The sequence below is a fragment of the Actinoplanes sp. NPDC051513 genome (genome assembly GCF_044454685.1).
GTDB lineage: Bacteria > Actinomycetota > Actinomycetes > Mycobacteriales > Micromonosporaceae > Actinoplanes.
Window position 1 is genome coordinate 1 of the sequence record NZ_JBITDW010000035.1, and the last position, 101,747, is coordinate 101,747.

At 69.5% G+C, this 101,747-nt stretch carries 90 protein-coding genes and 5 pseudogenes; 51 read left to right on the top strand and 44 right to left on the bottom strand.

All coding sequences use genetic code 11. The features are described 5' to 3' along the window. Positions 1–557 precede the first annotated feature (557 nt). The 3 genes from ACIA5D_RS47585 to ACIA5D_RS47595 are packed head-to-tail and all read left to right on the top strand — an operon-like array spanning position 558 to position 4,450. Complete coding sequence (locus ACIA5D_RS47585) at positions 558–2,318, top strand: AAA family ATPase (RefSeq protein WP_396037418.1); 1,761 nt, start codon at positions 558–560, stop codon at positions 2,316–2,318. Between the two features lie 9 nt (positions 2,319–2,327). Continuing rightward, a complete protein-coding gene (locus ACIA5D_RS47590; protein ID WP_396037328.1) occupies positions 2,328–3,440 on the top strand; it encodes a response regulator transcription factor in 1,113 nt (370 codons plus the stop codon). Then, entirely contained in the window at positions 3,431–4,450 is a 1,020-nt protein-coding gene (locus ACIA5D_RS47595; protein WP_396037329.1) for an MBL fold metallo-hydrolase, read from the top strand. The genes ACIA5D_RS47590 and ACIA5D_RS47595 overlap by 10 nt, the downstream gene beginning before the upstream one ends. Before the next feature lie 14 nt (positions 4,451–4,464). Here ACIA5D_RS47595 and ACIA5D_RS47600 read toward each other — a convergent pair whose 3' ends face one another. From ACIA5D_RS47600 to ACIA5D_RS47615, 4 genes are all read right to left on the bottom strand, one after another. Then, positions 4,465–4,899: a DUF3291 domain-containing protein gene (locus ACIA5D_RS47600; RefSeq protein WP_396037330.1), complete on the bottom strand. Its 435-nt coding sequence runs from the start codon at positions 4,897–4,899 to the stop codon at positions 4,465–4,467. Between the two features lie 73 nt (positions 4,900–4,972). Then, complete coding sequence (locus ACIA5D_RS47605) at positions 4,973–5,551, bottom strand: dienelactone hydrolase family protein (protein ID WP_396037331.1); 579 nt, start codon at positions 5,549–5,551, stop codon at positions 4,973–4,975. A gap of 179 nt (positions 5,552–5,730) precedes the next feature. Continuing rightward, entirely contained in the window at positions 5,731–6,045 is a 315-nt protein-coding gene (locus ACIA5D_RS47610; RefSeq protein ID WP_396037332.1) for a hypothetical protein, read from the bottom strand. A 273-nt stretch (positions 6,046–6,318) separates the two neighbouring features. Beyond that, positions 6,319–7,623: a serine hydrolase domain-containing protein gene (locus ACIA5D_RS47615; protein WP_396037333.1), complete on the bottom strand. Its 1,305-nt coding sequence runs from the start codon at positions 7,621–7,623 to the stop codon at positions 6,319–6,321. Between the two features lie 492 nt (positions 7,624–8,115). Here ACIA5D_RS47615 and ACIA5D_RS47620 point away from each other — a divergent pair, with 492 nt between their 5' ends. Further along, positions 8,116–8,640 carry a hypothetical protein gene (locus ACIA5D_RS47620; RefSeq protein WP_396037334.1) on the top strand — a complete coding sequence of 175 codons (525 nt, stop codon included), beginning with the start codon at positions 8,116–8,118 and terminating at the stop codon, positions 8,638–8,640. 69 nt (positions 8,641–8,709) lie between these two features. Here ACIA5D_RS47620 and ACIA5D_RS47625 read toward each other — a convergent pair whose 3' ends face one another. From ACIA5D_RS47625 to ACIA5D_RS47640, 4 genes are all read right to left on the bottom strand, one after another. Further along, positions 8,710–9,384, bottom strand: coding sequence for an integrase core domain-containing protein (locus ACIA5D_RS47625; RefSeq protein ID WP_396037335.1), 675 nt, complete (start codon positions 9,382–9,384; stop codon positions 8,710–8,712). 65 nt (positions 9,385–9,449) lie between these two features. Further along, positions 9,450–9,929 carry a hypothetical protein gene (locus ACIA5D_RS47630; protein WP_396037336.1) on the bottom strand — a complete coding sequence of 160 codons (480 nt, stop codon included), beginning with the start codon at positions 9,927–9,929 and terminating at the stop codon, positions 9,450–9,452. Positions 9,930–10,067: 138 nt separating this feature from the next. Beyond that, complete coding sequence (locus ACIA5D_RS47635) at positions 10,068–11,747, bottom strand: FAD-binding protein (RefSeq protein WP_396037337.1); 1,680 nt, start codon at positions 11,745–11,747, stop codon at positions 10,068–10,070. Then, a complete protein-coding gene (locus ACIA5D_RS47640; RefSeq protein WP_396037338.1) occupies positions 11,744–12,814 on the bottom strand; it encodes an SDR family oxidoreductase in 1,071 nt (356 codons plus the stop codon). The genes ACIA5D_RS47635 and ACIA5D_RS47640 overlap by 4 nt, the downstream gene beginning before the upstream one ends. A 150-nt stretch (positions 12,815–12,964) precedes the next feature. Here ACIA5D_RS47640 and ACIA5D_RS47645 point away from each other — a divergent pair, with 150 nt between their 5' ends. The 14 genes from ACIA5D_RS47645 (at position 12,965) to ACIA5D_RS47710 (ending at position 28,143) form a co-directional block, all read left to right on the top strand. Continuing rightward, positions 12,965–13,660 (top strand): helix-turn-helix domain-containing protein, encoded by a 696-nt coding sequence (locus ACIA5D_RS47645; RefSeq protein ID WP_396037339.1) that lies wholly within the window; start codon positions 12,965–12,967, stop codon positions 13,658–13,660. Between the two features lie 98 nt (positions 13,661–13,758). Continuing rightward, on the top strand, positions 13,759–14,739 hold the full coding sequence (locus ACIA5D_RS47650) for a zinc-binding dehydrogenase (protein ID WP_396037340.1): 981 nt from the start codon (positions 13,759–13,761) through the stop codon (positions 14,737–14,739). 14 nt (positions 14,740–14,753) lie between these two features. Beyond that, a complete protein-coding gene (locus tag ACIA5D_RS47655) occupies positions 14,754–15,797 on the top strand; it encodes a zinc-binding dehydrogenase (protein WP_396037341.1) in 1,044 nt (347 codons plus the stop codon). 145 nt (positions 15,798–15,942) lie between these two features. Further along, positions 15,943–16,944, top strand: a complete 1,002-nt coding sequence (locus tag ACIA5D_RS47660; protein ID WP_396037342.1) for an ABC transporter permease — start codon at positions 15,943–15,945, stop codon at positions 16,942–16,944. 54 nt (positions 16,945–16,998) lie between these two features. After that, a complete protein-coding gene (locus tag ACIA5D_RS47665; protein WP_396037343.1) occupies positions 16,999–18,111 on the top strand; it encodes a substrate-binding domain-containing protein in 1,113 nt (370 codons plus the stop codon). A gap of 9 nt (positions 18,112–18,120) precedes the next feature. Next, complete coding sequence (locus ACIA5D_RS47670; protein ID WP_396037344.1) at positions 18,121–20,616, top strand: ATP-binding cassette domain-containing protein; 2,496 nt, start codon at positions 18,121–18,123, stop codon at positions 20,614–20,616. Between the two features lie 5 nt (positions 20,617–20,621). Beyond that, entirely contained in the window at positions 20,622–21,692 is a 1,071-nt protein-coding gene (locus ACIA5D_RS47675) for a 2,3-butanediol dehydrogenase (RefSeq protein ID WP_396037345.1), read from the top strand. Between the two features lie 15 nt (positions 21,693–21,707). Continuing rightward, positions 21,708–22,238: a VOC family protein gene (locus ACIA5D_RS47680; RefSeq protein ID WP_396037346.1), complete on the top strand. Its 531-nt coding sequence runs from the start codon at positions 21,708–21,710 to the stop codon at positions 22,236–22,238. A gap of 5 nt (positions 22,239–22,243) precedes the next feature. Beyond that, positions 22,244–23,590, top strand: a complete 1,347-nt coding sequence (locus ACIA5D_RS47685) for a M24 family metallopeptidase (protein WP_396037347.1) — start codon at positions 22,244–22,246, stop codon at positions 23,588–23,590. Further along, positions 23,587–24,651, top strand: a complete 1,065-nt coding sequence (locus ACIA5D_RS47690; RefSeq protein WP_396037348.1) for a thiamine pyrophosphate-dependent dehydrogenase E1 component subunit alpha — start codon at positions 23,587–23,589, stop codon at positions 24,649–24,651. The genes ACIA5D_RS47685 and ACIA5D_RS47690 overlap by 4 nt, the downstream gene beginning before the upstream one ends. After that, positions 24,639–25,616: an alpha-ketoacid dehydrogenase subunit beta gene (locus ACIA5D_RS47695; protein ID WP_396037349.1), complete on the top strand. Its 978-nt coding sequence runs from the start codon at positions 24,639–24,641 to the stop codon at positions 25,614–25,616. The genes ACIA5D_RS47690 and ACIA5D_RS47695 overlap by 13 nt, the downstream gene beginning before the upstream one ends. Beyond that, positions 25,613–26,182 (top strand): hypothetical protein, encoded by a 570-nt coding sequence (locus tag ACIA5D_RS47700; protein ID WP_396037350.1) that lies wholly within the window; start codon positions 25,613–25,615, stop codon positions 26,180–26,182. Before ACIA5D_RS47695 ends, ACIA5D_RS47700 begins: the two co-directional genes overlap by 4 nt. Further along, positions 26,164–27,369 (top strand): metabolite traffic protein EboE, encoded by a 1,206-nt coding sequence (eboE, locus tag ACIA5D_RS47705; protein ID WP_396037351.1) that lies wholly within the window; start codon positions 26,164–26,166, stop codon positions 27,367–27,369. Before ACIA5D_RS47700 ends, eboE begins: the two co-directional genes overlap by 19 nt. A gap of 132 nt (positions 27,370–27,501) precedes the next feature. Beyond that, positions 27,502–28,143, top strand: a complete 642-nt coding sequence (locus ACIA5D_RS47710; RefSeq protein WP_396037352.1) for a pullulanase-associated domain-containing protein — start codon at positions 27,502–27,504, stop codon at positions 28,141–28,143. 51 nt (positions 28,144–28,194) lie between these two features. Here the strand turns inward: ACIA5D_RS47710 and ACIA5D_RS47715 are convergent, their stop codons facing one another. The 3 genes and pseudogenes from ACIA5D_RS47715 to ACIA5D_RS47725 form a co-directional block, all read right to left on the bottom strand. Further along, positions 28,195–29,238, bottom strand: coding sequence for a hypothetical protein (locus ACIA5D_RS47715; RefSeq protein ID WP_396037353.1), 1,044 nt, complete (start codon positions 29,236–29,238; stop codon positions 28,195–28,197). 141 nt (positions 29,239–29,379) lie between these two features. Then, positions 29,380–29,802: pseudogene (locus ACIA5D_RS47720) on the bottom strand (LysR family transcriptional regulator substrate-binding protein); the annotation flags it as partial. A 576-nt stretch (positions 29,803–30,378) separates the two neighbouring features. Further along, positions 30,379–31,422 (bottom strand): LacI family DNA-binding transcriptional regulator, encoded by a 1,044-nt coding sequence (locus tag ACIA5D_RS47725; protein WP_396037354.1) that lies wholly within the window; start codon positions 31,420–31,422, stop codon positions 30,379–30,381. A 214-nt stretch (positions 31,423–31,636) separates the two neighbouring features. Between ACIA5D_RS47725 and ACIA5D_RS47730 the strand changes: the two genes are divergently transcribed. The 14 genes and pseudogenes from ACIA5D_RS47730 (at position 31,637) to ACIA5D_RS47795 (ending at position 49,906) form a co-directional block, all read left to right on the top strand. Continuing rightward, positions 31,637–33,160, top strand: a complete 1,524-nt coding sequence (locus ACIA5D_RS47730; RefSeq protein ID WP_396037355.1) for an ABC transporter substrate-binding protein — start codon at positions 31,637–31,639, stop codon at positions 33,158–33,160. Between the two features lie 14 nt (positions 33,161–33,174). After that, complete coding sequence (locus tag ACIA5D_RS47735) at positions 33,175–34,116, top strand: ABC transporter permease (RefSeq protein WP_396037356.1); 942 nt, start codon at positions 33,175–33,177, stop codon at positions 34,114–34,116. Next, on the top strand, positions 34,113–35,861 hold the full coding sequence (locus tag ACIA5D_RS47740; RefSeq protein WP_396037357.1) for a dipeptide/oligopeptide/nickel ABC transporter permease/ATP-binding protein: 1,749 nt from the start codon (positions 34,113–34,115) through the stop codon (positions 35,859–35,861). The genes ACIA5D_RS47735 and ACIA5D_RS47740 overlap by 4 nt, the downstream gene beginning before the upstream one ends. A gap of 1 nt (position 35,862) precedes the next feature. Then, positions 35,863–36,672 carry an ABC transporter ATP-binding protein gene (locus ACIA5D_RS47745; protein WP_396037358.1) on the top strand — a complete coding sequence of 270 codons (810 nt, stop codon included), beginning with the start codon at positions 35,863–35,865 and terminating at the stop codon, positions 36,670–36,672. A gap of 33 nt (positions 36,673–36,705) precedes the next feature. Then, positions 36,706–39,252: a family 78 glycoside hydrolase catalytic domain gene (locus ACIA5D_RS47750; protein ID WP_396037359.1), complete on the top strand. Its 2,547-nt coding sequence runs from the start codon at positions 36,706–36,708 to the stop codon at positions 39,250–39,252. Beyond that, complete coding sequence (locus ACIA5D_RS47755; protein WP_396037361.1) at positions 39,245–40,600, top strand: glycoside hydrolase family 43 protein; 1,356 nt, start codon at positions 39,245–39,247, stop codon at positions 40,598–40,600. The genes ACIA5D_RS47750 and ACIA5D_RS47755 overlap by 8 nt, the downstream gene beginning before the upstream one ends. Continuing rightward, positions 40,597–42,324 carry a PKD domain-containing protein gene (locus ACIA5D_RS47760; RefSeq protein WP_396037362.1) on the top strand — a complete coding sequence of 576 codons (1,728 nt, stop codon included), beginning with the start codon at positions 40,597–40,599 and terminating at the stop codon, positions 42,322–42,324. Before ACIA5D_RS47755 ends, ACIA5D_RS47760 begins: the two co-directional genes overlap by 4 nt. Positions 42,325–42,333: 9 nt before the next feature. After that, positions 42,334–44,034 carry a DUF5605 domain-containing protein gene (locus ACIA5D_RS47765; RefSeq protein ID WP_396037363.1) on the top strand — a complete coding sequence of 567 codons (1,701 nt, stop codon included), beginning with the start codon at positions 42,334–42,336 and terminating at the stop codon, positions 44,032–44,034. 180 nt (positions 44,035–44,214) lie between these two features. Further along, positions 44,215–44,667, top strand: a pseudogene (locus ACIA5D_RS47770) (family 43 glycosylhydrolase); the annotation flags it as partial. Continuing rightward, positions 44,619–44,837: pseudogene (locus ACIA5D_RS47775) on the top strand (fibronectin type III-like domain-contianing protein); the annotation flags it as partial. The pseudogenes ACIA5D_RS47770 and ACIA5D_RS47775, both read left to right, overlap by 49 nt. Before the next feature lie 12 nt (positions 44,838–44,849). Further along, positions 44,850–44,999 (top strand): hypothetical protein, encoded by a 150-nt coding sequence (locus ACIA5D_RS47780; protein ID WP_396037419.1) that lies wholly within the window; start codon positions 44,850–44,852, stop codon positions 44,997–44,999. A 9-nt stretch (positions 45,000–45,008) separates the two neighbouring features. Continuing rightward, positions 45,009–46,034 (top strand): LacI family DNA-binding transcriptional regulator, encoded by a 1,026-nt coding sequence (locus ACIA5D_RS47785; protein ID WP_396037364.1) that lies wholly within the window; start codon positions 45,009–45,011, stop codon positions 46,032–46,034. A gap of 128 nt (positions 46,035–46,162) precedes the next feature. After that, positions 46,163–47,350 (top strand): multidrug effflux MFS transporter, encoded by a 1,188-nt coding sequence (locus ACIA5D_RS47790; protein WP_396037365.1) that lies wholly within the window; start codon positions 46,163–46,165, stop codon positions 47,348–47,350. Positions 47,351–47,440: 90 nt separating this feature from the next. After that, entirely contained in the window at positions 47,441–49,906 is a 2,466-nt protein-coding gene (locus ACIA5D_RS47795) for a glycoside hydrolase family 2 TIM barrel-domain containing protein (RefSeq protein ID WP_396037366.1), read from the top strand. Positions 49,907–50,041: 135 nt separating this feature from the next. On the opposite strand, the pseudogene ACIA5D_RS47800 reads toward ACIA5D_RS47795, so the two are convergent. Continuing rightward, a pseudogene (locus ACIA5D_RS47800) lies at positions 50,042–50,227 on the bottom strand (GntR family transcriptional regulator); the annotation flags it as partial. Positions 50,228–50,245: 18 nt separating this feature from the next. Then, the gene (locus ACIA5D_RS47805) at positions 50,246–51,208 is read right to left on the bottom strand and encodes an isopenicillin N synthase family dioxygenase (RefSeq protein WP_396037367.1); all 963 of its coding nucleotides are present in this window, start codon (positions 51,206–51,208) and stop codon (positions 50,246–50,248) included. A gap of 233 nt (positions 51,209–51,441) precedes the next feature. On the opposite strand from ACIA5D_RS47805, the gene ACIA5D_RS47810 reads away from it, so the two are divergent. After that, on the top strand, positions 51,442–52,863 hold the full coding sequence (locus ACIA5D_RS47810; protein ID WP_396037368.1) for a purine-cytosine permease family protein: 1,422 nt from the start codon (positions 51,442–51,444) through the stop codon (positions 52,861–52,863). Here the strand turns inward: ACIA5D_RS47810 and codA are convergent. Both codA and ACIA5D_RS47820 read right to left on the bottom strand, forming a co-directional pair. Beyond that, positions 52,853–54,091 carry a cytosine deaminase gene (gene codA / locus ACIA5D_RS47815; protein WP_396037369.1) on the bottom strand — a complete coding sequence of 413 codons (1,239 nt, stop codon included), beginning with the start codon at positions 54,089–54,091 and terminating at the stop codon, positions 52,853–52,855. The two genes, ACIA5D_RS47810 and codA, sit on opposite strands and share 11 nt — an antisense overlap. Before the next feature lie 162 nt (positions 54,092–54,253). After that, positions 54,254–54,673 carry a hypothetical protein gene (locus tag ACIA5D_RS47820; RefSeq protein WP_396037370.1) on the bottom strand — a complete coding sequence of 140 codons (420 nt, stop codon included), beginning with the start codon at positions 54,671–54,673 and terminating at the stop codon, positions 54,254–54,256. A gap of 212 nt (positions 54,674–54,885) precedes the next feature. On the opposite strand from ACIA5D_RS47820, the gene ACIA5D_RS47825 reads away from it, so the two are divergent. Next, positions 54,886–55,707 carry a phosphotransferase family protein gene (locus tag ACIA5D_RS47825; RefSeq protein ID WP_396037371.1) on the top strand — a complete coding sequence of 274 codons (822 nt, stop codon included), beginning with the start codon at positions 54,886–54,888 and terminating at the stop codon, positions 55,705–55,707. Positions 55,708–55,954: 247 nt separating this feature from the next. On the opposite strand, the gene ACIA5D_RS47830 is transcribed toward ACIA5D_RS47825, so the two are convergent. After that, a complete protein-coding gene (locus tag ACIA5D_RS47830) occupies positions 55,955–56,116 on the bottom strand; it encodes a hypothetical protein (RefSeq protein ID WP_396037372.1) in 162 nt (53 codons plus the stop codon). A gap of 400 nt (positions 56,117–56,516) precedes the next feature. Between ACIA5D_RS47830 and ACIA5D_RS47835 the strand changes: the two genes are divergently transcribed. Next, positions 56,517–57,227 carry a hypothetical protein gene (locus ACIA5D_RS47835; RefSeq protein WP_396037373.1) on the top strand — a complete coding sequence of 237 codons (711 nt, stop codon included), beginning with the start codon at positions 56,517–56,519 and terminating at the stop codon, positions 57,225–57,227. A gap of 249 nt (positions 57,228–57,476) precedes the next feature. Then, entirely contained in the window at positions 57,477–57,677 is a 201-nt protein-coding gene (locus ACIA5D_RS47840) for a hypothetical protein (RefSeq protein WP_396037374.1), read from the top strand. A 704-nt stretch (positions 57,678–58,381) separates the two neighbouring features. Here ACIA5D_RS47840 and ACIA5D_RS47845 read toward each other — a convergent pair. Both ACIA5D_RS47845 and ACIA5D_RS47850 read right to left on the bottom strand, forming a co-directional pair. Next, positions 58,382–58,774: a hypothetical protein gene (locus ACIA5D_RS47845; RefSeq protein WP_396037375.1), complete on the bottom strand. Its 393-nt coding sequence runs from the start codon at positions 58,772–58,774 to the stop codon at positions 58,382–58,384. A 10-nt stretch (positions 58,775–58,784) separates the two neighbouring features. After that, a complete protein-coding gene (locus tag ACIA5D_RS47850) occupies positions 58,785–59,282 on the bottom strand; it encodes a hypothetical protein (RefSeq protein ID WP_396037376.1) in 498 nt (165 codons plus the stop codon). 238 nt (positions 59,283–59,520) lie between these two features. On the opposite strand from ACIA5D_RS47850, the gene ACIA5D_RS47855 reads away from it, so the two are divergent. Beyond that, complete coding sequence (locus ACIA5D_RS47855; RefSeq protein ID WP_396037377.1) at positions 59,521–59,781, top strand: LuxR C-terminal-related transcriptional regulator; 261 nt, start codon at positions 59,521–59,523, stop codon at positions 59,779–59,781. Here ACIA5D_RS47855 and ACIA5D_RS47860 read toward each other — a convergent pair. Then, the gene (locus ACIA5D_RS47860) at positions 59,753–60,802 is read right to left on the bottom strand and encodes a methyltransferase (protein ID WP_396037378.1); all 1,050 of its coding nucleotides are present in this window, start codon (positions 60,800–60,802) and stop codon (positions 59,753–59,755) included. The genes ACIA5D_RS47855 and ACIA5D_RS47860 overlap by 29 nt on opposite strands. A 123-nt stretch (positions 60,803–60,925) precedes the next feature. Between ACIA5D_RS47860 and ACIA5D_RS47865 the strand changes: the two genes are divergently transcribed. Further along, a complete protein-coding gene (locus ACIA5D_RS47865; RefSeq protein ID WP_396037379.1) occupies positions 60,926–62,551 on the top strand; it encodes a GMC family oxidoreductase in 1,626 nt (541 codons plus the stop codon). Here ACIA5D_RS47865 and ACIA5D_RS47870 read toward each other — a convergent pair. Next, on the bottom strand, positions 62,481–63,449 hold the full coding sequence (locus ACIA5D_RS47870) for a helix-turn-helix domain-containing protein (RefSeq protein ID WP_396037380.1): 969 nt from the start codon (positions 63,447–63,449) through the stop codon (positions 62,481–62,483). The two genes, ACIA5D_RS47865 and ACIA5D_RS47870, sit on opposite strands and share 71 nt — an antisense overlap. Positions 63,450–63,504: 55 nt before the next feature. Between ACIA5D_RS47870 and ACIA5D_RS47875 the strand changes: the two genes are divergently transcribed. After that, positions 63,505–63,948 (top strand): cupin domain-containing protein, encoded by a 444-nt coding sequence (locus tag ACIA5D_RS47875; protein ID WP_396037381.1) that lies wholly within the window; start codon positions 63,505–63,507, stop codon positions 63,946–63,948. Positions 63,949–64,002: 54 nt separating this feature from the next. Here ACIA5D_RS47875 and ACIA5D_RS47880 read toward each other — a convergent pair whose 3' ends face one another. From ACIA5D_RS47880 to ACIA5D_RS47910, 7 genes are all read right to left on the bottom strand, one after another. Next, positions 64,003–64,251, bottom strand: a complete 249-nt coding sequence (locus ACIA5D_RS47880; protein WP_396037382.1) for a hypothetical protein — start codon at positions 64,249–64,251, stop codon at positions 64,003–64,005. Positions 64,252–64,319: 68 nt separating this feature from the next. Further along, on the bottom strand, positions 64,320–65,837 hold the full coding sequence (locus tag ACIA5D_RS47885; protein WP_396037383.1) for a class I adenylate-forming enzyme family protein: 1,518 nt from the start codon (positions 65,835–65,837) through the stop codon (positions 64,320–64,322). Positions 65,838–65,916: 79 nt separating this feature from the next. After that, positions 65,917–66,900, bottom strand: a complete 984-nt coding sequence (locus tag ACIA5D_RS47890; RefSeq protein ID WP_396037384.1) for a methyltransferase — start codon at positions 66,898–66,900, stop codon at positions 65,917–65,919. Positions 66,901–66,951: 51 nt separating this feature from the next. Further along, the gene (locus ACIA5D_RS47895) at positions 66,952–67,914 is read right to left on the bottom strand and encodes a helix-turn-helix domain-containing protein (RefSeq protein ID WP_396037385.1); all 963 of its coding nucleotides are present in this window, start codon (positions 67,912–67,914) and stop codon (positions 66,952–66,954) included. A 261-nt stretch (positions 67,915–68,175) separates the two neighbouring features. Continuing rightward, positions 68,176–68,622 carry a helix-turn-helix domain-containing protein gene (locus ACIA5D_RS47900; protein ID WP_396037386.1) on the bottom strand — a complete coding sequence of 149 codons (447 nt, stop codon included), beginning with the start codon at positions 68,620–68,622 and terminating at the stop codon, positions 68,176–68,178. Between the two features lie 476 nt (positions 68,623–69,098). Continuing rightward, on the bottom strand, positions 69,099–69,221 hold the full coding sequence (locus ACIA5D_RS47905; protein WP_396037387.1) for a hypothetical protein: 123 nt from the start codon (positions 69,219–69,221) through the stop codon (positions 69,099–69,101). A 60-nt stretch (positions 69,222–69,281) separates the two neighbouring features. Beyond that, positions 69,282–69,575 (bottom strand): hypothetical protein, encoded by a 294-nt coding sequence (locus ACIA5D_RS47910; protein ID WP_396037388.1) that lies wholly within the window; start codon positions 69,573–69,575, stop codon positions 69,282–69,284. A 218-nt stretch (positions 69,576–69,793) separates the two neighbouring features. On the opposite strand from ACIA5D_RS47910, the gene ACIA5D_RS47915 reads away from it, so the two are divergent. The 3 genes from ACIA5D_RS47915 to ACIA5D_RS47925 all read left to right on the top strand — a co-directional run bounded on the left by ACIA5D_RS47915 (position 69,794) and on the right by ACIA5D_RS47925 (position 73,323). Next, entirely contained in the window at positions 69,794–72,397 is a 2,604-nt protein-coding gene (locus ACIA5D_RS47915; protein ID WP_396037389.1) for a tetratricopeptide repeat protein, read from the top strand. Between the two features lie 225 nt (positions 72,398–72,622). Beyond that, entirely contained in the window at positions 72,623–72,856 is a 234-nt protein-coding gene (locus ACIA5D_RS47920) for an SHOCT domain-containing protein (protein WP_396037390.1), read from the top strand. Between the two features lie 8 nt (positions 72,857–72,864). Continuing rightward, on the top strand, positions 72,865–73,323 hold the full coding sequence (locus ACIA5D_RS47925) for a hypothetical protein (RefSeq protein ID WP_396037391.1): 459 nt from the start codon (positions 72,865–72,867) through the stop codon (positions 73,321–73,323). A gap of 87 nt (positions 73,324–73,410) precedes the next feature. On the opposite strand, the gene ACIA5D_RS47930 is transcribed toward ACIA5D_RS47925, so the two are convergent. Continuing rightward, a complete protein-coding gene (locus ACIA5D_RS47930; RefSeq protein WP_396037392.1) occupies positions 73,411–74,328 on the bottom strand; it encodes a zinc metalloprotease in 918 nt (305 codons plus the stop codon). 301 nt (positions 74,329–74,629) lie between these two features. Here ACIA5D_RS47930 and ACIA5D_RS47935 point away from each other — a divergent pair, with 301 nt between their 5' ends. Then, on the top strand, positions 74,630–74,836 hold the full coding sequence (locus ACIA5D_RS47935) for a hypothetical protein (protein ID WP_396037393.1): 207 nt from the start codon (positions 74,630–74,632) through the stop codon (positions 74,834–74,836). A gap of 119 nt (positions 74,837–74,955) precedes the next feature. Here ACIA5D_RS47935 and ACIA5D_RS47940 read toward each other — a convergent pair whose 3' ends face one another. Further along, positions 74,956–75,465: a helix-turn-helix domain-containing protein gene (locus ACIA5D_RS47940; RefSeq protein ID WP_396037394.1), complete on the bottom strand. Its 510-nt coding sequence runs from the start codon at positions 75,463–75,465 to the stop codon at positions 74,956–74,958. A gap of 91 nt (positions 75,466–75,556) precedes the next feature. On the opposite strand from ACIA5D_RS47940, the gene ACIA5D_RS47945 reads away from it, so the two are divergent. The 3 genes from ACIA5D_RS47945 to ACIA5D_RS47955 all read left to right on the top strand — a co-directional run bounded on the left by ACIA5D_RS47945 (position 75,557) and on the right by ACIA5D_RS47955 (position 80,600). Further along, the gene (locus ACIA5D_RS47945) at positions 75,557–75,955 is read left to right on the top strand and encodes a nuclear transport factor 2 family protein (protein ID WP_396037395.1); all 399 of its coding nucleotides are present in this window, start codon (positions 75,557–75,559) and stop codon (positions 75,953–75,955) included. A gap of 625 nt (positions 75,956–76,580) precedes the next feature. After that, complete coding sequence (locus ACIA5D_RS47950; protein ID WP_396037396.1) at positions 76,581–77,924, top strand: PQQ-dependent sugar dehydrogenase; 1,344 nt, start codon at positions 76,581–76,583, stop codon at positions 77,922–77,924. A 570-nt stretch (positions 77,925–78,494) separates the two neighbouring features. Beyond that, positions 78,495–80,600: a M14 family zinc carboxypeptidase gene (locus ACIA5D_RS47955; protein WP_396037397.1), complete on the top strand. Its 2,106-nt coding sequence runs from the start codon at positions 78,495–78,497 to the stop codon at positions 80,598–80,600. A gap of 500 nt (positions 80,601–81,100) precedes the next feature. Here the strand turns inward: ACIA5D_RS47955 and ACIA5D_RS47960 are convergent, their stop codons facing one another. The 6 genes from ACIA5D_RS47960 to ACIA5D_RS47985 form a co-directional block, all read right to left on the bottom strand. Beyond that, positions 81,101–81,403 (bottom strand): hypothetical protein, encoded by a 303-nt coding sequence (locus tag ACIA5D_RS47960; RefSeq protein WP_396037398.1) that lies wholly within the window; start codon positions 81,401–81,403, stop codon positions 81,101–81,103. 83 nt (positions 81,404–81,486) lie between these two features. Next, a complete protein-coding gene (locus tag ACIA5D_RS47965) occupies positions 81,487–81,612 on the bottom strand; it encodes a hypothetical protein (protein ID WP_396037399.1) in 126 nt (41 codons plus the stop codon). 560 nt (positions 81,613–82,172) lie between these two features. Beyond that, entirely contained in the window at positions 82,173–82,913 is a 741-nt protein-coding gene (locus ACIA5D_RS47970; protein ID WP_396037400.1) for a FadR/GntR family transcriptional regulator, read from the bottom strand. Between the two features lie 55 nt (positions 82,914–82,968). Continuing rightward, entirely contained in the window at positions 82,969–83,844 is an 876-nt protein-coding gene (locus tag ACIA5D_RS47975) for a carbohydrate ABC transporter permease (RefSeq protein WP_396037401.1), read from the bottom strand. Then, positions 83,841–84,689, bottom strand: a complete 849-nt coding sequence (locus tag ACIA5D_RS47980; protein ID WP_396037402.1) for a carbohydrate ABC transporter permease — start codon at positions 84,687–84,689, stop codon at positions 83,841–83,843. The genes ACIA5D_RS47975 and ACIA5D_RS47980 overlap by 4 nt, the downstream gene beginning before the upstream one ends. A 65-nt stretch (positions 84,690–84,754) precedes the next feature. Continuing rightward, the gene (locus ACIA5D_RS47985) at positions 84,755–86,080 is read right to left on the bottom strand and encodes an ABC transporter substrate-binding protein (RefSeq protein WP_396037403.1); all 1,326 of its coding nucleotides are present in this window, start codon (positions 86,078–86,080) and stop codon (positions 84,755–84,757) included. 525 nt (positions 86,081–86,605) lie between these two features. Here ACIA5D_RS47985 and ACIA5D_RS47990 point away from each other — a divergent pair. Beyond that, the gene (locus tag ACIA5D_RS47990; RefSeq protein ID WP_396037405.1) at positions 86,606–87,781 is read left to right on the top strand and encodes a mandelate racemase/muconate lactonizing enzyme family protein; all 1,176 of its coding nucleotides are present in this window, start codon (positions 86,606–86,608) and stop codon (positions 87,779–87,781) included. A 130-nt stretch (positions 87,782–87,911) separates the two neighbouring features. Here the strand turns inward: ACIA5D_RS47990 and ACIA5D_RS47995 are convergent, their stop codons facing one another. The 3 genes from ACIA5D_RS47995 to ACIA5D_RS48005 all read right to left on the bottom strand — a co-directional run bounded on the left by ACIA5D_RS47995 (position 87,912) and on the right by ACIA5D_RS48005 (position 91,690). Continuing rightward, complete coding sequence (locus tag ACIA5D_RS47995) at positions 87,912–89,966, bottom strand: M3 family metallopeptidase (protein WP_396037406.1); 2,055 nt, start codon at positions 89,964–89,966, stop codon at positions 87,912–87,914. 507 nt (positions 89,967–90,473) lie between these two features. Continuing rightward, positions 90,474–91,481, bottom strand: a complete 1,008-nt coding sequence (locus ACIA5D_RS48000; protein ID WP_396037407.1) for a hypothetical protein — start codon at positions 91,479–91,481, stop codon at positions 90,474–90,476. Further along, a complete protein-coding gene (locus ACIA5D_RS48005) occupies positions 91,481–91,690 on the bottom strand; it encodes a PadR family transcriptional regulator (RefSeq protein ID WP_396037408.1) in 210 nt (69 codons plus the stop codon). The genes ACIA5D_RS48000 and ACIA5D_RS48005 overlap by 1 nt, the downstream gene beginning before the upstream one ends. 186 nt (positions 91,691–91,876) lie before the next feature. On the opposite strand from ACIA5D_RS48005, the gene ACIA5D_RS48010 reads away from it, so the two are divergent. Both ACIA5D_RS48010 and ACIA5D_RS48015 read left to right on the top strand, forming a co-directional pair. Then, entirely contained in the window at positions 91,877–93,133 is a 1,257-nt protein-coding gene (locus tag ACIA5D_RS48010) for a serine/threonine-protein kinase (protein WP_396037409.1), read from the top strand. A gap of 196 nt (positions 93,134–93,329) precedes the next feature. Next, complete coding sequence (locus ACIA5D_RS48015) at positions 93,330–93,515, top strand: hypothetical protein (RefSeq protein ID WP_396037410.1); 186 nt, start codon at positions 93,330–93,332, stop codon at positions 93,513–93,515. Here the strand turns inward: ACIA5D_RS48015 and ACIA5D_RS48020 are convergent. The 6 genes and pseudogenes from ACIA5D_RS48020 to ACIA5D_RS48045 form a co-directional block, all read right to left on the bottom strand. Then, positions 93,512–94,059 (bottom strand): annotated as a pseudogene (locus ACIA5D_RS48020) (IS630 family transposase); the annotation flags it as partial. The gene ACIA5D_RS48015 and the pseudogene ACIA5D_RS48020 overlap by 4 nt on opposite strands. 535 nt (positions 94,060–94,594) lie before the next feature. Continuing rightward, positions 94,595–95,479 (bottom strand): hypothetical protein, encoded by an 885-nt coding sequence (locus ACIA5D_RS48025; RefSeq protein WP_396037411.1) that lies wholly within the window; start codon positions 95,477–95,479, stop codon positions 94,595–94,597. Between the two features lie 185 nt (positions 95,480–95,664). After that, the gene (locus ACIA5D_RS48030) at positions 95,665–96,585 is read right to left on the bottom strand and encodes an ROK family protein (RefSeq protein WP_396037412.1); all 921 of its coding nucleotides are present in this window, start codon (positions 96,583–96,585) and stop codon (positions 95,665–95,667) included. Then, a complete protein-coding gene (locus tag ACIA5D_RS48035) occupies positions 96,582–97,760 on the bottom strand; it encodes a sugar ABC transporter permease (protein WP_396037413.1) in 1,179 nt (392 codons plus the stop codon). Before ACIA5D_RS48035 ends, ACIA5D_RS48030 begins: the two co-directional genes overlap by 4 nt. Then, positions 97,757–98,530: an ATP-binding cassette domain-containing protein gene (locus ACIA5D_RS48040; protein WP_396037414.1), complete on the bottom strand. Its 774-nt coding sequence runs from the start codon at positions 98,528–98,530 to the stop codon at positions 97,757–97,759. The genes ACIA5D_RS48035 and ACIA5D_RS48040 overlap by 4 nt, the downstream gene beginning before the upstream one ends. Further along, positions 98,530–99,615 carry a sugar ABC transporter substrate-binding protein gene (locus ACIA5D_RS48045; protein WP_396037415.1) on the bottom strand — a complete coding sequence of 362 codons (1,086 nt, stop codon included), beginning with the start codon at positions 99,613–99,615 and terminating at the stop codon, positions 98,530–98,532. The genes ACIA5D_RS48040 and ACIA5D_RS48045 overlap by 1 nt, the downstream gene beginning before the upstream one ends. Positions 99,616–99,733: 118 nt before the next feature. Here ACIA5D_RS48045 and ACIA5D_RS48050 point away from each other — a divergent pair, with 118 nt between their 5' ends. Both ACIA5D_RS48050 and ACIA5D_RS48055 read left to right on the top strand, forming a co-directional pair. Further along, positions 99,734–100,939, top strand: coding sequence for an ROK family protein (locus ACIA5D_RS48050; RefSeq protein ID WP_396037416.1), 1,206 nt, complete (start codon positions 99,734–99,736; stop codon positions 100,937–100,939). Between the two features lie 206 nt (positions 100,940–101,145). Further along, entirely contained in the window at positions 101,146–101,457 is a 312-nt protein-coding gene (locus tag ACIA5D_RS48055) for a transposase (protein ID WP_396037417.1), read from the top strand. Positions 101,458–101,747 lie beyond the last annotated feature (290 nt).

The window sequence follows — 101,747 nt, forward strand, 5'->3', positions numbered from 1 at the left end:
ACGGGTACACCGTCGTGGTGGCCAGCCCGGATGGCGAAGCATACGAGTCGGCGACATAGCACTCCAAGGGCCGCGCCATACGTCGAACCGGCGCGAGTCAAGGAACCGCAGACACGCGGCGCCTGATGTCCGGAGCCTGTCCAGCACGGCGTCCCCCTGCGCGCATTGTCGGCGGCAGAACAATGCAGTCGATCTTGGCGCTTTCGATGAAGCTGTATTGGCGATGTGCCTTCGAGCTCGAGCCTATGGTCGTGGGTCGTCACCCCGGAACGACTCGATGATGGTGCGTAGATTGCGCAGATCCGCTTCGAACTTCGCGGTCCAGTCCATTGGTTTGTCAAGATGGTCGGCTATGCGGTAGTCCGCGTGGACTACTCGGTAGGGTCGAGTTGGGCGCGCCGGGCCTGCGGCTTGAGTGTGCCGGCGCTGAACCGGCCGTTGACCTCTGACGCGGCGAAGCCGAGCCCAGAACGTCGAGATCATCCGTTCCACACGGTCGACCTCCGGTTCCGGCACGCCGGCGTCCAGGATTGATCAAAGTAGGTAGATTGCTGAGCATGCTGTGTGGCCGGGAAGCGGAATTGGCCGAGGTCGATCGGTTGCTCGAGGCCGCGCGCCAGGGTCATAGCGCGGTGCTGGTGGTCCGGGGCGAGGCCGGGATCGGCAAGTCCGCGGTGCTCGGGTACGCGGCGGCGGCTGCCGGCGAGGCTCGGGTGCTGCGCGCGGTGGGGGTGGAGTCGGAACTAGAGCTGCCGTTCGCGGCGCTGCACCTGCTGTTACGCCCTGGGCTGGAGCGCATCGAGGCGCTGCCTGCCCCGCAGGCTGCGGCCATCCGGGCGGCCTTCGGGTTGACCGACGCCGGCGGAGGTGACCGGTTCCTCGTCGGGCTGGCCGTGCTCGGCCTGCTCACCGAGCTGGCCGTGGACGGGCCGGTCCTCTGCCTCGTCGACGATGCCCAGTGGCTGGATCATGCCTCGGCGGAGGTGTTGGTGTTCGCCGGCCGACGACTGGACGCCGAAGGAGTGGTGATGATGTTCGCCGCCCGCGACGACGGCCGCCAGTTCGTCGCGCCCGGGCTGCCCGAGCTGCGACTACCCGGGCTGGACGAGGCGGATGCGGTGGCCGTGCTGGCGCCGTACGACCTGAGCCCGGCGGTCCGGGACCGGATCGTCGCGGAGGCCGGCGGTAACCCGCTAGCCCTCGTCGAGCTGCCCGCGAACCTCACGCCGGCGCAGCGAGCCGGCCATCCGGGCCGGCTCGTACCGCACATCGGCGCGCCCACCCCGCCCGGTCGGGTACAGGCCGAGTTCGAGCGGCAGATCGCCACGTTGCCCGAGCCCACACAGGCACTGCTGCTGGCCGGCGCGGCGGAGGACACCGGCGACCTGGCGGTTGTCCTGCGCGCGGGAAAGCTCCTCGGCGCCGAGTTGGCCGACCTGGACCCGGCCGAGCAGGCTGGGCTGATCCGCGCCGAGGCGGGCAGCCTCAGATTCCGGCACCCGCTGGTGCGGACCGCCGTCTACCGGTCCGCCACCGCGGTCCGCCGCCTTGCGGCCCATCAGGCGCTCGCCGCCGTGCTCGACGGCCTGGCGGCCCGCGATCGGCGGGCTTGGCACCTGGCCGCGGGGGCGAGCGAGCCCGACGAGGCCATCGCTGCCGAGCTGGAGGACAGCGCCGAACGGGCGTACCGGCGCGCCGGGTACGCCGCGGTGGCGGCGTCCTACGAGCGGTCCGCCCAGCTGACACCGGACGAGGACCGGCGTGCCCGCCGCATGGCCGCGGCCGCGTGGGCCGCCCTGGAGGCGGGCGAACTGCGGTGGGCGGAATCCATCGCCGCGCGGGCCGTCCCCGGGGCCGGCGATCCGGCGACGGTAGCTGATCTGGCGCGGGTGCACGCCGCCGTCAGATTCGAGCAGGGCACGCCGTACGCCGCCGCCCGCCTTCTCTTCGCCGGTGCCGCCGCCCTCGCCGACGGACCGTATCCACCCGCCGCGGTCCCGATGCTCGTCGAGGCGGCGCTGGCGTCGTGGTTCATCGGCGCCCCCGGCCTGGCCGAGAGCGCGGTCGCCAACCTGCCCGCCGGCCTCGTGCCCGCGGGGTCCCCGTTCGCACCGTTCATCTGTGGGCTACGCGGCCTCGCCCGGTTCCACGCGGGCCGGCTCGGCGAGGCGCAGCCGCTGCTCCGGGAGGCGGTCGACGGTCTGCGCCGGGCCGAGCCCGACATGCCGGCGATGTTGATGGCCGCCGCGATGGGCCTCGCGGCAGCCGAGTACCAAGCGGCCGAGGAACTGGCCGGTGCCGTCGTCACGCGCTGCTGACAGTACGGAATGATCGGCCGGCTGCCGTTGGCGCTCCAGATCCTCGGGGTGGCGCAGATGCTGGGCCGCGGCCGGCACGGCGAGGCCGCGGAGCGACTCGAGGAGGCCCTGCGGCTCGCCGGCGACACCGGGCAGCACCGCGTCGCAAGCCAGATCAGGTGCAGCCTGGCCCAGCTCGCCGCGTTCGCCGGTGACGAGGGCCGGTGCCGGGCGCTGGCGGAGAACGGCATCCGCTCCGCCACCGCCCACGACAACCTGGGGGTGGCCGCGGTCGGCAGCTGGGCCATCGGCCTGCTCGACCTCGGGCGAGGGCAATACCAGGACGCGCTGGCCCGGCTGGAGACGGCCGCGGCGCCGGTCGCCGCGGTCGCCGTGCTGTGTGCCGCCGACCAGGTCGAGGCCGCCGTACGTGCGGGGCGGCCCGAGCGGGCCGGCAAGGCTCTGGCCCGCCTCGAGGAGTGGGCCGCGTGCACCCGCCTGCCCAGCATCCGCGTGGCCGCGCTGCGCTCCCGCGCTCTGATCAGCTCGGACGCCGAGGCGGGCGGGCTCTTCGCGGCCGCCGCCGACCTGGCCGCGACGGCGGACCAGCCGTTCGTGCGGGCTCGCACGGAGCTGCTCTATGGTGAGTGGCTGCGCCGGGGCCGCCGCCGTAGCGACGCCCGCATCCACCTGCGGGCGGCCGCCGAACTGTTCGACCGCGTCGGCGCGGCGCCGTGGGCCGAACGGTCACGGGCCGAGCTTCGCGCCGCCGGTGAGCTCATCGTCCTCGCCGAGTCCGGCCATGAACTGCTCGGCCGCCTGACCCCGCAGGAGCGCCAAGTCGTACGCCGGGCTGCCGCCGGCGCCACCAACCGGACGATCGCGGCCGAGCTGTTCCTCAGCCACCGTACTGTCGCCTACCACTTGTACAAGGCCTTTCCCAAGCTCGGCATCACCTCCCGGGCCGAGCTCACCAGGCTCGCGGTGGACTGGTCTGCCGAACAGCCGAACTGGTCAGGTGACGGATTCGGGACCTCCGGATCCGTCGTACCGTCGACGACGTCATGCGCCGCAACGGTGGGAGCCCGTAGAAGCAGCACCCACTGCCCTGATTGCGCAGCGGAGGAAACCCGATGCCCCTAGACCACATTCCGGACCGGGAGATCGTCGAACGCCCGGACGCCTACCAGGGTCCCAACCTCAGCCCAGTCGGCCTGAAGCTGGTTCCCCGCGAACTTGGCCCCGGGGTGCATGCCCTGCTCGCCAACATCCCGCCCAAGGACAACAACGGAGTCATCGCCGGCCGGGACGCCGCCGTCGTCATCGACGCCGGTGTCACCCCCGGCATCTCCGCCCAGATCCAGGCACTGACCGCGGAGCTCACCGACCGACCGCTGCGCTACGTGGTCAACACCACCTACCACGGCGACCACACCTTCGGGAACGCGGCCTTCCCCGCCGACGTGGTGATCGTGTCCTCCCGGATCAACAAGGACAACATGTCCGACCTGGGCTACGAGAAGAACGTCCGTTCCGGAAACATGTACGGCGACGAGAAGCTCCTCGACGCCGTCGACCACTGGCGCAAACCGGATCTGGTCTTCGACGGCTCCGCCGAGATCGATCTCGGCGGCCGCACCGTCCAACTGTTCCACTTCGGCCCGGGGAACGGGCCCGGCGACACGATCGCCTACCTTCCCGACACCCGGGTCGCCTGGACCGGCAACTACCTGTGCCACGCGGGAGTGGCACACATGCTCCTGCAGGGCGGCCCGGAACCGTACATCGCCTCTTTGCGGCGGATGCGCGAGCGACTCCCCGAGCTGAAGATGATCGTTCCCGGCCACGGACCCATGGGCGACGGCCCAGCCGCCATCGCCACGCTCATCGGTTACCTCGAACGCCTCGGCGCGGAAGTCGCCGACTCCTACGCCGCAGGACGCAGCATCGAGGAGACCATGACCGCCTGCACCAACCCTTGGGCCGACCACCTCGACCCCACCCTGGCCGCCGCGATGGCCGCCTACCCCGTACCCGCCGATCGGGCCGTCCAAGGCATGCTCGACCTGTGCCGCAACCTGCACCGGCTCAACGTTCTCGCCACCTACCGCCTCCACCAGGCCGGAGCCGGACGCCCCGCACCGGGGTCGTAGCGCCGGCGCATCGGTCAGGTCACCGGTTCGCCCGTGTCCGCACCGGATTCAGCGGCGCCTCCTGGGTCGGCGGTAAGGCGTGCCTTGGCGTCGGCCCACTCAACGGGGAGGCCGGTGGCCGGGACCGTCCAGAACCGGAAGCGCGCGTCGCGCATCTTGGGCCGGTACTTGCCCATGACCGGGGCGTGCGGGCTGTGCCGTACGAAGTCCTCCAGCGACGCCCGGTCGCTCCAGGCCGACAAGGTCCAGAACGTGGCCTTGGCGGGCTCGGCGATCAGCGAAACGCCGAGCGCCCCCGGCGAGCGCCGGACCTGGCGACGGACCGCCAGCGCCGCCCGCAGAAACCCGGGAACCCACCAGCGGGATCGCAGCAGAAATCTCGACGCCATCACGGTGGCGTCGCCGCCGGGCTCCTGCCCGGAGATCTCGACCCACTTCAAGGTAGCCATTCCGCCTCGTTCTCCTCAGCTACATCGTGGTGATTCTGGGGGTGAGCTGTGTGATGCGGCCACGGTCGTCGGTTCAGAGCCGTCCCAGGAAGTCAAGCGTCCGCTTGAGCAGGAGCTCGGCCGCGTCGCGGTCGTACTCGGCTCGGTCGGGGTCGGCGAACAGGTGCCCGGAGCCGGGATAGGTGTGGACCTCGAAGTCCGCGTCCGCGGCGCGCACGGCATCCGCGAGCGCGTCGACCTGGGCGTGGTCGACCAGCGGGTCATGGGCGGCGTAGTGGACCTGGACCGGCACCCGCTGCGGCCAGTGCTGGATGCCGAAGGACCGTGGGTCCAACGCGTTGCTCATCAGCAGCGCGCCACGCGCGCCGGGGCGGGTCGCGGTAAGGAACTCGGCGGCTCCGCAACCCATGGAGAAGCCAGCGTAGACAATGTCGGCGGGCAGGTCGTCGACGGCCTGCTGGGCGCGGTGGATCAATTCCGGGACACCCAGGGCGCCGAGCTTGGCCATGCCCTCGTCCAGGTCGTCGAAGGTCTCGCCGTCGAAGGAGTCAATGGCGTGAACGCCGTGGCCAGCCGCGCGGAGGCGAGCCGCGAACTCCAGCACGCCCGGGCGCAGGCCAAGGGCGGAATGGAACAGCGCGATGGTGATCACGATGCCTCCTCTGCTGCGGTGAGCCGGGGGGTCAATCGTCCGAGCCCGGGCGCGATACCGCATCTGTCAGACGACCAGTTTCGGACGGCGGCTACCGGCCCGCCCGGAGTAAGCCCGGCGACCGCAGCCGCGCGGAGTCCATCATGGACTGCCAGGGACACCGCCGCAGGCTGGTCGGCTCACGGTTCGTAGAAGGTGGCGAGGTCGCGCACGCCTTGGGCGATAGCGTAGATGAGCGAATTTTCGGTGTCTTTGCGCCAGATCATGCCCCAGCGCAGGCGGGGAGCGTCGTAGATCGGCACGCAGCAGATATCGGCCGGGCGAAATAACGCTCGGACTGGACGCCGCTGCAACTCCGCCACCTGCAAACCGAGCGCATGCATCATGGCCCGCAGCTCAGTGATCTCGGCTTCCCGGGCCGTCAGCACCTCCCGCAACCCGGCGTCGGTACGGCGAAGCTGCTCCACCAGCTCCACAGTGGGCAGGTCGGACACAACACACGATCATCACCATCGACACCAAAGATCAAGCACCCAACCCGCGCACACCGCCGCGGGGCCCGACTCAAACCCGCGGGTCACACCCCACCCTGAATGGACACCTGGATCTCCTACTATCCGTCGCCATTACAGCGTCTCTACACGCACTCACATCGGCAGATCAATGCGCTCTGCGCCGAGGCAAATAGCGGCATTAGTAGCGGCGGGTGACATCCCGGCCGCCCGCCGACTGGTCCGTGGCGGACGGCGGGCTGAACGGTCGTAGATCTATTGCGGCCCGGCGGCTGCTGCCGCCAACCGCTGGAACTCGTCTGAGGCTCCGTTGAACAGGAAGTCGACGGTTTGGGTCAGTGCGATCCCGGTCAGGTCACGCTGGGGGTCGTTGAACCAGACGGTGCCGTATCCACCCTCCCAGCCGTAGCGGCCGGGCCGCGAGATTTCGTCCGGCGTGATGCTGACGGCCATGCCGTATCCCCAGCCGCGTCCGGTGAGCGGGAACGGGCCCGCGTCGGCGAGCTGTTGCGGGGTGAGGTGGTTGGTGGTCAGCCGCCGGATGGACTCGGCCGACAGCAGGCGCCGGCCGCGGTGAACGCCCCGGTTGAGCAGGAACTGGCTGAACGCCAGGTAGTCGTCGATGGTCGAGGCCAGCCCGGCGGCACCGGATGGGAAGGCGGGCGGCCGACTCCACTCGTCGGGCATCGAGCCAGGCTGCAGTTCCAGCTGCCCGGTTTGCGGGTTGGTCATGTACAGGCCGGGCAGCCGCCGGGCCTCGGCCGGCGGTAGGGAGAACCCGGTGTGGTGCATGCCCAGCGGCCGGAAGACTCGTTTGCGGAGGAAGTCTTCGAGCGGTACGCCCGCAGCCCGGGCGATCAGCACACCGAGCACCAGGGCGCTGGTGTTGTACTGCCATCGCTGGCCGGGCTGCCACATCAGGGGCAGGGTGCCGAACCTTCGGATCCACTCGTCCGGTCCGAGTGGCGTGCGCGGGTCCGGCTGGTCCATCACCAGTCGCAAGTCGGCGGCCGCGGTGATGATCGGGTACGGCGGTTGGAAGCTGGGTTCGAAGATCATGCCGTGACCCATCCGGAACGTCAGCAGATCTTCCACGGTGATCGGGCGCGCCGCCGGAACCGTCTGGTCGAGCGGCCCGTCGATCCGGGTGAGCACCCGCCGGTCGGCCAGCTCGGGAAGCAGCCGGTCGACCGGCTCGTGTAGCGCAAGACGGCCGTCCTCGACCAGCATCATCGTGGCCGCCGCGATGATCGGCTTGGTCAGCGAGGCGATCCGGAACGGCGTACCGCGCCGCATCCGCTCATCGCCGCCCAGCGACAGCGTGCCGATGGTGTCGACGTGCAGCCGCCCGCGGTGCGCGACGAGGTAGACGACGCCTACGAGCTCGCGCCGCGCGACCCGAGCCGCCATCGCGTCGTGCAGCCGGGCGAGCCCGGCCCGCCATGACCCGCCGGGGGTGTTGGCCGACGCCCGCGCCACCGGACCGTCCGGTACGACACCGGCCGCCAGCGCCGATGCACCGATCGCTGCGGCACCGCTCAACAGTGTTCGCCTATGCATGTTGGATCCCTCCACGATTCGGATACCAGTGGTGACCGTGGCGACGCCGTGAACTCATCGGTGGCCGTGCCTGCGGTTTCGAAACGGGTGGGTCCGTGCGAAGGCGCTGGTATGCCGACACGGCGACGGATCCCCGATCGTCCTGCGGCGCGCGATCGGGTAGACGAACACCGCCGAGCTAGCGCCGCTGCAGACCTGGAAGTAGCAGCGAGCGGCGTTGATCGGCGACGGCTAGGTGTATTACTCAGCACCGTTGTTAACGCGGGGTGACGGGTGGTTGGCCTCCGAGCGCGCTCTCTCGGCGGCATTATGCGGCTGAACTTCGTTCACCTGCGCCCTGGCGGGCCGCGTAACGCCTGATATGCAGAGTGATCGAGGCGCTGCGCGCCCCGATTTTGGAGCCTCACGATCACCTGCATATCAAACAGACGTGTGCAGCCGATCAGCTGCTTTCGTTGCTACGATGCGCCGGTGGTTGATCGACTACTCAGCATGGTCGCCGACACGCCGTGGCTGAACGCGGCACTGAGCGACTTCGACTTCGAGATCGAGCGGTGCGCGAACGGCCCGACCGAGCCGGTCCACCTTGCTGACGGCCGGACACTGACGATGTTCGCCGGTGACGCGAGTGGCGGGGCGTTCCTGTTCGCCGGTGAGGGCGGTGAGGAGCGTCCCGTTGTGTATGCCGGCTCCGAGGGTACCGGCGGCCTGATTGCGATGGGGGTGCATGAGGCCGTCGCGATGGTCGTCCATCTGCCGAGTCTGCACGACGCGCTGGTGGCGCCGCTCGATGACGGCTCGCGGCTGCGGGAGCGCCTCGACCGGGCCGAGCGGGAGATCAGCGAGTACCGGCCCGACGTCGCCGAGATACGGGCCAGGGTGGCAGCTGCGCTCGATCTGCCGGCCGCTGCCGGACTGCTGCAACGGCTCCACGCCGCAGCCGTCGACGACCGGTACGTGGTCGTCAGCGACCAAGGCAACCGGTATGAACCGCTCGCGGTGTGGCTACGCACATAGGCGTCAGCGTGCGAACCCAGCAGGGCAGCTCCTCGACGCTGTACCTGCCGAAAATGGCATCCGGGCAGGTCAGGCAGCCTGCGTGTACTCGTGCTGGATGCCGCTGAGGCGGTCATGCCGGTGGATGTTCAAATGCGCGATCCGGTCCGGATCGGTGATCGGTTCGGGTAGCAGGGTGAGTGGCCGGGCGTTGGCGATGCCCTGGTGCGGTCTGTGGGTGGTGTAGAAGACCTCGTACTCGCGTAGCGCGTGCGGCAGATGTCGCTGGTTGAAGATCAGCGTGCGGTCGAGCAGTTCGCGGCGGCATGTCCGTACCCAGCGTTCCGTCACTGTATTCATCCGGGGAACGCGGACACCGCTGAGTGCGACTGTGATGCCGGCGTCGGCGAGGACCGTGTCGAACAGAGCCGGGTACTTGCCGTCCCGGTCGCGGATCAGGTATTTCGCCCGGCAACCCGCGTCCTGCAGGTCCATCACCAGGTTACGGGCGGTCTGAGTCGCCCACGCCGCGGTGGGATGCGTGGTCGCGCCGAGGATCCGGACGCGGCGGCTGGCATGTTCGACGACCGCGAGGATGTACACGCGGGTGCCGGTCAGCGTGATCGTCTCGAGGAAATCCGCCGCCAGCAGCGCCTCGGCCTGCGAACGCAGGAACTGCAGCCACGTCGAGGCCGCACGGTCCGGGGCGGGGTCGATGCCGGCCGCGCGCAGGATCTCCCAGACTGTCGACGCCGCGACCTTCACCCCGAGAGGAGGGGCCTTGTGCGATCGCGTCTGGCGTCCGTGGGTTCTTCAGCAGAACAGTTGATCTAGGTTGTCGGCCATGTCGACGGTGCGTGGCCAGCCGGCGCGGACGAACTGGTCGAGCACGGCCCGCACGGCGGTGGCGCATTCTGGTCGCCGAGCACGAGTTCGCGATGGTCGGCGACGCCTCGGTTGATCATGTCGAGGGCGGCGTCGAGGCCGAGTGACTCGATGATGTAGTCCGGGTCGCTGTGATGGCCTGTTGTGTCAGCAGCAGCGCGTTCTTGCAGGCGACGCAGCTGAGGTGCTCGGCGGTCTGCATGATGTGGTGGGGTGACCACGATCGACAGCGTGGGCGCCGCACGATGGTGCACAGAGGCGAAATCGGTGAGGACTGGCAGCACCAACGTCTCGAAGACAATTGGGTTCCCGAGCGGCTTGGGCTGGCCGGCGGTGAACGCGCCACTTGCGTGGTTGAGGTTCGTTGCCCAGTGAATCGGCGACAATCGGGGCGTTTTGCGCTGTGTCTGGGTCCGTCCACGCATTGCGCACGTGTGCGGCGGCCAACGCGTACAGCTCGAAGGAGCACGGCGTCGGAATGGTTGTGCGCCCTAACCGGAGTGAAGAATTCCTGGGTGAATTGGGCCTGGGTGGTTTCGCCCGTCCAGGGAGAGGGTGCTATATCACCCCTGACGGGCTGCCCTGCTTGCGGCGAGGTAGCCGAATGTCAGGCCGGCGCCGATCTGGCAGCCGGCGCCGGGGTACTCGGCAGCCATGATCGAGTTGGCGTCGTTGCCGCAGGCGTACAGGCCGGGGATGGGGTGGCCGTTGGCGTTGAGTACGCGGGCGTCGGGAGCGGTGCGCAGGCCGAGCGCGGTGGCGAGCGGCGTCGGCACTACGGCGATCGCGTAGAACGGGGCGGTCTCGATCGGGCCGAGGTTCGGGTTGGGCTGGCGCTTCGGGTCGCCGTACTGGCGGCCGTACGGGCTGGTGCCCTTGCCGAACTCGTCGTCGACGCCGGTGTGGGCGGCCCGGTTGGCGGCCACCAAGGTCTGCTCGAGACCGTCCGGGTCGACGCCGATGGCGGTGGCCAGTTCCCGGACGGTGTGGCCCCGCTGGAGGTACCCGTCGCGCAGATGAGGGCCGAGCGGCGCGTGCGGGCGGACCAGACCGAGTCCGTAGCGCCGGAGGGTGCGGGCGTCGAGGACGAGCCAGGCCGGGATGGTCGGGACGGTCTCGTGGGATTGGTACATCGCGCGTGTGAAGCGGTGGTAGGACACCGATTCGTCGACGAAGCGCCGGCCGGCGGCGTTGACTGCCACGATGCCGGGCTTGGCCCGGTCCCAGATGTGCGGGAAGACGGCGGTCGAGCCGTCCGGGCGGCGTCCGATCGAGCTGGGGAACCACAGGGCGTTGTCGTCGCGCGGCTCCGCCAGGACGCCGCCGACCGCGCGGGCCAGCGCTATGGAGTCGCCGGTGCTTCCCTCGGCGGCCCTGGTGAACTGCGGGGTCGGGCGGGGCAGGTAGGCGGTGCGCAGCTCGGGGCTTGCGGCGAATCCGCCCGTCGCGAGGATCACGCCGTGGCGCGCCCGGACCCGGACGGTGCGGCCCCGGTGTGACACGACGGCGCCTACTACCCGTCCGCTCTCGGCAGTGAGTTCGGCGGTGGCCGCGGTGAACCAGACATCGCCGCGCCGGTCGAGCAGCCGCTGGTAGAGGTGGGCGACCAGCGCGTTGCCCATCACCAGCCGAGTGCCCCGCCGGTAGCGCGCTCGGTCGCGGGCCCACCGCGTGCCCAGGCGCAGCGCCACGGCCATGCCGCGCGGCGAGCCGCCGAAGACCGTCAGAAGGTCGTTCACTTCGGCCCGGCGCACCATGAGGGTGCCGTCGAACAGCGCGAATTCTGGGACCGGCGGCCGGATCCGGCTGAATCGCTCCCGGCCGAGCCGGCGGCCGTCGTACGGCTCGGGCTCCAGCGCGCGTCCCACGCCGGAGCCGGGGATCTCGGGGTGGTAATCGACGACTGTGGCGGAGTGCAGAAAACGCACGCCGATCCGGCCCAGCCGGTCCAGCATCCGCGGCCCGGCGGCCAGGTAGGCCTCGCGCAGATCCCGGGGCGCTTTGTCGCCGACCAGAGCGTCCAGGTAACGGCTCGCCGCGGCGACGTCGCCGGCCGGGTCGGCCATCATGGCGTGCCCTGGGATCCAGCACGTCCCGGCCGAGTACGCGGTGGTGCCACCCAGCCATTCGGTCTTTTCCAACACGAGCACCGACAGTCCCTCGTCGGCCGCGACCACCGCCGCGCCCAGGCCCGCCGCGCCGGTGCCGAGCACGAGCAGGTCGATCTGGTGGTCGTGGCTCACGAGAGCTGGGGGATGACGTGCTGTGTGCGTAGTGTCTCGAAGAGGTCAAGGAACGACCGGGTCGAGTCCTGGAATTCGAGGAAGCCGAGAGCGCGGCTCTTCGACATGTCGGCGAACGCCTCGACCGGCCGGCCGAGGTCGGCGTCGGTGTGCCACCAGGAGGCGAGGTCGGTGGCCCGGTACGGCGCGAGGCTGTACTTGTCGGTCAGCGTCGCCCAGGTCTCGTCGGCGTGGGCGAGCCGGGCGTCGAGCGGGTCGGCGTGCCCGGCGTACGGTGCCGCCTCGACGCCGAGTGCCTCGGCCAGCCTCGGCCACATCTGCCGCCAGCGGAAGACATCGCCGTTGGTGGTGTTGAACGCCTGGTTGGCTGCGGCCGGTTCGGTGGCCGACCAGACCGCGTGCCGGCCGAGCAGGCGCGCGTCGGTGATGTCGGTGACGCCGTTCCACTGCTGGGGACTGCCGGGGAACACGAATTTCTCGTCGCGGGCACGGCAGATGCTGCCGTACACCGCGAGTGTGACTCCCATGTTCATGGCGTTGCCGAGCGCGTAGCCGATCATCGTGTGCGGGCGGTGTACCGACCAGGTGAACCCTTGCTCGGCCGCCGCCCGGAACAGAACATCCTCTTGCTCGTAGTAGAAGTTCTGGTATGGCAGGCGGTCCTGGGTCTCGCGGAACGGTGTATCGGCCGGTGCCTCCGCGTACGCCTCGAACGGTCCTAGGTAATGCTTGAGCCCGGTGATGAGCACGGCATGCCGCAGCGACGCGGTGCGCGAGAGGGCTCGCAGCGTGGTGTCCAGCATCGCGCCGTTGACCGCGCAGTTCTCGGCCTCGGTGGGCTGACGCGACCAGGTGCTGAAGAACAGGTGGGTGATGCCGCGGCCGGCCGTTGCCGCCTCCACGGCGGGCTCGTCGAGGACGTCGGCGTACACGTGCTCGACGCCCGGAATCTCGTACCGTGGCGCTCGGGACAACCCGACGACTCGCCATCCGGCGGCGGTCAGTGCTTCCGCGATGTTGTATCCGGCGATCCCGGTGACGCCCACGACCAATGCGGTGCGGTCCATGGTGCTCGATGATGACCTGACACTGGACGCGCCGTCAACTGTTGCTTTACGGTTCAGCAGGGCAGGCGTTCGCTGTAGCCGCACAAGTGAGCTCCCCACGCGGAGCGCGGACGGCGTCCCATAGTGAGGGGACGCAATCGAGGGGATCACGTGACCGAGCTCAGTTCGTCCGCCACCAAGCCGCTGGGCAATCTGGGCAACCGGCTGAAGCGGGTGCGGGAACGATCCGGCCGGTCGTTGCGCGAGGTCGCCCGCGAGCTCGGGGTTTCCCCCTCGTTCCTCTCACAGATGGAGCGAGGCAAGTCGCAGCCGTCGGTGGCCACGCTCTACTCCCTGACACAACTGCTCAACGTCTCGATAGACGAGCTGTTCGCCGAGGAGGACGCGCGCGACGCCGCGGGAACGCCGCCCGAGCCGGCCCCGCCGCAGACCGCGGCGACGTCGCCCGTCAGCCGGTCCGACCTGGGCGATCTAGCCCATGCGTGGCCTCAGGACGGCCGGCAGCCGATGTTGTCGGTGACCCGGCCGGGTGAGCGGCACGTCCTCGAGATGGACAGCGGTGTGATCTGGGAGCGGCTGGTCGACAACACCGGCACCGGGCTGGACTTCATCGAGATCATCTATCCGCCGCACTCCAGTTCGACCAACGACCAGCGGATGCTGCGGCACTCCGGGTTCGAGTTCGGTTGGCTGATCGAGGGCGAGCTCGAGGTGACAGTGGGATTCGAGGTTCTCACGCTGCGGGCCGGCGAGGCGATCGGCTTCGACTCCGCGGTGCCGCATCTGCTGGCCAATCGCACCGATGCGCCGGTACGCGGCATCTGGTGCGTCCGGCACGGCTACTGAGCCTCGTTTCGACCCGATTTCCACGAAGTAACGGTTGACACGCTCTCGGTCGCCCGTTCAGTATCTGTGAACACCTGGCACCGAGCGCTGGAGCAACCATGAAGGCTCTTCAGTTCGTCGGAGACAATCGGGCGACCATCAACGAGCTGACCATTCCGGACATCGCGGACGACGAACTGCTGCTGGCCAGCCGCCGAGTCGGCATCTGCCACAGCGACATCGAACTTCTCGCGGGGCGTTACATCATCCCCTTCAGTTACCCGGTCACCCCCGGCCACGAGTGGTCGGCCGAGGTGATCCGCGCGGGCCGGGCGGTCAAGAGCCTCGGCGTGGGCGACCGCGTGGTGGGGGAGTGCGTGATCGGCGCGGACCACTTCGGCTTCAGCATAAGTGGCGCCGCCGCCGAGTTCTTCGTCGCCAAGGAGAGCTGGCTGCACCAACTGCCGGACAACCTCTCCTGGACGCAGGGCGCCCTGGTCGAACCGTTCAGCTGCGGTTACTACGCCACCTTGCGGGCTGGTGACCTCGACGCGAGTGACACCGTGCTGGTGCTCGGGGCCGGACCGATCGGCCTGGGCATCGTGGCCGCGGCGGCGGGCAAGGGCGGCCGGGTCCTCGTCGCCGAGCCCAGCCGGGCGCGGGCCGAGGTGGCGCTGACGCTCGGCGCCGACGCGGCGCTCGACCCGACCGGACCGGCCTTCCTCGAGGAGTTGGCCGCGGTGACCGGCGGCGCCGGCGCGTCCGTCGTCTTCGAGGCCAGCGGTCGTCCCGAGGCCATGGCCGTCGCGTTGGAGGCGGCCGCGTTCCGTGCACGTCTGGTGTACGTCGGTATCGACGTCGGCTCGTCCGTCCCGGCCAAGCTCGGGCTCTTCCAGTCCAAGGAGCTGCAGGCCCGCGGGATCATCGGCTCACCCGGGGTGTGGCCGCGCACGCTGCGGTTCCTGGCGCGCAGCCGCGTCGATCTGACGCCGCTGGTCACATCGACGTACCCGCTGGCGAAGGCCGACGATGCGGTGGCCGCCGTGCTGAGCGACAAGTCTCAGATCAAGGTCCATCTGACGTCCTCCGCGACGTTGTAAGGGCGGAGGTTCCCATGCACGCGGCAGTTCTGTACGCACCCGGGGACATGCGGATCGAGGAGTACCCGGAGCCGGTCGCCGGACCGGGCATGGTGGTGCTCTCGGTCGCCTACAACGGGTTGTGCGGCACCGATGTCACCGAGTACACCAAGGGCCCGATGATGGTGCCGCTGACCACGCGGCATCCCGGCAGCGGTCACGTCGGTCCCACCATCCTCGGCCACGAGTTCGTCGGCGAGGTGGTGGACGCCGGACGGGGCGCCGAACAATGGCGTGGCCGGCGGGCGGCCAGTGGCGCCGGCGTCTCCTGCGGTACTTGCCGCCGCTGCCGGCAGGGGCGAACCAATCTGTGCGAGCACTACTACACACTCGGGCTGAGCACGCACGGCGCGCTCGCGGAGTACGTCGCCGTGCCGGCCACCACCCTGCGGGAGATCCCGGACGGATGCGCCGATCGCGATGCCGCGCTGGCTCAGCCGCTCGCGGTCGGGCTGCACGCGGTCGACCGGTCCGGTGTCCAGCCGGGCGACACGGTGCTGTTGCTCGGCGCCGGCGCGATCGGCTCCTTCATCCTGGCCGGTCTGGCCGGGCACGACGGCCGGGTGGTCGCGGTCGACGTGGATGAGGGCCGGCTGGCCGCCGCCCAGCGGCTGGGCGCGACCGAAACCTTGCTGGTCACTCCGGACGAGCCGGAGGTTCCGGTACACGACCTGGTGCCCGGCGGCGCCGACGTGGTCATCGAGAGCTCCGGTGTGCCCGGCGCCGCCCAGCGCGCCGCTCATCTGGTCGCCATGGGTGGCACCGTCCTGCTGGTCGGCCTGGTCAAGGCGCCGCAGAGCCTCGCCCTCGCCGATCTCGTCCTGCGCGAGGTGACCGTCCGCACGACGGTCGCGCACGTCTGCGACACCGATCTGCCGCGGGCGCTGGAGCTGTTGCGCGACCGTCCACTCGCGAGCGAGTTGGTCGGCCGGGTGGTGCCGCTGGACCGGGTGGTGACCGACGCGTTCGAGCCGCTGGCCGCCGGCACGCTGCCAGGCAAAGCGCTCATCGTTAAGTAAGAGAGAACGCTCAACCGGTAGGCGGGACGCTGCTGCGCAAATGAGCCACACAGTGGACCAATAGTTTGATGGTGTCAACCTATTGTGAACGCTGGCACGTCTTTGTAAAGTCAGGCGCAACGCGGAGTGGGATCGAGGAGATCACATGACCAGTCCTTCCGGCGCCACGGCGAACACCCGCCGCACCGTGTCCCGCGGCCTGATCACCGTCCTCGTCGCCCTGATCGCCCTGGCCGTACTGGGCTGGGCGACTGCCCGCAGCAGCATGAGTCACGGCGCCCTGCTGGGTATGTTGCCGTTCGCGTCGGTGCTGGCCATCGCCGCGCTCGGGCAGACCCTTGTCGTGATGCAGGGCGGCATCGACCTCTCGATCGCCGGCACCATTTCGCTGACGGTCGTGATCATCACGCACGAGGCGTACGGGAACGACGGCAAGGTCCTCCCGGCGGCGGCGCTTGCCCTGGCCGCCGCGATCGTGGCCGGGCTCCTCAATGGACTGCTGATCGGGCGCCTCGGGCTCAACGCGATCGTCGCCACGCTGGGCACCAATGCGCTGCTCTACGCGGCCGTCCTCGCGGTCTCCGGCGGCACGCCGCGGCAGACCACGAACCTGATGGCCAAGGTGGCCGGCGGGAGCGCGCTCGGCGTCCCGAACGCCGTGTATTTCGCGGTCGTGGCCACCGTGGTCACCACTGTTCTGGTCAAGAAGACCGTGGCCGGGCGCCGCTTCGAGGCCGTGGGAGCCAATGCGCTCGCCGGCTGGGCGGCCGGACTGAAGGTGGACCGTTTCCGTGGCGGCGCCTACGTGGGCGCGACGGTGCTCTACTGGCTGGCCGGCTTCCTGCTGGCCGGGATCGTCAACAAGCCCACCGCGTACGAAGGCGACAGTTATGTTCTCGCCTCGGTGGCCGCCGTCGTCCTCGGCGGCACCTCACTGCTCGGCGGTCGCGGCAGCCTGGTGGCGAGCGCGCTGGCCGGGCTGTTCCTGACTCAACTGCAGCAGTACGTGTTGGCGCTCGGCGAGACCTACGCGGTGCAGACCCTTGTCCAGGCCGTGGCGCTCGCGCTCGGCGTCGCGCTCTACACCATCAACTGGAATCGCCTGCGATCGCCGCAGCGTACCCGGGCTCTTCCGGCGTCGGCCTAGGCCGCGCTCCCCACTCTGACATCTCCACGTCGTCTGCAAGGAGGACGCTTCGCCATGTCCACATTCCCCTCCGGGCTCCGGCTGGCCGCCGTCGCCGGTGCGCTCGTCCTGCTGGCTTCCGGATGCAGCAACGCCAACTCCAACAAGAACTCGGCCGACGCCGCCGGCGCCCCCGTGCCCGGGGGGCCGAGCTGGTGCGGATCGAAGAAGATCAGCCTCGGGCTCACCGACGGCTTCGGCGGCAACAGCTGGCGGTTGGTCACCACCGCGTCGGCCAAGGCTGAGGTGGCCAAGTGCAAGAGCGTGACGAGCTTCAGCTACGCCGACGGCCAGGGCAACGTGCAGAAGGCCATCTCCGACATCCAGGGCATGGTCGCCAAGGGCATCAACGCTCTGGTGGTCTTTCCCGACGCCGGCAACGCGGTGCTGCCCGCGCTGCGCAGCGCCTACAAGGCGAACGCGGTCACTGTCCCGTACCGGGTGGATCCGGGCGGCAAACCTGGCGTCGACTACACCACCTGGATCGGCGCCGACTTCGCCAACGACGGCAAGAACTGGGGCAACTGGATCGCCAAGAACCTGCCCAGCGGCGGCAACGTGCTCTTCCTGTCCGGCCCGGCCGGCAACAGCCAGGGCCTCACCGAGCTCAAAGCCTTGCACGAGGTCCTCGACCCGAGCGGCAAGTACACGTTCATCGGGCAGCAGCCGTTCGAGGTCACCAACTGGGACCCCTCGCTGACCCAGCAGGTCCTGTCGGCCGCCATCGCCAAGTACCCGAAGATCGACGTGATCGTCTCCGACTTCGGGCCGTCGTTGGTCGGCGCGCTGCCCGAGTTCGAGAAGAGCGGCCGATCGATCCCGGCTCTGGTCACCTCCGACGGCAACGTCCTCTCCTGCTTCTGGGAGGACCACAAGGCCAAGAACCCGGACTTCAAGCTGTTCACGGTGGCCACCGGCAACGACAACGCCCGGCTGGCCGTCGACTGGGCCGTGGCCAAAGCAACCGGCGGCACCCCGCCGGCCGACACGCAGTTCGAGGCGCCGGCTTTCGAGGACTCGGTCAGCGGCCAGCCGAACCCGGTCAAGTGCGATCGCAGCCTGCCCGGCGACGTCTACCTCTCCGCCGAGCTGCCCGGAGCGCAACAGGCCGCGCTGTTCAACAAGTAAGGACCGACGGTGAACGAGCAGACCACAGTGACGGTGGCGCCGGCGACGATGGCCCTCACCGGAATCAGCAAGAACTACGACGGGGTGGCGGCGCTGACCGGCGTCGACCTGACCGTCCGATCCGGTGAGGTGCACGCCCTGCTCGGCGAGAACGGCGCGGGGAAATCCACCCTCATGGGCGTGGCGTCCGGCGCGGTCGTGCCGGACGCCGGCTCGATCACCATCGGCGACCAAACCTACGACCACCTCACCCCGGCGCAGGCCGCGGAGTTGCGGATCGCCATCGTGCACCAGCACCCGGCACTGATGCCGGACATGACGGTGGGGGAGAACATCCGCGTTGCGGTGCCCGCCGAAGTGCTGCGCCGCGACGGCGACTCCGAGGCCGCGATGCGGGCCATGCTGGCCGACGTCGGGTGCGCCGCGCACCTCGACGACCGGGTCGAGTCGCTCGGCATCGCCCAGAAACACCTGCTCGAACTGGCCAAGGCGCTCGTCGTCGAACCGTCGCTGCTGATCCTGGACGAACCGACCGCGCCGCTCGGGCCCGAGTCGGTCGACCTACTTTTCGATCGGGTCCGGACGGCCGCCGCGGGCGGCACCGCGGTCGTCTACATCACCCACCGGCTCGCCGAGGTACGCGCGCTCGCCGACCGGGTCACCGTGCTGCGCGACGGCACGGTCCGCGGCGGCGGGGAGACGGCCGGCATCTCCGACGACGAACTGCTCGCCCTGATCGTCGGCCGCAAGCTCGAGTCCACCTTCCCGGTCAAGGCCGGCGCCGACGAGCACGAACCGGTCCTGGTCGTCGACGGCCTGTCCGGCCGCGAGTTTCACGACGTCTCCTTCACCGCCCGGCGCGGGGAGATCATCGGGATCTCCGGCATCGTCGGCAACGGGCAGAGCGCGCTGCTGCGGGCGCTGGCCGGGCTCGACTCGTTCACCGGGACGGTCCAGATCGGCGCCTCGGCGTACGGCTCGAAACGGCTGCGCCACCGGAGCGGCTACCTGCCCGCCGACCGGCACCGCGAGGGCCTGATGATGTCGCTGTCGGTACGGGAGAACGCCGCCCTGTCGGCGTTGCGGCTGTTCACCCGCGGGCCGCTGCTGGACGCGCGGGCCGAAGCCGGCGCCGTGGCCGGCCAGCTGCGCTCGCTGGCCGTGAAGACGCCCTCGCAGCAGACCATGATCTCCGCGCTGTCCGGCGGCAACCAGCAGAAGGTCGTGCTGGCCCGGGCACTGCTGTCAGCCCCGGCGATCCTGGTGGCCGACGAGCCGACGCAGGGCGTCGACGTGGGCGCCCGCTCCGAGATCTACCGCATCCTGCGCGAGATCGCAGCGGAAGGCGTACCGGTGGTCATCGCATCCTCCGACGCCAAGGAGCTGGAAGGGCTCTGCGACCGGGTCGTCGTGATGTCCCGAGGCGCGATGGTCCAGACGGTCGAGGGCGACGCGATCACCGAGCAGGCGCTGATCAACGCGGCCGTCCGGGCCACCGGGCACCGCCGCGAGGAGGGCGCCGCCCGCGGCGGCTCGACGCCGCTGCGCCGATTCCTGCTCGGCGACTACGCGCCGGTCATCATCCTGGCCCTGGTCATGCTCGGCCTCGGCGCGTACGTCTACAGCACCAACGACCGCTACCTGTCCGCCTTCAACATCACCTCGGTGATGACCTCGTGCGCCGCACTCGGCTTCATCGCACTCGGCCAGACCGTCGCGCTCCTGGTCGGCGGCATCGACCTATCGGTCGGACCCCTCGCCGGCTTCATGGTCGTGGTGGGCTCGTTCTTCCTCAACGACGGCAAGTCCGGGCCCGTGATGATCCTCGGACTGCTGCTCATGCTGCTGACCGGGGTCGGCACCGGCGCCGTCAACGGCACCCTCATCCGGTACGCGCGGTTCACTCCCGTCGCCGCCACCCTGGCCACATACATCGCTCTGCAAGGACTCAGCTTCCTGCTGCGCGACTCGCCCGGCGGCAACATCGGCACCACCGTCACCGGCGTCGTCACCGAACAGGTCGGGCCGGTCCCGCTGAGCTTCGTGATTCTGGTGGTCGCGACATTTGCCCTCGAGTGGGTGCTGCGCCGCACCCCGGCCGGTATGCGGCTGCGTGCGGTCGGCTCCGACGAGGAATCGGCGCGGCGGGTGGCGGTCAAGGTCACCGGAACGGTCATCGGTGCGTACGTGTGCTGCTCGGTTCTGGTTTTTGTCGGTGCGCTCGTGCTGCTTGCCCAGCTCGGCATCGGCGATCCGGCGCAGGGCGTCGGCTACACGCTCAGCAGCATCACCGCGGTCATCCTGGGCGGCACCAGCCTGCTCGGCGGGCGCGGCACGTTCATCGGCACGCTGCTCGGCGCCGGCCTGATCGTCCAGGTGCTCAACGCCACGGTGTTCCTCGAGCTGAACCAGACCTGGCAGTACTTCTTCCAGGGCGCGTTGGTCGTGGTGGCGGCCGTCGTCTACAGCCGCGTCCGCGGCGCCGACCCCCTCTCGAAAGGCTGAAGACCGTGCTGGCAGCTCGCTTCCACGACAAGGGCGATATCCGCCTGGAGAACGTCGGCGTTCCGGCGCCCAAGGCGCCCGACGAGGTGCTTGTCGAGGTCGCCTGGTGCGGCATCTGCGGCACCGACCTGCACGAATACCTGGTCGGCCCGATCGTCACCCCGGTAAACCCGCACCCGCTCACCGGAGCCACCCTGCCGCAGACGCTCGGCCACGAGTTCTCCGCCCGGATCGTCGAGGCCGGCCCCGAGGTGACCGGCGTCGCCGTCGGCGACCGGGTCGCGGTGATGCCGGCCATCGTCTGCGGGCGATGCGCATACTGCCGGCGGGGGCTCGGCCATCTCTGCGTACGGTTCGCCTGCACCGGATTGAGCGCCGAGACCGGCGGGCTCGCGCAATACGCCGTCCTCAAGGACTACCAGGTCGCCAAGCTCCCCGACGAGGTTTCCGACATCGAGGGCGCTGTCGTCGAGCCGGCCAGCGTGGCCGCGTACGGCGTCGACCGCGCCGGCGTTCATGGTGGCGACGTCGTCCTGGTCACCGGGGCCGGCCCGATCGGCGTCCTGTCCGCCCTCTACGCCAACGCCGTCGGCGCGGGCACCGTGGTCATCGCCGAGCCCAACCCCAACCGGGCGGTGCTAGCCCGCGCCCTGGACGTCGGCCCCGTGCTCGACCCGTCCGACGAAAGCTTCGCCGACGCCATCGCGAACCTGACCGACGGCCTCGGCGTCGACGTCGTGGCCGAATGCTCCGGCTCGACCCCCGGCCTGGCTACCGCCCTGACCAGCGTCCGCCGGCGCGGCGCGATTGTGCAGACCGGGCTGCACACTCGGCCGGCCACATTCGACGCGATGACCCTGTCGGCGAAGGACGTCACGCTGGTCGGCAGCTGGTGCTACCTGATCACCGACTGGCCCCGCATCATCCGCCTGATCGCCTCCGGCAAGTACCCGGTCGCTCGGGCCGTCACCGCCCGCATCCCGTTGCCGGACGTAGTCACCAAAGGTTTCGACGTCCTCGTCGACCCGCGCGGCGACCAGCTCAAGGTCCTGTCCTCACCGACTCTGACCGCCTGAGGGGAACCCTGCGCCATGAAACTCGCCGCCATCCACCACGCTGGCCTCGTCGTCCACGACCTGGACCGCTCGATCTACTTCTATCACGACATCCTCGGCATGCCGTTCGCCAACGAACCCACGCCCCGGTTCGAGGGCCCCGACCTGTCCCGCGGTGTCGGCGTGCCGGACGCCAAGCTGCGCCAGGTGAGCCTGTACGTCGGCGAGCACTCCACGATGGAGCTCATCGAGTACGCCAACCGGCCGGTCACGAGCACGAAGCCCGTCCCCAACAACCACCTCGGCGCCGCGCACATCTGCTTCAAGGTGCACGACATCCAGGCCGCAAAGGCCGAGCTGGAGGGCAAGGGCGTGACGTTCTACTCGGACGTCAACGTGGTCGACGACGGACCGCTCGCCGGTTGGCGCTGGTGCTACTTCAGCGATCCGGACGGTCTCGCGCTGGAACTCGTCGAGGTCGCCTACTACCGAAAGCATGAGCGCGACGCCAACGCGGCCGAGTACCTGCGCGCCCGCCCCGCCCTGAGCCTGCTGACCGAGGAGTGACGACGATGGTTTCCGCGACATACGGAACGACCGGGGTGGACTGGGAGAACCGGCTGGACGTCGGACGGTTGCGCCGGGAGCGCCTGCAGAAGCTCAAGGCCGAGCTCGACCGGTCCGAGCTGGGCGCGCTGCTCACCTTCGACTTCCACAACATCCGGTACATGACCTCGACGCACATCGGCACCTGGGCGATGGACAAGCTGATCCGTTTCGCGCTGCTGCCGCGCGGCGGCGACCCGGTGCTCTGGGACTTCGGCTCGGCCGCCCGTCACCACCAGCTGTACAGCCCCTGGCTGGACGAGCCGCACGCGGCGGCCGGCCGCGGCGAGCACTACGGCGCCCGTGCCGGCATCTCCACCCTGCGCGGCGCTATCCCCACCGGGGCGGGCCGGGCCGAGGACGTGGCGGCCAAGATCGCGCAGGTGATGGCCGATTTCGGCCTGGCGGGGCAGCCGATCGGCGTCGACATGATCGAGCTACCGGTGCTGGAAGCGTTGCAGCGCCTCGGCTTCCCGGTGGTCGACGGCCAGCAGCAGTTCCTGGAGGCCCGGCGGGTCAAGACCCGCGACGAGGTCGGTCTGCTCACCCAGGCGGTGTCGATGGTGGACGCCGCGTACGAGGATCTGTACGCGTTCCTGCGCCCCGGCGTGCGCGAGAACGAATGCGTCGGGCTGGTCAGCAAGACCCTCTTCGACCTGGGCTCGGAGCACGTCGAGGGGGTCAACGCGATCTCCGGCGAACGCTGCTCGCCGCACCCGCACATGTTCTCCGACCGCATGATCCGCCCCGGCGACCCGGCCTTCTTCGACATCCTGCACAGCTACCAGGGCTACCGGACCTGCTACTACCGGACGTTCGCGGTGGGCAGCGCCTCGCCCGGCATGCGCGGAGCGTACAAAATCTGCCGCGAGCTCATCGACAATGCGATCAGCCTGGTCAAACCGGGGGCGACGACCGCCGACATCGTGCAGGTATGGCCGGACGCGACCGACTTCGGATTCGGTGACGAGGAGGCGGCCTTCGGCCTGCAGTATGGCCACGGCGTCGGCCTGAGCATCTGGGAGCGCCCGATCTTCAGCCGGCTTACCTCGATCGACAACCCGGAGACGCTCGAACCGGGTCAGGTGTTCGCGCTTGAGACCTACTGGCCGGCGGCCGACGGGTGGGGCGCGGCCCGGATCGAGGAGGAGATCCTGGTGACCGAGTCCGGCTGTGAGGTGCTCACCAAGTTCCCGGCCGAGGAGTTGCTGATCGCCGGGCAGCGGTACTACACGACCGGCGGGGAGCTTCCACCCGTACGGGAAAGTCAGTCGCATCTGAACTCCCGCCCGGCCGCCGGGGGCGTGGCATGAGGCATCCCCTCGCCGAACACGACTACGGCGCTCACCAGGCAGTGCTGCCCCCGGACGACCCGACCCGCCACGATCGGGACGCCGTTCCGCTGCCGGTCCGGCTCGACATCTACCGCAAGATGCAGCAGATGCGCCTGTTCGAGAAGCGGGCGTACGACCTGTTCATGCGCCAGCTGGTCAAGGGCACGAGCCACCTCTCGCTGGGCATGGAGGCGGTCGCCGCCGGCTTCGGCGTGGCGATGCGGCCGGGCGACCTCACCTTCGCCACCTATCGCGGGCACGCGCACACGCTGGCCCGGGGCGTGCCGATGACGCCGGTGCTGGCCGAGCTCCTCGGCCGCGCCAACGGCCTGATGGGCGGCAAGGGCGGATCCATGCATTTGACCAGCGTCGAACACGGCGTCCTCGGGTCGTACGCGATCATCGGCGCCCATCTGACCATCGCCAACGGCGCTGCCTGGTCGGCCCAGTACCGCGAGTCGGGACAGGTCACCGTTTGCTTCTTCGGTGACGGGACGACCAACATCGGCGCGTTCCATGAGGCGCTCAACTTCGCCGCGGTGTTTCGGCTGCCGATCGTCTTCGTCTGCGAGAACAACCTGTACATGGAGTACACCGCGATCGCCGACATCACCGCTGTGCCCCGCCCGGCCGCGGACCGCGCACCCGCCTACGGCCTGGATCCGATCGCCATCGACGGGAACGACGCCGACGCGGTCTACCTGGCCGCCACTACGGCGATCCAGCGCGCCCGGGCCGGCGGCGGCCCGTCCCTGATCGAAGCCGTGACCTACCGCCACGGCGGCCACTCGCGCGCCGATCCCGGCAAATACCGGCCGGCCGGCGAGATCGAGGCCTGGCTGAATTACGACCCGATCACCGTGTACCGCGGCCGGCTGCAACGACTCGGCGTCGACCATGCGTCGGTGGACCAGATCGACGAGGAAGCCGCGGCCGAGGTCGAGCGGGCCACCGAGGAGGCCATCGCCGGTGACCTGCCCTCACCGGCCGTGGCGACGACGGAGTTGTGGGCGGACGGAGGATCGTCATGGCGCAACTGACCTATCGCAGCGCGGTCGCCCGGGGCATCGCCCAGGAGATGCGCCGCGACGAACGCGTCGTGCTGATCGGCGAGGACGTCGCCGGCGCGGGCGGCGTTTTCAAGACGACGGAAGGACTGCTCGGCGAGTTCGGTCCGCGCCGGGTGATCGACACACCCATCTCCGAGCAGGCCATCATCGGCGCGGCCATGGGCGCCGCGATGACCGGCCTGCGCCCGATCGCCGAAATCATGTTCGCCGACTTCTTCGCGGTCTGCTGGGACATCGTGGCCAACCAGATCGCCAAGACCCGGTACATGACCAACGGGCAAGTCTCCGTTCCCCTGGTCATCAAGAGCGGCAACGGCGGCAGCCTGCGCTTCGGAGCCCAGCACTCGCAGGCGGTGGAGAACTGGGCGATGGCCGTGCCCGGCCTCAAGGTGGTCACCCCGGCCACGCCCCGCGACGTCGTCGGACTGATGGCGGCCGCCGTGCGCAGCGACGACCCGGTGCTGTTCTTCGAGCACAAGGGCCTGTACGCGATGAAGGGCGAGGTGCCCGACGGCGAGATCGTGGACGAGCTGGGCACGGCCGTGGTGCGCCGAGCCGGCACCGACGCCACGATCCTGGCCCTCGGGTTGACCGTTGGCCGTGCGTTCGATGCCGCCGCTCAACTCGCGGCGACCGGGATCGAGGCCGAGGTGATCGACGTACGCTCCCTGGTCCCGCTGGACATCCGGACCATCCTGGCGTCGCTGAACAAGACCGGCCGGCTGTTCACCGTCGAGGAGAACCCCCGGCTGCTCGGCTGGGGCGCCGAAATCGCGTCGATCGTCGCAGAAGAAGGCTTCTGGGACCTCGACGGCCCCGTGCAGCGCATCACGACACCGCACATCCCGCTGCCGGCGGCCGACTCCCTAGAGGACCTCGTCATACCGTCCGCCGACTTGGTGGCCGCCACCGTGACCAAGGCCCTGCGAGCATGAGTGTCGCCGAGGCCCGGCGACGGCACTCGTTGTCGCCACGCGCCCGGCGGCGCGTCGGCGAGACCGGCCCACTGCCGCCACCGGCGTCGTTCGTGGTCGCCGAGACGGAGGTTGATCTCACCGGGCTGGACGGGGACGTCCTGCCCTACGTCGCCAAAGCGGCAGTGGAGGCAATGCCAGCCGGTCCCGTGCACCTAGCGGCCGGCCCGGACGCCGCGGTGATCCGCCACGCGGACGAGCTCAGCCTGGCCGGCCTGCGCCGGCGACTGAACGAGCCCAGCACCGACCCGCAGGCAGGGGGCGCCAACGTCACGCTGGCGGTGTCCCGCCTGATCGCCGAGACCCTGCCGCCGGAGCCAGGGCAGGCCGGCACCCTCGTGATCGGCGCCGCCGTGGAACGCCCCGCGATCGTCCGAACCGGTGACGGCGATCCGGCCATCGCCATCCGCTCGCTCGCGCGACTGACGTTCGCATACCACGGCGAGCTGCTTGGCCGCGATGACGCCGCACGGTTCCTGACCGCCGTGAAACGACGCCTGGAGGCGCCATGGACCTCGGCCGGCTAGGCCACCTCGCCTACTCCACGCTCGTCCACCCCGGCGACACCTGGGACGAGATGCGCGCCAGCCTCGAGACGTACGCCCCGAAGGTGAAGCAACGCGTGTCGCCGACCGAACCGTACGGCGTCTCGCTGCGGCTGTCCGGCGCGTCCGCCCGGACCCTCGCCGGTGACCCCGCGGAACGCGCACGGCTGCGGATCTGGCTCGCCGAGCACGACATGTACGTCTTCACCGTCAACGCCTTTCCCTACGGCCCGTTCAAAGGCCGGAAAGTCATGGAGCAGGTGTACGAGCCGGACTGGTCCACCGAGGAACGCGTCATCTACACGAACCAGGTCGCGAACATTCTCGCCGATATCACGCCGGACTCGGTCGCGCCGTCGATCCAGACCGCGCCGCTGGCCTTCCGTGCCAACGTGCGCTCCGCGGACGACGTCGCGCGGATCACCGGCAACGTGCTGCGCGCCGTGGCCCACCTCATCGACCTCGAACGACGCACCGGCCGGCGAGTCAAACTGGCGCTCGAACCGGAACCGTTCTGCCTGCTGGAAACGACGAAGGAGACCCTCGACTACTTCCGCCGGCACATCTGGTCACCCGAGGGCATCCGCACGCTGTGCGCACTCACCGGCCTCCCCGCCAGCGAAACAGCCGGCCTGGTGCGCCGACACCTCGGCTTGGTCTTCGACATCGGCCACCAGTCAGTGGAGTTCGAGGACATCGCGGCGTCGCTGGAATCGCTGCGCGACGCCGGGCTGCCTGTGTTCAAGCTGCAGGCCGCCGCGGCGCTGCGCGTGCCCGAGGTCACCGAGGACGCGGTCGCCGCGTTGGCTGCTTTCACCGACACGATCTATCTGAGCCAGACCACCGAGGCACGCGACGGCCAGCTGACCAAAATGCTGACGCTGACCGACGCGATCGACGCGTGGCGGAAGGACCCGACCGGCGCCCGCGAATGGCGCACGCACTTCCACGTACCAATCTTCCTCGACGAGCTGGGCAGCTTCCGTACCACCAGATCCGGAATCGAGGCGGCGCTGGCCCTGCACGCCGACGTGCCACTGTCCGATCATCTTGAGATCGAGACCTACACCTGGGACGTCCTGCCGACCCAGCTCAAGACCGGAGACATAACCGACTACGTCGTCCGCGAATGGACCTGGCTACGCGAGTGCCTGGAGCGGCGAAGCTGAACTGGGCCAGTCTCAACTGAGAAAACCGCGCCGACTGCGGCGCCTTCAGAAAGTGCGTTCGATCACCTTGACCCGTTCGGATGTCGCCAGCGCGGCGCGCAGCCTGTCTGCGGCTAGCGGCGCGCGACTCGGGTGCCAGCCCCGGCGCTGACCATCGAGGCCTCGGCAGAGGGCGGCAACGTCCGCGGCCGGGTCGAGGTGCGCGCGGTTGCCGACCCGGAGCGGGCCAGCCACGTGGTCCGCTTCGAGCGCAGCATCGCGGGCGGCACGTGGACCACCATCGGCCGTGACGACTCGTCCCCCGCGTACACCGCCTTCGACGACCTGTCGGCGCTCGGCCTCGCCACCGGCACCGAGATCCGCTACCGGGCGGTGCTGGCCTACCCGCGGGTGGTGAGCGAGGTGCGCACGGTCCGCTACGCGGGCCCGCCGGTGACCACGGCGACGGTGCACTACCATCGCTCGGCCGGCGACTACACCGGCTGGGGCCTGCGCCTGTGGGGCGACGGCATCGACCCGGCTACCCTGGCGCAGGTCGCCTGGGACAAGCCGTTGCCGCCGGCGCGCATCGAGAACGGCTGGGCCACCTTCGAGATACCGCTCACCGACGACACGAAACCAGTCAACTTCATCGTCCACCAGCCGAGCGGCGACAGCGTCCCGGAAACGCGTGAGCCCAGCGGCGATCGGGCCTTCACCCCCATCGACAACCCACAGATCTGGCTGAAACAGGGCGACCCCACCGTCTACACCACCCAGCCCCCAACCGTCTGACGTGCACCGCGGCTGGGTGCCGACGACCGGTGCCCAGCCGCCGGCGCCTGATCAGGGCGAACCCCTCCAGATCAGGCACAAGTAGACGCCGTACCAGGCGGATACCGAGCCGAGCAGCAGCAACACCACGACGATGCGGGATGGCCGGGCGGCCGCCAATCCGTACGCCACCGGCAACAGCAGCGGAAACGCGGGCAGCAGGTGCCGGGCCTTGACGTGGTAGAACCCCGTGTAGCCGACGACCGCCACAATCATCACCACGGTGTAGACCACCAGCGGCCAGGCGGTGCGGTCGATCACGAGCAGCACCAGCAGCGCGAGGGCCACGACCAGCACCATCGTGGTGACATAGAAGCCGAACTGCCGCGGATTGCTCAGGGTGTAGATCAGGTTGGTCAGCGTGTACCGGCCGAAGTCGTACGACACCTGCCACCCGGATTTCTGTACATACAGGTAGCCGTCGGCGCGGCCGACCCGATGAGCCACCCAGGCCACGTAGCCGAGCCAGCCCAGCGGAGCCAGCATGCCGGCCAGCCACGGCCGCCAGCCGTCACGACGGCGGCACACCGCGATCAGCGCCGCCAAGCCCACCGCGGCGACCAACGCCACCGCGGTAGAGCGCGTCAGCCCCGCCACCAGGCACAACACTCCGGCGGTCAGCCATCGACGGCGCAGCAACGCCCACAGCGACCAGGCCGCCAGCGCGGTGAAGAGGGTCTCGGTGTACGCCATCGACTGCACCACCGCGTGTGGCACCACCGCCCACAACGCGGCCAGCATCACTCCGGTACGTCGATCCCGCAGGCATGCCCCGACCGCATATAGACCCCAGGCGGCGGCCAGCCCAGCCGCCCAGGCGACGAAAATCGCGGCGGGCAGCGCACCGCCGGGCAGCACGCGGTCGAACAAGGCGATGAGCCCCGGATAGAGCGGAAAGAAGGCGAAGTCGTTGTCGAAAACCCCGTATGGGGGGTGCGCCAGGCCGGCCGGGTAACCCAGCGTGGCGATGTGCACGTAATGCAGCCCGTCCCAGGCGCCGAGAAGGCTGCCGAGATCCCGGCCACGCCTGGCGGCGGCGAACCAGAGCACGAGCACCGCGCCCCATCGCAGTCCCGCATACAGAGCAAGCGCCGGCCACGCAGCGCGTAGACCGGACCCAGGCGATGGAGTCGGAGGCGGCTCTCCCACCGCCTCATCGTGGCACGACTCACGTGCCGTACCGTCGCCGAGCCGCGGTCACGATAGCGGCTCGACCGATACCGTCCCGACCTCCAAGCGCACCTCGATGCGGTGCGTCGCGCGGGCGGCTACGAACGCGCCCGCGGCCGGCGTCAGCGGCGCGGATCGCGCCAGCAGCGCCACATGCAGCCAGGCAAGATGATCGATCCGTGCAACCCGCAATGCCGCCTGCCGGGCCAACGGAGCCCAACCGCCCGGCAGGACCGCGAGACCGACGCCCTGCGCCTCCAACGGCAGGATCGAGGTCAGGTGCGCCACCTCGGCAACGATCCGCAACATCGTGCCCGCGCCCAGCGCGTCGTCCACGATCTGCCGCATGAGGCTACCCGCCGGTGACACGATCAGCGGGGCGCCGACCAGTGCGGACAGCGGCACGGGATTCTGCGTGGAGAACTCCAAGCCGGCCGAACCGACCAGAACGAATCCCTGGGTCTCGAGCGGGCCGGGCGCGGGCTGGCGACCGGCATCGCCGGCGGACTGTTGAGCTCACCGCTCGCCCTGATCGACGTCTTCGCAGCCGCGGACGGGCAGGCCGGCAGCTGCTGCGGCTGACCAGCGTGTCCGTCCAGGAGCCGCCGGTGGCCACCGCGGGTGGCCGCCGGCGAATCGGGCCGGGCTGGCGGATCGTCGCGGTCTTCGCGATCACGCAGACCATCGGGTACGGCTGCCTCTACTGCTCCCTTCGCCGTCCTGCTGCACCCCATCGCCGCCGACCTGCGCGCCTCGCCCGTGGCGGTTACTGGCGCGTTCACCACCGCCGTGCTTGCCTGGGCCGTGACACACACGGATCAGCGCTGGCCGCCTCTACACCACGCGGCGCCCGTCCGCGCGTACATCGACGAGCTGATGCCCGACATCGTCAACGGCGCCGTCGAGCCCGGCAAGGCCTTCGACCGCACGGTCAGCCTCGAGCAGACCCCGGACGCCTACCGCGCCCTGGACGAGCGCGAGGCACTCAAGATTCTCGTCGCCCCTGACCCGCGCCCACCGCTGCTTTCACCCGAGTCGGGTGGTGCCGGCCCGCACCCCGCTGGTCCGGCGGGTCACCAGGTGCGGGGACACGACGAATTGCCGGGGCTCGGCGCGGCCTTCGACGCGTTCGAGCAGCAGACGGATGCTTTCCGCACCCGTGCCGTGACCGGACTGGTCGACGGTGGTCAGGGAGACCCGGTTGATCGTGGAGGTGTAGATGTTGTCGTAGCCGGCTACCGACACGTCCTCCGGCACCCGCAACCCGCGTTCCTCGGCGGCACGCAGCACGCCGAACGCGGCGATGTCGGCCCCGGCGAAGATCGCGGTCGGTGGGCGGGCCCGATCGAAGGCCTGCCGGGCGGCCTGATGGCCGCCCTCCTCCGACAGCCAGGTCTCGATGACGTCCGGTCGCAGGCCGTGGCCGCGCATCGCCTGTTCGTACCCCTGGCGCCGGGCCGTGTGCGATAACACGAACGTGTCCTCGAACGCGGCCCGCGGCATGCTGGTGTGCGCGATCTGCCGGTGCCCGGCCGCGACGAGATGGTCGACCATCAGCTGGGCGCCCAGCCGTTCGTCGTCGACGACGGTGTCGAAGTTGCGGGGAGTGCCGTGCAGGGCGACAGCTACCACCGGGAGGGCTTGCGCGATCTTTTCGATCCACGGGACTTCGATCCAGGGCGCGATCAGCACCAGCCCGTCGACATGGCGGTCGAGCAGGGCCTCGATACGGCTCTTCTGGCGCTCGGGGGTCGCGCCGGCGGTGACGAGGATGTCCTGGTACGGCGTGTCTTCGAGCGCGTCGCTGATGCCCTTGGCCACCTCGGTCTGGAACGGCGAGGTGAGCTCGACGAGAACTACGCCGACGGTGTACGTGCGGCCGCGCATCGCCCGTGCGCCGGTGTGCGGGCGGTAGCCGAGCCGGTCGATCGCGGCGGTTACCCGGGTGCGCATCTGCGGGCTGACTCCGTATGCGCCGCGCAGCACCTTCGAGACGGCGGAGACTGAGACGCCGGCGGCGGCGGCGACGTCCTGGATGGTGGTGCGCTCGGTTCCCGCGGAGTCTGCCACGTCGCGGAGCGTACTGACAATTCGGGCGTTGTGCAACGTTCTACGAGATCCGCCGCGATAGTTGGCTCGTTTCAAAATAGTTACCCCTGGGTTTCAGCAGGACTATTGACGGGCTGTGACGCGCATCCCTACAGTGCCGCGTAGAACGTTGTACAAAAATTCCTCCCCTCGAAGCCTGAGTGCCCCGTCTGCGGCACCCTCGAAGGAGTTCCTCATGCGACGCAGTAAGTCAGCACTCGTCGTCTCGGCGGTGGCGCTCGCCGCGCTGCTGGCCGGGTGCACCGGAGAAGCGGCGCCGGGTGCCGAGTCGTCCGCCGGCGCCACCAAGAACACGCTCACGCTCGCCATGTCGGCCGACATCACCGGCTGGGACCCCTCGAACCAGCCGGGATATCAGGGCTGGGGACCTGAAGCCATCTGGGACACCCTGATCAAGTGCGATGCCTTCGGCAAGCCGGAGGCCGACATCGCCGACAAGTGGACGGTCAGCGCGGACAGCAAGTCGTTCACCGCGCACCTCCGCGAGGGCCAGAAGTTCTCCGACGGCACGCCAGTCGACTCGGCCGCCGTAGCGGCGTCGTTCCAGTACGTCACCTCGCACGGCGGGTCCCAGGGCGACTACAAGGGCCTCAAGACCGACGCTCCGGACGCGCAGAACATCACCCTCACCTGGCCCGAGCCGCAGCCGATGATCATCCAGCGGGTCTGCAACCCGAAGGTCACCACCAAGGCGCTGCTCGACTCCGGCAAGGTCAACGACAAGCCGATCGGCTCCGGTCCGTACGTCCTGGACGACGCCGCCACCACCCGCGGCTCGGTCTACACGTTCACCAAGAACGAGAGCCACTGGAACACGGCCGCTTACCCGTACAAGAAACTGGTTTTGAAGGTCATCGAGAGCGAGACGGCGGCCGTCAGCGCCCTGAAGACCAAGCAGGTCGACGGCTCGCTGATCACGGCGGCCAGCTACAACGAGGTCAAGGCCTCCGGCCTGGACGTGCTGGCGATGCAGGGCACCACGACCCGCCTGCTGCTCACCGACCACCTCGGCAAGAAGATCCCGGCCCTGGGCAACCTCAAGGTGCGCCAGGCGATCAACATGGTCTTCGACCGCGACGCCATGGTGAAGAACCTCTACCAGGGTCACGGCAAGCCGTCGTACCAGATCTTCCGGCCCGGCAGCGACGCGTACATCGACGGGATGCAGGACCCGTATCCCTTCGACGTCGCCAAGGCCAAGGCACTGATGACCGAGGCGGGCTACGCGAACGGCTTCAACCTCGAACTGCCGACCATGGCCGGTCAAAATCACGAGACCCTCATGCCGTACGTGACGCAGCAGCTCGGACTGCTCGGCATCAAGGTCAAGCAGGTGCCGCTCTCCGGTGCGAACGCGATCGGTGACCTGCTCAGCGGCACCTACCCGGTGGTCCTGTGGCAGCTCGGCAACTTCGGCCAGTCGCTGCTCGACATCGACATCGTGGTGCGCTCGACCGGCTACTGGAACCTCGAGCACCAGCCCGACGCCACGATCGACGGCCTCTGGAAGAAGATCCTCACCGGCGACGAGGCCACCCGAAAGACGGCGCAGCAGGACATCAACAAGTACGTCGTCGAGCAGGCCTGGTTCGCGCCGATGGTCAACCCCGACGGGTTCTACGCGCACAGCCCGGACGTGAAGATCGACCACATCTCGGACGTCGAGGCGCTGACTCCGAAGCTGCGCGACTTCAAGTAGCCGGGAGACTTGCGATGACGCTCACGCTGCTGAAGAACCTCGCGCGCTCGCTGGCCGTGCTGCTGGTGGTCACGTTCGCCACGTTCACGCTGATGTTCGGCAACGGGGAGGGCATCGCCCGGGCGGTGCTGGGCCTGAACGCCCGGCCGGAGGACGTCCAGCGTGAGGTCGTCACTCTCGGTCTCGACCAGCCGCTGCTGGTGCAGTACTGGCATTGGCTGCGCGACGCGATCACCGGCAACCTCGGCGAGTCGTTCTACACCGGTCAGTCCGTGACCGACGCGCTCTCGTCGAGGGTGCCGGTCACTCTCGCCATCGTGATCATCACCCTGCTCCTGACGATCCTGCTCAGCGTCCTGCTCGGCGTCACGGCCGCGGTCAAGGGCGGCTGGGTCGACCGTCTCCTGCAGTTCCTGACCGTGCTGGGCACCGCGATCCCGTCGTTCATCATCGCCATCGTCCTGGTCTTCACCTTCGCCATCGCCTGGCGGGTGCTGCCGGCCACCGGCTACGTCACGCCCGAGATCAGCGTCTCGGGCTGGGCGAAGTCGGTGACCCTGCCGGTGCTGGCGCTGCTGGTCGGGGCGGTGGCCAGCGCGGCCGCGCAGTTCCGCACCGCGGTGCTCGACACGCTGGGCCGCGACTACATCCGGACGTTGCGGGCCCGCGGGATCAGCGAACGGCACGTGATCTTCCGGCACGTGCTGCGCAACTCCGCCGGTCCCGGCCTGACCGTGCTCAGCCTGACCACGCTAGGACTGCTGGGCGGGGCCGTGTTCATCGAGCAGGTGTTCGCGCTGCCCGGCATGGGCCAGCTGGCCAACCAGTCGGCCCAGGTGAACGACGTGCCGATGGTGATGGGCACCGTGCTCGTGACGATCGTGATCGTCCTGGTCGTGAACTTCCTCGGCGATCTGGCCACCACTGTGCTGAACCCGAAGGCGAGGATCCGATGACCGTCAGCCCGGCAACCGACGTGGCACGGCGCCGCGTGCTCCGGCAACTCCTGCGCAACCCGCAGGGCGCCGTGTGCCTGGCCTTTCTCGCCCTGGTCGTGCTGGTCGCGGTGACCAGCCCGTGGCTGGCGCCGTACTCGCCGACCGAAACCGACCTCGACGCCACCAACGCCGCCCCGTTCAGTGCCGGGCATCTGCTCGGCGGCGACAGCGCCGGCCGCGACATCCTGTCGCGGCTCATGTGGGGCTCGCGGCAGACCGTGCTCGCCTGCGCCATCATCCTGGTGATCTCGCTGGCCGTCGGTGTCACCAGCGGCTTGGTGGCCGGCTTCTATCGTGGGCGGTTCGAGGCCGCGGCGGGCTTCGTCTCCGACGTGGTCATGTCGTTGCCCGGCATCGTTCTGCTGATCGCCCTGTACGCCCTGACCGGGCCGAACATTCCGGCCGCGATGGCGGTATTCGGGCTGCTCATCGCCCCTTCCTACTACCGGCTTGTCCGCAACGTCGTCCTTGGCGTGCGCAACGAGCTCTACGTCGACGCGGCCCGCGTGGCCGGCCTGTCCGACCTGCGGATCGTCGGCCGGCACGTGCTCTGGGCCGTCCGGGCGCCGGTCATCATCCAGAGTTCGTTCGTGCTGGCCGCGGGCATCGGCATCGAGGCCGGCGTCTCGTTCCTCGGCCTCGGTGACCCGGCCGGGGCGTCGTGGGGCATCGTGCTGCAGAACTCGTTCAACGGCATCTACAACAATCGGTGGGCCGTGGTCTGGCCGGCTCTGCTGATCAGCCTCACCATCCTGGCCCTGGTGCTGCTCGGCAACGCGCTCAGCGACGTCCTGCAGTCCTCGGCCCGCAGCAAGACACTGTCGCCACGGGCCCGGCGCGCCGCGGTGACGGCGGCGCGGCAGGCGGAGCCGGAGGAGGATTCAATCCTCGTCGGAAGCTCGGACGATGTCGTGCTTTCGGTTCGGGGCCTGCGGGTCGCCTATCCGATGGCCGGCGGCGAGATCCGGGAGGTCGTGCACGGCGCCGACCTGGATGTGCGGCGCGGTGAGATCCACGGTCTGGTGGGGGAGTCCGGCTCCGGCAAGTCTCAAATTGCCTTCGCCGCCCTGGGCATCCTTCCGCGCGAGGCGCTGGTCCTGGACGGCAGCGTCCTGCTCGACGGAGATGACCTGCTGGCCGACGACGCGAAGATGCGGGCGGCCCGCGGGCGCCGCATCGCGTACGTCCCGCAGGAGCCCATGTCCAACCTCGACCCCTCCTTCACCATCGGCAAACAGCTGACGTACGGGCTGAGGGCGGTGACCACTCTCGACGCGAAACAGGCCCGGGAGCGGATCACCGAACTGCTGATCCGGGTCGGTATAACCGATCCCGAGCGGGTGATGGGCCTGTACCCGCACGAGATCTCCGGCGGCATGGCCCAGCGGGTGCTGATCTGCGGCGCGGTCGCCGCTGACCCGGACGTCATCGTCGCCGACGAGCCCACCACCGCCCTGGACGTCACCGTCCAGGCCGAGGTCCTCGAACTGCTGCGCGAGCTGAGCCAGGAGCGGGGTCTGGCCATGATCCTGGTGACCCACAACCTCGGTGTTGTCGCGGATCTGTGCGACACCGTGAGCGTGATGAAGGAAGGAAACATCGTCGAGCGGGCCGACGTCGACGCCATCTTCGAGTCCCCGCAACAGGCGTACACCCAGGAACTGCTCTCGTCCTCGCGCAGCGTCGAGCTGATGGAGATCTGACATGACCGACGAACCGCTGCTGCGCGTCCGCGACCTGGTCGTCCGCTTCACCGGCCGGCGGCGGGCCTCGACCACCGTCATCCACGGCGTCTCCTTCGACCTCGCCGCCGGAGAGACCCTGAGCTTGGTCGGCGAGTCCGGCTCGGGCAAGACCACCATCGGGCGGGCCATCCTGGGCCTGGCCCCGGTCAGCGGAGGCACGGTCGAGTTCCGCGGCGAGACCATCAGCAACGTCTCCCGGGCCCGGCGGCGCGAGCTCGCCCGCGACGTGCAGGTCGTCTTCCAGGACCCGTACTCGTCGCTCAACCCGTCCATGACGGTCGGCGACATCCTCGTCGAGCCGCTCGCCACGGCCGGCGTCGAGGGGGGCCGCGCCCGGGTGAAAGAGCTTTTGGACGCGGTCGGCCTGCCCGCCGATGCCGCGAACCGGTACCCGCGGGAGTTCTCCGGCGGGCAGCGCCAGCGGGTGGCCATCGCCCGCGCGTTGGCCCTGGACCCGGCGGTGATCGTCTGTGACGAGCCGACGAGCGCGCTCGACGTGACGACACAGGCGCGGGTGCTGCGCCTGTTCCGCGACATCCAGAAGGCGACCGGGGTGGCTTACCTGTTCATCAGCCACGACCTCGGCGTCGTCAACGAGATCAGCGACCGCATCGCCGTCCTGTATCGCGGCGAGATCGTCGAACTCGGTGAGGCGAGCCAGGTCGCGACCGCCCCGCGGCACGACTACACCCGCCGGTTGCAGATGGCGGCGCCGGTCGCCGACCCGCGCAAGCAGCGCGAGCGGCGCCGGCTTCGCCTGGCTCTCTGACCCTCTCCCGCCTTCAGCATCAGGAGTCATTTCATGGTTCAGCCCAGCGCACCTCGTTTCGAGCATCGCACCGAGCCCGGCCCGGTGCTCGGGATCGGCACCCCGGTCCCTCGGCTCTCCTGGACCGTCACGAACGCGGAGGAGGGCTGGCGCCAGACGGCGTACGAGGTGCAGGTCGCGGGCGAGGTCTTCACCGTGCGCAGCGCGGAGCAGGTCCTGGTCCCGTGGCCGGCCCGGCCGTTGCGCTCGCGCGAGCGGGCCGAGGTCAAGGTCCGGGCGGCGTACGGCGATGACTGGAGCCCGTGGAGCGAGCCGGCCACGGTCGAGGCGGGCCTGCTGGACGTGGCCGACTGGACGGCGCGCTTCGTCAGCCCGGTCGACCCGGGCGAACGGGCGCCCGTCATCGTGGGCCGCGTCGAGGTGCCCGGGCCGGTCCGCAGCGCCCGGCTGTACGCCACCGCCCACGGCGTCTACGTTCCCACGGTCAACGGCCGCCGCGTCGACGACACCGTCCTCGCGCCGGGTTGGACATCGTACGAGCACCGGCTGCGCTACCACGTCTACGACGTCACGACCCTGATCCGTCCGGGCGAGAACGTCCTGGAGTTCGTGCTCGGCAACGGCTGGTACCGCGGACGGCTCGGCTGGACCAACCAGCGCGCGATCTACGGCGACCGGCTCGCCCTGCTCGCCCAGCTGGAGATCACCACCTTCGACGGCGCCGTCCACGTACTGGCCACCGACGGCACCTGGCACGCCCGGCCGAGCGAGGTCCTGGCCGACGACCTGTACGACGGCCAGACGACCGACCTGCGCCGGCACGACGCACCGGCGACCGGAGTCGAAGTCGTCGACGCCGACCTGACACGGCTCGTCGCCCCGGATGGCCCCCCGATCCGGCCGACCAGCGTGTTGCCCGCCCGCAAGGTGTGGACCTCCCCGACCGGCAAGACGCTCGTCGACTTCGGCCAGAACGCCGTCGGATGGGTTCGCCTGCACGTCCGCGGCCTCCGCGCGGGAACGACGGTCGTGGTCCGCCACGCCGAGGTGCTGGAGGACAAAGAACTGGGCACCCGGCCGCTGCGGTCGGCCCGGGCCACCGACACCTGGGTGCTGTCGGGCCGCGATGAGGTGCTCGAACCGTCGCTGACGTTGCACGGCTTCCGCTACGCCGAGGTCACCGGAGTGCCGGACCTGCGCGCGGAGGACATCGAGCTGGTCGTCGTCGGCTCGGGCCTGCGCCGCACCGGCTGGTTCTCTTCCTCGCACGAACAGCTCAACCAGCTGCACGAGAACGTCGTCTGGAGCACCCGCGGCAACTTCGTCGACCTGCCCACCGACTGCCCGCAGCGCGACGAGCGACTCGGCTGGACCGGCGACATCCAGATCTTCGGGCCGACCGCGACCTTCCTGTACGACACCACCGGCCTGCTGCGCTCCTGGCTGGCCGACCTGGCCGCCGAGCAGCGACCGGACGGCTCGGTGCCGCACGTCGTCCCCGAAGTCGATCGCTCCCCGGAGTTCCGCACGCCCGCGGCGGCCTGGGGCGACGCCGCCGCCGTCGTGCCCTGGACGCTCTACCAACGCACCGGCGACCTCCAGGTGCTCGAACGGCAACTGCCGAGCATGAGCGCCTGGGTCGACAAGGTCGCCGCCCTGGCCGGCCCGGACCGGCTCTGGCGCGGCGGCTTCCAGTTCGGTGACTGGCTCGACCCGACAGCTCCGCCGGAAGACCCCGGCCAGGCCAAGGCCGACCCCGACGTGGTGGCCACCGCCCACTTCGCCCGCTCGTCGTGGATCGTGGCCGAGGCGGCCCGCCTGCTCGGCCGGGCCGCCGACGCGGAGAAATATCGCCTGCTGACCGAAGAGGTACGGGCCGCCTTCGCCCGGGCCTTCGTGACGCCGCAGGGCCGGATCCACTCCGATGCGCAGACCTTGTATGCGCTGGCCATCGAGTGGGATCTGCTGCCGGAGGCTGAGCAGCGCGTGGCGGCCGGGCGCCGGCTGGCCGAGCTCGTGCGCGACGGCGGCTTCCGGATCGCCACCGGCTTCGTCGGCACACCGCTGGTCTGCGACGCGCTCACCAGCACGGGCCACCTCGACGTCGCGTACCGCCTGTTGTTGCAGACGCAGTGCCCGTCCTGGCTCTACCCGGTCACCATGGGCGCCACCACGGTGTGGGAGCGCTGGGACAGCATGCGCCCGGACGGCACCATCAACCCGGGGGAGATGACCTCCTTCAACCACTACGCCCTGGGTGCGGTGGCCGACTGGCTGCACCGCACGGTGGCCGGGCTCGCGCCCGCCGCCCCTGGATATCGGCGCCTGCTCGTGCACCCCCGGCTTACGCCGGAGCTCACCAGCGCGGCGGCCACCCACCTGACCCCGTACGGGAAAGCGTCGGTGTCCTGGCAGCGCTCCGCCGGCCACCTGCGGCTCGACCTGCATGTGCCGGTCGGGGCCTCGGCCGAGGTGCATGTGCCGGGCGCGGAGCAGCCCGTGACGGTCGGGCAAGGGGATCACCGCTGGCTCGTGACCGACCCGGTGATCCGTTCCGAGGTGGCGGTGTCCGATGCCTGAGCCGATCATCCCGGGCTTCTACCCCGACCCGACGGTCTGCCGGGTCGGCGACGACTACTACCTGGCCCACTCCAGCTTCGAGTACTTTCCCGGCGCGCCGATCTGGCACAGCCGCGATCTGCTCCGCTGGACGCAGATCGGCCACATCCTGACCCGCCGCAGCCAGTTCGCCCGCGGCGACGGCCGCCCGTCCTCGGGCATATACGCCGGGACGCTGCGCCATCACGACGGGCGTTTCTGGTACGTCACCACGAACGTCAGCGACTACGACGGCGGTCAGCTGATCGTCACCGCCGACGACCCGGCCGGGCCGTGGAGCGAGCCGGTGCGGGTGCCCGAGGCGATCGGCATCGACCCGGACCTCGCCTGGGACGACGACGGCACGTGCTACCTGACCTGGAAGGCGATGAGCTTCACCGAGGGCGAGGTCGGCATCCTCCAGGCCCCGCTCGACATCTCCTCGGACAAGTTCCTCGCCCCGGCGTACCCGATCTGGCAGGGCAGTGGACTCGCCGCAGCCGAGGGACCGCATCTGTACGCCATCGACGGCCTCTGGTACCTGCTGCTGGCCGAAGGCGGCACCGAGCGCGGGCACGCCGTCACCGTCGCGCGCGGCCCGCACCCGTCCGGACCCTTCGAGGGCTGTGCGGCCAACCCGATCCTCAGCCACCGCAGCACCATCCACCCGGTCCAGAACACCGGCCACGCCGACCTGGTCCGCGCGCCGGGCGGCGGCCGGGCTGCCGTCTATCTGGGCACCCGGCCGCGGGGCTGGACGCCGGGCTTCCACGTCCTGGGCCGAGAGACGTTCCTGGCCGGCATCGACTGGGTGGACGGCTGGCCGGTTTTCGACGAGGACCGCTACGAGGTCCCACCGCTCGACACCGGCTTCATGGAGGTGTTCGGCGACTCGGCGCCGCATCTGCGCTGGGTCGTCGACGGCAGCGGCCTGCAGTGCACCCGGGTGCGCGATCTGCGCTGGTCCGCCGAGGCGACGCTGGACGGCCCGGGCCGCTTCGAGGTGCGCATCGACGACCGGCACGCGTACGGCCTGACCCGCCACCACGACCGGGTCGAGGCGACGGCCCGCGTCGGCGACCTCGGCGCCGTGCTCGCCACGCTCCCCGTCGCGGATGGTCACACGGTCCTGCGGATCGAGGCGGTGCCACCGCCGTCACGCGAGGCCGGGCCCGACGAGATCGTCCTCTCCGCCGGCTCGCACGAGCTCGCCCGCCTCGACGGGCGCTACCTCTCCACCGAAGTCGCGTCCGGGTTCACCGGCCGCATGCTCGCCACCGCCGGGGCTCACGTCCGGTCGGTGGCCTACCACCCCCAGGAGCACGCGTGAAAGCCGTTCTGAGCTCCCTCCTCCTCGCCTCCGGTCTCGTCCTCGTACCGGCCGGCGGCGCGTCCGCCGCACCACCCGACTGCGTTGCGGCCACGCCCGGCGGCCCGGTGCAGGTCACGCCCGGCTGCGTCGACCCGATCTACGCCCACCCCCTCATCGACAGTGAGCAGGATCTGACCACTCCGGTCACGCACCACCGGGTGTCCGGCCACTTCGACGGTACGGACGTCAAATTCACGATCTACCTACCGCCGGCCCAGCAATGGCGGGGCCGCTTCTTCCAGTACACGTACCCGACCTCGACCGAGAACGCCTACGACCGGGCTGTCGCCTTCGGGGCCGCCAGCGGCGCGTACACCGTCCAGACCAGCGGCACGGGCGGCTACCGCCACGACGCCGCGGCCGCGAAGTTCGCCGAGACCGTAGCGGCCGCCTACTACCGGTCCGGTTCCCGGCGGATCTACGGCTACCTGTACGGCCCGTCCGGCGGCTCCTTCCAGACCGTTGGCGCCATCGAGAACACCACCGGAGTGTGGGAGGGTGCCGTCCCGGTCGTGCTCGGCGTGCCCACCTCCATCCCCACCAACTTCTTCGTCCGGGCGCAGGCCCGCATGGTCCTGCGGGACGTGGCCGACCGGATCGCCGACGCCGTACGCCCCGGCGGCTCCGCTAACCCGTACGCCGGCCTGACCTCGGTGCAGGCGGCGATGCTGCACGAGGCCACGAGCCTGGGCGTTCCGCTCAAGGCCTGGGCCGACCCCGACTACGTGCTCGGACTGTCGGCGCCGGACGGCCTGCTCGGCTTCGGCGCCGTGATTCAGCAGCTCGACCCCACGTACGCCGACGACTTCTGGTCCAAGCCCGGCTACCTCGGCACCGAGCAGTCGGCGCTCGGTGACATCGTCCGGGCCGAGCTGGCCCGGACCGGTGACCGCTGGGCCGTCGCGCTGCCCTCCTACTACCGCCACCAGATACCGTCGGCGGGTGAGGGCTACGACGTCTTCGACTCGCTGCGTGGCCGCTATCCGCAACGGCCGTTCCTGGTCGGCCCGGCGATCGCGAACAGCGTGGCCGGTGGCGGCACCTACACCGGCCGGATCAACGGCAAGGTCATCCTGGTCGACAACCTGGTCGACACCGACGCCTATCCGTGGCACGCCGACTGGTACGCCCGGCGCGTCCAGTCCCCGAGCGACTTCCGCCTGTACTACAACGACAACGCCGACCACCTCGAAGGACCGGTCACCGGGACCAAGGCCAGCCGCATCGTCTCCTACGACCCAATCGTGGAACAGGCGCTGCGCGACCTGGCGGCCTGGGCCGAGCGCGGCGTGCGCCCACCGCAGTCCACGCGTTACACGGTGACCGGCGGGCAGGTAAACGTCCCGGCGACGGCCGTACAGCGGCGCGGCATCCAGCCCGTCGTCGACCTCACAGTCCGCGGCCGCGACCGCGTCGACGTCAAAGCCGGCCAGAAGGTCGACTTCCGGGCCCGGGTCGCGACACCGCCCGGCGCCGGAAGGATCGTCTCCGCCGGCTGGGACTTCACCGGATCCGGCACCTTCACCCCGGCCACCACGGGCTTCACCGCCAGCCACCGGTTCACCGAACCCGGCACCTACTACGTGTCCCTCAAAGTGGCCTCGTCCCGGTCCGGCCACGCGGAGTCGTTCGCCATGGCCGAAAACCTGGACCGGGTCCGCGTCGTCGTCCACCCCCGCTGAGGAGTCTCCGTGCTGACCCATTTCATCACCGTTGGGCAGGTGCTCGACGCGCCGGGCGGACGAGCCGTACTGGAACGGTTCCTGCCGCAGGCCGTCGACCGCGCCGACGTCCGCGAGCTTCTCGTCCTGTTCTTCCTGCGGGTCACCCCGGGGCTGCGCGATGACGAGCGGGCCAGGGCGGCGTTCTGGGCCGAGATCGACGCGCTGATGGAGCCGGTCATCCTCCGGCCGCACGCCGCCGCCATCGCACCGTCGCCGGTCGGCGTTTCGGCGCCGCGCGCATCGGCGCCGTGGACCGTCGCAGGCTCACCCACGCGGTGGGGGCTGCTGGAGATCCAGCTGAGCGGGCCGTCGGACGGGAACCCGTTCATCGACGTCGAGCTGACCGCCGAGTTCCGGTGCGGCGAGCGATCCTGGACGGTCGGCGGCTTCTACGACGGCGACGGAACCTACCGGCTGCGGGCGCTCGCCGAAAAGGAGGGGACGTGGCAGTTCGTGACGTCCTCCACGACCCCGGCGCTGGACGGGATCGAGGGCGAAGTGACCGTAGGCCCGGCGGCGCCGGGAGCGCACGGGCCGGTCCGGGTGGACGGCTTCCATTTCACGTACGCGGACGGAACCCGTTACCGGCCATGGGGGACCACCGCGTACGCGTGGAACCACCAGGACGACAAGACGCAGGAGGAGACGCTGGGGACGCTGGCCGCGTCGCCCTTCACCAAGCTGCGTATGTGCCTGTTCCCCAAGCATTTCGTGTTCAACAACGAGGAGCCCGCCCGGTTCCCGTTCCCCAGCTCTTCCGACCATGCGCGGTTCGATACCGAGTTCTTCGCCCGTCTCGACGAGCAGGTGCGCCGTCTGGGTGAGCTCGGCATCGAGGCCGACATCATCCTGTTCCATCCGTACGACAAGTGGGGTTTCTCGGATCTGGGGCCGGCCGTGGACGAGCGGGTGGTCCGGTACGTGGTACGCCGCCTGGCCGGGTATGCCAACGTCTGGTTCTCGCTGGCCAACGAGTACGACGCGGTGCCTGGCAAGACGATCGCGGACTGGGACCGGATCGGTGAGACCGTCACCGCCGAGGACCCGCACGGGCACCTGGTGTCCATCCACAACTTCATCGAGCACTTCGACCACACCCGGCCGTGGATCACCCACGCCAGCATTCAGCACGGCCGGGCCGAGGAGGTCACCGGCTGGCGCGAGCGCTGGGGCAAGCCGGTGGTCATCGACGAGGCCGGCTACGAGGGCGACATCGAGTACGACTGGGGCAACCTGACCGGCGAGGAGATGCTGCGCCGCTTCTGGGAGGGGGCGGTGCGCGGCGGTTACGTCGGGCACGGCGAGACCTACTGGAACGCCGAGGAGAGGATCTGGTGGGCCAAGGGCGGTCAGTTGACCGGCACGAGCCCGCGGCGGATCGGCTTCCTGGCCGAGATCGTCGCCGCCTCACCGACCGGGGTGCTCGAGCCGGTGCCGTCCGACTACGACCTGCCGTGGGCCGGCGTCCAGGACGATTACCTCGTCAACTACTACGGCCTCGGCCGGCCGAGGGAGCGTCATATCCTCCTGCCCCCGGGCCGCTGGCACGTTGACGTCCTGGACACGTGGGAGTGCACCGTCGAGCGGCTGCCCGGCACGTACGAAACTCTCGCGGTCGTACCGCTGCCGGCCAAGCCCTATCAAGCCGTACGGCTGGTGAAGGCCTGATGCGGACGTCCTTCACGCCCGGCCAGGTCTGGCTCGACACCGACGGCAAGCGGATCCAAGCCCACGGCGGGTCGCTCATCGAGGTCGACGGCACCTTCTACTGGTACGGCGAGAACAAGGAGCGGGCCGCACATCCTGCGCCACCCCGGCTCGGGGCAGTACGTGTGCTGGATCAAGGTCATGTCCCCGGCCGGGCAACGCTCGACGGTCCTCGTGGCGGACGACATTCTGGGCCCGTACAAGATGGTCGGGAAAGACTTGAAGCCTTTGGGCATGAACGCCGGGGACTTCGACCTGGTCGTCGATCCGACCGATGGCAAGGGCTACTACTACTACTACTACTACTACTACTACTACTACTTCGAGCGGCTGCACAGCGAGCTGATCTGCGCCGACCTGACCGACGACTACACCGGCGTCACCGGGTATTACTCCACCCACTTCCCCCTGGTGCAACCGCCGTACGTCCGGGAAGCGCCCGCCTATTTCGCCCGGCGCGGCCGGCACTATCTCGTCACCTCGGGCACGACCGGCTACTACCCGAACCCGTCCGAGGTCGCCGTCGCCCCGAGCTACCACGGGCCGTGGACGGTGCTCAACGACCCGCACCCGGACGACCCGAGCCGCAGCTCGTACCAGTCGCAGGTCAGCTCGGTCTTCCGGCACCCGCACAAGCAGGACCTGTACATCGCGCTGGCCGACCCGCCCAGCAGCTCGTCGGGTTCACCCGGGTCGAGCTGGCCGCCGGCGAGAGCCGCCGCGTCACGTTCGAGGTCGACGCCTCGCAACTGGCGTACACCAACCTGGCTCGGGAGGTGGCGGTCGAGCCGGCTCCGGTGGACGTCTTCGTCGGCCTCGACTCCGACGACCGGTCGCTGGTGGGCTCGTTCGCCGTGGTGGGCGCCGCGCGGGTGGTCGACGGCGCCGAGCGGTCATTCCTCTCGCGAGCACGCCCACACCCATAGGATCGGCGGGTGGTCTCGACACCGGACAGCCAGGACGCGCGCCGCGTCACCATCCAGGACGTGGCGCGCGAGGCCGGCGTGTCGGTCTCGGCCGTCTCCAAGGTCGTCCGGGACGCGTACGGCGTCAGCGACGGCATGCGGGAGAAGGTCACGGCCGCCATCGACGCGCTCGGCTACCGCCCGCACACCGGCGCCCGGGCCATGCGCGGCCGGTCGTACACGGTCGGGGTGATGCTCATCGAGCTCTCGTCGCCGTTCCAGCCGCAGATCATCGACGGCATCACGGCCGAGCTCGAGCCCACGCCGTTCCAGGAGATTCTGATCGCCGGCGGCCCGTCGCCCGAGCGGCAGAAGCGCAGCATCGAGGCCCTGGTCGACCGGCAGGTCGACGGGCTGATCGTCATCGCGCCCTGGATGGAGCAGGCGTGGCTCGAGAAGCTCGGCGCGACCCTGCCGACGGTCGTGCTGGCCCGGCACGGCGGTTCCGGCACCTTCGACACGATCGTCGACGACGACTTCGAGGGCGCCCGCCTCATGGTCGACCACCTGGTGGCCCTCGGGCACCGGCGCATCGTGCACACCAGCCAGCCCTCGGGCGGGCTGGAACGCCCGTACGTCCTGTCGCACACGCCACGGCTCGACGGCTACGAGGAGACGATGCGACGGCACGGGCTGGAGCCGGACGTCATCGTCACCAGCTACTCGGAAGAGGGCGGCTACGAGGCCGCCCGGCAAGCGCTGGCCCGTCCCGTCCCGCCGACCGCCATCTTCGCCGGCGCGGACATCGCCGCGCTGGGCGTGCTGCGCGCGGCCGAGGAACTCGGGCTGCGGGTTCCGGAAGACCTCAGCGTCGCCGGGTACGACAACATCTACATGTCGACGATCGGCCGCATCTCGCTGACCACGATCGACCAGTCGGCCCAGCTCACCGGTTCCCGCAGCGCCCGGTTGCTGCTGGAGCGCATCGACGGCCGCACCCGCCCGGTGAACTACCTCATCGCGCCGCGCCTGATGGCTCGCGGCACGACCGCCTGACGCGTCCTTGACGATGGCTTCCCCCAGCGCCTACGCTGACTTGTAGAACGTTGCACGGACTGGCCGGCAACGACCCTCCGGGGGCAGTGCGCAGCCGTTGACCGGTTGCCCGATCGCAAAGGCCCCCGGTGAATTCCGCACGCCGCACCCTGCTCGTGCTCGGCTTCCTCGTCGCGCTCGGCCCGTTCACCGTCGACCTGTACATTCCGGCGTTCCCGCTCGTCCAAGCCGACTTCGGCACGAGCGCGGCCGCCGTGCAGTTCACGCTGACGGCCACCACCATCGGCTTCGCGCTGGGCCAGCTGGCCATCGGCCCGTGGAGCGACGGCATCGGGCGGCGCCGGCCCTTGCTCGTGGCCACTGCCCTGCACGTCGTCGGCAGCCTGGGTGTCGCCGCGGCGCCCACCGTCGAAGTCATGCTCGTCTTCCGGCTGCTGCAGGGCGCCGGAGCAGCCGGCAGCGGCGTCGTGGCCCTGGCCATGGTGCGCGACCTCTTCGACGGCGCCCTGTTCGTCCGGATGGCCGCCCGGCTCGCGGTGGTTACCGGGCTCGCGCCGGTCGTCGCACCCTTCGCCGGCTCGCTGATGCTGAGCCACATGTCCTGGCGGGGCTTGTTCGTCTGCATCGCGTTCTACGGCTTGGCGGTGCTCGCCGTCGCGGCGTTCCTGATCCCGGAGACGGCCCCACCGGTGCGGCGAACGGGGGCGCCGCTCGGGCGTTACCGCGTGCTCCTGACGGATCGCGGCTTCGTCGGCGCCGCCTTCGCCGGTGGTCTGCTGGTCTCCAGCGTCTTCACCTACATGAGTTCGTCGTCGTTCCTCTTCCAGGAGACGTACGGCCTCTCCGCCCAGCGGTACAGCCTGGTCTTCGCGGCGAACGCGGTGGGCTTCGTGATCGGGGCGCAGACGTCAGCGCGGCTGCTCACCCGGATCGGGCCGCGGCGGCTGCTCCGATACGTGCTGCCCTCGCTCGCCGTCCTCGGCTTCACGCTGCTGCTCGTGGCCTTCGCCGGCGAGAACGTGGTGGTGGTGACCCTCGTGACGGCGCTCTACTTCCTCCTGGCGGGCGCCGTCGGGCCCTGCCTGCAGGTGATCGGCATGGCCCCGCACGGGGAGAGGGCCGGGACCGCCGCCGCGCTGATGGGTGCCGCGAACTTCGGCCTTGCCGGCGCGACCGCGCCGGTGGCCGGGCTGCTCGGCGTCGGCTCGATCGGCCCGATCGGCCTGGTCATGGGGCTGACCATGACGGTCGCGGTGGTTGTCTTCTGGGTGTCGGTCCGCGACCGGCGCGAAGCGCGGGCCGCGGCGCACGGCTGACGCTGCGGTGATCACCATTTCTGCCATCCCTACATTGCGGCGTGTAGAACGCTGCACACTCTCAAGGCTCGCGCCTCGAAGGAGGCCCGCATGGCACGCATCCCGTTCAACGCCGACTGGTCGGTCAAACCCAAGGTCAGCAGCTTCTCCGATCTCATCGGCGGCGACAGCTCGGCGCGGACCGTCATGCTCCCGCACGACGCCATGGTGTCGCTGCCACGCTCCGCGACCGCCGGCGAAGGACCCTCCACCGGCTACTTCCCCGGCGGCGCGGTCGAATACAGCAAGGCCCTGCACGTGCCCGAGCAGTGGCGCCGACGGCGCGTCTCCCTGGAGTTCGAGGCGGTCTACCGAGACGCGATGGTCTTCGTCAACGGCTCGTTCGCCGGGCAGCGCCGCAACGGCTACACCACCTTCCGGGTGCCGCTGGACGCCTTCCTGCGCTACGGCGAGAGCAACACCATCCGGGTCGAAGCACGGGCCCACCAGGACTCGCGCTGGTACTCCGGTCTCGGCATCCACCGCGACACCCACCTGCACGTGACCGACTTGGTGCACATCGCCGCCGACGGGCTGCGCATCCACACCCCCGAAGCCGACGACGAAGTCGCGGTGGTCGAATTCGAGGCCACGATCCGCAACGAGGACCTCACCACCCGTACGGTGACGGCCCGCGTGGAACTGCGCGACGACACCGGAGTCACCGTCGCCGCGGCGCAGGTTCCCGTCACCGTCCGGCCGACGACCAGCACGATGTCGGTGACCCGGCTCTACGTCAGTAGCCCCCGCCGCTGGGGACCTGACGACCCGTACCTCTACCAGGCGACGGTACGGCTGCTCGACGGCGACAGCGAGATCGACGCGGCCACGGAACAGATCGGCATCCGCACCCTGCAGATGGACCCGGTGCGCGGGCTGCGCATCAACGGGAAGACCGTGAAACTCCGCGGCGCCTGCATCCACCACGACAACGGCGTCCTCGGAGCGGCCGCCATCACCCGGGCTGAGGAACGCCGCATCGAGATCCTCAAGGCGGCCGGCTTCAACGCCATCCGCAGCTCCCACAACCCGGCCGGCCGCGCCCTGCTGGACGCGTGCGACCGGCTCGGCATGCTCGTGCTCGACGAGGCGTTCGACATGTGGTTCGAGCCGATGAAAGTCTTCGACTACTCGTTGGACTTCCCCGAGTGGTGGGAACGCGACATCGAGGCCATGGTCGCTAAATGCTTCAACCATCCCAGCGTCGTCATGTACTCGATCGGCAACGAGGTTCCCGAAGCCGGCAGCGGGCTCGGCGGCGCGTGGGGCCGCACCCTCGCCGCGAAGGTCCGCCAGCTGGACAGCACACGCTTCGTGACAAACGCCATCAGCAGCTTCTGGGCCGTCAGCGCGGAGATCCTCGACGACTTCAAGCAGGAGCTCTCGGCCCTGCACGCCCGTGGCGTCAACGACGTCATGTCGGCGATGACCGAGATCTTCGATCGCATCACCACCTCGGAGCTGGTTACCGAGCGCACCGCCGAGTCGCACGCGGCCGTTGACGTGGCCGGGCTGAACTACGCCCACCAGCGGTACATCAGCGACGCGCAGCTGTTCCCGAACCGGGTCATGCTCGGTACGGAGAGCAACCCCCGTGAGGTGGCGGCGATCTGGCCCCTGGTGGAAGCGCTGCCGTACGTGATCGGCGACTTCTCCTGGACCGGCTGGGACTACCTGGGCGAAGCGGGTCTCGGGCGCACCGACTACACGACCGACCCGAGCGTGCAGGGCGGCGGCGATCCGGCCTACCCGTGGCTGCTGGCCTGGTGCGGCGACATCGACATCACCGGGCATCGCCGTCCCGCCTCCTACTTCCGCGAGACCGTCTACGGCCTGCGCCACGAGCCGTACATCGCGGTGTTCCGCCCGCAACGACACGGCCAGCGCCGACTCGAGTCGCAATGGGCCTGGAGCGACGCCGTGGCCGGCTGGTCCTGGACGGTGGCGCCGGGCTCCCCGGTGGAGGTCGAGGTCTACAGCGACGCCGATGAGGTCGAGCTGCTCCTCAACGGTGTGCCGGTGGGCCGGTCCCCGGCCGGGCGGGAGCACGGCTTCCGGGCGCGTTTCGACACGCTCTACCAGCCGGGCGAGCTGGTGGCCGTCGCATACCGGGGCGGAACCGAGCAGGCCCGGACCAGCCTGCGGACCGCCGGCCCGGCGCGGCTGGCCGTCGAGCCCGACCGCTCGCGGTTGTCCGCCGACCACCGCGACCTCGCCCATGTCGCGATCGAGCTCCGCGACGGTGACGGCAACCTGGTGCATGATGACGATCGTCAGGTGACCGTCGACGTGAGCGGCGCGGGAGTGTTGCAAGGCTTGGGCGCCGCCCGGCCCGCCACCGAGGAACGCTTCGACGCGAACCATTGCACCACCTTCGACGGCCGTGCCCTCGCCATCATTCGGCCGAGCGGTGCCGGGCCCATCGAAGTGAAAGTCACCAGCGCCCGCCTCGAACCGGTCACCGTGCACCTCGACGCTTCGCTACCCTCTGCCAACCGGGCCCGGGTTGGCGGATGATCCCTCGGTGATCAACAGGAGGGCGGTGCCGCCCGGGCGAAGCAGCTCTGGCTGCAGCAGGTGCAGCGCCGCTGGCAAGGATGCGCCACGGCGCGGCTTCGGGTTCCATGGTGGGGTGCCGCCACGGGCAGGGTCGGGCTGACCTTCGGTGCCTGCACGTTCGCGTGCGAGCGGGTGGACGAAGGTGCCTTTGCCGACGACGGCGTAGGTGATGCGCCGGTGCTGCAGCTCGCGCAGCGCGCGTTGGGCGGTCATGGAGGCCACGCCGTACACGCCGGCTATCTTGTGGGCGGACGGTAGCGGGTCGTTGGGGTTGAGGCGACGCCCGAATGGTCGGCATCAGCCGACCGAGGCCGCGGCCTCCCGCTCCCGGTAGTAGTCGCCGGCCACCACTGACGGATATTCCGTGCCGCCACCGACCGGCGGCGCGAGCGGCATGACGACCCGGTCCATGTCCGTTTCGCAGAAGACGATGAGGCTGATCAGTTCCTCGTTCGGATCGGCGTCCGACGGTGGCAGCACTCGGTGCCGGGTGGAACGCCACCGGTCGCCGGTCCACCGGGCGAGCAGGTCGGCGATGTTGACCGTGAATGTGCCCGGAACGTACGGCGCGTCCGCCCACTGGCCGTCAAGGGTCTGCACCTGGAGCCCGCCGTAGCCCGGCTGCCGGTCGAGGATGGTCAGGATCCCCCAGTCGGTGTGCGGTGCGACCCGGAATTGCCCCTCGAGCGGCGCACCGGTGACCGACAGCGCCGGATAGCGGTTGATGTTGAACGTGTACGGCGCATTCCTGGTCCGCTCGACGAAGTAGCCGGGTTCGAGCCCGAGCGCGGTGGCCAGCCCCTCCAGCAACTCCCGATAGAGGTCCTGGACCTGCGCGGCGTACGCGGTCACCGGCTCGCGCAGGCCGGGCACCTCGGCCGGCCAGACATTCGCCATGAACCAGGCGGGGTCACCGGCCGGGTCCGCACGCCCGAGTGTGAAGGTCTCCTTCAGGTCGGCCTTCTCCGCGTCGGCGACCTCCCCGTAGAACGCGTTCGCCTCCCGGCCGGAAGCTATCCACCCCCGCCCACCGACGCCCGTCGCGTACGCCTGTTTGACGGTGTCGGGCAGCGCGAAGAACGCGCGGGACGACTCACGGATGCGCTCCTTGAGCGCATCGTCGATACCGTGCCCGCTGACCAGGAAGAACCCGGAGTCCTGCATGGCCCGGTCGAGCCGGGCAGCCAGCGCGGCGCGCTCCTCGCCGCCGGCGGCCCGCCACGCGCCAATGTCGAACAGCGGAATGTCCGGTGTCCTCATGAATCACATCCCAGCCAAGGAGGAAAACGTCCAAAGACCCACCCGACCGTACGTGCCGACTGTTACAACAGCCGCCAGCCTGGCCCGCAACACGGCCTTACCTGGCCGCCGGGTGCCCCCCTCCGCGCCTGGGAGGCGCGCAACGGGCCGGAAACACGCCCGGAATGCGACCGGCGCAGATCGGCTGTGTACTCCAACGATCGAGGTCCGTCAGGATCGGAGGCGGGACACATATGACAGCGCTGGGAACACCGGCCGAGGTATCGGCCGAGGTCCGGGAGGGCATTTACGGCGCCCGGCTGACCGCGGTGGAGCCGGGTGGCGCCGGCTTCATTCCGTTGAGCGAGCGGCACGGCCGGCCGCTGAACCTGTTCTGGACGTGGATGTCGCCGAACCTGGAGTTCGCGACCGTCTTCGTGGGCGTCATCTCGGTGCTGTACTTCCAGCAGACGTTCGGCCAGGCGGTGGCCGCGATCGTGCTGGGCACGGCGCTCGGGTCGGCGACCCACGGCATCCTCTCGGCGCGCGGGCCGTCGATGGGCGTGCCGCAGATGGTGCTCTCCCGCATCGGCTTCGGCTACCGCGGCAACATCCTGCCGGCCGGCCTCAACGCCATCGTGGCCGGCATCGGCTGGTTCGCGGTCAACAGTGTCAGCGGCGCGCTCGCCCTGGCCACCCTGACCGGCCTGCCCAACCTGCTCTGCCTGGTGATCGTGGTGATTGCCCAGGTGGCGATCGCGTTCTTCGGGCACAACCTGGTGCAGGCGTTCGAGCGGTACGCGTTCCCGATCCTCGCGGTGATCTTCCTGATCACCTCGATCATCACGCTGAGCAGGGCGACCCCGTCGGCGGTGGCCGGCGGCACCGGCGGCACCGGCGGGTTCCTGCTGACCGTCGGGGCGTCGTTCGGGTACGCGGCCGGCTGGAACCCGTACGCCACCGACTACACCCGCTACCTGTCCCCGGCGACCAGCAAGGTGTCTACCGGCGTCTGGGCCGGCCTCGGCGTCTTCGTCTCGTGCGCGTTCCTGGAGATCGTCGGCGCCGCCTCGGCTACGATCGCGGCCCCCGGCATCGAGAACCCGACCGAGGCGTTCACCAGCCACCTGCCCTCGTTCGTCGGCAACCTGACCCTGCTGGCCATTGCGCTCGGTGCGATCAGCGCCAACGCCATCAACATCTACTCCGGCTCGATGTCGTTCCTGGCGCTCGGCATCAACGTGCCGCTCGGCCTGCGCCGGGCCATCGTCTCCGGGGTGTTCGGCGTGCTCGGCTTCCTGCTGGCCTGGTCCGGGCTCAGCGACGCCGGCGAGAAGTACGAGAACTTCCTGCTGATCATCTCGTACTGGATCGGCCCGTGGCTGGCCGTCTACTTCGCCGACTGGTACCTGCGGCGCGGCAAGCGGGTCGACGGCTTCCTCTACGACAAGAAGCACAATCCGTGGGCCGGCGTGGTGGCCATGGGAGTCGGCATGGTGGTGTCCATCTGGCTGTTCTCCAACCAAACCAAGTACGTCGGGCTGGTCCCCAAGCACACGCCCGCGTTTGGCGACATCACCTTCGAGGTCGGCTTCGTCCTGGCCGCGGTGCTCTTCGTCATCCTGTTCCGCTTCCAGCGCGACCGCGACGCCGAGGAGGCCGCCGTCATCGAGTGAAATCCACGTCCTCCGGTACGCCGTTCCAGACCACGGTGCTGCGGGCGGGCTCGGTTTCGGCGACGATCCGGCCCGCCCGCAGCACCAGCAGGCGCGGACGCTGCAACCGCAACGCCTCCGCCTCGCTCGTCGCGTCGAACACCACTAGATCCGCCGGGCCGCCCTGGCGGATCCCGTAGTCCTCGACCCCGAGCGCCGCGGCCGGCCCGCTGGTGATCATGTCGAGCAGCGTGCGCAGCTCGTCGTCGCCGCTCATGTGCCCGAGGTGGGCCAGCACGAACGCGGCCTGCAGCGGGTCGCCGAAACCCAGCGGGTACCACGGGTCCATCACCGAGTCGTGCCCGATAGCTACGTTCACCCCGGCCGCGAGCAGCTCCTTCACCCGGGTGTGCCCGCGCCGGATCGGTCCCGCGTCGAAGCGCCCCTGGAGAACCGCGTTGTCCAGCGGGTTCGTCACCATGTGCAGGCCGGCCCGGGCGATGTTGGCGATCAGTCGTGAGGCGTACGCGGCGTTGTAGGAATGCATGGCCGTGGTGTGACTGGCCGTCACCCGCCCGCCCAGCCCGCGCCGGATGGTCTCGGCCACCATCGTCTCCAGGAACCGGGAGTGCTCGTCGTCGGTCTCGTCGCAGTGGATGTCGACCCGCAGCCCGTGCTCCTGGGCCAGCGCCATCGCGAACCGCACCGACTCGACGCCGTCCTCCCGGGTCAGCTCGTAGTGCGGAATCGCGCCGACCACGTCCGCGCCCAGCTCGACCGCCCGGCGCATCAGGTCCTCGCCGCCGTCGAACGACCGGATCCCCTGTTGCGGGAACGCCACCAGCTGCAGGTCCACCATCCCGCGCACCTCGTCGCGCAGCTCGACCAGCGCCCGCAGCGCCCGCATCCGCGGATCGCAGACGTCGACGTGGCTCCGCACGTGCTGCACCCCGCAGGCCAGCTGCCAGCGCAGCACCCGCCGTACGCGGTCCTTGACGTCCTCGACGGTCAGGTCGCGCACCCGCTCGGCCCAGATCGCGATCCCCTCGAACAGCGACCCGGACAGGTTCGCCCGCGGCTGCCCGACGGTGAGCACCGCGTCGAGGTGGATGTGCGGCTCGACCAGCGGGGGAGTGACCAACCGGCCGCCCAGGTCACGCGTCTCCTTAGCCGGGCCGGCCGGCACGATCCGCCCGCTGTCGATGCCGATGTCGCCGCGGGACGTGTTGGTGAGCAGCAGATCGATCATGCCCCGAGTCTGGCCGACGCACGTTACGCGCGGAAGCGGCACGGCAGGGGTCGCCGGGTCGCGCGCGGAAGGATGATGCATGGGAAGGTGACCGATTCAACAACGACAGGGCGTGACCGCTCTCCGCGGGCCTGAACGCGCGCTCGGCGGCATGTGAGTACGTCAGAAAACGTCTTCGAAAGACTCTTCTCCTGGACGCCAGCACATCCACCGTCCGTCCACGAAGCCGGTCAACAGGGCGATCTCTGGTCCAGTCACGTCGTGGATATCGGGATGCAGGCGAACTGCCCCTTGCTCGAACTCGATGCGCAGGCCTTGGCCTGTTCCCTCTGCGGTCGCGACAACATGACCTGGGATCAGTGCCCGCAACGCATCGGCCCAACCGACCTGCCCAGGGGTCATCACACTCGTCGGCATCTCCACCGCGGGCAACACATCGCAGTTGAGAACAGGCATGTCCTCCGTTGGCCCGTCGAAGCGCAGTTGGACGTAGTCCATGACGAACTCGATCGAGTAGAGGCGAAAGCCGACGAGACGACTCAACAGCTCGTTGGGAACGTACGCAGCTTGTTCTGACGACACGCCGCCATATTGCCTGAGTGCCTGCCAGCGAACATCCTCAACTCGGCGCGAGCCAGCGCCTCACATCGAGCAACGCCTACCGAACGTGACCACCAGACGGGGCGACGCGCACGGCCTGCGGCAGATCCGGATGCAATCGCCACAGCTCTAGTTCTGACGCAGGGGAGCGAAATACGGCTGCTGCGAGGGAAACGCTGAGTTACGGTGCTCCGATGCAGGCGTACGAGGCCCAGCGGGCAACACAGGCAGCCATGTCGAGCGCCTCATCGCTCGGCCTGACCGTCCATGACGCCGCCGTCTTGCACAACTCGAACAAGCTCACCCTGCGTCTGCAGCCGTGCGACGTGCTGGCCCGGGTGGCACCGGCGGCGTATCAGTGCGCCCAACTTGAAGTGGATATCGCTCAGCAACTGTCCGAGGCCGGAAGCCCGGTGGTCGCGCTGAAAGCCTCCGAGGTCTTCGTCCGGGACGACTACGTGGTCACCCTGTGGACCTATTACGAACCGGTGACTACTCAAGCGATCCCACCCGTGGACTACGCCAGCGCGCTCGAACGCCTGCACGCCGGAATGCGCCGGGTCGACTTGCCCACCCCGCACTTCACGGACCGGGTTTCCGAAGCCCAGACGCTCGTGGCCGACCGCGACCGGACGCCGAAGCTGGCCGACGCGGACCGGGTCTTTCTTGCCGGCGCGTTGGACCGCCTGCGCCGAGCGGTCAGCGATAGCGGCCGACCCGAACAGCTACTGCACGGCGAACCTCATCCGGACAACCTGCTCTCGACCCCGGCCGGCCCGCTCTTCATCGACTTCGAGACGTGTTGCCGGGGGCCGATCGAGTTCGACCTGGCCCACGCACCCGACGAGGTCGCAGACCAATACCGGGGCGTCGATCAACATGTGCTCCAAGATTGCCGGACTCTCATGCTGGCGATGATCACCACGTGGCGCTGGGACCGCGACGACCAATTCCCCGACGGCCACCGGCTCGGCATTGAGTGGCTGAGCGGACTCCGGAAAGCGACGACTCGATAAATTACGGTGCGCCGCATCGGCAGAGTCGGATGTCGGCGCTCAGCGTCTCCGGCTACGCTCCGCGACGAGGCTTGTGGCACCCGACGCGCACGCTCAGTGGCATGACATTGCGTCGCCGCGGTTCTCTGGTCCGGGGCACCGTTACTTAACGGCGTCGCTGGCTACCACCGACAGGGATCGCGCGGATTCACCCCTGCCCAGGCGCAAGCGGCACGATGATGGCCGATGGTTTGACGAGCCGTCAGTGTTACCGGTCCGACTCTCCGCTCTGGAGTATTGTTCTGCCGACGGCGATGACGGCAGTCGCAATAAAGCCAGCAGCGATGCCGACCATTGCCTTGCCGGAAACCCTCTCCAGGAAGGGCTTGTTCTCGGAGTCTTTCGCGGCCTGTTTGTCCGCAGTCTGCATGATGAGATCGTTCAGATACCTCCGGACTTCCGGGTCCAGGTCGTCTTCCTGGAAATGGGCGGCAGGTCAACCGCTACGGACAGGCGTCCCCGTGGGGAGCAGGTTTGGGGTGGATCCGGCCATCGAGATTGGCCTGCACCTCGACTATATTTGCGCAGCTCAGCGACAGAGTCCAGCCACGCGTGAGACCGCGTTTCGGGCACTCAACGTACGGCACCAACCTGCTCCCCTTCGACGCGCGCAGTGGCGTACTGGCATCGCAGGCAAGGGTGGCAAAGTGGACGCTCGGTACACCCGTCTGAGGCTCACCCGACGGCATGAATCGAACCGAGGCAGGATTTGGAGGACTCCGCGGGGGTCGTAGCTCGAAGATCACCGGAAGGCGGCAGGATGCTTGACCGTGAACACCGCATGGATCTCCGCCATCGGCGCCGTCTGTGGTGCGCTGATCGCGCTCGCTGGAGTCTGGTTGACTCAGCGGGCTACCAATCACCGCGACAACCAGAAATGGGAACGAGAGCAGAGGGCTGAGGCATCCAAGGTCGCCCACGGGGCGGCCGAGAAGATCAAGGACAAGCGGGCCGCGCTCTATCAAGAGCTCGCCGAGTATGCAGTGAGCCGCGGAGACATGTTTGACCTGCCGCCGATCACAGATCCCGCGCAAGCAGCGGAGGCTCTGCGCAAGGCGACGGACAGGCTCACGGCACGAGTTCAGCTCTACGGGGAGCGGTCGGTTCGGCAGGCGTGGACATCCATGATGCACGCCGAGCAGGCGTTCCACGCTGGTCACGCACCAGGTACGAGCATTGCCGATAGCGAACGTTCAGACCTGCGGCGAGGACTCGCCGTAGCAGGGGCCGTCGTGGTCGCCGAAACCAGGCGAGCGCTTGGCGAGCACGACGATGCGCAACCGGAGCCGATGGCCAGACATATCGACTACTTCGAGCTGCTCCTCGACCGGAATCTCATCACGCTCGAAGATCTAGGCGCCGTGAGCGCTGCCGTTGACGCGGAACTCAACTCCGGTGAGGCGACCGAGAACGCCCTCAGAATGCAGCGGATCATCGCGCAAGCGCAGGATGCTTCCAACGTCGATCTGGAGCCGGGGTGAGCTTCCCCCGTAGGCCGGACACCCGAGGTGTGGGGTCAACGGTCGTGATCTGACGGGGTGTGGAGTTGGCCTGGCCGCGGACCAACTCCGCGAGCAGATCAGCGCACTGTCGCAGCAGTTGAGCTCGCTCGGGACCGAACTGGCCGACCTCGCGACCACCGCACCACCCTGCTCCAGCTGTGCGGCCATCTCGACGCCGAGCATCCCGCCGACCGGCCGGGCAACCCCGCCTATCAGCAGATCCTCGCCGTGTTCGCCACCGCCGAACAGCGGTTGCGCGCCAAGGACATCTGCCGCGCCCTCGGCATCGGCACCACTGCCAACGACACCGAAAGCCTGCGCGCCAAACTCAAACGCCTGGTCGCCCGCGGCGTGCTCACCGAGAACCAACCCGCCCTGGTCGCCCTCGCCCCGACCCCGGCCGGGCCCGCCGATGCCACCGTCGCGTAACGACATCCCCACGACGCGGACCGCCGCCTGCCCACCTGCCGGCAGCCGTTCATCCCGATCCGCCGCCAGCCCTACTGCACTCCCGCCTGCCGCCAAGCCGCCTGGCGCGCCCGCCACCCGCAACCGAGCGCAGCCCCCGCCACCGCCACGCCGAGCGCCGGCCGACGGGCCGTCACCGTCTACCAATGCCCGCGCCGCGACACCCGTTACCTCGGCCGGCAGTGGTGTCACGACTGCCACGCCCCCTGAACCCGCCTCGACCTCGGCGGTACATGCCCCCACTGCGACGAACCCCGTCGCGATCAGCGACATCATCGGACAACCTCGATAGCTTCGAGCGACACCGAAAGCCCCGAAACCATCTCAATCTATGAAAGGTGTATAAGCGCACTTATAGCCCTCTCACATGTCACGTTCACGGGCCGGCGTCAGATCCGCGCCCCCGGTCGGTGAAGGTCAGGTCGGCGTGGTCACCCGGACCGAGATCTTCGACCCGCGACACCCCAGCCACGGCTGGGCTCTTCCTCGCGCGCGTCGGACCGGCGACATGGTGGCGCCAATCGCCCCGCGGGCCCGGACAGCTTCGGGTCACGGCCGAGCAGACGGACCCCGAGCGGCCTCGCCAAGCCGACGCAGGCGCAGACTTCGAAGCTGGACGCGTTCAAGCCGATCCGCTACGGCGATGCTCGAGGGGTTACGGAAGGTCAAAGCGATGTCGGACGCGTCCGATTCGTCCCTGAACGCGAGTATTGACCGTCGTCGGCTGCCCCCTGAACGGTAGTGGGGTTCGGGTTGCCGTAGATGCCGGCGATCGTGCCGTGGTTGTTGATGTCGAGGACGGCCGTTCCGCCGACCGCGCCGGGCACGTCGACTCGCGTGACGGGGCCGCTGGCGCCGGCGCGCAGGGCGAAACCGTGGGCGTCCGAGTCCAAGGTCAGCGGCAAATTCGCGAGGGTGACGCCGGCGATCTGGCCGCGGCTGTTCACCCCGTACGGAAGGGTGATCGGCGCGCCGGGCACGTCGATCGTGGTGTACCGGCCCGCGTGCAGCGAATACGCGTGGAAGCGCCCCGCCTGGTCGGCGTAGACGCCGACCATTTGGCCGTTGTCACTGATGTCGAAGACGGGTGTTGGCGACGGCCCCGGCCGGTCCGTCGAGCGTGGTCAGGTGGGAGTCGTCCCGGAGATACCCGCGCTGGGTGCCGCCGGCGTCGAGATAGCTGCCCACCACCTGGCCGCGGTTGTTGATGCCCAGCGCTTGGGACTGGCCGGCGCCGGGAATGCGGATCCTGCTGAAGCGGCCGCGCTCGTCGCGCAGGAAGCCCTGCAGCAGGCGGGTGTCCGCGCAGGGCGGTGCCAGGAAGTTGCCTACCATCTCGCCCCGGTCGTTGACGTCGAACAAGCTGGTCGCGCCGGTGGCCGGGAAGTCGATCCGGGTGAACCGGCCGGTCCGGTCCCGCTGGAAGCCGCGCGCGCACGCCGCGGTCGGATCGTCGTAGTAGGAGCCGACTAGCACGCCGCGGTCGTTGATGCCGATGGCGTCCCCGCCGAACTCGCCGAACGGGATGTCGAAGACGCTGAGTCGCCCGTTGTCCAGCACGAACACCGGCGCGATGGCGGTCGGTGGCCGACCTGCCCCGAGGCGCGCCGGCCAGGCCGACCGACTTTCGGGCTGCGGCTGCCGATGTGGCTGGTGGGAATCGGTGCACCGGGCGGCGGCCACCCGGACCCGTGGCCAGGGTGATGGCACGCCCGGGCCCGGCTGCACAGCCGCGGCGGCGTCTGGCTCGTGTGCCATGCCACCTGCCCGCGTCGCGGACGGGAGCGCGACACAGGTGGCGGCGGTGATCGAGCAGGCCACCGCCACCGAGATCACCCCGATCGCTATCGAGGCATACGAGCTGTCCGAGCGGGAGCAGCAGATCACCAGACTGGTAGCCCGTGGCGCCGGCACCCGCGAGATCGCCGCTGAGCTGCATCTGTCCCGCACACCGTGCGCGACTACTTCAAAACCATTTTCCGGAAGGTACGCGTCGGCAGTCGCGGCGAGCTGGTCGCGGCACTGTTCGCCGAGCACTACGAGCCGGTCCGCGGCGGCGACGTGACCAGGCTGACCGTGGCGGACGCCTCGATGAGCCGGTAGCCGAACGGCGGCAGCGGCTCGCTGACCGCGGTGAGTGTGAGGCCGGCGGCCCCGAGCAGGTCCCGGTATTCGTGTTCGGTGCGTTCCTTGCCGCCGGTCGCCACCATCATCAGCATGTCGGACAGGAGGTCGGCAACGTCGGCGGCGCCCACCTGCTCGGGCAGCACACGTTCGACGATGAGCACTCGTCCGTCCAGAGGCATCGCGGCGCGGCAGTTGCGCAGGATGGTGGCGGCTCGTTCGTCGTCCCAGTCGTGCAGGATGAACTTCATCAGGTAGGCGTCGGCACCTTCTGGCACCGCGGTGAAGAAGTCGCCGGCGACGACGTCGGCGCGGTTCGCAACACCGGCCGCCGCCAGGACCGCGGGCGCGGCGGCGACGACTTCGGGCAGGTCGAACACGACGCCTCGAAGGTCCTGGTGGGCCCGCAGGATTGCGGTGATGAGGGTGCCGTCACCGCCGCCGAGGTCGACGATGATGTGGAAGCGGGAATAGTCGGTGGCCGTGACGATGCCCGGGGCGGCATCGCGGGTGTGTTGGCTCATGTGGGCGTTGAAGATGGCCCATCGATCCGGGTGCTTCTTGTAGTACGCGAGCCAGGGCGCCCCGTGTGCCAACTCCCAGGCGGTGGTGCCGGTGCGGATGCTCGATTCCAGGGCGCTCCAGGCGTGCCAGAACTCGGGGCCGCAGCGGGCCTGCAGCAACGCGCGCTGGGACCCGGGAACCTCGGGCAGCAGCAGCCGCCCCATGGCGGTGAGCGCGTAGCGGTCAGGTGCCGGCTGGGTGACGAGTCCGAGGCCGACGAGCGCTCGAAGCAGCCGCCGTGACGACGAGCCGTGCAGCCGGCCGCGGCGGGTCAGCTGCTCGACGGTCTGGGGCCGCTCGGCGAGCAGGTCCACGACGCCGGCGTCGACCGCGGCGGCGACCGTCTTCGCCGCCAGCATGCTGAACACGAGTTCGGCGGGAGTCGCTGCGTACGTCATAGGAACGAGTCTTGCGGCGAGCCGCGGCGCGGTCATGCCCCGGCGTGGCTTCGTGCAGCGCGCGGCAACACCTGTGCACGCCTGGGTATGTGGTGGCGTCGGCAACTTCGCCACGGTGGGGAGATGACGGCTTACGACTACATCGTTGTGGGTGCGGGAAGCGCGGGTTGTGTGCTTGCCGCACGGTTGACGGAAGACCCGGCGTGCCGGGTGTTGCTGCTCGAGGCTGGTCCTCCCGACGATGCCGAGCAGTTGCGGGTTCCGGCGCTCACGCCGAGCCTGTGGCGGGGGCAGTTCGCGTGGGACGTCTCGACGGTGCCGCAGCGGTTCGCTGCCGATCGGCGCGTGCATTGGCCGAGCGGCCGCACGCTGGGTGGCAGTTCGTCGATCAACGGCATGGTCTACATCCGCGGGAACCGGGTGGACTATGACGCCTGGCGGGACGAGTACGGGTGTGCCGGTTGGGGGTACGAGGATCTGCTGCCCTATTTCCGGCGTGCCGAGGACCAGCAGCGTGGTGAGTCCGCCTACCACGGCGTCGGTGGCCCGTTGCGGGTCGAGGATCTGCGCTATCGGCATGCCCTGAACGGGGCGTGGGTGGAGGCGGCGTTGGCGTGTGGGTTGCCGGGTAACGACGACTTCAATGGCGCTGAGCAGGAGGGTGTGGGGTTCTTCCAGGTGACCCAGCGGGACGGTCGGCGCTGTTCGACCGCCGACGCCTATCTCCGTCCGGCGTTGAGCCGGCCGAACCTGACGGTGGAGACGGATGCGTTGGTCGGCGCGCTCCTCGCGAAACGTGGGCGGGTCGCGGGCGTGCGATACCTCCGCGGTACCGCCGTGCGTGAGGCGCAGGCCGGTGTTGAGGTCGTCCTCGCGGCCGGCACGGTCAACAGTGCCAAGCTGTTGCTGCTGTCGGGCATCGGACCGGCCGACGACTTGCGAGGGCTCGGCGTCGACGTGCTGGTCGACGCGCCGCGGGTCGGTGCCGGACTGCAGGACCACCCGATGTGCCTTCCGGTCTGGCGCACCCCCGGAGCGGTCAACCTGTGGGAGGAGCTGACCGACGAGAACGTCGCGCTGTGGCACCGTGCCGGCCGGGGGCCGTTGACCTCCAACGGCCCGGAGTCCGGCGCGTTCGTCCGTACGGACCCGGCGTTGCCGGCGCCGGACCTCGCGCTCGGCGCGGCGGCGGCTCCCGAGCCGGACGAGTCCGGCCTGCCGGCGTGGCGGGCGATCTCGATGATCGTCACCGCCCAGGCCGTCCGCAGCCGGGGACGCATCTGGTTGACGAGCGCCGAGCCGGCCGCGCGGCCGGCGATCGACCCGAACTACCTGGCGGACCAGGCGGATCTGGATGTGCTGGTGGCCGGTGTACAGCTGGCGCGCGAGATCGCTGGGACCCCACCGCTGGCCGGGCAGATCGAGAGCGAAGAAGCCCCCGGTGAATGGGCCGAGGACGAGGAGAGCCTGCGTACGTGGATCCGCCGCCATGTCCGGACCGAGTTCCACCCGGTCGGCAGCTGCGCGATGGGAGCGGACCCAGGCGCGGTGTGCGAGCCCGATCTACGCGTACGGGGTGTCGACGGCCTCCGGGTGGCCGACGCCTCGGTGATGCCGGCGATTCCACGCGGCAACACCAACGCGCCGACGATCGCGATCGCCGAGCGGGCCGCCGATCTCATCCGCGGGGCGGGAGAACGCGATACTCGCCCGGGGCTACCCCGTACGCGTTCCGGAACACACGGTTGAAATGCGCCGGACTCGAGAAGCCCCAGCGGGCCGCGATCGCGGTGATCGTCCGATCGCGCAGTTCTGGGTGTTGCAGGTCGTGCCGGGCCCGGTCCAGCCTTCGGTGGCGGATCCACGCGGCCACCGTGGTCTGCTGCGTATCGAAGAGCTTGTAGAGGTACCGCACCGAGACGTGGTGGGCGGCCGCGATGGTGTGCGGCGACAGGTCAGGGTCGGCGAGGTGGTCCTCGATGAACGCGTGGATCCGGTGCAGCAGCACGCGCTGCCGGGTCTCGAACGGCACGACGGTGTCGCGGCCGAGCCGCGCGGCGAACGCCGCGGCGAGCAGGTCGAGCACCGCGGTGCCAAGGCGGGCGCCGACGCTCCAAGCCCCGGACTCGCCGGCGCCGTCGAGGTGCTCCGGCATCCGCGTCACGAGGGTGGAAGCCAACGCTCCCAGCCCTTGCTCACCGGGCACGGTGACCGCGGTCAGCCGCGCGAGTTCGTCGGTGTGCAGCGGCAGGAGCGCACGCGGAAAGACGATCGCGATCACGTGGCTCGGCGCCATCGCCCAGACGGACGGCCGGGACAGGTCCACCAGCGTCAGGTCGCCCGGCCGCAGCCGGGCCTCACGTTCGTCCTGCTGGATGACGCCACCACCGCGGACCAGAAGGTCCACCTTGCAGAAGTCCGGATCCGACTGCTTGATGTGCCGGGAGGTGCGGCTGACCTGGGCCGCGCTCGCCTCGAGCACACCGACCCGAACCCCACCGACGCCGCCGAGAGTCAACTCGTCGCCGGCGTCGAGAGGGCTGTCGATGTGCAGGTCAAGCGGACCCAGCGCACTGGTCACGACGTGGTGCCAGTAATCCTCTCGCGAGGCCGCAGGCGCATCCGCGGTGCGGAACGTGGTGCTCACCGATCCCATCCTGCCACGCCGTCCGGTTTGACCCAGAAGAAAGAGGGACTGAGGCATGACCGGTACCCAGAACAGCCCTGCGTCCCGCATCGTGACGCCGGTGCTCACCACTCCGCAGACCCAGCGACTGATTCCGTTCCTTGGCGAGCGGTATCGGGTCCGGGTCTCCGGCCAAGACACCGCCGGCACCTTCGCCGTGCTGGAGATCGAGGCAACGCGGGGCCACGGCAGCCCGCTGCACGTGCACCGCGACGCGTGCGAGACGTTCCTCGTCCTCGAAGGCACCCTGCGGGTCGTCGTGGACGGGCAGGAACACGAGGCTGGCCCCGGCAGTGCCGCGGTGCTGCCCGGGCCGTCACCTGGTAGGACGTGGCCGGCGCGGCATGCCGGTCCACCAGCAGCAATACGACCTCGCCGCATAATCAACCAACCGCACTTCACTCCCGAAAGAGCGCACCCTCCGGGCATACCTTGCCTCGGCCGCTCGATGCGCTGCTGACCGCCGTCTGAGCCCAGGACGACAAACCATTCGTACCCGGACTCGTCGAACACGTCAGCGTGAGAAGGCCGCCAGTGCCACGGCGTCCGAGGGGACGGTGATCACGCTCTCTCGGATGAACTGCCCCAGACCGGGGTAGTCCGGCGCGGCGGACCGAAATGTCGCCGCGGCGGCATCGACGTCGTAGGCGATCCGGCGCACCGTCACGCCGGGGCCGAGTAGCGCCCAGTACGCGCCCGTGCCGCCGTGCTGCGGTCCCGACTGGTTCGGCTGGAGGAGTTGGCCGCCGTCGCGGAGGCACATCACGCCGTGGTGGCCGCGATCGCCGGCCGAAGCGTAGTGACGCCGCCCCGCGACTGAGCGCCCATCTCTCACTGGATGTGTCGGTCCATGCCGGACCAGTACCGGGCGCGGAGCTGGTGCTTGAGCGGTTTGCCTACGCCTGACAGGGGAAGTTCCGGCACGAACTCGCAGCTGCGCGGCCGCTTGTACGGCGCGATCAGGTTGCGGCAGTGGTGGTCGAGGTCGTCGACGTCGGTCATCGCGCCGGGGTGCAGGACGATGACCGCGTGCACGCGCTCGCCGAGCTTCTCGTCGGGGACGCCGATGACCGCGCAGGCGGCGATCGCCGGGTGGCCGGCGAGCGCGTTCTCGACCTCGGCCGAGTAGACGTTGCCGCCCTCGGTGATGATCATGTCTTTGATCCGGTCGACGAGATACAGGTAGCCGTCCTGGTCGAGGTAGCCGGCGTCGCCGGTGTGCAGCCAGCCGTCGCGCAGCACCGCGGCGGTCTCGGCCGGCTTGTTGCGGTAGCCGAGCATCGGTTCACTCCGTACGACGACCTCGCCGACCGTACCGGCCGGCACGGTATGCCCTTGCGGGTCTTCGACGCGTAGTTCCACGTTGTACGCGGCGCGCCCGGCCGATCTAGCACGATCCGCGTCGGCGTGGTCGGTGTCGGACAGGAAGGTGCCCACGGTCATCTCGGTCGACGCGTACACCTGCTGGAACGCCGTCTGTGGCAGCGCCTTGGACGCTCGCGCGAGCAGGCTTTCGGTCATCGGGGCGCCGCCGTAGAGCAGGTATCGCAGGCTGGACAGGTCGTGATCGGCCACGCCGGGATGGTCGAGCAACTGCCGCAGCATCGACGGGATCAGGAACGTGTGGGTCACGTCGTTCCGCTCGATCGTGGCCAGCACCTGGCCCGGCTCGAACGCCGGCAGGATCACCTGGGTGCCGCCGAACGTCGTCTGGATCAGGCAGGTGATGAGGCCGGACAGGTGGGACATGGGCGTGGCGATCAGCGCCCGGCTCCCGGGCCGGCCGGACGGCAGCGTTGCCTCGGTCGTCAGGGCGGCGCCGCATAACGCGTCGTGGCTGAGCATGACGCCCTTGGGCTCGCCGGTCGTGCCGCCGGTGTACATCAGGGCCGCCGGCGCGCTCCCGCCGCGGCGGGCGTCCTCGACCGGGGTGTTCTCGGCGATGACCGCCTCGAGGCTACGCGTGCCGTCGGGTGCCGGGCCGTCGCCCAGGTACAGCACGGGCCGCTGTTTCACCGGCGCGGCGAAGTTCTCGTCCACACACAGCAGGCGTACCCCCGAGTCGGCCAGCGCGTAAGTCGTCTCGGCGTGCCCCCACCGGGGACTGAACGGGGTGAGCACCCCGCCGGCCCAGGCCACGGCGAGCAGCAGTTCGGCATAGCGGTCAGAGTTGAGCGCGAGGACGCCGACCGGCTCACCGTCGCGTAGCCCAAGGCTGCGCAGGCCGCTGGCGAGCCGGGCGACGCGGTCGGCGTGCTCCCGGACGGTTCGCTGCCGCTGCCGAAACACGGTGGCGGCGGCATCCGGATGTTGCTGCAGGAAACGGTGCAGTCCTTGAGTCCAATACATAAGACCAAGCCTTGGCCGTACGGCCCGGGCCGTCATCGGCGCTGAGCGCACGCCGATATTCAATACCGGCACCGGACGGTCAGACGGTGCATGCTTGCAGGACGCTGTATGCGCCGCGGGTCGCGGTCACCTCGCCCAGGCGCCACCCGGCGGCGTCGAGCAGGGCGGCGTACTCCTCGGCCGTGCGTTCCCGGCTACCGAGCAGCACGAGCATGGCCAGGTCGTAGAGGTGCACCGGCGACGGCCGCCACGGCTCGGGCACCAGCATCTCGACCACGAGCAGCCGGGCGCCGGATGCCGCCGCGCGACGGCAGTTCGCCAGGATCCGGATGGCCCGCTCGTCGTCCCAGTCATGCAGGATCCACTTGAGCAGATACAGGTCGGCCGATGGGACGGCGGCAAAGAAGTCGCCCGGCCAGGGCTCGACCCGCGTGCCGGTGAGCCGCGCCCGGGCCGACTCGATGACCGGCGGCAGGTCGACGAGTACGCCGGTGGCGTCCGGCGCCTGGGCCAGCAGCGCGGTCAGCAGGTCGCCGTGCGCGCCGCCGATGTCGGCGATCCGTTCGGACCCGGCCAGCGTGACGGCGGCCGCCACGTCGGCCGCAGCCCGGGCCGACTGCTCGCCCATCGCCTGCGAGAACAGCTCACCCTCATCCGGATGCCGAGCGTAGTAATCCCACAGCGACCCGCCGAGGACCTCCGCCGCGGTGGACCGTCCGGTGCTGACGGCCCGTCCCAGGTCGCCGCAAAGCCGCCAGTTCACCGGTGTCCCGAAGGCGAGCGCTTGGGCGCGCATGGACCCGGGGGTGTCCGCGGCGAGCAGCCGGCCGGCGTCGGTCAGCGCGTACCGGTCGCCGTCGACCTCTGTCAGTAGCCCGACGGTCGCGGCTGCCCGGCACAACCGGCGCAGCGCGTCCGGGTCGCCGTCGACCGCCCCGGCCAGCTCGCCGACCCGGCGAGGCCCGCCGAGGAGCAGGTCGGGCAAGCCCAGGCGGGCGACAAGGAACGTGCTCTGGGTGGCCCAAGCGCCCATCAGCAGGCGCTGGACAGTTTCGAGTGACATCCACCGAGGGTCGCCGCGGTGCGGAGCACGGGTCATCGTCGCCGCGCGCACTCACATTGGCCGGCCGTGCACGCCGGCCCGGTACTCGCCCGGTGGGACGCCGTGCGAGGCCTTGAAGACCCGGTTGAACCCGGCCGCGGTCGGGAAGCCCCACCGCGCTCCGACGGCGTTGACCGGGCGGTCCCGCAGCGCCGGATCGAGCAGGTCGCGCCGGCACCGGTCGAGCCGCCGCTGCCGGACCCAGTCCGCGACCGTGGACCCGCGCGCTTGGAACAGCTTGTGCAGGTACCGCACGGAGATGTGATGCGCCTCGGCGATCGCGGCCGGCGCGAGCGCCGGATCGCCGAGGTGCTCCTCGACATACCGGTGGATGCGCCGGACGAGCACCTCCTGACGGGCTTCCGGCGGCACGACCGACGGACTGTCGAGCCGGGTGGCGAGCGCGGCCGTGAGCAGGTCGACGACTGCGGCACCGAGCCTGACCGCGTCCGCGCTGTCACACGCGTCGAGACAATCCGGCAGCCGCCGGGCGACACTCGACAGCAGCCCGCCGATCCCCGCACGGCCCGGCACCCGGACGGCGGTCAGCCGCTCGAGCTCACCCGGCCGGTGCGGCAGCATCGAGCGCGGGAACACGACGTTGACGTGCCGGGTCGCCGAGTGGACGTAGCGCACCGGCCGACCCGGGTCGAGCAGGGTCACATCCCCCGGCGCGAGGCGGGCCTGCCGGCCGCCCTGCTCGACCGTGACCGCGCCCTCGGCGAGCACATCGAGCTGGTACGAGTCGGCGTCACACGTGCGCGCCAGCCGGGCCGAACGCCGGCACTCACCCGGAAACATCGACATCCGCGCGACATGGACGGATCCGATCCGTCCCGCGACCACCTCCGCCCGGAAGGCGGCACCGGGCGACGGGCCACCCTCCAGCCGGACCGGCAGACGGGCGACCACCTGTCGCCAGTAGTCAGCGCGGATCTCGGCCGGGGCATCGGCGGTGCGATACACGACACTCACAACAACCCCACCCTAACCCCGTTTTCGTACGCACCCGGTCCGGCACAGCCCGGATGTGGACCGTGGCATCGCCGAAGAACCGGCCCTCACCGAGCCGGCCCCCAGCCCGTACTGGGGCTTTCTTGGCTCGTCAGAGTCAGCGACCGGGGGCACCAGTGGGCCGACCGAGGCCGCCGAACGCCGTCGGCGTGAGCCCGGTTGCGTACCTGGGGCCTGTTCGGCATCAGCCCGCACCGCGTGTGCTCATGTTGTTCCGCAGCATTAGTACCTGGTCAGCGCCCTGTTTGGGTGGTCTGCGGGCGGGCTGCCGGCGACGGTGCGGCGGTATTCGTGTGGAGGAAGGCCGTAGACGGAGCGGAACAATCGGTTGAAGTGGTTCGGGCTGCGAAAGCCCCAGTGGGCGGCGATCGCCGCGACCGGACGCGAGGCTTGAGCAGGATCGACGAGGTCGTGCTGACACGCCTGCAGACGGCGGGAACGGATCCATCCGGCCACGGTCAGACCCTGTATTTGGAACAGGTTGTACAGCATCCGTAGTGAGATGTCGTGTGCGGCGGCGATATCCGCCGGTGACAGGTCCGGGTCGGCGAGGTGGCGCTGAACGAAGTCGTGGACGCGGACTTTCAAGGCGCGCCGGTGTGTTTCGGGCGACACCCAGCAGTTGTCGTCGAGCTCGCTGGCCAGGCGGGTGGCGAGGACGTCCAGCACAGTGCCATGAGGGGCAACGGCGGCCGCGCGGACAACGGTGCCGCCGAGCCACGTGGCAGCCGCTCGCCCCGGTTGGCGGGGACCACCGGTGGCACAACCGTGGGAAGGGAAAGGTCGGTCACGGCACCCACCACCAGCCGGAGCTGACCGGTTTTGACCATGCCGTGGAAGACTGGTTTTCGTGGTCAAGCGTGCCTGACCACCGGTACGCCGTTTGGCGCACGAGTGCTAAAAGTCTGTGTCCGGAGCTCAACACGAAGGACATTCACACAGTGATCGTGTCAACTGAGCTGGCATGGTCCCTTTGACGTACCGCAGGACTTCAGCACCGAGAGTTCCCAGACCGTGGAGGCAGCGACCTTCACACCGAGGACGAGCAGTTCCCCGGCGGGCGATCGGATCGCCGACAACAGCGCAGCAGGGTCTCCGGCGGACCTGCAGCCGTAGCAGGTTCAGCCCGGTTCGTGGTAGCGGGTTCAGAAGGGCGGCCAGGCCCGGTCGACCGAGGTGAACCGGACCCGACCGCCGTACACCTGCCGTTGCAGGACCATGACCTGATGCCGTAATCCGATCTCGGCGTCCTTGTCGCGGTCGCTCATTCTGGCCCTGATCGGCGGAACGGCACGAGGTGTTCGGTGACGTCGTGCTTGTTGTGGCAGTCAGCGGTTGGTGTACAACCTCCAGCCGCCCAAGAGTTGCGGAGAGCAGAACCACCGGTCCCAGGAGCCCCCGACCACCCCGGCGGCGCCGACCAACATGCACGCGGTGAGGTTGGGGAACCACATCCGCTTGACCTGGATCTCGATGTCGTCCGCCGCCGAGGTGGATGCGGCTGAGGTGGCGGTGGCGGTGGTGGTGGTGGTGGGCGCCTGCGCCGCCGCCGGGCCCGAGAAGGCCAGGAGTGCGAAGGCGAGTGCGACGACGGTGGCCAGAACGGTGAAGATCTTCCTCATTATCGGCTCCAAACGTCGGAAGCGAGTCGAGCGTCAACACGCCCGGCATTGCGGTCGAGTGTCTGGCGTCGGTTCGCGGAGACGGTGGAGCCTGGACGAATCCGGACGTCCGCTACAGGACAGTGTGGTGCCGACTGTCCGGTAGCTGACCTCGCCGGGCCGGGCGCCCGCTAGGCTCGTACCGGCCAAGACTTCGAGCTTGACCGATGGAGTGGGGGATGCAACCGTCCGGACACCCTGCGACGCTGCCGGATCCCGGTCAGGCCGACAACGTCGGCGATCTGGTCAAGCGGTTGCGGTTGCTCAAGGTCTGGGCCGGGGATCCCTCGTACGAGAAGATCAAGGATCGGGTCAACGGTGCGTGGGCCGCGGCTGGGCGGCCGGCCTGCGAACTGACCAGCAAGTCCACTGTCGCGGATTGTTTCCGGGCCGGCCGGCTACGGCTGAACACCGACCTGGTGGTGGCGGTGGTCCAGGCACTGCACCCCGACACCGGATACGTCGCCCAATGGCGCCAGGCGTTGCGCGTCGTCGGCGGGGAGGTCGAGGCGGCGTCCCAGGTGCGGGTCCAGGACAGCCTGCCGCAGGACCTGGCCGCGTTCACCGGCCGCACATGCGAACTGAAACAGTTGCGCCAGGCCCTGCAGCACGGCTTCCAGGCTGGAGCGGTGATGATCTCCGCGATCGAGGGGATGGCCGGGGTCGGCAAGACCCAACTCGCGGTTCACTCCGCACACCTGCTGATCCGGGAGTATGCGGTCGAGCGGGTGTTGTTCGTCAATCTGCGCGGCTTCCACCCCGACCCGGCGCAGCCTCCGGCCGACCCGGCCGCCGTCCTCGACGGCTTTCTGCGGCTGCTCGGCGTACCCGGCGAGAAAATACCCCACGGCCTGGCGGCCCGCACCGCCGCCTACCGCCGCCGCCTCGCCGGCACCCGCGCGTTGGTCGTGCTCGACAACGCCGCCACCGCCGATCAGGTACGCCCGCTCCTGCCGGACACACCGGGGTGTCTCACGGTGGTCACGAGCCGACGAAGCCTCACCAACCTGCACCCCGCGACCCACCTCGCCCTGGACGTCTTCACCCCGGCGGAGGCCGTGGCCTTTCTGACCCGGGCCGCACCCGGCTTACCGGTCGGCCCCGATCCGAGCGCCGCTGCCCGGATCGCCCGGTGCTGCGGCTGTCTGCCCCTGGCCCTGAGCCTGGTTGCCGGGCACATCGGCGCTACGCCGGGCTGGTCGCTCACCGACCACGCGGACCGGCTCGACGAACGCCGCCACGACCAGCGCCTGGACACCGGCGTCGAACTCGCTCTGCGCCTTTCCTACCAGCACCTGCCGGCCGAACAGCGGCGAGCCCTGCGATTGCTCGCCCTGCACCCCGGGCCGGACTTCGACGCGTACGCTGCCGCGGCGCTCGCCGACACCGACCTGCCCACCGCCCGGGTCCTCCTGCACCACCTGAACGGAGACCACCTGTTGCACCATGCCGCGCCCGGCAGATACTCCTTCCACGACCTGATCCGTGCCTACGCCACCACCCGGGGACAGGACGAGGATCGCCCGTCCGACCGCCGCGCCGCGCTGACCCGGCTGTTCGACTACTACCTGGCGGCCACCTGCGGCGCCATGAACACCCTGCACCCCGCCGCAACGCACTCCCGACCGCGGATCCCGCCGGCCGGCGGCCCCAGCCCGAGCCTGACCGACCCGGACGCCGCTCTCGGCTGGCTGGACACCGAACGGCCGGCTCTGGTCTCGGTCGCCGCCCACACCGCCACCGCCGGCTGGCCCGCCCACACCACCCGGCTAGCTCGCACCCTGTCCCGCTATCTCGACGGCGGGTACAACATCGACGCCCTGTCCGTCCACGGCCACGCCCACCAAGCCACCCGCCACAGCGGTGACCTCGCCGGACAAGCACATGCCATGGCTGACCTCGGCATCGCCCACATGCGGCTGGGCCGGTATGGGCCGGCCGCCGAGCATTTCCGGCAGGCGCTGGACTTGTTCCGGCAGACCGACGACCCGGCAGGCCGGGCACGGGCCCTGATCAACCTCGGCTTCGCGGTGGAGCAGTCAGGCGACTACCGAACGGCCACAGACCACTACCGGCAGGCCCTGGGCCTGCACCGACAGGCCGGCGACCGCACCGGCGAAGCCCGCGCGTTGAACAGCCTCGGCAACGTCGAGGGGCGTGCGGGCAGCTACCAGGCGGCCACTGATCACTACGCGCAGGCCCTGGTCCTGGCTGGGCAGATCGGCGACCGGGCCGGCGAGGCCTACGCGCTGAACGGCCTCGGCGAGGTCTCGGTCTGGGCCTGCCGCTACGGCGACGCCGGTGACCACTACGCGCAGGCCCTGACCCGGTACCGGGAACTCGGCAACCGCACCGGTGAAGCCAGCGCGCTGGATGGTCTGGGCCTCCTGCACACCCGTCTCGGCCGCGCCGCCGAAGCGACCGAATACCACCGGCAGGCCCTGGCCATCTGCTGCGAGATCGGCGACCGCAACGGCGAGGCCTGGACACGCAACGGCCTTGGCGAAGCAGCTCGCACCGCCGGCCGTCCCGCCGAAGCCTTGACCCACCACGCCGCCGCCCACACCGTTGCCGCCGACACCGGCGACCACGAACAGCAGGCCCGCGCCCACACCGGCCTCGGCCACGCCCACCGCACCCTCGGCAACCCAGCCCTCGCTCGCGAGCACTACCGCCAGGCGCTGAAGCTCTCCACCAAACTCGGCCTCCCCACCACCGACGAGATCCGCAGCCACCTAACCGCGACGATCTCAGAAGCAGCCGCGACAATCGACCTTCCATGATCGAGGTTCCCTGCCAATCCATAATCGACCCGGCGGAAGAGAGGAAAATGCAAAGCAGGGTGGCCTCATTTCGGCCAGCTGGTTACCGCCGACTACTGCCCGAGCTTGACCGGCGCCGAACTGGTGAACCCGTCCGTCGACCCGCGATGCGCCCCCCCCCCCGCTGAGGATGAGGCGTTGCCGCGGCAGCTGGGCAAGCCTGGCGGTAGGTCGAGAGGAGGATCGATGTTGTTGGTGCCCAAGCAACTGCGGCGTTCCGGTATGACCGGCGATGTGCCGTACTACGGTGGCCGGCTCTCGCCGGCGCAGGCCTACGCGGCATCCCATACGCCCCGCCGACGGCCTCAGCCGGCCGCGACGCCGGGGGCGGACCCGCTCCCGGCGTTGCAACAGCTGCTCGACACCGGGGTGATAACCGCTGAGGAGTTCCAGGACCTGCGGGCGCGGGTGATCCGATGATCGGGCCGGTGCAGGTGCTCGTCGTCGGGTTCGACCGGCCGGCGTTCTCCGGCGAGATACTCGCTGAGTTCACCCGGCTCCGTCAGGCCGGAATCGTCCGCCTGGTCGACGTGCTCCTCGTCTCGCGCGCCGACGATGGCACGGTCGAGACGCTGGCCGCGCCGGCCGGCGCGGACCCAGGACTCGGCGGACTGGCGGTCGCGCTTCTCGCGCGGGCCGAGGACGAGGACGAGAGTGACGACGAGACCGGTGTCGACATCGATGGTGTCTCGGTGTGGTCCCTGGCCGATGCCGTGCCGCCCGGGTCCATCGCAGCCGTCGCCCTGATCGAGCACATCTGGGCCAGGCCCCTGAACGCAGCGATTCAGAAGGCGGGTGGTGCCCCGCTGGAGGAGACCTGGCTGGCACCCGACGACCTTGCGGTGCTTGAGGCCCTAATGAACCAGCGCGATCCGAGGAGGAGCTGAGACGACGACCAAGTCAGCGTTTCCGCTGGGCTACGTCGCGGGGCTGACCGGCGTCACCGGCCAGCCCCTCACCTCGGGACCGGACGGTCAGTTGCCGCCGGCGCGGAATGCCAACCAGGCGTCGCTCATGCGATCCGCCTGGCCCGCGGTGAGCATGTCCATGCAGGAGTCCTGCGAGTAGTCCATGAAGTTGTGGATCGGGTCGAGGCCGGGCGCGGCGCAGGTGTCCGCACCCACGGGGCAGTCGAACTGGGGGATGGCCTCCTTCGGCGTGTCGGCGACGTAGTCGCCGGCCGCGGAGCAGCCGTGCGCGAACGTGTGCTCGAGCATCAGCCAGTGCCCGACCTCGTGGGTCAGGGTGTCGCCCAGGGAGTACTTGCCGGCCGTGCCGCCGGGCATCGACTCGTCGAGCATCACGACGCCGTCGATGTAGTCGCGGCCGTGGTTGTAGCCCTTCGGGAAGTAGGCCCAGCCGAGCAGCCCGCCGCCGATGTTCGCCGCGTACACGTTCAAGGTGCGGGCGTCGCCGGTGTAGAGGGCCTTCTTCATGTCGCGTTCGTTCTTGCCGGGCACGACCGTGTACCAGTTGCTGTTCACCGTCCAGGTGGTGTTGACCAGCGAGAACCGGAACGGCGTGTCCGAGGCGTCCGGCGCGGTGCGGCCGGCGTACGAATCGTTGAGAACCGTCATCTGTGCCGTGATCATGGTGGTGAACCGGCTCGTCTGCGCCGCGCTGAGCGGGTGATCCGAGATCATGTGGAAGACCGTCGGCACGGTGACGCTGCCGTTGGGCAGCCGGGGTGAATCCTTGATCACGCCGTAGGCGTTCGCCTCGTTGTCGGGGTAGAGCGCCGGCTCCTGGGCAGTGGCGCCCTCGGCCACCCGCGCCCCACTGCCGGCACACGCGGCGCGGGCGACCGGCACCGCGGCGACCGGCCCGGAGGCGGTGGCCGCGACCGCGACCGCGGTCAGCACGGCCAGCCGCGTGATTGATCTTGTGCGCATCGGTGCACCTTTCGTCGTCCCGTGCGGCGGGTTTCTCCGCCGCCCAAAGTCATCGACGGATATTCCGGACATCGGGCGCGGGAGGTAGTTGCCCTTGACCGATTCACGGCTGACCTGAAGAGCGACGCCGATCGCACTGGCGTTACCGCAGCGCTCACGATCTCGCGCCGCATCGCTGGCGGGCGGACGCTCCGCTGCAGCATTGGCGGGCATACGGGCTCGACGGGTCGGGCCTGCGGATCGTCGATGACCGCTCGAACCTGGACGATGTCGTCGACGCGGCCCTGAGAGGATTTGGGCGATGACACCTGAGGAAGCCGTAGACGCGATGGCCGAGCGCCTTGCCGCCATCGACTATCGGCGCCATGGTGACAAGGCATGGTCGAAGGCGGCCCCCGAAACCCTGGACGAGATCGACCGCGCGGGCTCGATTGCCCAGTTCGGCTACGTCATTGGCCCCGACGGTGAGCCGGTCGCTCCGGTTGTGGCCGATCTGGCCGGGCGGTAGTTCACCAGATATCGGCGTACGTGCTCCGATGCGTAATCGGCGGACGTGGGCGAGACGTCCGGATTGTAGGCAGACATCGGACGCCGGGGCGACCTACTCGATCGCGTACGGCGCGGCCTTCAGCCCTGCACGCCGGTCCGCACCAGGGCGAGCAATCGACGAGCGTGGGCCGCGTCGACAGCGGTCAGGGCCACGCCGGTGGCCAATGCGAGCAGGTCTCTTGCGGTCAGCCCGGGACGCAGTTCCGGGGCGGCCCGGGCCACGAGCGCGGTGGCGGTCTCGGTGATCGTCTGATGCCAGCGCCCGGACAACTCGGCACGCCGTCCGGCCGGCCCCTCGGTCGCGGCCATGGCCAGGGCGCGCTTGGTCGTCACATGCTCGACATACGCGTCGAGCCAGGTGAACAGGTCGGCGTCGGTGCCGAGCCTCACCAGACGGTCGACTTCGTCGGCGTAGACCGCCACGAGCAAGTCGGCCCTGGTCGGGAAGTGGCGGTAAAGCGTGGCGTTGCCGACGCCGGCCCGTTTAGCCACCTCGTCCAGCGGCACCTCGGCGCCCCGCTCGGTGATCAGCTCGCGAGCCGCGGAGAGCAAGCGGTCGGCGTTCCGCGTGGCGTCCGCTCGGGCCATGACGTCTCCTTCCGACGGGCACGCGCTTGCTAAACGGGGATGCCCCCAGTTAAATGGGGATGTCCCCATTTTTATGATACGGGAGGCTCTCGTGGCTCTCATCGCGACCGACCGGCAAGCAATCACCGATCTGATCAACATGCACGGCCACCTCACCGACCGGGGCGCGTTCGACCAGATGGACGAACTGTTCACGCCGGACGCGGAGTTCGACCTCAGCGACTTCGGGCTCGGCGTGCGGGCTGGGCTGGCAGCGATGAACGACGCTATCCAGGCGGTCGAGGAGCACCCGGTCGCACACCACGTGACCAACATCGTTCTGTCCGAAGGCGACGATGGCACCGTCAGCGCGATCAGCAAAGGCATCGGCATCGGCGTGAACGGGCTCTGCGGCAGTGTCGTCTATGAGGACGTGCTCCGCGCCGGGCCGGCCGGGTGGCGGATCATCCGGCGGACGATCCGCCTGCGCCGGGTGCCACTGCATGCCTGAGCTCCGAACCTGTTCCACCGGGCACGGGTGGCTACCGAAGTCCTGGCACTGCACGACCCTCACCTGAGGTCAAAAGCCGCCGAAAACCTCCACCAACGCTGGCTAGATGCGAGGTGACAACTGGCGCGCGAACTCCGCGACCGGTGTCTGAACCGCCGGACTCGCAACGGGATGAGCCCGGGCAACGCGAGATGCAAGCCACCGGAGCTGCGGTCGCGACAGCGAAAGAAAAGAAAACGGGCCGTTGCCACCGAAGCGTTGCACCGGTCGCCGAAATAAGCGCTGAGCCCCGAGCCGGCGCCGCCGTGGTGACGTGGCCGGCCCCGCCAACGCCGAGTGCCTGGCGTTGGATCGTCAGCGTCCAGCCGGCGCACCAACCACGGCCTGCGGCGCGGGTGTGGTGTCCGGTGACCTCACCGTCCGTGCGGAGATGGCGATCCACGTCCGGTCCCAGTCCCGGTCACCCTTGGAGCCGGCCCCGGCGGAGAGCCGGTTCCACGCCCCGCTTGGTAGGGCGTGCCCAACTCGCGAACATTGAAAGCGGTGAGATAGCTGAAGCCAGTGACGGCGTATCAAGGCCCGGCGCGGCTTGGCGAGCGGCGCTGCCGTAGGTAGAAATGCAGTGGTGAAAAGAGCCCCGTTGCACGCCATGGTGGCCGGTGGTCTGGCGCTCACGATGGCGGCGTGCTCGTCACCGTTCTCGGGCGCGTCCGAGCCGCCGCGCGAGACGGTGCCGCCGTCCTCGGGCACGGTCGACGTGCCTGCCTTGGCGCCGACGGACGTGCGCCCGCCGGCCGGCACCGCCGCGGCCCCGTTCGACCAGACGAGGACCCTGATGGCGCCGCCCGGCTGGACGATCGGCGTGTGGGCGCGGCTGCCCGGCGCCCGCCTGCTGGCCTGGACCCCCGACCGCCGCCTGCTGGTCTCCCGGCCGAAGTTCGGCGACGTCGTCGCGCTGATCCCCGGCGGCTCCGTCCCGTCGCAGAGCACGTTGGTCGGCGGCCTCGATCAACCGCACGGCCTGGCGTTCAGCGGCACCACGCTGTACGTGGCCGAGAGCGACCGGCTGGACTCCTTCACCTACCGCAACGGCGCGGTGTCGGGCAGCAGGGTCGTGGTCGACGGCCTCCCCGACGAGAAGAGCCCCGAGCTGGGCGGCGCCTACGCCCACGCCCTCAAGAGCGTGGCGGTCGGCAAGGACGGCGCCCTCTACATCTCGGTCGGCTCGACCGGCAACATCTCAGCCGACGACCGCGACGCCGCCCCGGAGCGGGCCTCGATCCTCCGCGTCCCGCCCGGCGGCGGGAAGGCGTCAACCTTCGCCCGAGGCGTTCGCAATGGCACCGGCCTGGCGATCGATCCCGACGGCGGAGTCTGGACCGCCGTCAACAACCGCGACAACATCGGCTATCCGCACGCCGGCGACGACCGGGGCAAGGTCATGCAGTGGTACGTGAACGACCAGCCTCTGGAGCCCCTGGCCCGCCTCACCCAGGGCCGCGACCTCGGCTGGCCGTACTGCAACCCCGACCCCGACCTCCAGCCCGGCAAGAAGGACTCCCCGCTGAGCTACACCAACCGCCCCTTCGTCCGGGACATCCAGACAAATCCGGATGGTACGAGGCTGGACTGCGCCACCTTGCCCCCGGTCGAGCAGGGGATAGGCGCCCATTCGGCCCCTCTCGGCATGAGCTTCGTGACCTCGCCCGGCCTGCCCGGCGGTTACGGCCCCGGCGCCCTAGTGGGCGTCCACGGCTCGTGGAACCGCAAGCCACCCCGCCCGCCGGAGGTGTCCTTCTTCGCCTGGAAGGACGGCACCCTGGGTCCCCAGCGGACACTGCTGACCGGCTTCCAGAACGCGGACGGCTCCCGCTGGGGCCGCCCGGTCATGGCAGTCCAGGGTCCCGACCACGCCCTCTACGTGAGCGACGACCTGGCAGGCGCCATCTACCGGGTCACCACCTCCTAGCGGGGGCGCCGGCGGTTTCCACCGCAAGTCCGACGTGCGCTCGGAGCCTCGGCCGGGATCTCCAGAATGGTCCGCGCCGGCGATGACGGCAGTGACAGTCGTTCCGCGTCCGCCGGGCTCTGGCTCGATGATCAGGTCAGGGGCGGACTTCGGATCAGCGGCAGGTGCGCGCCGTAACCCAGCCCGCTCCGCACGGATCCGATCGTGCTCGTCCCGAGTACGGCGAAGCAAGTGGCCTCCGTTGCGGGAACTGGTTCCGCCGGACCGCTACGCGATCTGCGGTGAGTCGTACGGCGGGTACCTGGCCCGCGGCCCGCGGTCTGGCCGCAGCCGATCCGACGCTCATCACCGGTCTGGCCGCCGGGCATTTCAGCGCCGCATCAGTTTCCCTCCAGCGGGCGGTGGCACCGTCCGGCCATCGAAGGTGAGGGGGAACGTGAGAAAGACACTTATGGCCGCCGCCGGCTCGGCGGTGACCATCGGCGTGGTGGTCGCGACCGGCTGTCCCGCGTGGGCCGCCATCGCCGCGATCGGCCCCCCGCCTTTCAGGCCAGCTCTATCGGAGGTCCCATGAAGAAGCGGCGGTCGATCGTCGTCACGTTATCCGTCATGCTTGTCGCCACCTCTCTCTCCTTCGTCCAGACAGGACCGGCCCACGCCGCGGCCGAGCCGAACCAGGTCACGAACGTCACGGTCAGCCAGGCGGACGGGTTCACCACTGTGGCGTGGACGCCGGTGGACGGCGCTACCGACTACCAGATCGAGCGCACCGCCGTCGACGCCGGCGACTCCCCCACCGCAACTCCTACCGTCGTCGGTGTGTGGCGGCCCAACCGCCAGGTCAACAACGGGTCGCCGACCTTCGCGGACGCCGGCTTCAACCCCGGCGATCGGTTCGAGTGGCGGGTGCGCGCCCGGATCGGGACGGCGGAGCAGCCCTACTCGACCCCCGTGTTCGGCACCACGCTCCCGCCACCGGGTGACCCGGGCATCCCCGGGCAAGACCTGCGTACGCAGTGGGAGACCGCCCAGGCCGCGCAATTCACCAGCGACGTCAACGAATTCGCCTACACCGCGGCCGTCGACCGGCTGAGCGACCGGGTGCGGGTGGTCGAGATCGGCCGGACCGTCCAGGGCCGGCCGATCAACATGTTCGTCATCGGTCTTCCGGCGCCGCCGGCCACCCCGGCCGCCGTCGCCAAGACCTCGCCGCTGGCAATCAACTGCAACGTGCACGGCAACGAGCCCAGCGACCGGGAGGCGTGCCTGATCATGGCCCGGCAGCTCGCGTTCGGCACCGATGCGCGGACGCTGGACCTGCTCCGCAACACCACCGTGCTGATCATCCCGTCGATCAACGGGGACGGCCGGGCCGCGAACACCCGAGGTAACGCGACCGGGCAGGACTTGAACCGGGACTACTCACTGATCCGGCAGCCGGAGACTGCGGCGTACGTGCGAATGCTGCGCGACTACCGCCCGGTGGCCGGATACGACGGTCACGAGTTCGGCAACAATCAGGCTGGTGACCTGCCGATGCTGCCGCCGCGGCATCAGAACGTAGCTCAGTCGATTTTCGACGAGTCGCTCGACATGATCGAGAACCACATGTACGTCCAGGGCGCCAAGGCCGGCTGGTGGCCATGTCCGTACGGCTGCCAGAACGGCGGAGCCGTGGGCCTGTCCGAGGAGACCATCCTCCGCAACACCCTCGGCCTGAAGAACACGGTCAACTCGCTGCTCGAGCTGCGCAGTGCCGGCGGCCCGACCCGTCCCGACGAGGCCAACGCGGCGAACAACCGGCGACGCAAGACATTCTCCGCACTCTGGACGTTCAACTCGTTCCTGGATTTCCACCGTGCCCAGCTCCTCGACATCCAGACGGCACGTAGCGCGGCGATCCAGTTCCAGTCCGGAAACACCGGTCGGATCGTGTTCCGCGGCTCCCGGATCATCCCCGCACACCCCGCGCCGCACCCGGGTGAGGCGCCGCCGCCCGCCGACCAGCCGGGCCCGGACCAGATCCTGGACAACGCGCCGTGCGCCTACAAGCTCACGGACAAGCAGTACAACGGCGGGCGTACGGACGGCCCCGACGGCATCGGCACCACCGTCGCCCAGCGGATCGCCGATCACGGCTGGAAGGTCGTCCAGGTCGCCGACGGCTTCCTCGTGCCGCTGGCCCAGCCCGAGCGTGGCCTGATCCCGTTGCTGTTGGACGGGCAGGCCGCGGAGCCGTGGGTCAGCGGCGAGCGGGTTTTCCCGACGCTCACCGGCCCGCAACCCGGCCCGCTGACCGTCAACGGGTTCGCCTGCCTGTCGGCAGCCACCGTCAACGGCGGGGTCACCGTGCGCCCCGGCGGGACGCTGATCGCCACCGGCTCCACGATCGGCGGCCCGCTCACGGCCGACAGCGCCGCCGGGGTCTTCCTCGGCAACACTCAGGTGCGTGGCCCGGTCCAGGTCGGCCGCACCGCCGGCCCGGTCTCGCTGATCGGCTCGCCCCTGCTGAGCCAGGTCACCCTGGCCGGCAACATCGACGGCGGCGTGCCGTACCTGGCAGGCAACTTCATCGCCAGCACGCTGAGCTGCACGGGCAACGTTCCGGCGCCGATCGACCTCGAGGTCCCGAACAAGGTCATAGGGGCGAAGACGGGGCAGTGCGTGGCCTTCTGAGCCTGATCGAGAACCGGCGGAGCAGGTCGACCGACCACCCCGCCGGTTCGCCACCATGGCATATGAGGAACCGCAACAGGCCTTCTACGGCAGCCAGTTCGGCATCACATTCCCAGCATCGGCTGCGCTCGCCGCGAGGGACACAACGACGTAGTGGCGCGACCCGACCTCACCAACGCGGCGCAGAACACGAGCGGCAATCAGTTCGGAAAGGCAACCAAAGGCCTCAGGGACTATCCCGATAGACGGCCAGGAACGGAGGTACCCAGGGCGGCCATCGCAACGTGAGTTTCCGGGGCCCGGCCCCGGAGCAGAAATGATGAGGCGGTCTTGCTCGTGCTCTTTGCGAGCAAGACCGCGTCGACCACCGTGCATGATGCCAATGGCCCCCAGGACAGCGTTCGACGTGAGCGAGAACGCCCGGCTGACCCGGCTCCGGCTGAGCCTGGAGCCGGGCATCATCTCACAGACCGTGGACTGGGTGCTCGGCTGAGCTGACCTCAGAACTCGTCGGGCATGTCGAGCTTGCGGTAGAAGGTGATCTCCGGCGCGCCCTGGGCGCCGGCCGCCTGCATGATCCGTGGGATGTCGGGCTGGCTCTCGAAGAACGTCTGGAACGTCGCCTCGTCCGGCCATTCGTCGATCACGAGAACCTCGGTGTCCCCGGCGGCGAAGCAATGGCGGCTGGCACCCGCCGCCCTACCGGCGTCGGCGATGCCATTCATCATTTCGGCGTTTGCGTTGGCGAACGTTTCGAGCGCATTCGGGTCGGCCTTGATACGCAGGATCATGACGACGGGCATGTGGCCTCCGGATTCTCGCGGTGAGAGCCACGATACGGCTTTAGTACGATTCCGCCGACGCCATTCACCGGGACGGGTGAGGGTCAGTAGCAGAACGTGGTGGCACCCTCGTCGCCGATCCACTGCCCCATCGGCACCGTTCCGCCGAGAGAGGCGTTGGCCAAGAGATCGCCCTTGTCCAGACCCTTGGCGTCGAGCACAACGGGCACACAAGGTAGCTGCCGCCCGCGGTGGCGTAGCGGGCGAGCAGCTCGGGCAGCGGCGGGCAACCCGCGCACGCGACTCCGGTCGCCACGCCTGCCCAGCATCCAATTCCCTGATACATCGCGCGCCGTGATTTCGCGTCCTCTCTAGGTGGACAACGGCGGGGCGCTAGACCGCCGGCCTCTGCCCGGCTGGTTCTGCGCCTGGCCCGCGAGAACAACACTTGGGGATACCGACGAATCCACGGCGAACTGCTCGTCCTCGGCGTCGCGGTCGCCGCCTCGACGGTGTGGCGATCCTCCACGAGGCCGGCATCGACCCGGCACCCCAGCGAACCAGCGACACCTGGGCGAAGCTCCTGCACTCGCAAGCCTGCGCCATCCTCGCTGCCGACTTCTTCGAGACCGTGACGCTGACCGGCGCCAGACTCTACGTGCTGGCCGTCATCGAGCACGCCACCCGCCGCGTACGGATCCTCGGTGCCACCGTCCACCCGACCGTCGCGTGGGTCACCCAGACCGCCCGGAATCTGGTCATGGACCTCGACAGGGGTTCGAAAGGGTCGTCAGTCGGCTCGGAAGATCAGCTGCTGTATTTCCCGGCGGTAGTCGTCCCGGCTGTTGTCGATGTGCACGGCTGCCGCCTGCGCGGCCCGCTCGGCGTCGCCGTCGTGGATCGCTTGGAAGATGGCCTCGTGTTCCTCGACGGCCTTGGCGCCGTGGCCGCCGATGGAGCCGCGTAATCCGATGAGGCTGGACTGCGCCTGCAGCCGGCGGGCCTCGCGGACCGCGACCTCGAGGAACATGTTGTGCGATGCGGCGGCGATGGTGGTGTGGAACGCGTCGTCGCCTTCGGTGAACAGGTCCTGGCGGTCGGCGTCGAGCCCCCGGCGGCAGGTCGCGGCCGCCTCCTCGATGGCCTTCAACTGCGCCGGGGTGGCCCGGCCGGCGGCGAGCCGGCTGGTCTCCATCTCTTGCGTCCGGCGGAACTCGAAGAGCATGTAGACGTGGTCGAGGTCGGTGGGGAGGAAGAAGGACGCCCACCGTCCGCTGCCGAGCATGCCTTCGTCGTCGGCGACGAACAGGCCACGGCCCCGTTGCGCCCGGACCCGGCCGAGCGCGGAGAGGATCTTGACAGCCTCGCGCACGACCGTACGGCTGGCGCCCAACTGCCCGGCCAACTCGTGCTCGGTCGGCATCCGATCGCCGGGACGCAGCCCCAGGCGCGAGATCAGCTCGAGAACCTGCTCCGCGGCGACCTCGTAGCCGGGTCGGTAGCCGCCCTCGGCGCGCTCGAAATCCGTCACACAGGCTCCCTTGAAGCGTGCTTGAGACTTATGTCGTCGTCGAAAAGAATAATACTCATTCCTTCACGGCCCCGGTGACCAGGCCGCGCACCAGGGATCGCTGCGACAGCAGGAAGACGATCGCGACCGGAACAACGGCGAGCAGCGTGGCGAGTGCCAGTTCCGGCCGGAAGATACCGACCTGTTGACCGCCGCCGCCGACCGCCGGGTTGAAGGACGGGGTGGACGACAGCAGGTTGGAGAGACCGACCTGAATGGGGTACTGCGTAGAGTCCGCGAGTACGGCGTACGGAAGGAAGAAGTTGTTCCAGTCGGCCACGAAGCTGAAAAAGAACACGAGTGCGATGACCGGTCTGGCCAGCGGCAGTGCGATGTGCCGGAAGGTGGACCATTCTCCGCAGCCGTCGATGCGGGCCGCGTCGAGCAGCTCGCGGGGAAGGGCGGTCGCATAGTAGAGGTAGGCGAGGTATACGCCGAACGGGAAGAACGAGAACGGAAGGATCACCGACAGCGCGTTGCCGATCAGGTGCAGCAAATTGAGCTCGAGGAAGATCGGTAGCACGAGGGCGGCGGCCGGCATGATCATGACGACGAGGGTCAGCGTGAGCACGAGCTTGCGGCCCGGGAAGCGGGACAACGCGAGGCCGTAACCGGCGGGTATTGCGGTGACCAGGACGATCGCGGTCGCCCCGAGCGCGTACCCGAGCGAGTTCGCTATCCAGGCGCGGTAGATGTGGTCGCTGAACGAGTCCAGGTGCTGCCACGCCAGCGCCACGTTGTGGAGGCTGCCGAACGTGAAGGGGCCATGGGTGACGAGAGCCTCGTCGGACTTCGTGGGTGCGAGGATCAGCCAGGCGATAGGTACGACGAAGAAGACCGCGAAAGCCGCGAGAATCAGGATCCGAACGCCATGGGTGACGAGCCGCATCATTCCTCTGTTCTGAACAATCCGGTGCGCCTGACGATGAGCAGGGCAGCGATGAGTCCGATCACGATCAGGTCGATCGAGACGGCGGCGGCGCCGTTGAAGTCTCCGTATCGGAATGCCAACTGGTAGGCCAATTGGTTCGACGACCACGTGTCCGGGACCAGGCCGAGGCTCGCCTCGTTGACCAATTGTGGTTCGATGAAAAGCTGCGTTCCGGTGGCGAACGAGAGAATCACCATGTAGGCGATCCATTTGCGGATCAACGGCAGTTTCAGGCGGAGCGCGACCGTCACGGGGCCGGCGCCGTCGATACGCGCCGCTTCCTCCAGCTCGGGCGGAATGGTGTTCAGTGCGCCGTACATGACGACGATCCAGCCGCCCGCCCCGGTCCAGAACGCGATCATCGCGAACACGAAGGGAAGCCTGCCGGGCGCGATCGACTCGACGAAGAGATGCGATCCCGACAGGCGCAGCAGCGATGAACCGGGGCTGACCGACGGGTCGAGCATGAACAGCCAGACCAGCACGGCGGAGGCGCCGGCCAGTGCGCCCGGAATGTAGAACAGGAAACGGAAAGCCGACGTGACCTTGCCGGCGCGGCCGTGGAGCAGCAGCGCCAGCCCGACGACGAGCACGATCAGGCTGCCGAGCCACACGGTGGTGTAGAGCAGGACGTGCTCGAATGCGGGAACGAAGCGGTAGTCACGGATGGTTCTCGTGAAGTTCTCGATCCCGACGAAGGCGCCGGTGTCGCTCGTGACCGCGAGGTAGAGGGCGTACAGCATGGGCAGGATGCCGAACACGAGCAGGAACGGCAGGTACGGCAGGACGAACAGCAGGCCCTGCACGTTCCGGCCACGCTTTCGGGTGGCCGGAACGTGCAGGGTGGTCCGAGTGGCTGCCTTCACTGTTGTCACTGCCGCGTGACCGTGTATCCGGATGCCTGGGCGGCTTGAGCCAGGGCGTCGCCGAACGGTTGCAGCCGGGAGCTCAGTGATTTGCCGGCGACCAGTTGGTTGACCACGGTGTTGGACCAGACGGGCTGGTCGGGATACGAGACCAGATTCCAGCCGGTCCACACCTGGCTGGCGGCTGCCTTGAGCGCCGGCGTCGGATCGGCTGCGAAGTACGGGTTGCTCGCCTGCGCCTTCAGCCAGGCGTCGGCGAGGGGGGCATAGGCCGGGTAGCCGGGCCTGGCGTCCTTGCCGGTCGGGTTGAAGACGGTCGTGGCCCAGACGACGAAGTCCGCGGCCCCTTTCAGGTTGTGCGAATGCTTCGCGATGATCCATGGGCCGCCGCCGACCTGGCCGGTCGTCACCGGTGTTTCGTTTTCCCACTGGAGCGCGGGGGTCGCCGTGATCTGTCCGGCCGGAATGTGCAGGGTCTGGTCGAACAGGCCCTGCCCGAACCAGCTTGGTCCCGGCATCATCAAGACCTTGCCCTTCGCGCCACCGTATTTTCTCGCGAAGTCCGGAGTGAACACGCTCAGCGGCGGCGCCGCGCCATTTTTGATCAGTGGATCGAGGAGGTCGGCCACCCGGGTGCAGTGCTGGTCGGCCGGGTTGATCAGGAGCTTGTCGCCGTGCAGCTGCTGGAGGGGGCACTGGTTGCCCCACAGGTAGATCCAGTGGCTGAACGAGTCCCCGACGTTCCCCACGATGTAGCCGGGATGTTCGGTGGCGACCTTGGCGCCGAGGGCGGCCCACTGCTGCCAGGTCGTCGGAGTCGCGTAGCCGAACTGGTCCATCAACTTCTTGTCGACCCACAGCACGACCTGCGCCAAGTTGTCCTGCACGCAGTACTGGGTGCCGTCGATCGTGCATTGGGCGGTCGACGGGGCCGGCCATTGGCTGAGGATGTCGCTCGGAATCAGATTGGTGAGTGGCGCTGCGAATTCGAAGGGCTTGTGTGCCATCCACACCGGGTCGTTGACCTGCTCGCTGAAGAGCACGTCCGGCCAGCCGCTGCCGGTTCGGTTCCACAGCTGAATCTTTGTCTGCAGCGTGGTCGCGCCGTTGCCGTCGCCATCGAAGGTCACGATTTTCACGTGCGCGTCCGGATGTTCCTTGACGTAGGCCTGGGCCACCGGCAGGCGGGCCGCGTCGACCCAGACGGTCAGCTCGTTCGAGTCCTGGCTCGGGCTGGCCTTCGGTGACCCGCCACTACATGCCGTGATCACGACCATCCCCATCACGGCCAGCCCGGCGAGCGTGATCTGCCACGGCCGGCGCGACAACAAGCGCGGCGTTCTGAGTCCCCTCAACAACCTCATAGCTCTCCTCTCGCGCCACCCGATCGCTGCGAGGTGGCCGCGTGTAGGACTCATTAGCCTGCTGATGATCGGCTATCGTCAACATATTGAGCTCATCTATTTATCATTTCGTTACCATTATGAGTGAGATCCATCCTTGCCAACGCGGCCGCCTTTGGGGGCAAAACCGTGCAGGATGCCTGCCGCCCGCGACGCTTCAAGATCGTGGTGAGATGTCCGGAAGGTGTCTCTGAGCTGCGTTTATAGCCGTCGCAACGGGGGCGGGCGATGCCCCTTGCCATGGTCACGTCGCTTGCGGGCTTGTCCCCGGAGTGTGTCGAGCGCGTACACTGCGGACCACATAGAGATCACATCTAGGGGCTGATATGAGTCTGAACCATTCTGGTCGTCGGGGAGGTCCAGCCAAGACGCCTGCGGTCAACAGAGCCGGGTGCGGTGCCCGATCGTCGAGCGCCGCCGAGGGCGTCACCGTCAGAGTCCGGTGACGCCGACATGCGGATCACCGAACTTCGCACGCTGACGACTGTTCAGGACTGGCGGCGGCCGATCGGGGACGCCAACGGCGTTTTCACCAGAGGGCTGATGCCGGTGCCGATCGTCCTGGTCGGCACCGACGAAGGCGTCACCGGCGTCGGCATCGGCCCACACCAGGGCGCCGAGGCAGTCTTCGCCGCCATCGAGGGCGAGGATCCGCGAGCGGTCACCGCGCTCTACGACCGGATGCTCCGGCACACCTTCAAAGCCGGGCACGCGGGAGCCGTCTTCGGCACCATCGGCGCGTTGGACACGGCCCTGTGGGATATCAAGGCCACCCTGGCCGGTGAGCCACTGTGGCGGCTGCTCGGCGGTCGGCGGCGCATCGTCCCGGCATACGCCTCCGGGCTGGACATCGGTCTCGACGACGAGCAGCTGGCCGAGGTGTATCGCGAGTACGCGGCCCGCGGGCTGGGCGCGGCCAAGCTCAAAGGCGGCCTCGACGTCGATCAGGACCGGCGCCGGCTGACCCTGGTCCGGGACGTGCTGGCCGAGGCCGGCCGTCTTCGTCCCGGCCTGATGCTGGATGCGAACGAGTCCTGGAACCGCAAACAGGCGGTGCGCCACGTCGCCGAGTTGGAGCGCACACTTGACCTGACCTGGGTCGAGGAGCCGGTCCGCCGATGGGACGCCGAGGGCCTGGCTGCGGTCGGCCGGGGAATCCGGGCCTCCATCGCCACCGGCGAAAACCTCACCGGCCTTGAACAATACCGCCCGCTGCTGGCCGCGGGCGCCGTGGACATCGTGCAGACGGCGGCGGTCTGGGGGGTGACCCACTTCCTGCGGGTCGCTGCCCTGGCGCACGCCCACGACCTCCCGGTGAGCCCGATCGGCACGACCCCCATCGGGCTGGTGCACGCCGCGACCTCGGTGCCCAACCACATCGTCGCCGAGCTGCAGGACCTGACGCCGCCGGTCGGACTGACGCTGGACCTGGCCATCGAGGACGGCGGTTATGTCCTGGGGGATTCGCCGGGTCTCGGCATCCGGGTGGACGAGTCCGCGATCGCCGCGGCCGGCACGAGCGCCGCGCTGACGGGCATCGAGGTGGCCCACGGGCCGCATGTGCGACCCGAGCACGCCGCGCGCCGCCTCCTGCCGCAGCCCGTGGCGGCAGCCGGCGGCCCGACATAGCGGGGGGTTGGGCAAGTTTGCTGACGTGACACTCTTCTCGATGGAGACCGGTGAACGAGAATCCGTTCCTCGAGGCGGAGCGGGCTTGCGAGCGCAGCCTCGGGGCAACGTAGCTGCGACGGGAGAATCGTCAGGCGAAGCCGCGCAAGCGCATGAGGGCCTCGGTGTCGACGTCGCGGCCGCGGAACTTGCGGAAGGCCTCGTCCGGCGCGACGGCATTGCCGACCGAAAGGATGTCGTCGAGGAACGCCTTGGCGGTGGCGGGGTCCCAGACACCCCTTTGTTCGAACAGCTCCCACGCATCGGCGGTCAGCGCATCGGCCCAGAGATAGACGTAGTAGCCGGCCGAGTATCCGTCGCCCGAGAAGATGTGCCCGAACTGGGTCGGGCGGTGGCGCATGACGATCTCCCTCGGCAGACCGATCTCCGCCATGCAGCTCTTCTCGAAAGCGCCGGGATCGATCGTGCCGTCCGGCGTCGCGGCCAGGTGGATTTTCATGTCGTAGATCGCCGAGGCCAGAAACTCGACCGTGTCGAAGCCCTGGTTGAACTTCAGCGCCTTCTGGATCTTGGCGAGCGACTCGTCGGGGATCGGCTTTCCGGTGTCGACGTGCAGGGCGAACCGGTTGAGCAGCTCCGGCGTCGGAAACCAGTGCTCGTTGATCTGGCTGGGAAACTCGACGAAGTCGCGCTTGACCGACGTGCCGGCGACGCCCGGATAGGTGACGTTCGAGTTGAGGCCATGTAGGGCGTGACCGAACTCGTGGAACATGGTGACGGCGTCGTCCCACGAAATCAGGACGGGGCCGGAGCCTGATTTCACGAAGTTCGCGTTGTTGGAGACGATCGGGGTGATGTCAGCCTTGAAACGCTCCTGGGTGCGGTACTCGTTCATCCACGCTCCGGAGCTCTTGCCGCCGCGGGCATAGGGGTCGAAGTACCACAGGCCCACGCGCTCGCCGTCGCGCGTCACCTCATAGACCGACATGTCCTCGTGGTAGACAGGCAGACCGTCGAGTTCGGCGAATCGCAGGCCATAGAGCCTTTCGGCGGCCCAGAACATACCGTCGCGGACATTCTCGAGCTGGAGGTGGAGCTTGACCTCGTTCTGGTCGAGGTCGTACGTCGCCTTGCGCACCCTTTCCGAATAGAACCGGTGGTCCCAGGCCTCGATCGTGATGCCGGCGCCCTCCTTGTCGGCGATCGCCTGCATTTCGGCGATCTCCTCCTGGGCGCGCCGCAGGGCTGGGCCCCAGAGCTTCATCATCAGTTCCATGGCGGCCTGCGGCGCCTTCGCCATGTTGTTCTCGACGGCCCAGTGGGCGTGCGTCTCGAAGCCGAGCAGCCGGGCCCGCCGAGTACGGAGCTGGAGGATCTCGCTGATCACGGCGTTGTTGTCGGTAGCCGCGCCGTTGTCGCCGCGCATGATCCACATGCGCCAGCCCTCCTCCCGCAGGTCACGCTCGGCGGAGTAGGTCAAGAACGGCTCCATCGAGGAACGCGTATTGGTGAAGACCCACTTGCCCTTGACACCGTGCGCCTCGGCTGCCGCCGCGGCAGCCTCACGCAGCGATTCGGGAAGGCCCTCGAGATCGGCCTCGGTCTCGATGGTGAGCTGGTAGCTTTCCTCGTCGGCCAGCTCGTTCTGACTGAACTTGGTGTAGAGCGAGGCGAGCCTCTGATTGAGGTCCTTCAGCGTGGCCTTGTCGGCATCGTTGAGCGCCGCGCCTCGCCGGGTGAAGTTCCGGTAGTAGTTCTCGACGAGGCGTCTCTGCTCCGGCGACAGGCCGGCGATGGCGCGGCCGTCATGGACCGCCCTGATCCGGGCGAAGAGCCGGGCGTTCTGAATGATGTCGTCGCCGAATGCCGAGAGAACAGGCGACATCTCGGTCTGCAGCTCCTGCATCGCCGCGTCGTTCATCGCCGAGGTGAAAATGCCGAAAAAACGTTGAGCGCGATCGAGGGCGCGGCCGCTGTCCTCCAGCGCGGCGATGGTGTTGGCGAAGGTCGGCGTCTCGGCGGTGCCGGCGATTTCGGCGATCTCTGCCTTACTGAGCGCCATACCCTTCTCGAGCGCTGCCCTGATCGAGGTCGGGTTCACCTGGTCGAAGGCCGGGTAACCGCCATGCTCTTCAGTCCACACCTCGATCAGCTTATCCTCAGGGCCGCTAGCGGCCGCGAGCATGAACCCGGGGAACTTGAGCGAGCCGAGTACGGCCGCGGCGGCGGACTGCAGAAAGACGCGGCGTTGCACGGGAGGTCCTCCGGCATCGGTTCTGTCTCCAGGAACCCACGCAGACCATCCAGGCCGCGACAGCGGATAAGGGGTGCCGCGGAGCGCCGCGGCCGGGTGGTGGCTCGATTTGCAGCGAGGTTATCCCGCTGCCCGAGGCAAGCCAGCTCACCGTCGAGCTGCGGCACCGGCAGACTCAAACCCGCGCGGCCGGCACCGAAATCCGTTGGATTATCTCGCATATATGGCCGCGACCGGTTCATGCGGTGGTCACGGTGCGTTGTGGGTCTACGGCTAACGGCTCTCGAAGCGCCGCCGCTGCGCCGGCCGGGGTCGCGGAGACGGCCGGGATGATCCGAGCTGGTCAGATCGTGGACGCTCTCTCACTGGTCGCAGTGACGCTCTATCACCTGCGATCCATCGAGGACCCCGCCGCCCGCAACGGGTGAGGCGGGTGGCTTACTGCCGCTGCTCGACGCCGGGCGAGTTGCCGGTCCCGGGTCGGCGGGTGGCCACGGCGGCCAGGCCCAGCACGGTCGCCGCCGCCCCGCCCAGGAAGAGAATCAGCGCGTACGGGTCGACGATCTCGGTCCGGCTCTCGCTGATGTGCTGGCCGGGCAGGGCTGCTGGTGTGATGTCCGGGATGAGGCTGTCCGGACCCAGATGCGCGAGCAGCAGCACGCTGCCGAAGATCAACGCCATCGTGGTCGCCGTGGCGATCAGCCCGGCCAGCAGGCAGGCCTGCGTGGTGCTGGACTCGCCGGAGTTCGCAAGCACGGCGATCACCGCGGCCACCGCGGTCGCGGCGAGCGCCCAGCCGGCCGTGGCGGGGATCGGCGGGGCAACCAGCACGACGACCAGCCAGCCCGCGGTCGCGGCCAGCGCGCTGCCGACTCCGGTGAGCATCACCCGGGCGGTCGCCGCCGACCGCCTCGCCGCCACCGAAGCCAGCCCGATGAGGAAGCCGGCGGCGATCGTCGACAGCCCCAGAACGGCGGAGCCCGCATCGGCCGCTTCCAGGGTCGCCGGGTGGGTGTGGGCGACGGCGACCGCACAGATCGCGACCGCGATCAGGTAGCCGCCACTGCGCAGCAGCCAGGCGGCGACGCCGTCATCCGTCGGCCCGAGCATGCCGGCCCGCCGGGCCGCCCAGCACACCACGGCAAGAACCGACATGACCATGGACAGCATCCACGCCAGCGCAGGGTTGTCGACGGTCGCGGCCCAGGCGACGAGCGTCCCCACCACTGCCAGCACCGCGAATACATGAAGCGTGCCGCGCAGCAGGTGGAACTGGACGGCGGCGGCGCGCAAGCAACCCCAGGCGAAGCCACGCCGATCCGAGTGGTCCTCGATCGCCGCGAGCTCCGCCTGCATCGCCCGGCCCCAGTCCCGGCGCCCGGCCGGCATGACGCGTACGGCGGCGCCCAGCAACCGGGCGGGCCGGTCTTGGCCAACCTTGGTCATCACGCCTCCCGCAGCTGAGGGCGGACGGTCGTTCGGGCAAGGGACGGCTCGACCGCCACCTCGGCAGCCCAGCGCAGGCCGTCTTCGGCCAACCGGTACAGGTGCCGGGGAGGCCGTCCCGGCGATGGCTCGCCTTCCCAGCTCGCCTCGAGCAGGCCGCGATCACGCAGCATGATCAGGATCGGATACAGCGAGCCCGCGGGCAACACGGTCGCCGCCGCTTCGACGCGGGAGCGCCGGCGCCTTCCGGAAATTTCCGAAACGGATGTGCGGGCGGCGGGAGCGGGGATGCTGCCGGCAGCAAGGCGAGGAGATCAGCTAAGCCCGGGCACCCCGCTTCGCGCGGAATGAGACGTGACCGACGGACGCGTCGGACACCGGTACAGTCGGACGCCGTGACGACTGCGCTGCGCCCGGGGGATCCGCGTCGGCTGGGTGCGTACTCTTTGCTCGGCCGCCTCGGCGAGGGTGGGATGGGCACCGTCTTTCTCGGCCGCAGCGGTGCCGGACGGCTCGTCGCGGTCAAGGTGATCCGGCCCGAGTTCGCCGCCGAGGACGAATTCCGGGCGCGCTTCCGGAGCGAGGTCAGCCGGGCCCGGCAGGTGCCGCCGTTCTGCACCGCCGAAGTCCTCGACGCCGACCCGGATCACGCCACGCCATACCTCGTCGTGGAGTACGTCGACGGGCCCAGCCTGGCCGAGGTGGTCGCCGATCAGGGGCCTCTGCCGGCGACCAACCTGCACGGCGTGGCGGTCGGGGTCGCTACCGCCCTCGCCGCGATCCACGGTGCCGGTGTCATACATCGGGACCTGAAACCGCAGAATGTGTTGTTCTCGCTCGGGACGCCCAAGGTCATCGACTTCGGCATCGCCCGCGCGTTCGAGTCGACCAGCCGGCACACCCGCACCAGTCAGATGGTCGGTTCGATCGCGTACATGGCACCGGAGCGATTCGACACCGACACCGATCCCATGGTCGGCCCGGCGGCCGACGTGTTCGCCTGGGGCGCCGTCGTCAGCTACGCCGGCAACGGACGTACGCCGTTCGCCGCCGGCTCACCCGCCGCGACCGCCACCCGGATTCTCACCCAGCCGCCCGCTCTGGGCGCCCTCACCGGTCCGCTGCGCGACCTGGTCGCTCACGCGCTGGCCAAGGAGCCGGATGACCGGCCGACCGCGCACGAGCTCCTCGACGCCCTGCTGTCGGCCGATTCCCGCGACAACGCCGCGGTCATCGCGGACCTGGGCCGCCGGCCGGAACTGCGTCCGGCTCGAAACGGAGAGGGTACGGGAACTGGCGCGATCCGTCGCCCGCGCCGCCGGCTCTGGCTGGCCGCCGGGCTCGTACTCGCGCTGGCGGTCGCGGCGGTGGCCCTTGTCCTGACGCAAAAACGACCGGCAAACCGTACCGCGGCCCAGGCCCCAGCGCTCTCGGCGGCTCCGCCCGGCGTACCCCAGCCCGAGTGGAGCCAGGCGGTCGTCGACCGCCTGGACCGCCCCGGCCTCTGGCGTGCCCAAGCCGGCGATGCCGACGGAGTCTGCTCCCTCGAGTCGCAGCTCGTGATCACCACGGGAAGAGCATCGACTACTGGTGCCAGGGGCCGAACGACGAGTTCGCGGGCAACCAGCTCATCACCGTCGACGCCACGGTGATCACCGGGAACGCCTGCGGGGTCATCTTTTCCGCGATCACGGGACGCGGGGCTACGAGCTGTCCCTCTGCGCGGCGGAGGTCCGGCTCGAACGATACGACGACACCGAGGGCGAGACGCTCATCCGCAAGGAGCGGAGCGACGCGTTCGCGCCGGGCCGGCGGCGGGCCGTAGCGGTCACCATCGTCAACGACGACATGACCGCCACGGTGGACGGCCTGCAGGCGATCGAGGCGAGACTCACCGACGGCTCCCTGACCGCCGGTCATGTGGTGCTCGGCGCCACGAACAACTCCTATACCGGCGAATCCAAGGCCGGGTTCGCCAACATTGCGATCTACGAGGCGAAGCGGCAGCCGCCCGAATCCGTGCGACCGAGCTAGTGTGCTGCGCCGGAAATTCGGCTACAAAATCGGGCGAGTGATTCGAGGATCTCTTCGGCGGTTCTGGTCCAGAGGAACGGTCGTGGGTTGTCGTTCCAGTCGGTGATCCACGATCGGATGTCGGATTCGAGGGCCTGGACGCTTTGTGGGTGCCACGGCGGATTTTCTGGTCGGTGAGGAACCCGAACCAGCGTTCGACCTGGTTGATCCAGGACGAGCCGGTGGGGGTGAAGTGCATGTGGAACCGTGGGTGTTTCGCCAGCCAGGCACGTATGGCCGGCGTTTTGTGGGTGCCTAGTTGTCGCAGACCAGGTGGACGTCGAGGTCGGCCGCGACGGTTTTGTCGATCGTGATCAGGAACTTCTTGAACTCGACCGCGCGGTGCTGGCGGTGCAGTTCGCTGATCACCGAACCGTCGGCGATGTCGAACGCGGCAAACAGGCTCGTGATGCCGTTGCGGGTAGTCGTGGGTGCGGCGTTCGGGCATGCCGGGCATCATCGGGAGGACCGGCTGGGAGCGTTGCAGGGCTTGGATCTGCGATTTCGTGCACCACGAGGCTCTGTGTTACCGGGTGGGGATGGAAGAGCCCCACCGCTGGTCTGCCGCAGCAGGCCGGTGAAAGCTGAGGGCAGCCTGATCCGGGAGACGCCGGGAGGGTGGCAGCAGCCCTGACAACGACGGACCGGCTGGGACTGCCAGATCGTCTCGGCCCGGCGTACCCACCCTGCGTTGGTCAGCGACGCCGACTTCCTCGCCGCCCTGCAGGTCACCGCGATCAGCACGCCAGCCGACAGCCGCGCTCGCCGCTACCGGGCTGACCGGGCTGTTGGTCTGCGGGTTGTGCGGGCGCCGGCTGGAGGCTCATTGAGTGTATGGCCGGGCCGGTTACCGGTGCCGCCACGGCCACACCAGCGCACGGCCAGGGGAGCAGCTAAGCGCGATCTACTGGCCGGAGCAGCGGATCCTGACGGAGATGGTCTACCAGCTCGCCGCGGCCGGGACTCTGCCACAAAACGCCGGGCCTACTGAACTCGTCGCCCGCCTGCGTGCTGGAGGTCGTCATCGTCTGCGCGGCAGGTCAACTCGGCGTCGCCCAGCCCGGCGAAGAACTCCATTTCGCTGACAAGCCCGGCCGCACCGTTGTACCTGCCGAAAATGCCATCCGGGCAGGTCTGGCAGCTTGCCTGTACTCGTGCAGGATGCCGCCGAGGCGGTCATGCCGGTGGATGTTCAAATGCGCGATCCGGTCTGGATCGGTGATCGGTTCGCCGCCAGCCGCCAGCCGCCAGCCGCCAGCCGCCAGCCGCCAGCCGCCAGCCGCCAGCCGCCAGCCGCCAGCGACATTATCCCCGGTAACAGTGGCCACGGCCGTACGGGCGGCCCGATCCGCCTTGCCTGCCATCCCCGCTGCGCGTGCCGCCAGAGCCGCAGCGGGCCACGGTGTCCGCCCTCTCGTCGGGGACCCTCGACCGTCAGGACACCCGGGCCATCGGCATCGGCGAACGCGAGGGCCCGGCCGGGCCGGGGCGGAACGAACGTGGCGACGACATCGCCCGATCGCGGGTCCAGAAAGTATCGGTCGGAGATCACCAACAGGTCGTGCCGGGTCCCCGGCCGCTGCCTTGATCGAGTAGGCGGGGAGCCGGGCGACCTCGCGGGCGACCATGCGCCAGCGTGGCTCGTAGGAACCGGCGTACGCGAGCGTGCCCCCGCTCCGTTCGCCCAGCGCCGCGATCGTGAGTCCGGCCGTCGGGACGAGCCGGGCGGCTTCGGTGAGGGCCGGCTGCGCGGCGCGCAGCGCGTCACGCAGCCCGTCCACCCACGCATCGAGTTCGGCGTCGGAGGCGCCAGGGCGGTCCATCGGCGCATTGACGATCTTGTCGATCAGCTCGACCGCCGCCTCGGTGGCAGCGTCGGACGGGTGTGCGGCCGCGATCCGGGCCAGGAACCCGATCGCCGGCACCCCGGCCGGCCAGTAGCCGTACTCGATCGCGTCACTCGCGTAGCCGTAGTCGACGGGCCTGGGCGCCCTCGTCGCCTGGCTGGATTGTCCGTGTGACGTACGAATCGGCCCAGGGCGAGACGGCCGAGACCGAGCAGGCCGAGCAGATGGCGGCCGCCGGCCGGACTGCTTTCCCGCCGAGCCCGTCACCGATCCGGTCGGCGCGCCGGGGCGGCGTCGGCCGGCGCGGAGTCCTGAGCCAGGGCCATCGCACCGACGAGCGGGGCGTCGTCGGCGAAGCGGGCCTTGGCCAGCGCCGGCGGGAATGGCACCGATCGGCGCAGGGCCGCCGCGACCCGCGGGATGATGTGCTCGGCGGCGCCCATCATGCCGCCGGCCAGGACCACTCGCTCGGGGTCGAGGACGACGCAGAGATTGGCGATGGTGCGCGACAGCGTCTCGATGGCCTCGTCCAGCAGGTGGGCAACGCCCGGTTCGGTTCTCAGCTCGAACAGTTCCGCGGCGGTGACCGGCCGGCCCAGCAACGCGGCGCCGCGCCGGGCCAGGGCCACGCCGGAAACGACGTCCTCCAACGGTGCGTGCCCGTCCGCAAAGCCGGGATCGGTGTCGTTGTCGCGCAGATAGCCGATCTCGCCGGCCGCGCCGTGCGCGCCGGGCACGACCCGGCCGCCGACGACGAGGGCGGCGGCCAGCCCGGTGCCGAGGTTGATGTACAGGCCTACGTCGACCCCGCGCAGCGCTCCCCAGTGCAGTTCGGCGGCGGCGCCCGCGTTGACGTCGTTGTCGATCGCCACGGGGGCGTCACCGAACTCGGCGCGTAACAGCGCGGGCAGGGCCATGCCGTCCCAGCCGGGCACGTTGGGTGCGAGCCGGACCCGACCGTCCCGCAGCACGCCGAACGTGGATACGCCGACCGCCGCCGGGCCGGTCAGCAGTGTCCGGGCGGCTTCGAAGGTGCGTCGCACGGCCTGCATGGCGCCCGATTCGCCGAGGGTCCGCAAACGGAGTGTGGCCTCGGGGCGGCCGTCGGGGGAGCCGACAGCCGCCGTGGCGATCGCGATCTTGGTGCCGCCGAAGTCGATCGCCAGGACCCGGGAGTCCGTCATCGGGGCTGACCGCGCCGGGCGAGGGAGTCCACGGCGACGGCGACCGCGAGGACCGCGGCGGTCACCATGTAGCGCACCGAGGAGTTCACGTTCAACAGCAGCATGCCGTTGGTGATGGCCTGGATGACGAGGATGCCGAGCAGGGCAGCGTAGGCGCGCCCCCGGCCGCCGAACAGCGAGGTGCCCCCGATGACGGCCGCGGCGATGGCCATGAGCAGGGTGTCGCTGCTGCCCGAGCTCTGGTTGACGGCGGCGAGACGGCTGGCGGCCAGGATCCCACCGGCGGCGGCGAGGGCGGAGCCGGCGGCGAAGGCGATCACCCGGATCCTGGTCACGTTGATGCCCGCCCGCCGGGCCGCCTCGGCGTCGCCGCCCACCGCGTACATGTGCCGGCCGAAGACGGTGTGCTGCAGGATCAGGTCGAGCGCCACGACCAGGGCGGCGAAGATGACCAGCAGCAGCGGCACGCCGCGGTCGGCCGTCAGGACGAGCACGACGGCGGCCAGGGCGATCGCCAGACCGCCGAGGCGTACGGCCATCCGGAGGACCGAGGTCACCGGCAGTCCGGCCGCACCCCGCAGCCGCCGGTTGACCAGCGCGCTGGTCGCGCTGACCGCGACGATCAGGACGGCGGTCAGCCAGGCGACCGGCGCCGGAAGCCAGCTGTCGCTGAGCTTCGCCACGAACCCGTCGAAGGGCAGGTTGATGGTCCCGCCGCTGCCCAGCAGATACAGCATCAACCCCTGCCAGCCGATCAGCCCGGCCAGCGTGACCACGAACGACGGCATGCCGAGCCGGGTGAACATCCAGCCGTGCAGCAGCCCGATCAGGGCGGCGCCGGTGAGCGCCGTCGCGATGGCGAGGACGGGCGGCCAGCCGTGGTTCACCGACAGGATGGTCATGATGACCGCGGCCAGGCCGCTGACCGACCCGGCGGACAGGTCGATCTCGCCGAGCAGCACCACCATGATGATGCCGAGCGAGATGGTGCCGGTCGCGGCCATCTGCAGGGCGAGGTTGGTGAGGTTCTCGGCGGACAGGAAGCGGTCGTTCAGCGAGCCGAACACGACCGCGATGACGACCAGTCCGGCGACGACGGGCCAGGCGCCGAGGTCGGAACCGCTGCGGCCGATCGGCCGCAGCGGCTTGCGCAGCATCAGAGCGAGAGCGGTCATGCGGTTTCCTCCGTGCCGGTTCCCGACGTGCCGACGCCCGATGTGCCGGCGAGGGCGGCGCCGCCGGTGATGGCGGCCACGACGGCCTCCGGGGTGGTCTCGGCGGTGCGGAACTCGCCCGCGTTGCGGCCGAGCCGCAGGACCACGATCCGGTCGCTGACGGCCCGGACATCGGCGAGGTTGTGGGAGATGACGAGTACGGCGAGTCCGCGGTCTCGCAGGCGCCGGATCAGGTCGAGCAACTGGGCGGTCTGCTCGACGCCGAGCGCCGCCGTCGGCTCGTCCAGGATCACGACGCGCGGATCGGCGACCAGCGCCCGGGCGATGGCGACCGACTGACGCTGACCGCCGGAGAGCATGGCGACCGGGACCCGGATGTCCCGGATCCTGACGTCCAGGGACGCCAGCAGGTCGCGTGTCGCTCGTTCCATCCGGATCGGGCGCAACACCGACCAGCGTTGCCGTTCGGCGCCGAGGAACAGGTTGGCCACCACATCCAAGTTCTCGCAGAGGGCGAGGTCCTGATGGACGGTGGCGATGCCCAGCCGTTGCGCCTCGTGGGGGTTGCTCAGGCGAACCGGGCGGCCGTCCAGCTCGACATGTCCGCTCTCCGGGATGACGACCCCGGAGAGGACCTTCACGAGGGTCGACTTGCCGGCGCCGTTGTCACCGACGAGGGCGACGACCTCGCCCGGCGCGAGGTCCAGGCTCACCTCGTCGAGCGCCTGGACCGCGCCGTACGCCTTGGAGATCGCGTTGGCGGAGAACACTATTGGATGCCCTGTCGCGCGCATGCCGCCTTCACCGGCGGAGTGCAGATGTCGGCCGCGGTGTAGAAGCCGTCCTTCACGATCGTGTCCTTGATCTTGTCGGCGGTCACCGGGATCGGATCGAGCAGGAACGACGGGATCTTCGCCGTACCGTTGTCGACGTTGGCCGGCGCGGCTGGCTTCTGGTCGTGGACCACCCCGACGGCCAGTTCCGCCGCCTTCTCCGCCTCGCTGCGAATGTCCAGGTAGATGGTCATGTACTGTTCGCCGGTCAGGATGCGCTGCACCGCCGCGAGCTCGGCGTCCTGGCCGGTGATGGGCGGGACGGTGGCGTAGCCCGCCCGCTTCATCGCCGCGATGGCGCCGCCCGCCATGCCGTCGTTCGCGGACAGCACGCCGACGATGTTGTCGCGGCCGAGGGCAGTGATCGCCTGTTCCATCTCCTGCTGGGCCTTGTCGGGGCTCCAGTCCGGAGTGTCGAACTCGCGTCCGACCGTCACTTTGCCGTCGAGCACGTGGTGCGCGCCGGTCTTGTAGTCGGCCGAGCTGGGATCGGTGGGTGATCCGTTGATCATGACGATCTTGCCCTTGCCGGTCGTGCCGGCCTTGCCGAGCGCGTCCAGCAGAGCCTGGCCCTGCATCTCGCCCACCCGGACATTGTTGAAGGAGACGTAGTAGTCGTAGGTGATGCCGGAGATCAGCCGGTCGTAGGCGATCACCGGAACCTTGGCCTGCTTCGCCCGGTTGACGAGGGACGCGACGGCGCCCGCGTCGACGGCGTCGAGGACCAGAGCGTCGGCGCCCTGGGTCAGCGCCGCCTCGACCTGCTGTTGTTGCTTGGCCGCGTCCTGATCGGCGTTGAAGTAGAGCACCTTGCAGTCGGCGCACAGGGCCTTGACCTTGGCCTCGAACAGGGGCCGGTCGAAGGCCTCGTACCGGGTGGTCTTGGACTCGGGAAGGAAGAGGGCGATGGTGGCCGCCTTCTTCGAGCTGTCGGAGGCGTCTGAGTTGTCCGCAGCCCCGCAGGCACTGAGGAAGACGACGGCGGCGGTGGCGGCGGCTGCGGCGAACCTGCTGGCTCTCACGGTGCACCTCTCTTCCGAAGGTTTGAGGAGCATCGTCAGCCACCCGGCCGCCATTTAGCAATGTCCTTTACGAAATTGATAAATGAGATTTACGAAGTGGTGTGGCAGCCTGTAGGACGTGCAGAGCAGTGCGACAGCCAGTACCACGGCCGTTCTCCGGGTGATCAACGAGCGGGCCGTGTTCGCCGAGATCTTCCGGCTGGGGAAGGCGTCCCGCCCGGAACTGGCGGCGGTCACCGGGCTGTCCAAGCCGACCGTGGCCGTCACCCTGAACAACCTGGAGGACGCGGGACTGCTGCGTCAGGTCGGCCGGCGGGCCGGGCCGGCCGGTCGCTCCGCCCTGCTCTACGAGGTGCGCCCCGAGGCCGGCTATGTCCTCGCGGTGGACATAGGGCGCGCCTTCGTGCGTACCGCCCTGGCCGATCTGGTCGGCGACATCGTCGCCCGCAAGGAGGAGCCGTCGCACGGATACCGCGAACGGGACCTCGTAGCCCAGCTCACCCGGCTCGCCGACGAACTGGCCGGCGCCGCCGGCGTCACCCGCCACGACATCACGCTCGCCGTCTTCGGCACCCCCGGCATCCACGACAAGACCGACGGCTCGCTGCACCTCGCGCCGAACCTGCCCGGCTGGGAACGGCACAACAGCGTCCCCCAACTGGCCGGCATCACCGGCGCGACCTACGTGGTGGAGAACGACACCAATCTCGCCGCGATCGGCGAGGCCACCTACGGGCTCGGCCGGGGCGTCCGCCATTTCGTGTACGTGCAGATCGGCACCGGCACCGGCATGGGCATCGTGATCGACGGCAAGCTGTACCGCGGCACCCGCGGCGCCGCCGGCGAGATCGGGTACATGCCGGTCGGCGACGGCGACCCGCTGCTGGACGAGCCGGGATCCCGAGGCCGGGGCATGTTCGAATCGGTCGCCTCGGCCGCCGGCGTCGTCGCCACCTCCCACCGCCTGGGTCTGGTGGACGCGGTCACCGCGAAGGAGGTTCTCGACGCCGCCCGGGCCGGTGACGAGGCCGCCCTGCGCGCGGTGGACCGCGAGATTGAGTACCTGGGCCGGGCCCTGGCCGGCGTCACCGCGGTGCTGGATCCAGAGCTCGTGGTGCTGGGCGGGGGCGTGGCGGGCCACGCCGGCGATCTGCTGACCGGCCCGCTGCTCGAACGGCTGGACCGCCTGGTCGCCCTGCGCCCGCCCCGCATCGAAGTCTCCACACTGGGCACCGACGCGGTCCTGCTCGGCGCCCTGGCGTCCGGCCTGACGGCCGCCCGCGACCTGGTGCTGGACCGCGCCGAACCGCCGACCGCCCGCTGAGCCCGTCGCGGGCCTGACCGGCGCAGCGAAAGCGGTGAATCGGCCGGCCCGAACGCAGAATGGATGACACGGTAGCTGGGTCGTCGCGGTCCCGCGCCAGGTCGCTGGCCGGCCGCCTTTGTTGGCAGCTCATGGCTGCTGTGAGTTCCCCCCGGTTTGGCGGAGCTTCTCAAGCATGATCGACTGATCATGGGGAGGAAGCATCCGTGGCAGCACCGAAGAAGTACCCCGACGACCTACGGGCGCGGGCCGTGCGCCTATATCGCGAGTCGGACCCGAAGCCGACCATCCGACGGCTGGCCGAGCAGTTGAACGTGCATCACGAGGCACTGCGCAATTGGATCCGGCAGGCCGAGGCCGACGCGGGTGAACGTCATGATCGGCCCACCACGGAGATGGCCGAGGAGAACCGCCGGCTGCGTGCAGCCGTCGCCTTCGACGCGCCTGGATCCCCGACGCGACGAGGCGACGCGGCGCCGTCAGCATCATCAGACGGCGACGCGCCGACCGTGACATGAAATCCCGAGAGGGCGGCGACGGTGCGAGCCATTGACGAATCAGAGCGAAGTCGGCATCGGTGAGGCCGACGAGCGGGTCAACGCGGTGCAGCAATGCCCCCGTCCTGTTGGCAATCGGGGCGCGCGCCTACGTCTCCGGAACCACCGCGACCAACCGGGTGGAGCTCTCCCACTGACGCACCTTGCGACACCAAGCCCGTTTCTGACATATCGCGATATGGGTGGTTGACACCCGGGATCGACGCTGCGACAGTTCCCTGCCCGCAGCCGTCCCGAAACGGGGGAGGGAC

What these genes read in the sequence shown, in the direction of transcription:
- ACIA5D_RS47935 (WP_396037393.1), top strand. Translation starts at nt 74,630, where the DNA reads ATGACACCTGAGGAAGCCGTAGACGCGATGGCCGAGCGCCTTGCCGCC.
- ACIA5D_RS47615 (WP_396037333.1), bottom strand. Translation starts at nt 7,623, where the DNA reads ATGCATAGGCGAACACTGTTGAGCGGTGCCGCAGCGATCGGTGCATCG.
- ACIA5D_RS47730 (WP_396037355.1), top strand. Translation starts at nt 31,637, where the DNA reads ATGCGACGCAGTAAGTCAGCACTCGTCGTCTCGGCGGTGGCGCTCGCC.
- ACIA5D_RS47690 (WP_396037348.1), top strand. Translation starts at nt 23,587, where the DNA reads ATGAGGCATCCCCTCGCCGAACACGACTACGGCGCTCACCAGGCAGTG.
- ACIA5D_RS47875 (WP_396037381.1), top strand. Translation starts at nt 63,505, where the DNA reads ATGACCGGTACCCAGAACAGCCCTGCGTCCCGCATCGTGACGCCGGTG.
- ACIA5D_RS47655 (WP_396037341.1), top strand. Translation starts at nt 14,754, where the DNA reads ATGCACGCGGCAGTTCTGTACGCACCCGGGGACATGCGGATCGAGGAG.
- ACIA5D_RS47830 (WP_396037372.1), bottom strand. Translation starts at nt 56,116, where the DNA reads ATGCAGACTGCGGACAAACAGGCCGCGAAAGACTCCGAGAACAAGCCC.
- ACIA5D_RS47585 (WP_396037418.1), top strand. Translation starts at nt 558, where the DNA reads ATGCTGTGTGGCCGGGAAGCGGAATTGGCCGAGGTCGATCGGTTGCTC.
- ACIA5D_RS47865 (WP_396037379.1), top strand. Translation starts at nt 60,926, where the DNA reads ATGACGGCTTACGACTACATCGTTGTGGGTGCGGGAAGCGCGGGTTGT.
- ACIA5D_RS47745 (WP_396037358.1), top strand. Translation starts at nt 35,863, where the DNA reads ATGACCGACGAACCGCTGCTGCGCGTCCGCGACCTGGTCGTCCGCTTC.
- ACIA5D_RS48000 (WP_396037407.1), bottom strand. Translation starts at nt 91,481, where the DNA reads ATGACCAAGGTTGGCCAAGACCGGCCCGCCCGGTTGCTGGGCGCCGCC.
- ACIA5D_RS47630 (WP_396037336.1), bottom strand. Translation starts at nt 9,929, where the DNA reads ATGCGTGGACGGACCCAGACACAGCGCAAAACGCCCCGATTGTCGCCG.
- eboE (WP_396037351.1), top strand. Translation starts at nt 26,164, where the DNA reads ATGGACCTCGGCCGGCTAGGCCACCTCGCCTACTCCACGCTCGTCCAC.
- ACIA5D_RS47960 (WP_396037398.1), bottom strand. Translation starts at nt 81,403, where the DNA reads ATGCCCGTCGTCATGATCCTGCGTATCAAGGCCGACCCGAATGCGCTC.
- ACIA5D_RS47825 (WP_396037371.1), top strand. Translation starts at nt 54,886, where the DNA reads ATGCAGGCGTACGAGGCCCAGCGGGCAACACAGGCAGCCATGTCGAGC.
- ACIA5D_RS47890 (WP_396037384.1), bottom strand. Translation starts at nt 66,900, where the DNA reads ATGTCACTCGAAACTGTCCAGCGCCTGCTGATGGGCGCTTGGGCCACC.
- ACIA5D_RS47910 (WP_396037388.1), bottom strand. Translation starts at nt 69,575, where the DNA reads ATGAGGAAGATCTTCACCGTTCTGGCCACCGTCGTCGCACTCGCCTTC.
- ACIA5D_RS47990 (WP_396037405.1), top strand. Translation starts at nt 86,606, where the DNA reads ATGCGGATCACCGAACTTCGCACGCTGACGACTGTTCAGGACTGGCGG.
- ACIA5D_RS47665 (WP_396037343.1), top strand. Translation starts at nt 16,999, where the DNA reads ATGTCCACATTCCCCTCCGGGCTCCGGCTGGCCGCCGTCGCCGGTGCG.
- ACIA5D_RS47750 (WP_396037359.1), top strand. Translation starts at nt 36,706, where the DNA reads ATGGTTCAGCCCAGCGCACCTCGTTTCGAGCATCGCACCGAGCCCGGC.
- ACIA5D_RS47940 (WP_396037394.1), bottom strand. Translation starts at nt 75,465, where the DNA reads ATGGCCCGAGCGGACGCCACGCGGAACGCCGACCGCTTGCTCTCCGCG.
- ACIA5D_RS47955 (WP_396037397.1), top strand. Translation starts at nt 78,495, where the DNA reads ATGAAGAAGCGGCGGTCGATCGTCGTCACGTTATCCGTCATGCTTGTC.
- ACIA5D_RS47905 (WP_396037387.1), bottom strand. Translation starts at nt 69,221, where the DNA reads ATGAGCGACCGCGACAAGGACGCCGAGATCGGATTACGGCATCAGGTC.
- ACIA5D_RS47915 (WP_396037389.1), top strand. Translation starts at nt 69,794, where the DNA reads ATGCAACCGTCCGGACACCCTGCGACGCTGCCGGATCCCGGTCAGGCC.
- ACIA5D_RS47600 (WP_396037330.1), bottom strand. Translation starts at nt 4,899, where the DNA reads ATGGCTACCTTGAAGTGGGTCGAGATCTCCGGGCAGGAGCCCGGCGGC.
- ACIA5D_RS47920 (WP_396037390.1), top strand. Translation starts at nt 72,623, where the DNA reads ATGTTGTTGGTGCCCAAGCAACTGCGGCGTTCCGGTATGACCGGCGAT.
- ACIA5D_RS47805 (WP_396037367.1), bottom strand. Translation starts at nt 51,208, where the DNA reads ATGAGGACACCGGACATTCCGCTGTTCGACATTGGCGCGTGGCGGGCC.
- ACIA5D_RS47930 (WP_396037392.1), bottom strand. Translation starts at nt 74,328, where the DNA reads ATGCGCACAAGATCAATCACGCGGCTGGCCGTGCTGACCGCGGTCGCG.
- ACIA5D_RS47680 (WP_396037346.1), top strand. Translation starts at nt 21,708, where the DNA reads ATGAAACTCGCCGCCATCCACCACGCTGGCCTCGTCGTCCACGACCTG.
- ACIA5D_RS47755 (WP_396037361.1), top strand. Translation starts at nt 39,245, where the DNA reads ATGCCTGAGCCGATCATCCCGGGCTTCTACCCCGACCCGACGGTCTGC.
- ACIA5D_RS47975 (WP_396037401.1), bottom strand. Translation starts at nt 83,844, where the DNA reads ATGATGCGGCTCGTCACCCATGGCGTTCGGATCCTGATTCTCGCGGCT.
- ACIA5D_RS47740 (WP_396037357.1), top strand. Translation starts at nt 34,113, where the DNA reads ATGACCGTCAGCCCGGCAACCGACGTGGCACGGCGCCGCGTGCTCCGG.
- ACIA5D_RS47845 (WP_396037375.1), bottom strand. Translation starts at nt 58,774, where the DNA reads ATGGTCGGCGTCTACGCCGACCAGGCGGGGCGCTTCCACGCGTATTCG.
- ACIA5D_RS47620 (WP_396037334.1), top strand. Translation starts at nt 8,116, where the DNA reads ATGGTCGCCGACACGCCGTGGCTGAACGCGGCACTGAGCGACTTCGAC.
- ACIA5D_RS47640 (WP_396037338.1), bottom strand. Translation starts at nt 12,814, where the DNA reads ATGGACCGCACCGCATTGGTCGTGGGCGTCACCGGGATCGCCGGATAC.
- ACIA5D_RS47660 (WP_396037342.1), top strand. Translation starts at nt 15,943, where the DNA reads ATGACCAGTCCTTCCGGCGCCACGGCGAACACCCGCCGCACCGTGTCC.
- ACIA5D_RS47880 (WP_396037382.1), bottom strand. Translation starts at nt 64,251, where the DNA reads ATGTGCCTCCGCGACGGCGGCCAACTCCTCCAGCCGAACCAGTCGGGA.
- ACIA5D_RS47595 (WP_396037329.1), top strand. Translation starts at nt 3,431, where the DNA reads ATGCCCCTAGACCACATTCCGGACCGGGAGATCGTCGAACGCCCGGAC.
- ACIA5D_RS47735 (WP_396037356.1), top strand. Translation starts at nt 33,175, where the DNA reads ATGACGCTCACGCTGCTGAAGAACCTCGCGCGCTCGCTGGCCGTGCTG.
- ACIA5D_RS47995 (WP_396037406.1), bottom strand. Translation starts at nt 89,966, where the DNA reads ATGCTCGCGGCCGCTAGCGGCCCTGAGGATAAGCTGATCGAGGTGTGG.
- ACIA5D_RS47885 (WP_396037383.1), bottom strand. Translation starts at nt 65,837, where the DNA reads ATGTATTGGACTCAAGGACTGCACCGTTTCCTGCAGCAACATCCGGAT.
- ACIA5D_RS48015 (WP_396037410.1), top strand. Translation starts at nt 93,330, where the DNA reads ATGACCGCCACGGTGGACGGCCTGCAGGCGATCGAGGCGAGACTCACC.
- ACIA5D_RS47810 (WP_396037368.1), top strand. Translation starts at nt 51,442, where the DNA reads ATGACAGCGCTGGGAACACCGGCCGAGGTATCGGCCGAGGTCCGGGAG.
- codA (WP_396037369.1), bottom strand. Translation starts at nt 54,091, where the DNA reads ATGATCGATCTGCTGCTCACCAACACGTCCCGCGGCGACATCGGCATC.
- ACIA5D_RS47695 (WP_396037349.1), top strand. Translation starts at nt 24,639, where the DNA reads ATGGCGCAACTGACCTATCGCAGCGCGGTCGCCCGGGGCATCGCCCAG.
- ACIA5D_RS47590 (WP_396037328.1), top strand. Translation starts at nt 2,328, where the DNA reads ATGATCGGCCGGCTGCCGTTGGCGCTCCAGATCCTCGGGGTGGCGCAG.
- ACIA5D_RS47650 (WP_396037340.1), top strand. Translation starts at nt 13,759, where the DNA reads ATGAAGGCTCTTCAGTTCGTCGGAGACAATCGGGCGACCATCAACGAG.
- ACIA5D_RS48035 (WP_396037413.1), bottom strand. Translation starts at nt 97,760, where the DNA reads ATGACCGCTCTCGCTCTGATGCTGCGCAAGCCGCTGCGGCCGATCGGC.
- ACIA5D_RS48030 (WP_396037412.1), bottom strand. Translation starts at nt 96,585, where the DNA reads ATGACGGACTCCCGGGTCCTGGCGATCGACTTCGGCGGCACCAAGATC.
- ACIA5D_RS47700 (WP_396037350.1), top strand. Translation starts at nt 25,613, where the DNA reads ATGAGTGTCGCCGAGGCCCGGCGACGGCACTCGTTGTCGCCACGCGCC.
- ACIA5D_RS47685 (WP_396037347.1), top strand. Translation starts at nt 22,244, where the DNA reads ATGGTTTCCGCGACATACGGAACGACCGGGGTGGACTGGGAGAACCGG.
- ACIA5D_RS47795 (WP_396037366.1), top strand. Translation starts at nt 47,441, where the DNA reads ATGGCACGCATCCCGTTCAACGCCGACTGGTCGGTCAAACCCAAGGTC.
- ACIA5D_RS47860 (WP_396037378.1), bottom strand. Translation starts at nt 60,802, where the DNA reads ATGACGTACGCAGCGACTCCCGCCGAACTCGTGTTCAGCATGCTGGCG.